This window comes from Bacillus cereus group sp. BfR-BA-01523, from assembly GCF_022662615.1.
In the GTDB taxonomy this organism is placed as follows: Bacteria; Bacillota; Bacilli; order Bacillales; family Bacillaceae_G; genus Bacillus_A; species Bacillus_A mycoides.
Genome location: NZ_JAKUDX010000004.1, coordinates 1 through 115,343, shown reverse-complemented (window position 1 = coordinate 115,343; position 115,343 = coordinate 1). Strand labels below are relative to the sequence as shown.

Sequence of the window (115,343 nt, the reverse complement as noted above, 5' to 3'; positions counted from 1 at the left end):
TATACAATTGATGTGTTGATTGTAATATTTTACGTGTTTATGGAGGGATTTTAATGGAACGATTATGGACGAAATCATTTATACAAATGACTATCGCGATGTTATTTTTATTTACGGGGTTTTATTTACTTGTTCCAACGCTCCCGCTCTTTATTAAAGAGATTGGTGGAAATGAATCGCAAGTTGGACTGATGATGGGAATGTTTACAATAGCGGCAGTTGTAATACGACCGATTATTGGAGGTATGTTAGATCAATATGGTAGAAGATCTTTTATTATTTTCGGACTCATATTTTTTGGGATAACGATGTATTCGTATAATTTAGCATCGACTATTGTCCTTTTAGCTGTTTTACGCGTTATTCATGGAGTGACGTGGGCTGTTTCTACAACAGCAGTTGGAACAGCGATAACTGATATTATTCCAGATTCACGTCGTGGCGAAGGGATGGGCTGGTATGGCATGGCGATGACAATCGCGATGGCAATTGGTCCGATGATTGGATTATGGGTTGTACAAAATTATTCATTTCATGGTCTATTCTTGTTAGCAACTCTTTTATCCTTTATGGCAGTCGTATTATCGTTAATAACGAAAATGCCATTCACGCCACAAAAAGAAAAAGGGAAAATTCAGCTGTTTGAAAAATCCGTTTTATCAATAACGGTTGTTGTTTTCTTTTTATCATTTGCATATGGAGGAATAACAACATTTTTACCGTTATTCGCGTCATCAATTGATGTGAATCCTGGGACATTCTTTCTTGTATATGCAATTGCTTTAACAATTGTACGACCTATTTCAGGAAAACTATTAGATAAGTATGGAGAAGTTTTTATCATACTTCCGGCACTATGTATTACTATTTTAGCGATAGTTGTACTAACGATTTCAAATGGTTTGATAGGTGTAATGATTGCAGCGGCATTATATGGTGTTGGATTCGGTTCAGCACAGCCCGCTTTACAAGCAGCGATGCTGACAATTGTTGATCCTAGTAAAAGAGGAGTTGCTAACGCTTCATTCTTTACTGCATTTGATTTAGGTATTGGATTAGGTGCGATTTTACTTGGAGTTGTTTCACAAATGTTTGGTTACCGTATTTTATTCGCAGGTAGTGCAATTTCAGGATTAATAGCTTTAATTATATTTGTCATTTTTGTAAAACAAAGATTAGGCAAAAAGGATTTTGCGTAAACAGGAAGAGCGAAGATGAAAATTTCAATTGAACATGATGCTCGACGATGCTTTAAGGAAGAATTGCGTATAAAGCATGATGAATCTATTTGATGTATTGTAAGGTACGGAGGAAATAGCTCAATTCAGCCCGGATATTCTTTAGGGATTGTTTCTGAGAAATTAGTTCGGGAAATAGTGTTAGTTGAGAAAGACGGTAGTTTATTTTTATAGATTTTGATGATCTTTCGTACTTTCAAAACTATGAATTAGTTGTAAGCTATCGTAAAGAAACGGAAGAAATTTAATTTAATTATGTAAAATAATAATTTTATTAAAAATAAATAAATTTTATATAAGAATTATATTTATGGGAGTATGAAATAAATATTATAAAAAACCGAGCTGTGCATGAGTGCAGCTCGGTTTTTTATGTTTGTTGAAGAAAAAGGGATTAAAGGTATATTTAGTGGGGTTATATGGATAATTGTTATATTTCGTTTTAAAAAATTGTAAAAGGATGTCTGTCCTTTCTTTATAAAAGGTGAAAGTTATTTTTGAAAAATTGTATTATTACATCGGTAAAAGTATAGGAAACTTATCATTATAAAATAAATTGAAATCTTCTAAAAACTCTGATACATTGAAATGGAAATGTAGTTTCATATTATTGTAAAGGCTTACAGTTATGTGCACGAAGATCTATTAGGATTGGAGGAAATAATGATGAAAGCTGAAGAAAAATTTTCCCCGGGATTAGATGGTGTAGTAGCAGCGGAAACGAAAATTTCGTTTCTTGACACAGTAAAAGGTGAAATTGTAATTCAAGGGTATGATTTAATCGAACTCTCAAAAACAAAAGAGTATTTAGACATTGTGCACCTTTTATTAGAAGAACGTTTACCGAATGAGGATGAGAAAGCAACAATTGAAAAGAAATTAAAAGAAGAATATGCAGTGCCAGAAGGTGTATTCAATGTTCTAAAGGCATTGCCTAAGGAAACGCATCCTATGGATGGGCTACGTACAGGTGTGTCTGCATTAGCTGGTTACGATAGTGATATCGAAAACCGCTCGTTAGAAGTGAATAAAAGTCGAGGGTACAAGCTTTTAAGTAAAGTGCCAAATATTGTAGCGAATAGCTACCATATTTTAAATAATGAGGAACCAATTGAGCCTCTTCAAGAATTGTCATATAGTGCGAATTTCTTCTATATGTTAACTGGAAAGAAACCAACTGAACTTGAAGAGAAAATCTTTGATCGTTCCCTTGTTTTATATAGTGAACATGAAATGCCAAACTCTACATTTACAGCACGCGTTATTGCATCAACGCAATCCGACTTATACGGCGCTTTAACAGGAGCAGTTGCATCCTTAAAAGGAAGTCTTCATGGCGGTGCGAATGAAGCGGTTATGTACATGCTTTTAGAAGCTGGTAATGTTGAGAAATTTGAAGAGTTATTACAGAAGAAACTATATAACAAAGAAAAAATTATGGGCTTTGGACACCGTGTTTATATGAAAAAGATGGATCCAAGAGCACTTATGATGAAGGAAGCATTAAAGCAGTTATGTGATGTGAAAGGCGATTATACACTATATGAAATGTGTGAAGCTGGAGAAAAAATTATGGAGAAGGAAAAAGGAATTTATCCGAATCTTGATTATTATGCTGCTCCAGTATATTGGATGCTTGGTATTCCAATTCAACTTTACACACCAATCTTCTTTAGTTCTAGAACAGTAGGGCTATGTGCACACGTAATTGAGCAACATGCGAACAATCGTTTGTTCCGTCCACGTGTAAATTATATTGGCGAGCGACATGCATTTAGTAAATAAAAACAACTGGGGAGTTGTTAGCGCCGCCCGCCAGATGGGTGTTTGACCGACACCCATCATTAATAATAACGAATTTTCGACAGAAAGGGAAGAATAGCATGATTAAAACAAATGAAATTAAACAAAAAGATGCATTATTAGAGGAAATTACGGACTATGTATTAAATAAAGAGGTTACAAGTGCAGAGGCATTCAGTACGGCTCGCTACGTATTACTTGATACACTTGGATGTGGAATTTTAGCACTACAATACCCAGAGTGTACGAAATTATTAGGACCAGTTGTACCAGGAACAATCGTGCCAAATGGTACACGTGTACCAGGAACATCTTATGTGCTAGATCCAGTAAAAGGCGCATTTAATATCGGATGTATGATCCGTTGGTTAGACTATAACGATACTTGGCTTGCAGCAGAGTGGGGACATCCATCTGATAACTTAGGCGGAATTTTAGCAGTTGCAGATTATATTAGCCGCGTTCGTATTTCAGAAGGAAAAGAACCATTAAAAGTACGTGAAGTACTAGAAATGATGATTAAAGCACATGAAATTCAAGGTGTACTTGCTTTAGAAAACAGTTTAAACCGTGTTGGTCTTGATCACGTATTATACGTAAAAGTAGCGACGACTGCAGTAGTTGCAAAAATGCTTGGCGGAACGCGTGAGGAAATCTTTAATGCATTATCACATGCGTGGATTGATAATTCTAGTCTTCGTACATATCGTCATGCTCCAAATACAGGTTCACGTAAATCATGGGCAGCAGGTGATGCGACGAGCCGCGGTGTTCATCTTGCAATGACTGCATTAAAAGGTGAAATGGGTTACCCAACGGCATTATCTGCACCAGGATGGGGATTCCAAGATGTGTTATTTAACAAGCAAGAATTAAAATTAGCAAGACCGCTAGAATCTTATGTAATGGAAAATGTATTATTCAAAGTGTCATTCCCAGCAGAATTCCATGCACAAACAGCTGCAGAATGTGCAGTGAAATTACATCCGGAACTTAAAGAAAGATTAGATGAAATTGATCGTATTACAATTACAACTCATGAGTCAGCAATTCGTATTATCGATAAAGAAGGTCCATTAAATAACCCAGCTGATCGCGATCACTGCCTACAATACATTACGGCAATAGGTTTATTAAAAGGAGATATCGTTGCGGATGATTATGAGGATGTAGTAGCGAATGATCCACGTGTAGATGAATTACGTAATAAGATGGTTGTTGTTGAAAACAAACAGTACAGTTTAGATTACCTTGACCCGAACAAGCGCTCAATCGCCAACGCTGTTCAAGTTCATTTTAAAGATGGTACTGTAACAGAAAATGTGGAATGTGAATACCCACTTGGCCACCGTTTCCGTAGAGACGAAGCAATTCCAAAAGTTGTTCGAAAATTCACTGCAAATATGGCAGGTCATTATTCTAGTAAGCAACAAGAAAAAATCCATGAAGCTTGTCTAAATGAAGAAAAACTAGAAAATATGAATGTAAACGAATTTGTAGATCTATTCTTAATTTAATAATAGGGGGAATTTAGAATGGCTTGGGTTGTGAATAAACAGTCAACACAAGAGGCGCTTGCGAATCGCTTCCGAGCTTTAGTAGAAGCAAATGAAATTTTGCAAATTCCAGGTGCTCATGATGCAATGGCGGCTCTTGTTGCGAAAAATACAGGTTTTTCAGCTCTATATTTATCGGGAGCTGCTTACACTGCAAGTAAAGGACTACCAGATTTAGGGATCGTGACGTCTACTGAAGTAGCAGAGAGAGCAAGGGATCTAGTTAGAGCTACAGATTTACCAGTTCTTGTTGATATTGATACAGGATTTGGTGGAGTACTAAACGTAGCGAGAACAGCTGTAGAAATGGTGGAAGCGAAAGTTGCGGCTGTTCAGATTGAAGATCAACAATTACCAAAGAAATGTGGGCATTTAAATGGTAAGAAACTTGTTACTACAGAAGAATTAGTTCAAAAAATTAAAGCGATTAAAGAAGTTGCGCCAAGTTTATATATTGTAGCACGCACAGATGCTCGCGGCGTGGAAGGATTAGATGCAGCGATTGAAAGAGCGAATGCATATGTAAAAGCAGGGGCAGATGCAATATTCCCAGAAGCGCTTCAATCGGAAGAAGAATTCCGTTTATTTACTAGCAAAGTGAATGCACCTTTACTAGCAAATATGACTGAGTTCGGAAAAACACCATATTATAGTGCAGAGGAATTTGCGAATATGGGCTTCCAAATGGTAATTTATCCTGTAACTTCACTTCGTGTTGCTGCAAAAGCATATGAGAATGTGTTTACGCTAATTAAGGAAACGGGTTCTCAAAAAGATGCACTTTCTAATATGCAAACGAGAAGTGAATTATATGAAACAATTTCATATCATGACTTTGAAGAGTTAGATACTGGAATTGCAAAAACAGTATTATCTGAAGATCAATAGGTAGAAGGATTTAGGCGATGAAAATACATCTTTGGCAAAACGAACTGCTTGATGTGAAAAATCATCGCCTTCTGTTTTCAATAATAAGATATTCCACTCATCGTAGACGAGCATATGCAAAGATCAACGAAGGCCGAAATGATAGGGGGATTCAGATGGAGAAAACGAAGTTACCATGGGATGAATTTTTTTCACTCAATAAAGATGTGAATAATACTTTCTTTACACCAGAAGATTTTTCAGGGGATGAAAATTTAATTGCAAAAACGACAGAACAATTCGTTAAACAAGAAATTGTCCCGCAAATTGAGAATATTGAACAACATAACTATAAAGTTTCTCGCCAATTATTTGAGAAAGCTGGGGAACTTGGATTATTAGGCATTGAGGTACCAGAAGATTATGGCGGATTCGAGTTAGGAAAGGCTGTCTCAGGTCTTGTAGCAGAGAAAATGGGTTACGCTGGTGCATTTAGCGTTTCTTTTAATATACACGCCGGTGTAGGTACGTTGCCTTACATATATTATGGAACGAAAGAACAGAAAGAAAAATATTTACCGAAAATCGCATCGGGAGAATGGATTGGGGCTTATGCTTTAACTGAGCCAAATGCTGGTTCTGATGCTTTAAGTGCAAAAACGAGTGCAGTATTGAATGAAGATGGTACTGCTTGGAAGTTGAATGGTGAGAAGCAGTGGATTACAAATGCTCATATGGCAGATGTATACGTTGTTTTTGCGAAGACAAATAAAGGAATGACAGCGTTTATTGTCGAAAGAACATGTGAAGGTGTATCAATAGGATTAGAAGAAAAGAAGATGGGGATTAAAGGATCTTCAACAGCGACGCTTATTTTAGAAGATGTTGTCATCCCCGCTGAAAATATTTTAGGGGAAATTGGGAAAGGGCATCACGTAGCTCTTAATATTCTTAACTTCGCTAGACTAAAACTTGCTTTTGGAAATATTGGAACAGCAAAACAAGCAATCGGTTTGTCAGTTCAATATGGAAAAGAGCGAAAACAGTTCCAAACGGAATTAGTAGATTTTACGATGATTCAAGAGAAAATTGCCAATATGATTATTTCTACATATGGAGCAGAAAGTGCAGCTTACCGTACAGCGGGTGTAATTGATGAAGCAATTCATGAGAGTGATGAAGATCTTATGAAAAAAATGTCCCGATTTGCAATTGAATGTGCACTGAATAAAGTAAACGCTTCTGAAACACTCGCTTATATCGTAGATGAAGCTGTACAAATTCATGGTGGTTACGGTTATATGCAAGAATACGAAGTAGAACGATTATATCGTGATGCTAGGATTAGTCGTATTTTTGAAGGAACGAATGAAATTAATAGATTAACAGTTGCAAAAATGTTAATGAAGCAAATCGAGCAAATAGAAGATGCTGAAGTAGAAATTGATGTGGCAAATGTAGAAAGAAACCATCGTTACATTTTATTAGCGAAAAAATTGTTGAAACAATCTTTGAAAACGCTCTCTAAAACTCCAGGTTTAAAAATTGAGCAAGAGCAAGAATATTCACGCTTATTATCAAATATGTTGACGGACGTGTACGTCATGGAATCAGCATTTTTACGTACGAGGAAAGCAGTTAGTAAAAATGGTGAGGAAAAAGAGCGTACGAAGCAAATGATAACAGGTGTTATTTGTGAAGAAGGATATCGTAAAGTAGAAGAAGCTGCGATTTCCATTCTTTCAGCAGCTGTCACAGAAGAACAAAATAGACAAGAAATATTAGCTGAAATCCGTCAATTATTAGTGCCTTTATACTCAAACTTATTTACGAAAAAGAGAGATATTGCGAAAGTTATTATAAATCGCGGGAAATATATTGTGTAAATAGGAGGAAAGCGATATGAAAAAGATTGGTTTTATCGGTTTAGGTAACATGGGTCTTCCAATGTCTAAAAATTTAGTTAAATCTAGTTACACAGTATATGGAGTGGACTTGAATAAAGAGGCGGAAGCTTCCTTTGAAAAAGAAGGAGGAATTATCGGCCTATCAATCTCAAAACTAGCAGAGACATGCGATGTGATTTTTACAAGTTTGCCTTCACCGCGTGCTGTGGAAGCGGTATATTTTGGGGAAGAAGGATTATTTGAAAATAGCCACTCGAATGTAGCTTTAATTGATACAAGTACAGTATCTCCACAATTAAACAAACAATTAGAGGAATCGGCGAAGGAAAAGAAAGTAGACTTTTTAGCAGCACCTGTTAGCGGTGGGGTAATTGGTGCAGAAAACCGTACATTAACGTTTATGGTTGGTGGATCGAAAGAAGTATATGAGAAAACTGAATCTGTCATGGAAGTGCTTGGAGCGAATGTTTTCCATGTTAGTGAGCAGATTGATAGTGGTACAACTGTTAAATTAATTAACAATCTATTAATTGGTTTTTATACAGCTGGTGTGAGTGAAGCTTTAACATTAGCGAAAAAGAACAATATGGATTTAGATAAAATGTTTGATATTTTAAATGTAAGTTACGGTCAAAGTAGAATTTATGAGCGTAATTATAAAAGTTTCATTGCATCAGAAAATTATGAGCCAGGCTTTACTGTAAATTTATTAAAGAAAGATTTAGGATTTGCAGTAGATTTAGCTAAAGAAAGTGAACTTCACTTACCAGTAAGTGAGATGCTATTAAACGTATATGAAGAAGCGAGTGAGGCAGGATATGGTGAAAACGATATGGCTGCTTTATATAAGAAAGTTAGCGAACAATTAATTTCTAATCAAAAATAGTGCACTTATAAAAACCATGATAAAAAAGGAGAGAATATAATGATTACAACTGAAATTAAACGAGTGAAAAATCATATTAATGGCGAATGGGTAGAATCTACTGGTACGGAAGTAGAAGCGGTTCCGAATCCGGCAACCGGAAAAATCATCGCTTACGTTCCACTTTCTCCAAAAGAAGATGTTGAAAAAGCTGTTGAAGCGGCAAAAGCGGCATACAAAACATGGTCTAAAGTGCCAGTTCCAAATCGTTCAAGACAACTATACAAATATCTACAACTGTTACAAGAAAATAAAGAAGAGCTTGCAAAAATCATTACGCTAGAAAACGGTAAAACGCTAACGGATGCAACTGGTGAAGTACAGCGTGGTATTGAAGCGGTAGAACTTGCAACATCAGCACCAAATTTAATGATGGGACAAGCTCTTCCGAATATTGCTAGTGGAATTGATGGATCGATTTGGCGCTACCCAATCGGAGTTGTTGCTGGTATTACACCGTTTAACTTCCCGATGATGATTCCATTATGGATGTTCCCACTTGCAATTGCTTGCGGTAATACATTTGTATTAAAAACATCTGAAAGAACGCCACTTTTAGCTGAGCGACTTGTAGAGTTATTCTATGAAGCTGGTTTTCCAAAAGGGGTATTAAATTTAGTACAAGGCGGAAAAGATGTTGTAAATAGTATTTTAGAAAATAAAGATATTCAAGCAGTTTCGTTTGTTGGCTCTGAGCCAGTGGCACGCTACGTATATGAAACTGGTACAAAAAATGGTAAACGTGTACAAGCGTTAGCAGGTGCGAAAAACCATGCGATTGTAATGCCAGATTGCAACCTTGAAAAAACAGTACAAGGTGTAATTGGGTCTGCGTTTGCAAGTAGTGGAGAGCGCTGCATGGCATGTTCAGTAGTAGCAGTAGTTGATGAAATTGCTGATGAATTCATTGATGTATTAGTAGCGGAAACGAAGAAGTTAAAAGTAGGTGACGGTTTCAACGAAGATAATTATGTTGGACCATTAATCCGTGAATCTCATAAAGAACGTGTTTTAGGCTATATTAATAGTGGTGTAGCAGATGGAGCAACTTTACTAGTAGATGGCCGTAAAATTAATGAAGAAGTTGGAGAAGGTTACTTTGTTGGTGCAACAATCTTTGATGGTGTAAATCAAGAAATGAAAATTTGGCAAGATGAAATTTTCGCTCCGGTATTAAGTATTGTAAGAGTAAAAGATTTAGAAGAAGGTATTAAGCTGACAAATCAATCGAAATTTGCGAATGGTGCTGTTATTTATACATCAAATGGAAAACATGCACAAACATTCCGAGACAATATTGATGCTGGTATGATTGGTGTAAACGTTAATGTTCCAGCACCAATGGCATTCTTCGCATTTGCAGGAAACAAAGCTTCATTCTTTGGAGATCTTGGTACAAATGGTACGGATGGCGTTCAATTTTATACACGTAAAAAAGTTGTAACTGAGCGCTGGTTTTAATAAAGTGAAATGATAATGAGTGGGGTGCATTCCCACTCATTATAAAAATAATACAAACGAAAATACACTACTCATAATGGAGTAGTGTATTTTCGTTTGTATTGTGTTAACTATTTCTTTCAAAGGCTAATTTAATACCAAACCCAATTAAGACGATTCCTGTAATCCCTTGAATATAACGCTGTGTCTTCGGTTTTTTCATAAAAGCACTAATTTTATCAATTAAAAATATATAAAAAGCAAACCAAATGACGGTTAAAATGAGATAAGTAAGTCCCATAACGAGAAGTTGTATAAATGTATTATGATTTGGATTTAAAAACTGTGGTAAAAAAGTTAAAAAGAAGACTGCAATCTTAGGGTTTAGTAAATTTGTAAGAAACCCTTGGCGAAAGCAAGAAGTATGTTTATTGTCATTATTTATTGGAACGTCATCTGTATTTAAGTCTTCTGTGTTTCTTACTGCTAAAAGGGCTTTAATACCAATATAGACTAAATATACAGCACCAACATATTTAAAAATAGAAAATAAAAGAGCAGACTTTACAATAAGTGCTGAAAGACCAATTACAGCAGCTAAAGTGTGAATTAAAAGCGCAACACAAGTACCAAAAACAGTTTTTACGCCGCCGATTTTGCCGGCAATCAATGTGTTTTTCGTAGCCATTGCTGTATCAGGACCGGGTAGAATAATAAGACATATAGACATAATAATAAACAGAAAAAAATTTTCCATAATGTTATCCGCCTTCCTTTTTTGTTTTTAGAAAATTCGATTAACGTTAGTTTAACATACATTTTAGTTAAATAAAATTAAATTATATTTAAAAATATTTAACTAAAAAGAAGAGGCAATATAGAGTAGCTGAGAGTGTGCTACAATATATGGCCTCTTTGTTTAAGCGTTAAGTAAGTTAAAGAATCGATTTACATCTTCTTCTGAAACATCACTTAATTGTTTATATTTATAATTTGGATTTTGGTCTTTATCAACTACAACGGAGCGTACTCCTTCAAAGAAATCTTCATGTCGCATGAAGTTTTTAGCGAGTATAAGATCTGTCGCGAAACATTCTTCAACTGACTTTTCTTGGCCATCAATAAACTGTTTTAATGTTACCTTTAATGAAACAGGGGATTTGGATAATAGCTTTTCTTTCGTTGTTTGGGCAAATGGACTTTGATCTTTCTCTAACGATTGAATGATTCCCTCAATTGTATCGAATGCAAAATGCGAATTAATTTCTTCTACTGAAGAAGAAAGATTGCCATCTAAGTTTGGAGCAGTTGCAAATGTACGAATAACTTCTTTTAAATGAGTATGTACATCTTCTTTTTTCCAATTTACATTTTCAAGTGCGGTAAGGAAACTTGGTAATGAATCTGATGTCATAAAGTAATCAGCAGCGTTAATATATAATACATCAGGAGCTTTTAAAATAGATGCCGTTAAAGCAACATATCGACCAGTATATCCAGGCGCTTTATTTAAGAAATAAGCAGCACCGACATCAGGGAAGAAACCGATGTTCATTTCAGGCATTGCCCACTTCGTACGCTCTGTTACAATTCGATACGTCGCTCCATTTGTCAGACCGACACCACCGCCCATTACAATTCCATCTAAACAAGCGATAATTGGTTTTTTGTATTGATAAATAAATGTATCAATTTCATATTCTTCTTCAAAAAACTGCTCTGCATGTTGTAATGCAACTTCGTTAGAACGTGCTTCGTATAGCGTTTTAATATCACCACCTGCACAAAAACCTTTCGTCCCAGCTCCTTTTAAAACGATGAGTTCAATACGCTCATCTTGCTCCCATTCTTTAAGTTTTTGCCCAATTGGTTGTAACATGTCATAGGATAAAGAATTAAGTGCTTTTGGACGGTTTAAAGTAATAGATGCAACGCCGTTTTCGCTAACAGAAAATAAAACGTGTTCAGTCATTATAAATCCTCCCTTACTTATCTTTCTATTCTTATTTCTTGATACATGCTGAAATGTCCTCTATAATTTTTGTCTAAATTAGGTGCTTAGTGTTAGTATTTATCGCATATTTTGACGAGTTATATTTGCAGGATTTCAGAGAATGAAGAGGAATATTACAACATTACTGTAAGTGCTATTATTTGAAAATGTCGTGTTGAAGGCGCTATTATATGTATAACTTATATTGAGTTAGTATACGTGGCGTAAATTAAAGAGTAGATGTAGAAAAAGTTAAAAGGCTGAATTATCTAACTTTTAAAGAGCGCGGGGTTTGTATATAATTAGAAATAGAGAAAGGAGAGATCGGAATGCCAGGACCTTTACTATTGTCGGTTATTATTTTGTCATCTCTTATGGTAGGAATTACACAGTATTTTCATCATACAGATACGACAGAAGAAGTGAAGGCTAAGGTACGTCTCGTGTTTCCGATTTTTATAATATCTATTTCCATATGCTTTTTATTAAATAAAGATGGGTATGTTGTGGCCGTATTTGCGTTTTTTGTAGCGATTGTATTAATAACTGTATTGTACTACGTTATGAAAGAGTACTTACAAAAATAAGGATGCCTGAAAGGGCATTTTTATTTTTGTAGATTAATAATTTCACATACCGTATTTCATATAAAAAAACATAAAATATTTATAATTAAAAAAGTATGTACATCGCGGTGTATTTACTTGTCAATCTTGCATGACCACTATACTATTAAAATGTAGAGATTAGAAAAAAGGGGTTGTATCTAGCATGAAATTTGAGATGCATACAAAAATTATTTCAAATGAAAAAGAAGTAAGATTACATATAGAAGATAATTTATTTCAATTAATTTTAGATGGTTATCATCTATTTACTATTCAAGAAATATTGCCTTTATATAAATCAAACGAAGAAAGAATCGGTAGTGCAATTGTCCAAAAGTTAGAATGGGAGAACGGAAAAACTACACTAAATTATCAGCTTGTTTCACTACAATCAGTAAACTAAAAGGAGAAGGGTAATATGAAGTTTTTTCATACAGCGGATTGGCATTTAGGTAAGCTTGTTCATGGTGTATATATGACTGAAGATCAAAAAATTGTGTTAGATCAGTTTGTACAAGCTGTTGAAGAGGAAAAACCGGATGCTGTAATTATTGCAGGAGATTTATATGACCGAGCAATTCCACCTACAGAAGCAGTAGACTTATTAAATGATGTATTACAAAAGATAGTTATTGATTTACAAACACCAATAATCGCAGTTGCAGGAAACCACGATAGTCCGGACCGCATACATTTTGGTAGTAATTTAATGAAAAAACAAGGATTACATATTGTTGGACAATTTCAGTTTCCATACAATCCTGTTGTTTTAAATGATGAATACGGAGAGGTTCATTTCCATCTCGTTCCGTATGCAGATCCAAGTATGGTTAGACATATATTGAAAAATGAAGATGTTCGTTCTCATGATGATGCGATGCGTATTTTTATGAACGAATTCTCTGAAACGATGGATAAAGAAGCGAGACACATATTTGTAGGACATGCATTTGTAACTTCTTCAGGAGAGGCAGAGGAAAATACGAGTGATGCGGAACGACCACTTTCAATTGGTGGTGCTGAATATGTAAATAGCCATTATTTTGATAAGTTTCATTACACGGCGCTTGGCCATTTACATCAAGCGCATTTTGTACGTAATGAGACAATTCGTTATTCAGGTTCACCACTTGCATATTCTATTTCTGAAGAAAAGCATAAAAAAGGATATTATATTGTGGAACTGGATGAAAAAGGTGAAACAACAATTGAAAAACGTTTACTTACACCACGTCGTAAAATGCGTACAGTAGAAGCGAAAATAGACGATTTATTGCTTCATCCAGTGAGTGAAGATTATGTATTTGTGAAATTATTAGATGAAAATCCTGTCTTGCAGCCAATGGAAAAAATACGTTCTGTATACCCAAATGCAATGCATGTTGAAAGATCTATTCAAAGACGAGAGTTCACAGATGAAAATGAAGTAACTGTTTCAAGACATAAAACGGATGATTTATCTCTTTTAAAAGCATTTTATAAAGAAATGAAAGGGCTAGATTTATCAGAAGAGAAAGAACGTCTATTTTTAGATGTTTTGCAAACAGTGCAAGAACGGGAAGGTGAGCGAGGATGAGACCGATTCAGCTTATAATGACCGCGTTTGGTCCATATAAACAGAAAGAAGTAATCGATTTTAAAGATCTTGGTGAGCATCGTATTTTCGCTATTTCTGGAAATACAGGAGCTGGAAAGACAACGATTTTTGATGCAATTTGTTATGTATTATATGGAGAAGCTAGTGGAGAAGAGCGCAGTGATACTAACATGCTTCGTAGCCAATTTGCTGATGATGATGTTTATACAAGTGTGGAATTAACTTTTCAATTAAAAGGAAAAAGTTATGAAATTAAACGACAACTGGGCCATAAAAAACAAGGAAATAAAACAATTACAGGACATGCAGTCGAATTATATGAAGTAATTGATGAGGAGAAAGTTCCATGTGTCGATCGTTTTCATGTAACGGATGTAAATAAAAAAGTTGAAGATTTAATTGGATTAAGTAAACATCAATTTAGCCAAATTGTCATGTTACCGCAAGGAGAGTTCCGAAAATTATTAACATCTGAAACGGAAAATAAAGAAGAAATACTACGCCGCATTTTTAAAACAGATCGTTATAAATTAATGCGTGAGATATTAGATCAAAAGCGTAAACAATGGAAAGACGTCTTACAAGAAAAACAAAAAGAACGTGAGCTATATTTCCGTAATGTATTTAAATTACCAATACGTGATGGGGCATTATTAGAGACATTAGTGGAGCAAGAGCATGTAAATACACATCAAGTAGTAGAGGCATTAGAACAAGAAACAATTTGCTACAATGCAGAGGTTGAGCAATTACACTTAGAACAAAATGACAAAACGAAACAATTAAAAGAAGCAGAGGCACATTTTCATGCAGCAAAAGCTGTAAATGAGAAATTCAAAGATTTAGAACAAAAGAATGAGAAGTACAGTATTTTACAAGAAAACCGTGCCGTAATCGAAATGAAAGAAAAATCTTTTAAACATGCGGAACAGGCGAAGCGATTATTACCATTTGAGCAATGGCATGAGGAAGCGATGCAATATGAACAGCAGTCTGAAAGTTTGTTAAAACAGATAATCGCAAAAAAAGAGCATATAATGAACAGTTTTGCACTTGCTCAGCAGAAATATGAAGCATTAAAGAATAAGGCATCCGAGCGAGAAAACGCTAAAAAACAAGTTCAAAGACTAGAAGAGTTACAGCCAATTATTGCATCATTAGCTGAGAAAAAGTTAAATTTGCAAAATGCTGAAATTCACATAGGAAAATTAAAAGAAGGTATGCAAAAGTTAGATGAACAACTAGAAGCGCATAAAAATGAAAAACAAAGAATGTCTGGCGAATTACAGCAATTAGAAGCAGCGCTTGAACAATATGTAGCTAAAGTAGAAGAACTAACGAATATGCGAGAAGATGCAAAAGTATTAAAGCAGGCATATGATGTATGGCAAGAAAAACAAAAATACGAACTAGAAAAAGAAAGTGCGTTTCATAAGATGCAACAGGCAGTTAGTACATATGAAAATATGGAACGCCGCTGGTTAAGTGAACAAGCTGGTATATTAGCTCTTCATTTACATGATGGTGAATCTTGTCCAGTATGTGGTAGTATGGACCACCCGAAAAAAGCTACAGAGCAAAGTAATGCAATTGATGAAAAAGAGTTAAATGAGCTAAGAGAAAAGAAAAATATTGCGGAAAAATTACATGTTCAATTAGAAGAAAAGTGGAATTTCTATCGAGTTCAATATGAACAAGTGATAGAAGAAGTGCTAAAGCGAGGCTATCGCTCAGAAGAATTAGTAGAAACATATAGTGCGCTCGTTCAAAAAGGAAAGCAATTAGCAGCAGAAGTTAATGCGTTAAAAGCAAGTGAAGAAACGCGTAAGCAAATTGCTGTGAATATAAAAAGCGTAGAAGAAAAAGTAGAAGAACTCCAGAAACAAAAGCGTGAAGTAGAAACTGTGCAGCACCGTACTGAAATGGAGTGTATGCAGCTTCGTACGTCATATGAACATGATAAGCAAAATATTCCGGAAAGCTTGCAAACGGTACAAGCTTGGAAAGTACAGTTTGACCAAGCTCTGCAAGAACTTAGGTTAATGGAAGATGAATGGGAGAAAGTACAAGAGGCGTATCAACATTGGCAAAATGAAAATATACGTATTCAAGCAGAACATGATAATGCTTCTAATCAATTTAATAGTGCAAAAGAGAAGAAAGAAGAGACCTTCACACGCTTTATGAAAGAGCTAGAACAAAGCGGATTTACAGATCAATTAACATATAAAGAAGCCAAATTAAATGATGCTGAGATGGATAAGTTACAACAAGAAATCCAAAGTTATTACTCATCTCTAGAAGTACTTACAAAACAAATTGAAGAATTAAAAGCAGACTTAAAAGATAAAGAGTATATGGACATTTCTTCATTAGATGAGCAAGTGAAAGAATTGGAAATTAGCCTTGATATTATTAAAGAAAAACGACAACGTGCTCAAAACGCCGTATCATATATTACGGATTTACATGAAAATATTAAACGAATTGATGAACAAATTCATGAGGAAGAAAAAGCATTCCAAGAACTTGTTGATTTATATGAAGTAATGAAAGGGGATAACGATAGTCGTATATCCTTTGAACGTTACATCTTAATTGAGTATTTAGAACAAATTGTTCAAATTGCGAACGAACGACTACGTAAATTATCAAATGGACAATTTTATTTAAAACGAAGCGAACGAGTTGAAAAGAGGAATCGACAAAGTGGATTAGGATTAGATGTATATGATGCATATACAGGTCAAACCCGAGATGTAAAAACATTATCTGGCGGTGAGAAATTTAACGCATCACTTTGCTTAGCACTTGGAATGGCAGATGTAATTCAAGCGTATGAGGGTGGTATTTCCATCGAAACGATGTTTATCGATGAAGGATTCGGCTCATTAGATGAAGAGTCATTAACGAAAGCAGTTGACGCCCTAATCGACTTGCAAAAATCAGGTCGCTTTATCGGTGTAATTTCACACGTTCAAGAACTGAAAAATGCAATGCCAGCTGTATTAGAAGTAACGAAGCAGAAGGATGGGTGTAGTCAGACGAGGTTTGTGGTGAAATAAGCTTGTCAAATTGAAAGTATCTATCCTTACTTTGAACATTGTACCAAATTGTTATAACGTTTTTTCAATTAAGTTCAAATGAATTTAATAATGTTTTTATATAAAGCCGTCTCTATAGTAGAGGCGGCATCTTTATTATTTAAAGGAATGAATGATGCAATTATGAATCATTTGAAGAAGGTGGCGTATTTGCCAAACGGTTATAACTTTTAAAAGCTGAAATTGCAGATATAACACCACCTGTTAAAAATAAAGCTGAACCACCAACTAAAATAATACGACTGACATATGTTTCACGAGCTTCTTCAACTTGTTCTTGTAACGGTGTTGGCATATAAAGTCCCCCTCAATAAGAATGTGTTTTGCAATAGTATATACAAATGCCTAAAATATGTTAAAATCACTGGATAGTATTATGAGGAAGTATATAGTTAGATGTGAATTATTTGAAAAATCTTCATTATAAATTTATGCTAACTTCACATAGAGCACAAATTGAAATTGTATTATGTATATGTACCAAATAGATGAAATTGTATAGTATTGCTGTTTTTAAATAATCGAAATCCTATTATTTCTATATAAGGGTCTTAATTGTATATTTAGAGATAATATTTTATTTAGAAGCAGATTTTAATAAAAAGGAATTCAAATAAAAGGGGAATGTCTTATGACAACATATACGAGCGAGATAAAAAAAAGTTTAGTAACTGAAGAAGATGTGGATATTTTAAAAATAATGGCGCATCCAATACGATTACAAATTGTAAATGAATTAAGTGCACGCAAAACTTGTAATGTAACACAATTAACAGAAATATTAAATATTCCTCAATCGACTGTTTCGCAGCATTTATCAAAAATGAAAGGTAAAGTGCTAAGAGCTGAGAGAAGAGGGTTAGAAATTTATTATTATATTAATAATTTAAAAGCAAGCAAGATTGTTAGTGTTTTAGGATATGTAAATTAATGAATTGTTATTATACAAAATAGCCTCCGCTGTTAAGCAGGGGCTATTTTGTATTGTATTGTTTTATTTATTTGCATTTAAAATTTTATAGTTTTTATGATTTACAATTGTTCGGTCAAATTCAAAAGTACCACCGCTTACATCTGTGACTTCAACTAAGACCGATTCAGTGTATAGTTTTAGTACAGATGCTGTGATCTTTAAGTTATTTCGTTGAAATAGTATAGTATCGCCTACGTTTGCTTTCATAGTACCTCCTTATAAAAGTCAGAAATGTTTGTTTATTATATATATTAAACCACGTATAGATATATTAGTGAATGTTTAGTTTTATTTATCAATAAAATATTTGTTGTTTAATAAAAATTAAAGTGCAAAATTATGTAAATGAATTATATATTTTCTGTTTTTATGTAGAAAATTGTAAAAAACGTTGTACTTTTGTATGGTTCGTTAGAAAAACAAGATATACGGAAGTGGAAGTGGTGGGATTTTTGATTACAAGCATTGTAACGAGAAGCCAGATTACAAGACTATTAAATGATTTGTATTAAGAAATATAGACGCAACATGTTATAAAGCTGGGGAGTTAAAAAGAATATGGTGTTTTTTTGTTTATATAGGATAATCAAAATTTTGAAGTCCAGCCATGGTGTAACAGGGCGCATAACTTTGTATAAAAGAGGATATGAAAACACACATAAGTCGTATTGATGTAAAACATTATAAAAACTACTACGTATTTAACAAGTAGTTTTTTGTATTTCACCCTTCGTTTTCTGTAACTGATTCCATATTTTTGACGCTCCATCTTGTAAGTGCTTACATAAGCGAAAACATCCTATACAATGAAGTTGTTAAGTCGAATGAGGTGGCGAAAATAAAAATAAAAAAAGCATATTTAGCGAATAGCATTGAAATAGAAAGAGGAGGAGAGATGGTATGAAAAAATCATCGGTTAATCCATGGCTTGTTGTCCTTGGAACAGTCATAGTACAAATGGGGCTTGGTACGATATATACATGGAGTTTATTCAATCAGCCCTTAGTGAGTAAATACGGTTGGAGTCTTAACGCTGTTGCTATAACATTCTCAATTACTAGCCTGTCTTTAGCGTTTTCAACTTTGTTTGCGAGTAAATTGCAAGAAAAGTGGGGACTTCGAAAACTTATTATGATAGCTGGACTAGCATTAGGACTAGGATTAATACTTAGTTCACAAGCTTCCTCATTAATATTGCTTTATGTACTAGCAGGGGTTGTTGTAGGTTATGCAGATGGTACAGCATATATCACTTCATTATCCAATTTAATAAAGTGGTTTCCAAAGCGTAAAGGTTTAATTGCTGGTATTTCTGTCTCTGCATATGGTTCGGGTAGCTTAATTTTTAAATATATTAACGCACAGTTAATTGAATCAGTTGGTGTATCACAAGCGTTTATATACTGGGGGTTAATTGTTACAGCTATGATTGTCCTTGGCGCTTGTTTAATCCATCAAGCTGCAGATCAAGGAGCAGTTCATGAAACAAAAACTCAGGAATATACAACGAAAGAAATGTTAGGCACAAAACAAGTATACTTATTATTTATTATGTTATTTACATCATGTATGAGTGGCTTATACTTAATTGGTATGGTAAAAGACATTGGTGTTCAACTTGTAGGGCTTAGCGCAGCGACAGCAGCTAATGCGGTGGCTATGGTTGCAATCTTCAATACATTAGGTCGTATTATTTTAGGACCGTTATCAGATAAAATCGGCCGTTTAAAAATCGTTACTGGTACATTTGTTGCTATGGCAGCTTCAGTCTTGGTTTTAAGTTTCGTAGATTTAAATTATGGTATCTACTTCGTATGTGTAGCAAGTGTAGCGTTTTGCTTTGGTGGAAATATCACTATTTTCCCAGCTATCGTTGGTGATTTCTACGGTATGAAAAACCATAGTAAAAACTACGGAATTGTGTATCAAGGATTTGGATTTGGAGCGCTCGCTGGTTCCTTTATCGGTGCAGTTCTAGGTGGATTCAAACCAACTTTCATGGTGATCGGCGTATTATGTGTCGTATCATTTATTATCGCACTTTTAATCCAAGTGCCTAAGCAGAAAAAAGAAAAAGAAGAAGAGTATCGCAGTGTAGCGTAAGTATATAAATCTTCTTTAACACTATGTTTACTAAAAAGCACCCTATTTAATAGGGTGCTTTTTTATGAATTACAACATGTGGAATTTTCTAGAGGCAAAAAAATGAGTAAAGTATCCGTTTGGATTATATTGGAATATCATAAATTGATATATTATATTCGAAATACTTATTAAATCTTAAATTATAAACACGACATGCATTGGTAATTGTAAGATATACTTTCTCGATATTTTCAGAAAAATGTTGAGAAAATATATACTTGAGTTTTTGGTAAGGCTTTGTAAATGAAGGTATCTACAGTTTATCTTCTTCAATTTTAAAAAGAGGAGTACGAATTAAATTTTTTAATGTAAGTACTTATTAATGCTTTTAGATGTAATTGTATTGAGAAGTACTAAAATATTTTATCTGAAAAATAAAAATAGGTTGACAAGTTTATTGAGAAAGATTATCATTTCGATGTAAGAAGATTAAATGAAAAACATTATCAATTAATAATATTTTGATGAAAAGTACACTTGACCAATTAGTTTAGTAAGTGTATTATTTTTTACATTGATATTGATAATCGTTATCATTATAGCTATTTGTTTAATTAGATTAATTTTCAAATGAAAGGATAGAGGAAATGAACTTAGGGGAATTTGATGGAAAAACGGTTTTAGTAACAGGTGCAGCTCAAGGTATAGGCAGTGTTGTTGCCAAAATGTTTTTAGAAAGAGGAGCTACAGTTATTGCGGTTGATCAAAATGAAGATGGGTTAAACGTACTCTTAAATGAAAATGAATTAAATGAAACACGTATGAAAACATTTCATTTAGATGTGAGTGATAGTACCGCTGTTGAAGATATGGTAAACGGTATTGAAAATGATATAGCACCAATAGATATATTAATAAATGTTGCAGGGGTATTACGTATGGGACCAATTCACTCTTTAAGTGATGAAGATTGGAATAAAACCTTCTCTGTAAATTCTACAGGAGTTTTCTATATGTCTCGAGCAGTAAGTAAACATATGATGCAAAGAAGGTCAGGGGCAATTGTTACAGTTGGTTCAAATGCGGCAAATACTCCGAGAATGGAAATGGCTGCGTACGCTGCATCAAAAGCCGCAACGACAATGTTTATGAAGTGTTTAGGATTAGAGCTTGCAGCATACAATATTCGCTGCAACTTAGTTTCTCCTGGTTCTACTGAAACTGAAATGCAAAGATTACTATGGGCTGATGAGAATGGAGCTGAAAATATAATTGCTGGTTCTCAAAATACATATAGACTCGGTATTCCGTTACAAAAAATTGCACAACCTTCAGAAATTGCTGAAGCAGTATTGTTTTTAGCTTCTGATAAAGCAAGTCATATTACAATGCACAATTTATGTGTCGATGGCGGAGCTACATTAGGAGCTTAATAAAAAATTCAGGAGGTTATTATACTATGAATGAACTTACAGCCGTAAAGGAACTGTCAGAAAAACTTTTAGAAGATTATAAGACAGAATCTTCATTCTTTTTCGCTTCACCAACTCGAACAATATTAGCAGAAGGAGAGTTTACTACAGTAAAACATCGTGAAATTGAAAGCTTTCCAGAACTTGTACAAGCGGTATTAAGTAATGCAAAACAAGCCGGAAATCCGAATCCTATCGTTGTTGGTGCTTTGCCTTTTGATCGTAGAAAAGAAGTTCAACTTATCGTACCAGAACATAGTAGAATTACTGAGCGTTTACAGTTAGAGACAACAAATGAGATAAAACGAAATGAGAAACTGACATTTGAAATGACACCGGTTCCAGCTCCTGAACTTTATATGGATGGTGTGAAGCAAGGAATAGCAAAAATTCAGGACGGAGATTTAAGGAAAATCGTTCTATCTAGATCGTTGGATGTTAAGTCTTCCGAGAAAATTGATCAACAAAAACTACTTCGTGAATTAGCGGAACATAATAAGCACGGCTACACATTTGCTGTGAATTTACCGAAAGATGAAAACGAGAACAATAAGACGTTAATTGGAGCAAGCCCTGAATTGCTTGTTTCACGTAGTGGTATGCAAGTAATTTCAAATCCGTTGGCTGGCTCAAGACCACGAAGTGAGGATCCAGTAGAAGATAAAAGAAGAGCAGAAGAATTACTTTCTTCTCCAAAAGATTTACATGAACATGCGGTAGTAGTTGAAGCGGTTGCTGCTGCGCTTCGTCCGTACTGTCATACATTGCATGTGCCAGAAAAACCATCAGTTATTCATAGTGAAGCAATGTGGCATTTGTCTACAGAAGTGAAAGGTGAACTTAAGGATCCAAATACTTCTTCTTTACAATTAGCAATTGCTCTTCATCCTACGCCAGCAGTTTGCGGAACTCCAATGGAAGAAGCGAGAGAAGCTATTCAAAAAATTGAGCCATTTGACCGTGAATTCTTTACAGGAATGTTAGGGTGGAGCGATTTAAATGGAGATGGCGAATGGATTGTTACAATTCGATGTGCTGAAGTGCAAGAGAATACACTTCGCTTATTTGCAGGTGCTGGAGTTGTTGCTGAATCAAAGCCAGAAGATGAGTTAGCAGAAACATCAGCTAAGTTCCAAACAATGTTGAAGGCTTTAGGGTTAAGAGATAATTCGCTGAATGAAAAATAGGGGGAAGAAAGAATGTTAATAGGTTATACGGAATGGCCAAAAGAATTTGCCAATCGCTATCGAGAAGAAGGGTGTTGGCTTGGAGAAACATTTGGTTCGATGTTAAAAGAACGCGCTGAAAAACATGGAGATCAAATTGCGATTGTAAGTGGTAATTCACAAATAACATATAGTGAACTTGATAAACAGGTAGATCGCTTAGCTTCAGGTTTACTGAATTTAGGAATAAAGAAAGAGGATCGAGTTGTAATCCAGTTACCTAATATTATAGAGTTTTTCGAAATATGCTTTGCACTATTTCGAATTGGAGCGCTTCCTGTTTTTGCACTACCTTCTCATCGCAGTAGTGAAATTAGTTATTTTTGCGAGTTCGGTGAGGCGAGTGCTTACATTATTTCAGATAAGGCTCTCGGCTTTGATTACCGAAAACTAGCAAGAGAAGTGAAAGAGAAAGTTCCCGCTTTACAACATGTAATCGTAGTGGGGGAAGAAGAAGAATTCGTGAACATAACTGATCTTTATATGGATCCGATTCCGTTACCAGAAGTTCAGCCAAGTGATGTTGCGTTTCTCCAATTATCAGGAGGGACGACAGGACTTTCTAAATTAATTCCTAGAACACATGATGACTATATTTATAGTTTACGTATTAGCGCTGACATTTGTAATTTAAATGCAGAAAGCGTCTATATGGCAGTTCTTCCAGTAGCACACAATTACCCGATGAGTTCTCCAGGAACATTTGGAACTTTCTATGCGGCTGGAAAAGTAGTATTGGCAACTGGAGGTAGTCCAGATGAGTCATTTGCTCTTATAGAAAAAGAAAAAGTTACGATTACAGCGCTCGTTCCACCATTAGCAATGATTTGGCTTGATGCGGTATCTTCCCGTAACGACGATTTATCGAGCTTGCAAGTTATTCAAGTAGGCGGTGCGAAATTTAGTGCCGAAGTTGCGAAGCGTATACGCCCTACATTTGGATGTACGTTACAGCAAGTGTTCGGTATGGCAGAAGGGTTAGTAAATTACACAAGATTAAATGATCCTGAAGAAATCATTATTCATACACAAGGTAGACCGATGTCTACATTCGATGAAGTAAGGGTTGTTGATGAAAATGATAACGATGTAAAGCCCGGTGAAGTAGGAAGTTTATTAACAAGAGGGCCATATACAATTCGTGGCTATTATAAAGCGGAAGAGCATAATGCAAGATCATTTACAAAGGATGGATTTTATCGTACAGGAGATCTTGTGAAAGTAAATGAACAAGGTTACATCATTGTAGAAGGCAGAGATAAAGATCAAATTAATCGTGGCGGTGAGAAGGTTGCTGCGGAAGAGGTTGAAAATCATCTATTAGCGCATGATGCAGTACATGATGTAGCAATTGTATCTATGCCTGACGATTATTTAGGAGAACGTACTTGCGCTTTTGTTATAGCTCGCGGACAATCTCCAACTGTAAGTGAATTAAAAACGTTTTTAAGAGCACGTGGTATAGCGGCTTATAAGATTCCAGATCGAATTGAATTTATTGAATCATTCCCGCAAACAGGTGTTGGAAAAGTAAGCAAAAAAGAATTACGTAAAGCCATTGCTGAAAAACTTATTACAGTAAAACGATAAAAAACTATTAAAATTTGGAAGGAAGTGATTAGATGGCTATCCCATCTATTTCAGTATATAAAATGCCGATTGAATCAGAACTACCAAAAAATAAAGTGAATTGGACGCCAAATCCGAAACGTGCGGTTCTTCTAATCCATGACATGCAAGAATACTTTCTTGATGCATATAGCGATACAGAATCGCCAAAAGTAGAACTAATTTCAAATATTAAGGTGATAAGAGAAAGATGTAAGGAACTAGGTATACCAGTTGTTTATACAGCACAACCTGGTGGACAAACGTTGGAACAACGAGGGTTATTACAAGACTTTTGGGGTGACGGTATTCCTGCTGGACCAGATAAAAAGAAAATTGTCGATGAACTTACTCCAGATGAGGATGATATATTCCTAACAAAATGGAGATATAGTGCATTTAAAAAGACGAATCTATTAGAAATTTTAAATGAACAGGGAAGAGATCAACTTATTATTTGCGGTATTTATGCGCATATTGGCTGCCTTTTAACAGCTTGTGAAGCCTTTATGGATGGTATCCAGCCATTTTTTGTAGCAGATGCAGTTGCTGATTTTTCACTAGAGCATCATAAACAAGCATTGGAGTATGCATCTAATAGATGTGCAGTAACGACATCAACAAACTTACTATTAAAAGATTTACAAAGTGTAAAAGGCGATGACAGTGAAGGAATCACTTTACAGGAAGTACATGAACTAGTTGCACAACTACTCCGTGAGCCAGTAGAGAGTATTGAAGTTGATGAAGACTTATTAAATAGAGGACTTGATTCGGTCAGAATTATGAGTTTAGTAGAGAAATGGCGTCGCGAAGGGAAAGAAATCACTTTTGCAGATTTAGCAGAACGTCCAACTGTTGATGATTGGTACCGTTTACTATCTTCACAAGCAGCACAAGTGCTGTAACAAATAGACTACATAATAAAGGGGTAGTAAAGAATGCCTAACAGTCAAAAGATTCGTCATTCGTTATCATCTGCGCAGTTTGGTATGTGGTTTGCGCAGCAATTAGATCCGCTTAATCCGATTTATAATACTGGGGAATATATAGAAATAAACGGAAATATTAATCAAGAAATTTTCGAGTTAGCTGTACGTAAAGTGGTAAAAGAAGCAGAAGCACTTCATGTTCGTTTCGAAGAGGATGAAATTGGCCCATGGCAAGTTATTGAGGAATCGTCAAAGTTTCATATGCATTTTATTGACGTTCGTAAAGAGGAAAATCCTGAAGAAGCTGCTAAAGTATGGATGAAAAATGATTTATCTATGCCCGTGGATTTAACAGAGGATAAATTATTTACTGAAGTACTTATTCAAGTTGAAAATAATCGTTTCTTTTGGTATCAGCGCATCCATCACATTGTGATGGATGGCTATGGATTTTCACTTCTTAGCCAAAAGGTAGCGAATGAGTATACATCACTTATAGAAGAAACAAACAAGAATGAAAAGCCATTTGGTTCTCTTGCAAAAATTGTACAAGAAGATAATGAGTATCGTGAATCTAAACAATTTCAGGAAGATCGTACTTTTTGGCTAGAAAAGTTTGCAGATGAACCGGAAGTTATAAGTTTAGCAGAACGAGCGCCGAGAACATCAAATGGATTTTTACGAGAAACTGCTTATCTATCAAATGCTAGTACGAAAACTTTACTAGAAGATATTAATATTTCGTTAACGAGTTGGCCCGAATTTGTTGTAGCCGTAACAAGTATTTACATGCATAAATTAACAGGTGCAAATGATATTGTTTTAGGTTTACCGATGATGGGGCGTCTTGGTTCTGTATCTATTCATACACCAAGCATGGTAATGAATTTAGTTCCACTTCGTCTCACTGTAACTCCAAATATAACTCTTGCGGAATTAATACAGCAAGTTTCTAAAGAAATTCGAGACGTACGTCGTCATCATAAATACCGTCATGAGGAATTAAGAAGAGACTTAAAGCTACTAGGTGAAAATCAAAGGTTGTTTGGGCCGTTAGTGAATGTTATGCCTTTTGATTATGGGCTTAACTTTGCTGGAAATCGTGGTATTACACATAATTTATCAGCAGGACCTGTTGATGATTTATCGATAAATGTATATAAACGTTTCGATGAAAATGAGTTAATGATTCATTTTGATGCGAATCCGGAAGTATATAACGGCGCGGAACTAGCATTGCATAAAGAAAGATTTATGAGTCTATTAGAATTAGTGATAAATAATTATCACAAAGACGAGCCGATTGGAAAAATAAACATTACTCTTCCCGAAGAAAATCATAAAGTTTTATTGGAATGGAATGAAGCGAAGAAAGCTGAAGAGCTAATTAATCTACCTATATTATTTGAAAAACAAGTACAAAAAAATCCAAATAAAATAGCAGTTACTTGTAACGGGATAAAACTTACGTATAAAGAGCTAAATGAACGAGCGAATGAACTAGCACACTATTTATTAGAAGAAGGAATACGACCAAATCAGTTTGTTGCCTTAGCATTTCCAAGATCAATAGAAATGGTAGTTAGTATGTTAGCAGTTCTAAAGACGGGTGCAGCGTATTTGCCGATAGATCCAGAATACCCAGTTGAACGTATTAGTTATATAGTAAATGATGCAAAACCGGTGTATATCATAACACATTCATCTGTTTCATCCTCTTTAGTTATAGAAAATAATATTAAAAAAATCATATTAGATAGCGAAGAAACGAAAATAGTGTTAAAAACATATTCTCATATGAATATACCATTTAAAAATGATGAATCACTTTTAAACCCAGCGTATACAATTTATACTTCAGGATCCACTGGAAATCCAAAAGGTGTAATTGTTCCTATGAAAGGTTTAAGTAACTTCTTATTAGCCATGCAACATACGTTTTCATTAAATGAAAACGATCATTTATTAGCAGTTACAACGTTTGCGTTTGATATTTCTGCTCTAGAAATTTATTTACCTCTTATTAGTGGTGCAAGTATAACAATTGCACAAAAAGAGGTAATCCAAGAGCCTTCTGCGTTAACGACATTGTTACAAGAAGAAAGAGCGACAATTATGCAAGCTACACCGACGCTCTGGCAGGCGTTAATAACTGAATATCCAGAGAGGTTACAAAGGCTAAACGTACTCGTTGGCGGTGAAGCTCTTCCGGCACATTTAGCAAATAAATTAAAAGAATTAGGTTGCTCTATAACTAACTTATATGGACCAACTGAAACGACTATTTGGTCTACTTTCATGAACATTGATGACAGTGAAAATGGTATACCTCCTATTGGAAGACCAATTTGGAATACAGAAGTGTACGTTTTGGATGCAGGGTTACAGCCTGTTCCACCTGGAGTTATCGGTGAATTATATATTGCAGGAGAAGGACTTGCGAACGGATATTTAGGAAAACCAGCGTTAACGGCTGAACGGTTTGTTGCAAACCCTTATGGAAAAGATGGAGCACGTATGTACCGCACAGGTGATCTTGTGAAATGGCGTAACGATGGTGTGTTAGAGTACATTAGTCGCGCAGATCATCAAATTAAAATTCGCGGTTTCCGAATTGAATTAGCTGAAATTGAAACGGTATTACAACGACATGAAAATATACAGCAAGCAGTGGTAATGGTACGAGAAGATCGTCCAAATGATAAACGAATCATTGCGTATATCGTTGCCGAAGAGAAGGAACCAATTAATCTTTCGGAAATTCGTTCTTATGTTTCAGAAAGTTTAGCGAATTATATGGTGCCATCGGCATTTGTTGTGCTAGAAGAATTACCATTAACACCAAATAGTAAGGTTGATAGAAAGAAATTACCTGCTCCTGATTTTAATGGAATGAACAATGAGAGAGTTGCTAGAAATCCGAAAGAAGAAATATTATGTGATTTATTTGCTGAAGTACTTGGTGTTTCGCGAATTAGTATAGATGATAATTTCTTTGAAATGGGTGGCCATTCGCTTCTTGCATCTCGTTTAATGGCAAGAATTCGTGAAACGTTAAGTGTAGAATTAGGAATCGGAAAGCTATTTGAATCACCAACTGTTGCTGAATTAGCGAACCAGTTGGATCGTGCAAAAAGCGCAAGGCCAGCTATTAAGAAAGTAAGTAGGCCAAATGAAGTTCCACTTTCATTTGCACAGCGCAGGTTATGGTTCTTAAATTGTTTAGAAGGTCCAAGTCCTACTTATAATATTCCGTTAGTCATTCGTATGTCTGGAAAATTGAATGAGGAAGCACTGCAAGGTGCCTTTTATGATGTAGTTGAGAAACATGAAACACTTAGAACGATTTTCCCGAATTCACTTGGCAGTTCATATCAAAGAATTCTAGAAATGGATAAATTGAATTTAAAAATGATTATAACAAATACATGTAAGGATGAATTAGAAAGTACACTGTCTGAAGCTGTAAGATATAGCTTTAATCTTGATATCGAACCAGCAATTCGTTTGCAACTTTTTAAAGTGAGTGAAAACGAACATGTTTTACTAATTCTTTTGCATCATATTGTAGGAGATGGCTGGTCATTACAAGCGTTAACGAGAGACTTTACAGCGGCTTATAAAGCACGATGTCAAGGTGATAGTGTTCAACTAGAAACCCTTCCAGTTCAATACGCAGATTATTCACTATGGCAACAACAGCTATTAGGTGATGAAACAAAACCAGACAGTATTATTTCAACACAATTAGATTTTTGGAAAGAAGAGTTAAAAGGTTTACCAGATCAAATGGAGTTACCTACAGATTACCAGCGCCCAATTGAAACTAGTTATCGCGGGGAAACAATTCATTTTCATTTAGATGAAGGTATGCATAGTAGGTTAGTGGAGCTCGCTCGTAAAAATGGAGTTAGTTTGTTTATGGTGTTGCAAGCAGGACTAAGTGCCTTATTTACAAGATTAGGTGCTGGAACTGATATACCATTAGGTAGTCCGATTGCTGGAAGAAACGACGATGTACTCACGGATATAGTTGGTTTATTTGTAAATACATTAGTGTTACGCACAAATACATCAGGAGATCCAAGTTTTAAAGAATTATTAAATAGAGTGAAACAGGTAAACCTTGCAGCTTATGAAAATCAAGATGTTCCATTTGAACGACTTGTTGAAGTGTTAAACCCAGTACGAACTCGAAATAGTCATCCGCTGTTTCAAGTTATGTTAGCTTTCCAAAATACGCCAGAAGCAACGTTTAATGTACCGGATTTAGAAGCGAGCCTTGAAATTCAAAGTGTTGGTTCTGCAAAATTTGATTTAACATTTGAAATTAGCGAGAGTAACAGAGTTGATGGTACTCCAAACGGCTTACACGGATTGTTAGAGTTTAGTACCGATTTATATAAACGTGAAACGGTTCAAAAACTAATAGAACGATTCATTCTATTATTAGATGATGCAGAGAAACATCCGGATCAATCAATTGGTAGATTAGAAATATTAACTTTAGCAGAGCGAAATACAGTTTTAGAAAAGTGGAATGGTGGTTTTCAAATTGTACCTGAAATGACATTGCCACAATTATTTGAAAAGCAGGCTCATGTAAATCAAAATTCTATTGCTGTCGTCTTTGAAGATGAAAAACTAACTTATGAAGAGTTAAATAGAAAAGCGAATAAAATAGCTCGTTTGTTAATAGCGAAAGGAATCGGTCCTGATCAACTTGTTGCTTTAGCGATGCCGAGATCTTTAAATATGGTTGTAAGCTTACTTGCTGTTCTTAAAGCTGGTGCGGGATACCTTCCGTTAGATCCGGATTATCCGTCAGATCGTATCTCATTTATGCTACACGATGCGAAACCATCATGTGTTTTAACAAATTCAGATGTGGAAATTGAATGTGATGAGGCACTAAAGATTTTAGTTGATGATGTGAACGTAATAGAAGAAATTGAGAAATATAGTGAAGACAATATAGATGAAATGGAGCGCATGAAGCCGTTATCTCCTTCACATATTGCTTACGTTATTTATACGTCAGGCTCAACAGGTAGACCGAAAGGGGTTATGATACCTCATCAAAATGTAGTGAGACTTTTAGGCGCAACTGATCATTGGTTCCAATTTGACGCAGACGATGTGTGGACGATGTTCCATTCATACGCTTTTGATTTCTCGGTTTGGGAAATTTGGGGACCTTTATTATATGGAGGGCGTTTAGTTGTAGTACCACATACTGTAAGTCGCTCGCCGAAAGAATTTTTACAGCTTCTTGTTAAGGAAAAGGTTACTGTTTTAAACCAAACTCCATCAGCGTTCTATCAATTGATGCAAGCAGATCGTGAAAATGAAGAGGTTGGTCAAAAATTATCTTTACGATATGTTGTTTTTGGCGGAGAAGCACTTGAACTAAGTCGATTAGAAGATTGGTATAGTCGTCATCCTTATAACACACCGAAGCTTATTAATATGTACGGAATAACGGAGACGACGGTACATGTTAGTTATATTGAATTAGATGAAAGTACCGTATCTTTACGAGCAAATAGTTTAATCGGGTGCAGTATACCGGATCTTAAAGTATACGTATTAGATAACTATTTACAACCGATGCCACCTGGAGTAGTTGGAGAAATATATGTTGCAGGTGCAGGGCTCGCTCGTGGATATTTAGGAAGAGCAGGATTAACTGCTGAACGTTTTATCGCAGATCCATTTGGTAAGCCAGGTACAAGAATGTATCGTACAGGAGACCTAGCGCGCTGGCGTCAAGATGGGACGTTAGATTATATAGGACGTGCAGATCATCAAATTAAAATTCGTGGATTCCGAATTGAATTAGGGGAAATAGAAGCGGTAATAATGAAACATCCTAAAGTTGAACAAGTAGCTGTTATTGTACGGGAAGATCAACCAGGGGATAAACGATTAGTTTCTTATATCGTCGCATCAAATAATGAAACGATCGATACGAATGAAATGCGTCAGTATGTTGGAGGTAGTTTGCCAGATTATATGGTTCCATACGCTTTTGTAGTAGTAAATGAGTTACCTTTAACCCCAAACGGTAAATTAGATAGAAAGGCATTGCCAGCTCCAGAATTTATTGCATCATCTTCTAGCCGCGGACCGAGAACACCGCAAGAAGAAATGTTATGTGACTTGTTTACAGAAGTTTTAAGTGTGTCTCAAATTGGAATTGATGATGGATTCTTTGATCTTGGTGGTCATTCACTTCTTGCAGTGCAGCTGATGAGTCGCATTAAAGAGGCACTTGGAGTTGAACTAAATATCGGAACTTTATTTGCAGCACCTACTGTTGCAGGGCTTGCTGAAAGACTTGAAATGGGGAATGGTCAAAGTGCACTTGATGTGTTGCTTCCATTACGAGCAAGCGGAGATCAATTACCACTATTTTGTGTACATCCAGCAGGTGGATTAAGTTGGTGCTATGCAGGACTTATGAAATCTTTAGGAACAGATTATCCAATCTATGGTGTACAAGCACGTGGTATCGCTGAAAATGAAGAACTTCCAAAAAGCTTAGAGGAGATGGCGGCGGATTATTTAAAACACGTTCGTGAAATACAGCCTCACGGACCATATCGTTTACTCGGATGGTCGCTTGGAGGAAATGTTGTTCATGCTATGGCGGCGCAACTTCAAAATGAAGGGGAAGAAGTAGAATTACTCGTTATGCTTGATTCGTATCCTGGTCACTTCTTACCGAATACGGAAGCACCTACTGAAGAAGAAGCGTTAATCGCATTACTTGCTTTAGGTGGATATGATCCAGATAACATGGATGGTAAACCACTTACTATGGAAAGTGCGGTTGCAATACTTCGCAAAGATGGAAGTGCATTAGCAAGTCTTGAGGAAGAGACTATTTTAAACTTGAAAGAAACATATGTAAATTCAGTAGGGTTGTTAGGGAAATATGTGCCAAAAGTTTATAACGGGGATATTTTATTCTTTAGATCTACTGTTATACCAGACTGGTTTGATCCTATTTCTCCAAATACGTGGCTAAATTATTTAGACGGGGAAATCGTGCAGCATGACATTGATTGTAGACATAAAGATTTATGTCAGCCAGGTCCACTTACAGAAATTGGACAAGTGCTAGCGAAATATTTGCAGAATAAGAAAGGGGTAAGTAAAGTATGACGAATCCATTTGAAAATGATAATTACACATATAAAGTATTAATGAATGAGGAGGGCCAGTATTCTCTCTGGCCTGCCTTTCTCGATGTACCAATTGGATGGAATGTCGTACATGAAGAAGCTAGCAGACAAGTTTGCTTAGAATACGTTGAAGTTAACTGGAATGATTTAGAGCCGAAAAAAAATCAAATTAGCGAAAAAATATTAGTAGGAAAACAATAATGAAAGTGAAAATAAATCCAAAAGTAGTTGTAAGCATCGTTTATATAACAGCGATGTTTATGGCTGCGATGGATGCAACGATTGTGAATGTAGCACTGCAAACGATAAGCAAAGAACTGCAAGTGCCCCCATCTGCAATGGGGACTGTAAATGTTGGGTATTTAGTTAGCTTAGCTATTTTCCTTCCGATTTCTGGTTGGTTAGGAGATCGCTTTGGTACGAAAAAAGTATTTTTAACTGCCCTTTTCGTTTTTACAATTGCATCTGCACTATGTGGAATTGCTAATGATATTACTTCATTAAACACTTTTCGTATCATTCAAGGTGCTGGTGGCGGACTTTTAACACCAGTCGGGATGGCGATGTTATTCCGAACATTTTCACCAGAGGAAAGACCAAAAATTTCTCGATTTATTGTACTTCCAATTGCTGTAGCACCAGCGATCGGACCAATTATTGGTGGTTTCTTTGTAGATCAAATGTCTTGGCGCTGGGCATTTTATATTAATCTGCCGTTTGGTATCATTGCGTTGCTATTTGGACTTCTATTTTTAGCAGAGCATATTGAAAAATCGGCTGGTCGTTTTGATTCTCTCGGTTTTGTTCTTTCAGCACCAGGTTTTGCGATGCTCATCTATGCACTCAGTCAAGGCCCGTCAAAAGGTTGGGTTTCTCCAGAAATAATTAGTATTGGGATAGCTGGGATTGTATTACTTACATTGTTTATTATTGTAGAACTTAAAGTAAAGCAACCGATGTTAGATTTACACTTATTAAAAGAACCGGTCTTTAGAAAAATGAGTCTTATTTCGTTGTTTTCATCAGCTGGTTTACTAGGAATGTTATTTATTTTTCCGCTTATGTATCAAAATGTAATAGGAGTTTCCGCGCTGGAATCGGGTTTTACTACATTCCCAGAGGCGATTGGATTAATGATTTCTTCGCAGATTGTACCATGGTCATATAAGAAATTAGGAGCTCGAAAGGTAATCTCTATTGGATTAGTAAGTACGGCGGTTATCTTTATTTTATTAAGTTTTGTAAATCATGATACGAATCCATGGCAAATTCGGGCACTATTGTTTGGCATTGGTATTTTCTTAGGTCAATCTGTCGGTGCGGTTCAATTTTCTGCTTTTAACAATATTGCACCACCTTCTATGGGGAGAGCAACTACTATATTCAATGTGCAAAACCGATTAGGATCTGCAATAGGAGTTGCTGTTTTAGCTAGTATACTATCTGGTTTTGGAAGTAATAACGTACAGAATAATGCACAGTCAGATTTTTTACCATATCAAGCAGCATTAATTGGATCAGCAATATTTTTACTCATAGCATTACTATTTTCTTTACGTATTTCTGATAAAGAGGTAATGTCAAAGAAGAATAAAAAGCCGTTATCTGTATTACAAAAAGAGAAAGAAGTTGTAAATGAATGAGTTGCAGCATGCTAATACTCTTTTGAAATAAAGTAATATTGGCATTTAAAAGGAGAGAGTTTACATGATAGAGAGTAAAGTTGTAGATTCTGTACCAACCCTTAATGAGAATAGTTGTCAAATATGGTGGGCAAGAATTTCAGATTTACAATCATGGCATTACAATTTACTAAATGATGTAGAGCGAGAGAAAGCAAATTCATATCATCATTCGGCAGACCGTGCGCGTTTTATAATAGGTTGTGTAATTAGTAGATTAGTACTTGGAAAGGTACTTTCTATGTCGCCAGTTCAAGTGCCAATTGATCGAATGTGCCCAGTATGTAAATTACAACATGGCAGACCACAGTTACCAGAAGGGATGCCGCAAATATCGGTCTCACATTCGGGTGAGTGGGTTGTTGTTGCATTTACTAAATCTGCACCTGTGGGTGTTGATGTTGAGCAAATGAATCCAAATATAGATGTTATGAAAATGGCAGAGGGCGTATTAACAGACATTGAAATAGCACAAGTTATGAAATTACCTGATGAGCAGCGACTAGAAGGATTTTTAACATATTGGACTCGAAAAGAAGCAGTGCTGAAAGCGACAGGTGAAGGACTATTGATTCCACCAGTAGAAATTACAGTATCAGCTCCAAATGACCCTCCAAAATTGTTGATTTTTAAAGATAGACAAGAATTAGCAGAAAATACAATGATGGAAGATGTAAGACCTAGTTTAGATTATATGGCTTCCATTGCAATATTTAGTAAAGAAGTAACTGAAATTACGCAGTTAGACGCGGGATTGCTATTAAATCATCGTTAATTTTTAATAAAATTTCTTATAGAAGAGGTGTTCCTCATGTTAGTAGCGGAAAATAGAAAAACTGAATTAACTTATAATGTACAGGCAATTAAAGATATGTTGTTTTCTAGAAATACGTCATCTATTCTAGCTTTAGAAAAACTTGTAAAAGATACAGTTCAGTTTGATGTACTTGAACAGGAAGCGCTCGATAGACAATACATTCCGAAAGAAGCAAAGAATTTCTTTGATAAAAACGGAACATTTCTTTATCGCGTATCTAATGTTAGTTATAAAGGTAAGGTGTTATCTGAAAATCTAATTTTTGCAGACACTTCGTTTTTACCGGATACAATAAAGAGTGAATTAGAGAGTGGAAATATTCCTGTTGAAAACCTTATAGAAAAGATGGAAGTAAGAAGAAACGTATTATATGAAGGATATCAGCCATCTGGAAATATTATCGAATTGTTTGATGGATGTTCTGTTGCGGCGAATGTTTATCCAACTAGAAAATATCAAATTGTAAGTAACTGCAAATGTGTATTTTATATTTGTGAAGTGTATCATGCAGAGAATATAAAGGAACTGCTTAAATAAGAAATAAACAATAAACAAGAAACCAGCCTATAAAATGGCTGGTTTCTTGTTTATTTAACAGCTTCTTTTAATTCTTTTCCTGCTTTAAATGCTGGAACTTTACCAGCAGCAATCTGAATTTCTTCTCCAGTTTGCGGATTACGCCCTGTACGAGCAGATCTTTCACGCACTTCAAAAGTTCCAAAGCCGATTAGTTGCACTTTATCGCCAGATTGTAATGCATTAGCAATTGTGTCAAATACGGATTGTACAGCTGCAGAAGCATCCTTTTGAGAAATATCAGCTGATTGTGCTACATTTTTAACTAATTCTGTTTTGTTCATGTTTTCACCTCATAAAAAATTTTTTAGAATGAATGTTTTAGTATAATGGTTAGTAAAGATAAAGCTAACTTTGTGATTAGAAAGAATGCTGTATATTTATGTTAATTTCGTTGAAAGAAACTGAATCCCTGCTAATATTTAGGGATTAATTAAGAATTGATGCATACAACAAGCTGTAATATGAGGATGAGGGGGAATATACGGATGATTTTTCGTGAAAAGAATGAGAAAGAAAGTATATTAATTCGTCAACATGATCATGGTTTTTTAGCTGGTGAAATTGCAAGGCATATAATAGAAGATTTTTTTGAAGATAAAATATACTTAAAAGAGACAATTGATGCTATATATGAGCATGATAGAGGATGGATAGAGCTTGATAAAGTACCAATTTTGAATGATACTAAAAATATTCCATATACATTTATGGATTGTCCAAGTTCATTACGCTTTGTTTTTTATACGATTGGTTTGAATGCAATTGAAGAGTCAAATCCATACGGGGCGCTACTTTGTAGTAAGCACTTTTTATCATTTTCATTAAATGAGGAAGATGAAGAGATGATGTCTTTTTATAAAAATGAATTGGAACGACAAAAAAGAATTTTGAAAACGTTAACAAAAGAACAATATGCGATGTTTGATAAACATTATAGATTATTAAAGTTTTGTGATGAACTTTCTTTATATGTATGTATGAATAAACCTGGTGTAAAAAAGAAAGATGAAATTGATTTATTTAAAGAGGGTTTTGAAGGAACAGAAATATTTAATAGTAAGGAGGAGAAACCTATTCAAGCTGAATGGGTGGACGAGGAAACAATTCGGATTACACCGTTTCCATTTCAAACGGAATTTCATACGTATGTAAAATATAAAACTATAAATAAACATGTAGTTGAAGAAAAAGGGATTGCAAAAGCTGATAGAGAATCGGAAATGGAGAAACAAAACATTCGTTTCGTACAATAAGGAGGCGATTTAGATTGAAAGAGTACATGTTAAAACAGTTTGATTACCATGATTGGGCTAATACACGATTATTCAATCGATTAAAAGAGTTACCAAGCTATGAGACAATCTTTAGCGAAAAGATACAGAGTGTATTTCCATCAATTAAGGATACTGTTACGCATATTTATATTACAGATCAAGTGTGGTTACACATATTGCATGGTAAAAGTATGAATGAAGCAATACAAGACCGAGAAAATTTACGAAAACAAATCGAAACTAAATCATTACATGAATTAGAAAAAATGTTTGAAAACATGGCAAATCAATATAAAGAATTTTTAAGTACAATACAAGACGTAAATACTGTATTTGTTATTGAGAACCCATATGCAGGTGCATTAGACACTTCCATTTTAGAGTTAGTGCAACACGTCGTAAATCATGGTACATATCATAGAGGGAATATAACAGCAATGATCCGTCAACTTGGTTATTCATCTACAATGATGGATTTTGTACTTTATTTACATATGATTCAGGAGGGAAAGGAATTGAAATAGAGAAAAAAGGAATGGCTTATTATAAATGAGCCATTCCTTTTTTTAGTGATTAACTTGCCTGTTTTTTATGACTTTCTTTCAATTTCTCTGCTTGTAAAAAGCGATTCGTTTCAGCGACAACAATACCACTTAATCCGATTAGACCAATTAAGTTTGGAATCGCCATAAGTCCATTTGCAATATCGGCAAATGTCCATACGACACCTAGCTTTAAATTAGCACCTATTGCAATCATAATGATAAAGATTGCTTTATAATATCGTACAGCACCTTGTCCGAATAAATAAGCTACACACTTCTCTCCGTAATACGACCAACCTAAAATAGTAGAGTAGGCGAATAATATAATGGCGATACCGAGAATCATACTACCAGCAGTACCGAATACGGATTGGAATGCTAATGTTGTAGCTTCAACACCAGTTTTACCTGATTTCCATGCGCCTGTAGTAATTAATACTAGCCCCGTAATTGTACATACAATAAATGTATCTAGAAAAGTACCAGTCATAGAAACTAAAGCTTGTTTTGCAGGTGAATCTGTTTTGGCAGCAGCCGCAGCAATAGGAGCACTTCCTAAACCAGCCTCGTTAGCAAATACACCACGTGCCATTCCTATTTGAATTGCAGATGCAACTGTTGCTCCGATAAAACCACCAGCAGCTGCAGTACCTTGAAATGCACCAGAAAAAATAAGTGAAAATGCTTCTGGAATTTGATCAAAGTGATAGAAAATAATAATAAGGCCAGCGATTATATAAAAGAATGCTTTAATAGGAACGATATATCCAGTAACTCTACCAATCTTTTTTACACCGCCCAAAATAACGATAGCGATTAAGAATGACATGAGTATACCAGTTAATGCAGGAGGGAAAGAAAAATTGATTCGCATTGCCTCTGCAACTGAATTAGATTGAACCATATTACCGATACCGAAAGAAGCAGCTGTGCCGAATATAGCGAATAAAACAGCCAGCCATTTTTTCCCTAAACCACGTTCTAAATAATACATTGGTCCACCGGAGTATTCACCATTTTCATTACTAACACGGTATTTCACCGCAAGGATTGCTTCGGCATACTTTGTTGCCATTCCAAATAAAGCAGTAATCCACATCCAAAAGATTGCGCCGGGTCCACCGATTGTCACAGCAGTTGCGACACCTGCTATATTTCCCATACCAATCGTTGCAGCCATAGCTGTCATCAGTGCTTGGAAGTGACTAATATCTCCAGAAGATGATGTATCCTCTGATTTTTTAAAAGCTAGTTTGTGTGCGTATATTAGTTTACTAAATTGTAAACCTTTTAAGCGCACTGTGAGAATGATACCAGTTCCAACAAGTAGCAACAAAGTTGGTAACCCCCACACATACTGATTAATTTGTTCTAATACTTTACTTACTGTCTCCATCTGTATTCTCCTTTTTTAGAAAAAATAAAAACCACTTCAAGGAAATGAAATGGTCTCTGGAGAAACAAGGGATAGAAAAATAAACCGATACAAATCGGCATTTTCTTTCGCTTGTCTCTGTCCTTTTACCTGAGAGATTATCCGCTAGATTAGCGGATTTGCTCCTTCGGTGCTCGTTTTCCTCCGCGCTATATTAAGCGAGAGGGAGTCTCTCCAGAGATTCGTCCCCATGCAGTTCTACTTGTAAACAAGACCTGAGAGTTTCAAAGTTGGTTCAGCAACTTTTTGCCCCGTCGGTAGATCAATAGACCTTCTCCTGAATGGTTCATCCGAATTATAAAATTAAAAACTTAAACGCATTGATTGTGTATAGAATCAATAAAAATATTATAGATATAGAATTAGTGAAATGCAATCATTTTTTATTTTGAAATAGTAAATGAGTTAATAGTGAGATGTAATCTAGGATTACATTCCCTTTAAATTCCGAATTATTTGAAATAAAATCAGTTTGGTGGTTTGATAGATTTAGAGTAACTAAAAATGGTTATTTCTGTATGGAGTATAACAGCAGATATAATTTGTTTGCATAATTTTATTATGTAAACAAATTGTTACAAGAGGGAAATGGGTCTTATCATAAGGGGGATTAGAAATGCTATTAAAAACAATATTTTGCAAGGTGGAAGAAGAGAAAAGGGAATTGTTTTCTGATGCGCAAGAAAAATGGCGTGATTTACAGTATTTAGACGGATTCTATGGACAATTTGGTGGGTGGAATGAAGATGAAGCGTGTGTGTATACTTTATGGAAGGATAGAAATGCATATCAATCATTCATGAATGATGCTCATGATACAATTTTTTTAAATAGTAATCAAGAAGGCACATATATTTCCTGTAATATTGAAATGTTTCAAGCGTTGTATGATATAACAGAAACTCCTTTGAAAGACGTAATTGCACAAGGGTCATTTGTAAGAGTTGCAATTTGCGATGTGAAAGAAGAAAAAGAAAAGAATTTTTTACATACGCAAGAAACAATTTGGAATAAAGGAATGGAAAATGCAAAAGGGATATTAGGTGGAGTTGTAGGGAAGTCTTTAAAGAATGAAAATCGTTACATAGTATTAACTTATTGGCAAGATGAAATAGTACATGGACGTTATATGAAAGAAATTTTCCCAGAGTTATATCAGTTGGCAAATGTAAATGAGTATGTTGAAAATATAAATGGAAAGAAAGTTATTCGGAAGGAAGAATGGTCTGTTGCCGCTTCTAAATAAAGTTAGAACTTATTAAAGTAGCTAGTTTCGAAAAAAATGATACAGAACATTAGTTCTTGTATAATTACTTTGTACAAGAATAAGAGGGGAGATATTTAAATGAGTAGAGTTTTAAGATTTGAATTGCAAGTCCCAAACCCTCAAGAAGCTATTCAATTTTATACAAATAGTTTTGGATGGAAGTTTGAAAAAATGCCTGGGCCACATGAATATTGGTTCATAATTACAGGTGAGAGTGATAGACCCGGTATCGATGGTGGATTAATGAAATCCCCTGATGGTGCTACTAGGACGACTAATTCTATTGAAGTATCTTCAGTTGATGAGTACATAAATAAAGTTATTGAAAATGGTGGACAAGTAGTTGTACCTAAAACTGCTATTCCTAATATGGGCTACTTTGCTTATTGTATAGATAATCAAGGGCTTCTTTTTGGAGTATGTGAAGAAAATATTGAAGCGTAAAAAATTAGGGAGTTCGAGATTATTTTGTTTGTTGAACGATGTTTTCTATCAAAGATTATAATTATTGAACACTTTTGTATAAAAACTAGTATTATTTTAGCTGAAGAAGGATCCATTTTGAATATTTTCAAAAGGATTCTTTTTGCTTTTCACATATTGTGAGTTATTTAGGCATTATTAATCAAACTTATATCGGTATATTATCTATGAAAAAAGTAAATAAATGATGTTATATTCAAGGGTTAATCTATTGACTGCTAAACAGTTTGAGGTGAAAAGGAAAAGAGGACCACTTATTTTCTTGTAAACATGTAATTAAGTGAAGACGTCATATACCCTTTCATGTTAATATATTTAAGTTATAATAGGAGGCTTACCCTTTTGTATTGTACGGTAGAAGCAGTGTGAGCTTGAAATTTTTTATGAAAAGGATGTGCCTAACTTGCGTATCAATAAATTTATTAGTGAAGCTGGAAAAGCGTCTCGACGTGGAGCAGATAAGTTAATTAACGAGAGAAAAGTAATTATTAACGGTAAGGTTGCAAAAATTGGTGACCAAGTAAATCCAGGTGATGACGTACGAGTAAATGGAGAGCAACTTCGTATTGCTCGAGACCATGTGTATATCGCTTTAAATAAACCAGTAGGTATTACATGTACAAGTGAAAAAGCCGTAAAAGGTAACATTATCGATTTAGTGAATCATCCTTTACGAATTAATCACATCGGACGTCTCGACAAAGACTCAGACGGTTTAATTTTGTTAACGAATGATGGCGATATCGTTAATGAGATTTTACGTGCTGAAAACAAACATGAGAAAGAATATATCGTTTCAGTAGATAAGCCGATTACACCGGAGTTTTTAGAAAAAATGGCAGCAGGTGTTAAAATTTTAGATACAAAAACACTTCCTTGTGAAGTAACACAGTTATCAAAATATGAGTTTGAAATTATTTTAACACAGGGGCTAAATCGTCAAATTCGTCGTATGTGTGAAGCTCTAGGTTATCAAGTATATACGTTAAAACGTACGAGAATTATGAATATTGAATTGAATAATTTACCGGTTGGACAGTGGAGAGATTTATCGAAAAAAGAGAAAAAACGCCTATTTTCAGACTTAAATTACGAACCACAAGATTGGTAAAAAAGAGAAGGGGAAACCAAAAATGTTTTTGGTTTCTTTTTTTGAATAAAAAATATATTTTTAACACTTGTAAAAATAAAATGAATAGGATATATTAAATAACAATAAATGGATTTTTTATAAAAGCAAAGAAAAGGACACGAGTTATTTTAAACGGTTATACAGAGAAGGAAGAAAAGCTGAGAACTTCCTAACGCAGAAAAATAACTTACCACCTTAGAGCTGCACTGGGGAAATCAAGTATCTAGTGCCGTGTAAACGACGTTACCGTAAAAGAAGCCATTGCATGTTTGCGATGGGAATCTGGGTGGAACCACGGGTAAAAGCACACTCGTCCCTATTTTAGGGATGAGTGTGCTTTTTATTATGAAATGGAGAGATGAAAAATGAAAGAGCAGATGATTGAAATTAAATTTCCAGATGGTAGCGTTAAAGAATTTGTGAAAGGTATTACTTTGGAAGAAATTGCTGGTTTGATTAGTAGTAGTTTAAAAAAGAAAGCAGTCGCAGGAAAAGTTAATGAGCAGTCTTTTGATTTACGACGAAACATTGAAGAAAGTGCGAAAGTAGAAATCATTACTATGGATTCAGATGAAGGGGTAAAAATTGCAAGACACTCTGCGGCACATATATTAGCGCAAGCTGTGAAAAGAATTTATGGTGATGTGAAGCTTGGAGTAGGGCCAGTTATTGAAAATGGATTTTATTATGATATGGATCTTGCAAGTAGTGTAAATGTTGAAGATTTACCGGAAATCGAAAAAGAAATGAAAAATATTATAAATGAAAATGTAAAGATAGAACGAGTTGAAATCTCTCGAGAAGAAGCAAAAAAACTATTTCAAGAAATGAATGATAGTTTGAAATTAGAGCTTTTAGAAGCAATTCCTAATGATGAGAGTGTAACACTTTATAAACAAGGTGAATTTGTAGATTTATGTAGAGGACCACATTTGCCATCTACTGGTTATTTGAAAGCATTTCAATTAACTCATGTTTCTGGTGCATATTGGCGAGGCGATAGTAACAATCAAGTGCTTCAGCGTATATATGGCGTTGCATTTGCTTCACAAAAAGAATTAGAAAATTATTTGCATTTTGTTGAAGAGGCTGCGAAGAGAAATCATCGGAAATTAGGTAGTGAACTTGAATTGTTTATGTTTTCGGAAGAGGCTCCGGGAATGCCCTTTTACTTGCCAAAAGGACAGATTATTCGCAATGAATTAGAAGCATTTTTAAGAGAAATTCAAAATGAGTACAATTATCAAGAAGTGCGTACTCCATTTATGATGAATCAAGAATTATGGGAGAAATCAGGACACTGGGGACATTACAAAGACAATATGTATTTCTCAGAAGTAGATCATAAAAGTTTTGCGTTAAAACCGATGAATTGCCCAGGCCATATGCTTATGTTTAAAAATAAATTACATTCTTATCGTGAGTTACCGATTCGTATGTGTGAGTTCGGTCAAGTGCATCGACATGAATTTAGTGGCGCTTTAAACGGATTATTAAGAGTTCGTACTTTCTGCCAAGATGATGCTCATTTATTTGTAACTCCAGAACAAATTGAAGATGAAATTAAATCAGTAATGGCGCAAATTGATTACGTATATAAAACTTTTGGATTCCAGTATGAAGTAGAGCTTTCTACTCGTCCAGAAGATTCAATGGGTGATGATAAATTGTGGGAGCAAGCAGAAGCGGCATTAGAAAATGTATTACATTCATTGAATTATAAATATAGACTAAATGAAGGTGACGGCGCATTTTATGGACCGAAAATTGATTTCCATATTAAAGATGCTTTAAATAGAAGTCATCAGTGCGGAACAATCCAGCTCGATTTCCAAATGCCAGAGAAATTCGATTTAAATTATATAGATGAGAAGAATGAAAAGAGAAGACCAGTTGTCATTCACAGGGCAGTTTTAGGCTCGTTAGACCGATTCTTAGCGATATTAATTGAGCACTTTGGATGCGCGTTCCCGGCATGGGTAGCACCAGTTCAAGTGAAAGTAATTCCAGTTTCAAATGCAGTGCATGAAAAATATGCAAATAGGATTGCAGACAAATTGGCACAAGCTGGAATTCGGGTTGAACGAGATATGCGAGATGAAAAGTTAGGATATAAAATAAGAGAAGCGCAAATGCAAAAAGTACCGTATGTTCTTGTTGTTGGTGATAAGGAAATGGAAAGCGAATCTATAAATGTACGAAAATATGGGGAAGAGAAGTCGGAAGTTGTTTCGCTGGATATATTTGTGGCAAGTATTGAAGAGGAAATAAAGGATAGAAAATAATAATTGACTAGAAAATACACCATTTTAATGAAGTGAACCCGAATAGTGGTACATGAAAAAAACACCTCCTGAATTCGCATACTAAGTATGTCAATTCAACGGCGGTGTTTTTCATTTGAAGGGAAGAGTACATTACCAGGAAGAAGCAAAGTGGAAAGTGATTGATTTGATATTGAAAGGTCCCCAACATTTTAGACATATCTAAAATGTTGGGGACCGATTTGTTTTCTTGTTAATCACTTATTAAAAGTAAAGCTGTTAACTTGCCTTACAAATTTTCTTCAAAAAGTTTCGGTAAAAATTTGCTGAACTGACTCATTTCTTCTACATTGTGTTTATATAAACCACTTAGGTTAATAAATGGTGATAATCCTTTCGGGAAAATGAATGTAGAAGTTATTACTGTACTGTTCTCAGATTTTTGGATTTGTTGTTATTTGTTGTTTATTCGTCTTGTGTTTATTGTTTATTTGTTGTTTTTATCTATGGAGAAATATGTAATGATGCATATCTAAATAAAGGGGATCGATATGCAGAGTGTGATTAAATTATATTAACTATTTTATATATATTAAAAATGACTCCTTTTAACTAAGTATATCAAGTTGTAACTGCTATAATTACTTAAATGAAATTAAAAAATCATTTTATAAGTATAACATTTCGTTTGTATTAATACTTAATAGTTAAATTATCGAATATAATCGACAAAATTCTACTAGTTACGTATTAAAAATTTAATGTTTTAATAAAGGTGTAAATGGTATGACCACTCAAGGGGAGAGAAGATTGCACTAATAAATGTGCAGTAAAGTTGCAAGTAACATTATGTTAAAGTTAATTTTCTTAATGTTGCGCCACTTCTGAAAAGATCTATAATCTCGAAAGTATAACATTTGAAAAAAAGTGTTTTAAGTTTCTACATAGCAAAAATGATTTTATTCCGTAATAAAAGTATAAGCAATGTACAGTATAAATTCATCTTTTGTAATCTTGTAGGACCCTGTCGACAAAACTAGGAGAGATATTATGAAATTATTATCAAAAAGGTCATGGCAGGGTTAGCAGTAGAAGCAATGAGTCTATCTATCTGGACTCCTGTAAATCCAGCAGCAACTCAAGAGAAAAATAAATATTTTACTTTTCATTGGGCAGTTAATTCAAATATAGGTGATGAAATTTTATTGTTAAATCCGAAAAACTTAATATTAAAATTACCAGAAAGCAACATCCTTACTTTCTATGAGAAGTAAATAATAACGAGGTTTAACACTCTATCCGAAAGATTTCTCCTTCCTAGAGCATGTGACAAAAAGAGCCTAGCGTTAGGTCGTTCAAGATGTATGTATAAGATTGTAAATAGACAATAGTAAAGGGGCGTACGGAATGAAAAATAAAATAATTTCAGGATTTTTTATAACATCAATTGTAACTGGGGCGACTATTCCTATCAATACTCTCGCAATACCAATCGTTCATGCAGAAACTCAACAGGAAAGCATGGATATTTCCTCATCATTACGAAAATTAGGTGCACAATCTAAATTAATCCAAACATATATTGATCAAGGTTTAATGAGCCCTAATGTACAGCTGGCAGAAGTCCCAGCTTTAAATACAAATCAATCCCTAATCAAGCAAGATATGAGGAATGGTCATCAGAACTTTATCCACATTTAATTCTAGTAAATTCAAAAAGTAAAGGGTTTGTAACTAAATTTAATAACTATTACCCAGTATTAAAAGAGTTTGTAGACAATAAAGAAGATAAAGAAGGGTTTTTGGATAGACTTGAGGTTCTTCAAGATATGACTATGACGAACCAAGAAAACGTACAAAGACAGATTAATGAATTAACAGATCTTAAATTATAGCTGGATAAAAAACTTCAAGATCTCGATATGGATGTTACAAAAGCACAGGGTGTACTAAGTTCAGATGGAACAGGGAAAATAGATCAGCTAAAAAATGAATTACAAAATACCCAAAAATCAATGTTACTTATTATGCAAAATGATTTACATACATTTGCATATCAAGTAGATGTAGAACTTGACCTACTAAAGCACTATAAGGAAGATTTGGGTCTAATAAAAAATAGCATTACAAAATTATCTACTAATGTTGATACAACTAACCAGCAGTCTCAAAAAGATACATTAAGACAATTAAAAAATGTAATAAGTTACCTTGAAGAACAGGTCTATAAATTCTAATATTATGTTTTTGGAAATCTAAAAAAATTATAAGAATCTAGCGAAAGAATGAGAAGGAGAATAGTTATGAAAAAATTTCCATTTAAAGTGTTGACTTTAGCTACTCTGGCAACGGTTATAACTGCTACTACCGGTAACACTATTCATGCATTTGCACAAGAAAAGACCGCTCAAGAACAAAAAGTAGAGAATTATACATTAGGGCCTGAAGGACTGAAGAAAGCATTGGCTGAAACAGGATCTCATATTCTTGTAATGGATTTATACGCAAAAACAATGATTAAACAACCGAATGTAAATCTATCCAATATTGATTTAGGTTCAGAAGGAGGAGAATTAATCAAAAATATTCACCTTAATCAGGAACTGTCGCGAATCAATGCTAATTATTGGCTAGATACAGCGAAACCAAAGATTCAAAAAACAGCACGTAATATTGTAAATTACGATGAACAATTTCAAAATTATTACGACACATTAGTAGATACTGTACAAAAGAAAGATAAGGCAAGCTTAAAAGAGGGTATAAATGATTTAATCACTACAATTAATACAAATTCAAAAGAGGTTACAGAAGTAATTAAGATGTTACAGGACTTCAAAGCAAAACTATATACAAATTCTACAGATTTTAAAAATAATGTAGGCGGCCCAGATGGAAAAGGTGGATTAACGGCACTATTAGCGGGTCAACAAGCGCTAATTCCACAACTTCAAGCTGAAATTGAGAAGCTACATTCTACTCAGAAAGAACATTTTGACAATGTATTAGCATGGTCAATTGGCGGTGGATTAGGAGCAGTCATTTTAGTTATTGGCGCTATTGCAGGAGCGGTAGTGATTGTTGTGACTGGCGGTACAGCAACACCGGCTGTTGTTGGTGGCCTTACGGCTCTTGGTGCAGCTGGAATTGGTTTAGGAACAGCAGCTGGTGTCACGGCATCTAAGCATATGGACTCCTATAACGAAATTTCTAACAAAATCGGACAATTAAGTACAAAAGCTGATCTCGCTAGCCAAGCTGTTATTTCGTTTACTAACGCGAAAGACACTTTGGCATTTCTGTATCAGACAGTGGATCAAGCGATACTGTCTCTAACGAATATTCAACAACAATGGAATAAAATGGGGGCTAATTATACGGATTTGTATGATAATATCGACCAAATGCAAGAGCATAAACTCTCGTTAATACCTGATGATTTAAAGGCTGCTAAACAAAGTTGGAATGATATTCATAAAGATGCAGAATTCATTTCGAAAGATATTGCTTTTAAACAAGAATAGAATTTAAAAATCATAACCTATATTGGAGGAATATAAAATGATGAAAAAAATCCCGTACAAACTAATCGTTGCATCGGCTCTTTTAACTATGACAACAACTTCTGTAGTCTCACCAGTAGCAGCTTTTGCAAGTGAAATTGAACAAACTAACAATGGAGATACGGCTCTTTCAGCAAATGAAGAGAGGATGAAAGAAACCTTGCAAAAGGCCGGGTTATTTGCAAAATCTATGAATGCCTATTCTTATATGTTAATTAAAAATCCAGATGTGAACTTTGAAGGAATTACTATTAATGGATATGTGGATTTACCTGGTAGAATTGTACAAGATCAAAAGAATGCAAGGGCACATGCTGTTACATGGGATAAGAAGGTGAAAAAACAGCTTTTAGATACATTGACGGGTATTATTGAATACGATACAACATTTGACAATTACTATGACACAATGGTAGATGCGATTAATACAGGAGATGGAGATACTTTAAAAGAAGGGATTACAGATTTACGAGGTGAAATTCAACAAAATCAAAAGTGTGCACAACAATTAATAGAAGAATTAACTAAATTAAGAGACTCTATTGGACAAGATGTTAGAGCATTTGGAAGCAATAAAGATCTCTTGCAGTCGATTTTAAAAAACCAAGGTGTAGATGTTGAGGTTGATCAAAAGCGTCTAGATGAAGTTTTAGGATCAGTAAACTATTATAAACAATTAGAATCTGATGGGTTTAATGTAATGAAGGGTGCCATTTTGGGTCTACCAATAATCGGCGGTATCATAGTGGGTGTTGCAAGAGATAATTTAGGTAAGTTAGAGCCTTTATTAGCACAATTACGTCAGACCGTAGATTATAAAGTAACATTAAATCGTGTAGTTGGAGTGGCTTACAATAATATTAGTGAAATGCATAAGGCGCTTGATGATGCTATTAATTCCCTTACTTATATGTCCACGCAATGGCATGATTTAGATTCTCAATATTCGGGAGTACTTGGACATATTGAAACTGCATCACAAAAAGCTGATCAAAATAAATTTAAATTCTTAAAACCTAACTTGAATGCAGCGAAAGACAGTTGGAAAACATTACACACAGATGCGGTCACTTTAAAAGAAGGAATCAAAGAATTAAAAGTGGAGCCTGTTACTCCGCAAAAATAAGAAAATATTAGTTTTGTTGCAAACTCACCTAAAACATAGAGAATCTATGATTACGTTGTTAAATAGTAATGCAACAATTAATAATTCCTTATACATCAAAAAGGCGGAGTCTCATTAAAGACTTCGCCTTTCGTCTTTATAAAATTTGTACCCAGATACCAAGATAACCGTGCTGTATTACAGATTTTTAAAAAATTTGAAAGACGTTGCTTTTAAAGAAGAATAGAATTAAAAATCAAAACCTATATAGGAGAAGTATAAAATGATGAAAAAAATCCCTTATAAAATACTCGCTGTATCGACATTTTTAACTATGACAACAACTTATGCAGTTACACCAGTAGCAGCTTTTGCAAATGAAATTGAACAAACTAACAATGGAGATATGTCTCTTTCAGCAAATGAAGAACAGATGAAAAAAACTGTGCAAGATGCTGGGTTATTTGTAAAATCTATGAATGAATATTCTTATTTTTTAATTAATAATCCGGATGTGAGTTTTGAAGGAATTACTATTAATGGGTATGCAGATTTACCTAGTAAAATTGTACAAGATCAAAAGAATGCAAGAGCACATGCAGTTTCATGGAATACGAAAGTAAAAAAACAGCTTTTAGATACATTGACAGGTATTATTGAATACGATACAAAATTTGAAAATGATTATGAAACATTAGTAGAGGCGATCAGTACTGGGAATGGAGATACTTTAAAAAAAGGGATTACAGATTTACAGGGGGAAATTCAACAAAATCAAAAGTCTGCAAAAGTATTAATAGAAGAATTAACTAAATTTAAAAATGCTATTGGAGAAGATGTTAGAGTATTTGGGAGCCATAAAGAGACCTTGCAGTCTATTTTAAAAAACCAAGGAGCTGCGGTTGAGGATGATCAAAAGCGTCTGGAGGACCTTTTAGGCCAAGTAAACTATCAGAAAGACATAGAATCTAAGGGATTAGACATGGTAAAAATCCCCTTTCTTCCCACATTGATTGCTGGTGGGATAATGATAGGTGATGCAAGAGGTAAGTTAGGCTGGCTAGAGCCGGAATTAGCAAAATTACGTCAGAATGTAGATTATAAGATAACATTAAATCGTGTAGTAGGAGTTGCGTTTCATAATATTAGTGATATGCATAGTGCGATTGATAATGCTATTACTTCTCTTACTTATATGTCCACGCAATGGGATGATTTAGACTCTCAATATTCGGGCGTACTGGGACATATTGATAAAGCGGATCAAAAAGCGGATCAAAATAGATATAAATTCTTAACCCCTAACTTGAATGCAGCGAAAGACAGTTGGAAAACATTACGAACAGATGTTGTCACATTACAAGAAGGGATAAAAATTGCAGAGAAAAAAGAACAGGATTTTATGAATCAGCTTCGTTCATCCAGTGTTTTCTACTTTTGTAAAAAAATTCATAACGTATATACATTTGAAATAAAGACTGGATCAAATGCACCAAATGCGTCTTATAAAGTTATGAATTTAACTAAAAAAACGGTTCATAATATGTGGGGTGGAGGGCCAAATACAAATATGTGGGCTGATTGGCTGTCATTCAATCCAAATGATGAATTTGCGGTGGTAGCAGTAGTGGATGGGAAAGAATATGTTGTATATAAAGATAAAGTAGAAAATATAATGAACTGAACCCGAAAAGTTAGACAGAAAAATTACGCAGCAATTGGAGATGCGACACTAAATTGGACACTAAGTTAAGTGAAAAAGATGATTCAGAGCATTCTGTTGCAAAATTCGTTTTCTTTTAGCATGTCTTTTTGAAAATAAAGAATAAACGCCCTAAGGTGTCTTCCTCCGACTTGATAACCATGTTTTATATATTGGATTTCATTAAAATATTATTTTTCAAAATCTAAACTAATTGATTGGACTTCATATTAATGTAAAAGCTTGTTTATACGCTTGAGTCTTAAGAAGAAACCAAACTTTCGTTTAATACATGTAAACAATGTGAGAACCATTGATAATCCAATAGTTCTCACATTGAAATTAAGATAAGTCCGAATTTTATAGGCAAAGACAATTTCTAAAAATGAAATCTCATCTTTGCTAATAGGGTGTTTCTTTTGGTTAGCTTGATGAGCATCGGTCTGCATCCCTTTTAACACAAAACAATGATTTTATATGGTGTAGTTTGAGCTGGTATACTCATTGTTGTAAAACCGTAAATAGCTATTAAATTTCGATTCACAAGATTCCCTGTAAACAATTGACCGTTTGTTAATAAAATTTGAGTAGAAGGAGAAATATTTAATTTTAATTTTCCATCACCACTCTCCAACTGTTCATTAAAATAGTCTACTTTTACATTTTGATGCGGTGTATATTTAGCCATAACAATTGCTTGAAATTGTGGTGGGAAAATGAGAGGAACAGGAGCGTTAGCATCATAAAACCCACTTATTTTATCTCCTATTACTACTGTTGCATAGTCAATAAAATAAGTATTTGGTTTCACTACAAAATTTATTAGAGTTCCATAACCATTATTTATGGATATTAACTTATTACATCCCATTTCTTCATTTGATCCTGTTACAAAATCGTTAATCATAGTTATTGTACCCTCAAATGATTGAAAGTTTTTCATTCTAATACCTCTTTTGTTTATATAATTAAGCCTTTATCGCTACTCTACAATTTTTAAAAGCATGTAAATGAAATAATCCTTCTCGTATCAATTCCAAAAATAACCCAAAACCTACCGTTCCATCTAAAACCAGCAACAGACCTTGGTCCTACAAAAATTGGAAAACACCAAAATTGTTCACCATTACTAAGCCATATATAGGTATTTCGAAATAAACAGAATGAAATTGCTCCTGGATCAACAGCAAATGGTGAAGCAGTTGATTGTTGAGGAATAAATGATGGGGGAGGAGATGTTGGAGCTTGTGAACTTTGTTCACCTGGAAAACCTGGTCCACCCGGAAAACCTGGTCCACCTGGAAAACCTGATGTTCCTGGTAAACCAGGAATTTGAAGACCAGGGAATTGACGATCGAAGTATTGATTATAATTTATATAAGGATAATATAATGACTCATTATACATTTAAAAGCCACCTCTTTATTTTATAACTTCCTAAAGTATTAATATGTAATATTGCCTGTACATGAAGCTTATCCGCTTCATGTATAGACAATATTTGGTTCTGGTGCAAAAACTTCAAGGCAATTGCAAGTAATCTCTAAGTCTTGGACATACTGATACTACTACTCTAAAAAGGTGTGTGATTGGTATGGAAAAGAAAAATTTGTTCAAATGGAAGCACTATCAACCTGATATTATTTTGTTAACTGTACGTTGGTACCTGTGGTACAATTTAAGCCTTCGTGATTTGGTAGAAATGATGGAGGAACGGGGTTTATCCATTTCTCATACAACGATTATGCGTTGGGTTCATCAGTATGGTCCTGAATTGGACAAACGGAACCGAAGTTACCTCAAACAAACAAATGACTCTTGGAGAGTCGATGAAACATATATTAAAGTAAAAGGTCAATGGATGTACCTGTATCGTGCTGTTGATTCGAAAGGAAAAACAATCGATTTTTTCCTAAGCAAAACAAGAAATCATAAGGCTGCAAAGCGCTTTTTCAAGAAAGCTTTGCGGTCTTTTCATGTTTCAAAGCCACGTGTTATAACAGTCGATAAGAACCCGGCTTATCCTATAGCAATTGAACAGTTGAAAAAAGAAAAAAGCATACCTGATGGTATGCAACTTAGACAACAAAAGTACTTAAATAACATAGTAGAACAAGATCATCGCTTTATAAAGAAGCGAATCCGTTCTATGCTAGGATTCAAATGTTTTGACACAGCTACATCCATTCTTTCTGGAGTAGAAGCCATGCATATGATTAAAAAAGAACAGCTTGATTTACGGGACCAGTCTGTCCAAAATCAGAAAGAATTCATCCATCAATTGTTTGGACTTGCAGCATAAGATACGATTCCGTTAGGAATATATGCGCTTTATTCTCTTTTATTTTATTTTTGCACCAGAACCCTTTAATGGTGAGATATCGGAGATCAAGAAGCCGAGAAGATTATACGAGCAACTAAAATTACTATAAAAATTTCATTTTGTATGTATTTGAAAAACCAAAAGAGCACTTCATAAAAGTGCTCTCGTGACGAGTTTCATTTTCTAAAAGAAAGGAATACACCGTATCATACGAAGCTTTTCTGAAATGCGCTTGTGTTAATTAATTACTATTTGTAAAAAGAGCAGCTAGCAAAAGCTAACTGCTCGGTTCTCCAAGGGGGAACAAGGAGAAAATCTAATGTCATATACAATATTGACGGAATATTAAGTTTTATTCAGAGAGGAAGAGGGAAATGAACAATTCTAGACTGTCCCAACTTGGTTTTGGTCTGCAATATCAGAATCGTATGTGTTTGTTGCACTAACACCGCTAAAGGTATTGGCAACAAAAGCAACATTTGATGAACCTGAACCATTATAAGCTTTTGTATTTTCCTTTGGAGAAACGTTATAAAAATCACCTAAGTTGAAAGAACCGTTACTATTTTGTACAACCATATTTCCAACAATAGATGGCATTGTTTTCACCTACTTTCTTAGAAAGTATTTAAATTAACATATGGTTTATGAGTCTAGATGTGCATCTGGATCTGAAAATTTAAAAATGAAGGTTGTTAGAAAACCTAATAAAATAATCCTTTTAATAGAAAGCGAGGTTAAAAGAATGGAAGGTAACGTAAAGCTATTAGGAACAGATGGAATGTATGGGATGGAGTTCACAGGAAGTAAGGTTAATGTTTATAACGATGAAGGATACGTAATGGAAAGTATGACAACAAGGGAGCATGTTCAGGAAGTTATTGATTTTCTTGAAGAGTGCAAAGGACAAATGGAATAGAAAGAGAGGTTACTAGTTGATTAGAAAGAGAAAGGCGACAGCCAAGAAAAAGAATGCACCACGGATCAAACAGAGGAAAGTAACTTATGACGGAATTAACTTTGATTCACAGTCAGAAATGAATTATTACAAGTATTTACAAAGCAGGGATGATGTCGGTCGCATAGGGTGTCATCCCTCTTTCACTCTTATACCATCTTTTGAGATTAAGAGCAGCATAACAAAGTCAGGTAAGTCGAAGAAGTCTGCTATGAGGTTTACACCTGATTTTAAAGTAACGTACATAGAAGCTAGAAAGATGGTTATTTCTCAAGAAGAGTTTCAAGTAGATGTTTGGCATATTGAAGAAGTTTAACAAAACAAACGAACACAACGAACGAAAATAGATATAGTTAACACCAAAACGACGTCACTTTATAAATCTAATAAAATCAGTGTTTTGAATGTATACTTTTGTTGGTGTTTTCTTCGAAAATATGAAAAGTAACATTAATTCAGTGAAATCAATGTTTTGAATGTAAACTAATATTTAAAAGTTTACATTGGAACGGTTTAAGAAAAATAACATTCACTTCTTATGAAAAGTAGTCATAGGAATACATCCTTCATTGTGGGCGGGTGCACATATGTATAAAAAAATACCCTTGTCCAATCCATTATCATTCTTTAGTCATTTAATATTACAAAGGGGGTGAGAACATGGAAAACAATGAAAAAATCACGTTTCGATTTGTAAAAAAAGATGGGCAAGAAATTAATTTGGGAAATCTTGATGATAAACGAAAAATTGTCATTGTCATTAATAATCAGATTACATTTGCACCGAATACAACACAAATTGCCAGTGGAGCCGGACAAAATAGTGCGGCAGGAAGTAATGCAGCAATCGATTCATCGAATACCCGACAGCAAGAAACGGTGGGCGCTGGAGGCGAAGCGATAAATAAAGGAATTAGTGGGGATCAGATTGAGCCGCATAAAATGAAAAAAGAAACTTCGGATGAAGAGGCAGAATTTGTACTCATCATCAATAATCAAATTAATAGAACCCGTGAGAAACAGGCTAGTGCTACTCAAGTGGCAAGTGGTGGTGGAGATGACAGTGCAGCGGGAACCAACGCTGCCATCGAAAGTTCTAACACCAAACAGCAACATGCAGTGGGAGGCGGAACGGATAGTTCGGCAGTAAACACAGGTGAAGAAGGCGACCAGATAGAAAAATGCGATTAAAGAAGGAAAAATAATGTGAATTTTAAAGATTCTCTCAGCTTATCTGAGGGATTTTTTTTACTTTAATTATATTGGTAATTTGATAATAAACTTAAACCGTATGTATTCAAAGTGAACAAATAATGGATACAGGATTTGGTGCTAGCCTATAAAGAAAAGACACCCTAAGGTGCCTTCCTCCGACTTGAACCACGTTCATTGGAGGTGTTTTTCATTTGAAGGGAAGAGTACATTACCCAGAAGAAGTAAAGTGGAAAGTGATTGAGTTGAAAAAGGAGGGTTATTCAAATCGCACCATTATGGAAATACTCGGAATTAAAAATGTTTCCCAAATTAAGACATGGATGAAATGGTATCGTACAGATCAAACTTATCGTTTTCAACAACCTGCAGGAAAACAATATCCTTTTGGAAATGGGCCAAAAAAGCTAAGCGAATTGAGCAGATGGTTTAGGTGTTTTGATATGTGTCCCGTTTTCGGGGTTCACTTCAAAGTGGTGTGTTTTCTTTTTTACCTTACAAAATTGTAAGGTAAATGTAAGGGAAATCGAATGAACGGATTTTAGAAAAATGAGAATATTAAGAAGTGATATGATTCATATTTCTTTTGAGATTGAAAAGTTAAAAAACTCTTAAGGATTTATATGACAAAAAGATAAGAAATATATGAGAAATTAATACTATACAAAAGGGATGGAGTGAAAGAGATGTCAACAAATGTAGTTACTGTAGAAAGTGTAGAAAAAACGTATGGGAAAAGAAATGAGAATCAGTCAAAAGCATTAAGGGGTGTTTCATTAAGTATTAAAGAAGGAGAGTTTGTAGGGATTATGGGTCCTTCTGGATCTGGTAAAACGACATTACTAAATGTGATTAGTACACTTGATCAAGCGACAGGTGGTAGTGTAACAATAGCTGGCACAAATATTACTTCTATGAAGGGGAATGCGTTATCAGATTTTCGTTCTCAAAAATTAGGATTTATTTTTCAAGACTTTAATCTACTAGAAAATTTATCAATTTATGAAAATATCGCTTTACCACTTTCCCTGCAAGGCGTACCGTCAAGTGAGATTACTGGAAAAGTAAATGAAGTAGCAAAGAAATTAGGGATTACTGAAATTTTAACTAAATATCCGACTGCTGTTTCTGGTGGACAAAAACAAAGAACAGCGGCAGCACGAGCTTTAGTACATAATCCGGCAATCGTATTAGCAGATGAACCGACAGGAGCACTTGATAGTAAAAATGCAAAAAGTTTATTAGAAGCGATGCAAGATTTACATGAAAATCACAATGTAAGTATTTTGATGGTAACACACGATGCATTTAGTGCGAGCTATTGTGAACGTATTTTATTTATACAGGATGGACTTCTTTATAAAGAGTTAAAACGTCAAGGAACACGAGAAAATTTCTATCAAGATATTTTAGGTGTGCTTGCCCAAATGGGCTCAGCAACTGAGTCGAAGTAAGGGGGGGCGAGACTATGTTATTCAAATTATCACGTCATAGTATGAAAAAAATGTTAAAGGATTATATGGTTTTACTTATTGGTCTAGTCATTAGTATTAGTATTTTTTACATGTTCCAAACGATGGCGATGAATAGTGAATTTACAAAAGATAATAGTCTCATTGGTAGTATTAGGCTCGTCTTTTGGGTTGGTGCAATATTGCTTTCTTTTATTACAGTTTTTTACATCATATATGCCAATTCTTTTTTACTTACATTAAGAAGAAAAGAACTCGGTATGTACATGATGCTTGGAGCGAAAAAGAAAAAAGTAGCGCAATTATTATTTATTGAGACTTTTGGTATGGGGATTGTCAGTATTATTATCGGTATTTTAGTAGGAATAGTACTTGCTAGTGTAGCAGGGAATTTTTTAATGAATGGAATGGAGATTTCAGCAAAAGGTAATTACGCATCTGTGTACACACCAGCTATATTAGTTACATCTATTTTCTTCTTAATATTATTTTTCATTACTGGTTTAATGAATAGTTTCCGATTATTACGTAAAACAGAATTAGAGTTAATACGTGAAGATGAAACGCAAGATGAGGTGAAGAAAAGTAAGACTCGCACTGTTATTATGACAGTACTAGGTGTATTGCTAGTAAGTACAGGATATTATTTTATGGTGAATATAAAAATGTTTGCTGAACTAGGATTTATAATAGCGACAATTGTTACGACAGTAGGAACGTATTTCATTTTTAGCTCGTTGCTCCCACTTTTTGTAATGAAAATTAAGGGGAATAAAAAACGAAATGAAACGGGATTAAATAGTTTTACTTATGCACAGTTACGTTTTCGAGTAACTAGTTTATCGAGGGTACTAGGCACTGTAGCGATGTTAATTGCATTAGGTGCAGGTGCAATGACAGCAGGTATGGCGTTTCAAAAGAATGTAGGCATTATGACAGACTTCTCACGTGTATATGATGTCGTAATTCATGATCCAAATGAACAAGATAAAGCGGCATTAAAAGAAATGGAAATTGTTGAAGAAAGCAAGTATAAGTATAAAGTAGATGGAGAAGCGGTTTATTATTTACGTAACGACTTAACTGAAAAACCACCACTTATTTCAGATCATTTTGATACAAAGACTTTAAAAGAACCTGCTCGTAAACGTGTGGCTACACCTTTAACTGAACCTGTCTATTCTGCTTTGGAAGCTCCTGAAGTAGCGAATAAGCTTCCTCGCATGTCAAAAGATTGGGAAGATGCGATTGTAAGAGAGATACAAATTACACATAATCAGTTTAACGGAAAACCGGTAAGAATTGCAGATGAAGAGCATTACAAAGGAATTCAAGGAACAGAGCATACTGTAACATTAGCAAAAGTAGATGATATGAAAAAATATAAACCGTTATTGACAGAAATTGATAAGAGGCAAAAAGAACAAATTGAAAAAACAACAGGTACAAAAGTAGAATTATATACGAAAATGACAATTTATCAGTTCGTGAACAGTTTCATGAGCGGAACAATGTTTATGGGATTTTTCCTTGGAATTGCATTTTTAGCAATGATGGCGAGTTCTCTTATGTTCAAAATATTAACAGGAGCTTCTCGTGATGTACGCCGTTATGAAATGTTACGAAAAATTGGTGTGAGACGTAGTATGTTAACAAAAAGTATATATAAAGAGATTTCATATTTATTTATCTTCCCAGCAATTATTGGAATCTCCCACGTTTTAGTAGGGCTTAACTTATTCAGTTTCATATTAGTTGACCCATTTGTAAAAGTGTGGATGCCAATAGGAATCTTCATAGTAATTTATTTCATTTATTATTGGATTACTGTCCAACTTTATAAAGGTATGGTAATGCCGAAAGAGGAAGTTGTGAAATAAAACAGTTTAATGGAAAAGTCCTTGTATGAAAACAAGGGCTTTTTTAATAGTATGTTCTTTATAAAGAAGGGAAAGATTGGATAATGGTCGAAAAATATAATATGACTTCCGAGAAATGACGGAAATCGATATGTTTTGTCGAGAGAAAGGGTATCTCCTTACAAGGTATAGGTACTATACATGAATTTCATTTCTGAATATTCATTTAAATAGAAGGGGTAATAGTTATGTTCATTCGAATTGGTAAGTGGTGTGGGGTTACATGTTTACAATTATTTGCGGCGCTTATTTGTATTCTATTTTTAGGGGCACTACCGCGTTTATTTAAGGGATTACAAATTGATTTAATCGGTTTTTGGAACACAGTTGTGTTTCTTGGAGAGAAGTTACTTCAACCAGGTGAAATTACGTATGGATTTCGGAATTCAAGAAAGTTATTTCCACAAATATGGATTCATTATGTAGAGACAATGTTTGTATTTATTTCGGCATTTATACTATCTTTACTCATTGCGTATCTTATCGTTGTGTGGGTATTACAGCGCTCTCAATCAAAGCAACGTATGTGGAATGGGATTTTCGTCGCACTTGAAAGTATTCCGGACATTTTATTAATTTTATTATCTCAACTTCTAGTAGTAATAATCTTTCAAAAGACAGGTTTTATGCCAGTGAAATTTGCAGGACTTGGAGAGGAAAGGGCTCGCCTGTTACCAATAATATGTCTTACTTTACCTACAACATTATTATTTATTAAGTTACTACTATTACGTTTCAGAGAAGAATTAGAGAAAGATTATAGTATATTTGCTAAGAGTAAAGGGCTAAGTTTAAGACATATTTTGACGCACCATATTTCAAGAAATGTCCTGTTAACAACAGTCTATTATGCAAAAACGAATATTTTATTTATGTTATCAAACTTATATATTATTGAATGGCTGTTTAATACGTACGGTATGTTCGTTTTCGTGAAAGAAAATTCAAAATTAGAAATATTTACAGTGAGTTTAGTTTTATTATATGTACCGCTTTTTATACTATTTCGTTTATTACATACGCTTTTACAAAATGTTATAAAGGAGCGTGTGTAACATGTGGCAAGTTGTAAAAAGAGATGTGAGATTTTGGCTAGGTGTTACTTTTTTGAGTGTACTAATGATTGTTAGTATTGGAAATACGCTGTTTTTCGATGGGAATATTCGTGAACTAACGATGATGTATAACGAAAAAGGAGAATTAGAGGCTGCTCCGTTTTCACCGTCGAGTAAATTTTGGTTCGGAACTGATGAGAAAGGCCGTGACCTGTTCCAGTTAATAATAGAAGGAGCGAAATGGACAGTTGGTGCAAGTATCGTTATCGCAGTTTTACGTGTAGTAATTGGAGGAGCTATTGGTTTATTACTTGGTATGTACAGTAAACGCTCATTTCCAGTTATCTCATCTTTTTTTGATCCGTTTAGTATTGTACCAATGATTATGATTTCCTATTTTATGTTAAATGCAGTTTTAATGTTCGAAAGTGGAGAGGCTGCTGCTCCGTTTCATTTACGGGTTGCGTTTCAAATTATAGTTCTTGCGTGCCTTGCTGTACCGACTGTTATGTTGTACGTGGCGCAAGAAGTAAAACGTATTAAGAATGAAGAATTTATGTTGGCGGCCACTGTGCTAGGCGGAAGTAAGTGGCAGAGGTTGAGACGCCATGTATGGCCGCATATGTTACCATCATTTCTTTTATTAGTAGCCCAGCAATTTGTAAGTACTTTATTACTCCTCTTGCATCTTGGTTTGTTGCGATTATTTTTTGGCGGAACAATAATTTTTGGCGGTATAGATGCAGATAGTGTAACAAAAGAATGGACAGGGTTAATTGGTCAAAACTTCCGTCACTTAACTACTCATACATGGATTGTACTTATACCAATCGCTTTCTATAGTATGACAATTTTGTCAGGAAATCTTATTAGTAATAGTATGCAAGATGCGATTAAACTAGGAAATGTTAGAAGAGCGAAACAAAAGAATGAAGAGGTGAAAGTAGAGAAACAAATACAGCCTACCATGAATGATTTTTCATTTCATAGAGAGGTACAAAAATAAAGAAAGAAAGATAGCTGAAGACAAATTGTTTTCAGCTATCTTTTTTGTTTAAAGTGGTGGTAAATCAATCTTACCTTCTTCAAATAATTCTTTTATCATATGTTTCGTATAACCAGCTGCTTGACCAAATGTGATTTTTGCTGGCATGGGTGCTTCATTTACATCTACAACTACATCAATAATGCATGGTTTACTTTGTTTTACCGCATTTTCAAAGGCAGGAAGTAAGTCATCTAACTGTTCTACACGGTATCCAATACCACCGCACGCCTCTGCGTATTTTGCGAAATCAGGATTCGTTAAGTCTGTACCAAATTCAATATTACCCATAACCTCTTGTTCAAATTTAATCATAGCAATTTTATTATTGTTTAATACAACAACAACGATTGGTAGTTTATATTTAACAGCTGTTACGAAATCGTTCATTGTCATTCCGAATCCGCCGTCACCACAAACTGCAAACACTTGTTTATCCGGGAAAGCAATTTGTCCAGCAAGTGCACCAGGTAAACCACAGCCAAGTGTTGCAAGCCAACTAGAAATGATAAATTTCTGGTTTGTCATACGGAAGTGTCTTGCAGTCCATACTGTTACATTTCCGACATCGACTGAAAGAATTGCGTCATCTTCTGCTACTTTCTGCAGTGCATGCATAACTCGTTGTGGTTTAATTGGAGTAGAAGAATCTTCTTCTTGAGTGTGTAATTTTTCTTCCCACTTTTTCATCATTTCTTGATGATGCTCTAAGAAGGAATGATCCTCGTGTTTTTCTACATTTTCAATTAGCCATTTTAATGTTTTATCAGCATCACCAGCTAAGCCGATATCTGTCGTATAACGTTTCCCGATTTGTGCAGGGTCTGTATCAATATGAAGTGTTTTTGCTTTTTCGGGTAAGAAACCAGTGAACGGATAAGAAGTACCAACCATAATTAAAGTATCTGCATGCTTCATTGCTTCATAAGAAGGTTTCGTCCCGATTAATCCTAATCCACCGATACAAAGAGGGTGTTCATCAGGAACAATCCCTTTAGCTGGTAATGTAAGTACGATTGGAGCACCGATATGTTCTGCAAATGCAAGTAAAGACTCTCTCGCATGTTTAGCTCCTTTCCCGGCTAAAATAACAGGTTTTTTCGCTTCATTAAGTGCGAGTTTCGCTACAGCTAAATCTTCTTCTTGCGGAAATATTTCTGGTAATGTAAAGGAAGAGTTTGTAATGCGCGCACCATTTTTTACTTCAAATTTTGGAACATCATCTGGAATTGTAAGAACAGAGACACCTTTTTTTGTATATGCCATTCGAATCGCTTGATTCACTACAGCAGGTAACTGTTCAGCTGACATTATTCGTTGGTTATAAACCGCAACATCATCAAACATTCTTTCTAAGTTTACTTCTTGGAAAAAATCCGTTCCGAGTAAATCGCTTTCTACTTGTCCTGAAATTGCTAGTACGGGAGCTTGATCGAGTTTTGCATCATATAAACCATTTAATAAATGAATCGCTCCAGGTCCTGCAATAGCCATACAAACACCAAGTTTTCCTGTTAATTTCGCATAGGCTGCCGCTGCTAACGCACCAGCTTCTTCATGGCGAACTTGAATAAATTTAATTTTATCTTGTTTTTTTCTTAAAGCTTCAATAATAGAATTAATGGAATCTCCAGGCATACCATATATGTGTTCTACACCCCAGTCAATTAAAAGGTCCACTAATGCTTCACCGGCTGTTTTTCCAAACATAATCGTTCCTCCTTATAATAGGTAGATACTATTATGTTTTGGAGAAAAAGGAAAAATATACAAATGATATAACTTATTTGTTTTAATGATGTCCAGTGAAAAGAGTGAAGGCTGTTATTAGTAAAAATCCACTAAAAGACCACGATAGAAACGGAAGGAGAGATAGCTGTTTTTTTGCTTTCCAAAGCATTTCGTGAATTGTGACATAGCCAAGAGAACCAATTGCGCTTCCCATAATAAGTCCTTGTAAATGGAGAGCTTTCCCGTCCATCATAATGCCAAAAACAGTACCGGTCCCTAGGATAAGAGAAAGTAATAAAGTTGTTAATAAAAATGAAATGTATTTATGTTTTGTAAAAAGAAATGGAATAATTAAAGCTAACCCTTCTGGAATATGGTGAATGACAATCGCAAGTAAGAAAGGAATGGCAGAGTCATTATGATTTATAAACGCTGTTCCTAACGCAAATCCACTCGGCATATTATGAATGAATATAGCGAAAGAAAGAAAAAGGAAGGTTTGCCATGCTTGTTGATCTTTCTTATGTATAATCGGATGATGACAATAGTTATCTAATAAGCTCATAACTAAAATACCGATAGCTATACCGAGCATAGGCCCAATTATTTCATAGCTTGAAAATGTTTCAGGAATAATTTCAAGTGATAAAAGCCCAAGCAAAATCCCACCACATAATGCGTATAAGCGATGCATCTTTTCTTCAATTAGTTGGCGTGTTGCTACTCCAACAGCACCTCCTAATAGTAATCCACCGAACGAAAAAAACGTAACGATTATAGGAATCCATAAACGTTCCATATCATCACACTCCAATTCTATCCCCTTATTTTCAGCTTACTAATGGGGGAGGGAGATTAGTCCAAATTATTATGACTAATTATAGAGAAAAAACTGTAAATTCATTATAATTTATATATTAAAATGAAATGGGGAATGTAAGTGCAAATAAAATGGAACTTATCTGAATATAAAAATCCAAAACGATATGATATAGAAAATAAAAGTTTTTCAGATTTTCCGTTTTTACTATCATGGGCGCAAAAACTAAATATACAAAATGAATGGATTTTAGATATTGCATGTGGAACAGGGAGAGTCACTATTCCTTTTATCGAAAAAGGGTATCAAATGATTGGTATAGATATACATGAAGGAATGCTTGCTGAAGCGAAGAGTAAATCTGCGAGTTTAAAGAATATAAAGTGGTTACAGCAAGACTGCTTGCAATTGAGCGTCGAAGAAACAATTCCTTTAGCATTTATGGTAGGACATGGATTCCAACATTTTCTTACTAATACACATCAAAATCAATTATTAGCATCGATTCATAATGTAATAACTGATAATGGTATATTCATATTTGACACACGTTTTCCGTCAAAGGAAGAATTAATACAACCATCTACAGAAGAATATTGGACAACTATTACAGATGAAAAGGGAAGAAGATGTGATTTATATACTGAGATGAATTATGATTCAATTCAACAAATACAGCACTACATAACAACAAGAAGGTTTTATGAGGAGGATACGCTAGTAGAGGAACTGAAAACAACAATAGATCTTCGGTATACGTATCCGCAAGAATTAGAAAGATTACTAGTAGCGAATGGGTTTGAATTGTTACATATATATAATGATTGGGAGGGGAATGAGTTGCAGGAGGATTGTTATTCTATGGTGGTAGTTTGCCAGAAGAAAAGATAGGGATGCTGATTATTAGTTGATAAGTGACATAAAGAAGTGTTCCTAAGAATATAACAATCAGGCGCGTTTATATAGAAACGCGTCTTTTCTTATATAGTAAGTTATTAGAAAAAATGAGCAAACTGTATTTCACATTAACAATAGACTATGTGTCTTTGTTTTAATTGTAAGGAAGAATAAGAGGAGCTGCAGTGGAGTGCTATGGTGGGGATTGTGAAAATACAATTATAAAGAAAATGAAGGATAAGGTCATAATCAAATGTTGTTTACTGAGCCATTAGAGTTTTATATAATATACAAATAAACAAAACTGGATGGTTGCCAGTTTAGAGGGGCATAAAAAAATGTCCTGGTATTTAGATAATGTTTATGAGTTAAATAAAGAAAAACGAATGTAATAAAAATTTACTATACTAACTTTATGGAGAGTAATGTTATGAAAGCAGAAAAAATACTTGAAACACTAGATAGGTACGCGGAGGAGTTTGATTTTCCAGTACTTGATAACTATAATTTTGACTTAGCACAATCCAGAATATCTGTTTTTCGAGAGGAAGACAAGTGGCTCATTGTATTTGAGGTTGTGGGCGTTGATGCAAACCTTGAGATATCGAATAACTTCTATGTGTATAGTAATAGCATGAGACAGCAAGGATTCTTTTCATGTTTCGATGAAATCTTAACGCTTGTAAATGAAGAATATTGGTACGATGATGAAGATCATTTCCTTGTAGATCCTTTTCATATGGAGTTACTTTTGAAAGGAGAACGTATCACTTTAACACCAACTGTAGAAGAGTATAAGCGTTTAGGAATTGAAACAGATTCATTTCATCCTACCAAACTTATTCGTTTTTTAACTTCTAAATATAAGGAGAAATTCTGGGTAAATCCCTCGGACATATTAGATGAAACCAATGCAGAATTTAAACCAAATCTATTTTATCAAACAGAAGAATGGGAACATCCTGATATAAGTGATGATCAAAAGCCGAGTGAGAGCATATTCTTTCAAAGTTTAGCTAAAGCGATTGAATTAAATAATGTGAATTTGATAACTGTAGGGAAAGTAAATAATGATTGGACCAATTGGACATGGAGTGATTTTGAAAAACAAGAAGAGGATGACATTTAAATAAGAAACTGTTTTTCCCCACCTATGATACATTGAAGCATTTGTAACATTATTTTTATCGGCAAAGTCATGTATGAATTTCGCTTTCACATCTAAATCATTTGAGTTGAACAATCGTATTAGTTATTACTAATATGTGTGTCAAAATATTTTAAAAAAAGATTGATAAATGTTTCTTCGCTTTATTTTTAATGTGAGAAGGAATGTAAATAATGAACAAAAAAATAATATAGTTAGTGGAAGCGAAGGAAATGTTATAGTGTTTGATGCACACATTAAGAGGTTTTATGTAATCGGAAAGAGAAGCTTTTTGTTTGAATTTCAGGGTATACAAAATGTAAACGTTGACTGGGATTTATTTCTCATGCTAACATATAGATAATTTAATCAAGGCGGTGGAAATGTATTGGACTCAGATGTTGACTCGGATAGGTGGCTAAATGACCTCGATTTTCTCAGAGTACCCCTCATCATTTTGAGAATGTAGATTTTATACAATCTCATGTCAATGTGTATGAAGTAGGTCTGGAAAGAGAAAATATATCAGGAGGTGAATCCTTTAGTTTCAAGGAAGCTAAGGGAATTAGTTGGACATATTTAATTTAATCATGGTAGTGGTTTTAATCGCATGTACTGCATTTTTCGTAGCAATTGAGTTTGCTATTGTAAAAGTAAGAGGATCAAAGATTGATCAATTTGTATTAGAAGGAAAGAAAGGTGCGCTGGCAGCTAAGAAAGTGACATCAAACTTGGATGAGTATTTGTCAGCTTGTCAATTAGGGATTACAGTTACAGCAATGGGACTCGGGGCACTAGGTGAACCAACGATTGAGAGACTTTTACATCCTTTATTTGATAAGTGGAACATCAATCCTTCCATTGCAGGTGTATTATCTTTAGGAATTGCTTTTACTATTATGACGTACTTACATGTTGTAGTTGGTGAATTAGCACCAAAAACATTCGCGATTCAAAAGGCTGAGAAGGTTACGTTATTACTTTCGGCTCCGCTTATCTGGTTCTACAAAATCATGTATCCGTTTATTCGCTTGTTAAATGGCTCTGCAAGGATGATAACAGGAATGTTCGGCTTAAAACCTGCATCAGAGCATGATGTAGCACATACAGAAGAAGAATTACGATTGATTCTTTCTGAAAGTTATGAACGTGGAGAAATTAATCAAGCTGAATACAAATATGTAAATAATATTTTTGAATTTGATAATCGTATTGCGAAAGAAATCATGGTCCCCCGTACAGAAATTATAGGGTTACATGTAGATAATTCTTTAGCAGACCATATGAAAATAATCCGTGATGAAAAGTATACACGTTACCCAGTATTTGGGGAAGATAAAGATGAAATCATTGGCATGGTGAATGTGAAAGACTTCTTTATTCGTTATATGAATAAGGAAATAAAAGAATTCAATTCTATTCAATCGTATACGCGTCCAGTAATTGAAGTAATTGAGACCATACCAATACATAATCTTTTACTACAAATGCAAAAGAAACGTATTCCGTTGGCTGTGTTATATGATGAATACGGCGGTACGGCTGGTATTGTAACCATTGAGGATATTCTGGAAGAGATTGTAGGAGAAATCCGTGATGAATACGATGAAGATGAGCGTCCGCCCATCCAGCAAATGAATGAAGGTCATGTTGTCGTAGAAGGTAAAGTATTAATTAGCGAATTAAATGATTTACTAGGATTACATATGAATGATAGTGATGTTGACACGATTGGTGGTTGGATTCTGATGCAGAATTATGATATCCAGGAAGGGCAAACAGTAAATAGCGAAGGATATGCATTTAAAATTCTTTCTAAAGACCCTCACCAAATCAAACGTGTTGAAATACAAAAAGAAATGTTGGAAGCAGCAACTGTATAGTTGCTGCTTTTATTCAATTGATAACATGGTAGCCCTCCTCATTAAATTCATTGATTGATCAACTTTTTACCTGTTAACACATTACCGAAATAGGGCATGATTGGTTCCTTTGCATTCCAGGTTCAACACTCCTTCGATATTGTAAAATGTATCTCATTTATACAAATTGTAATATAATTTACATGTAAATTCGTAGCGTAAAATAGATTAAAAGTAACAAATGTTGAGAAAGGATTCCCTTGTCAAAATTAGTATTTGTATTTCACTAGATAATAAAAAATGTAGAATGATTTTATTTCTGACATTGTTATTTAATAGTAATCAAAATACAAAATAAAGAATTTTCTCGGCTGGAAATTGTTACATACTCATAAAATGGAGGCAATAGTTATGCAGCAAATTAAAAAAATAGGAAACGCATTTTGGTACATGACACCTGTTTCCGAGACTGATAGACCTATCTTAGGAATGGTAGTTGGAAAAGAAAAGACTTTGATGATAGATGCAGGTAATTCAGAAGCACATACACAATTGTTTTTAGAAATGCTAAAAGAGAAAAATATCTCAAATCCTGATTTTGTAGCATTAACGCATTGGCACTGGGATCATATTTTTGGATTGCCTGTATTACAAAATGCATTGTCTATCGCACATTTTGAAACAAAAAAAGAGATGAACACACTTGTTTCTTATGAGTGGTCGGATGAGGCATTGGACGCACGAGTGAAAGAAGGTACAGAAATTGAATTTTGTGCGGACTGTATAAAAAAAGAGTTCAGTGAAAAACCAAGAAATATTCAAATTCTTCCGCCGTCCTTAACCTTTCAGAAACAACTTGAATTAGACCTTGGTGATGTGACATGTGTGTTAGAGCATGTGGGCGGAGACCATTCACATGACTCTGTTGTTATTTATATTAAAGAAGAAAAGATTTTGTTTTTAGGAGACTGTATATATGCAGATATCTTTTCTGCAAAGCGGAACTATACAACGAAACGAACGTTTAAACTGATACAAGAATTAGAGAAATTTGATGCCGAGACCTATATTCTTTCACATGGGGACGCTATAGATCGAAATGAATTCTTGCGAGAGATTCGTTTATTAAAAACAGTAGGAACTTATACGGAAACTCATAAAGGCGATGAAGAGAAGATAAAGGCAGCATATAAACAAGAACTAGATAGAGAATTAAATGAAGATGAGCTAGAAACAATAACGTACTTTGTAAATGGTTATGAAATGGTTAATCTGTAAAACCTAACTCAAACCAGATTGAAGCTTATTCTGATTTGAATATAATTAAACTGTACAAAAAGAGTATTGAAAGTTAATTCAATACTCTTTTTAATAATTAAATATCCAGCCCCAACCAATTTCTAAATCTTTTTGCTGGCTCATCATCTGGGTTTACACGGCTTTCAACACTGGTTGTGATTAGCAGCTTTTTTAGCTAATTCAGTAATATATTCAAAGAATGCATCACGTTTTACATCATAAATGACATTTACTGGTCTTCCGTTAGCAGTTTCCACTGTACGTCCTTGGCTGGGTCCGTATGTATGAACGATACTAGCAATCGTTTTTGTTTTTGCAAGATCAGCTTTCCCAACAAACGCAGCAGTTAATACATCCCACAAATAGTAAGTAGAGTTCGTTGAGAAGTGAACGAGAGGGGGAACCATTGCATAGCATTGACCAAGGAAATCAACACCAATATACTTACGCTCTTTTGCCCACTGTTCACGTATGTCTATAGTTAGCGGAACCTGGTTTGTACTTTCTAGAGTTACTAAATCAATGATTATATTAGCATTCCAAACACGAGCTACTGCTTCGGGATCCCAAAATGAATTCCACTCGGCTGTTCCGTCATGTTCTGGCTCATGTACATTGCCTGCAGTACGAAATGTACCGCCCATCCAAACGAGACGTTCAATTTTATCTTCGATTATTGGAGATTCATATAGTGCACGAGCAAGGTCAGTCAGGGGCCCTGTAAATAATAAAGTTGTTTTTCCATCAGTTTGTAGAAGAGTCTCTATTATATGATGATGTGCAGTTTTTTTTGATGCAGGTGTAACAACTTTCCCAAACTCATTTAAAATTGGTAAAGCATCTACATAAAATGCATGCATCCGCCATTCTTTTGGAAATGGGTTTTTTCCACGAGAGTTGGACGCTGCTACCTCAATATTATTTTTGCCGAAGCGATCTATAATTTTACGACTGGCAGACATTGCTGGTTCTAAATAACAATCTGCAGGAATAACTGAAACACCTGTAAGTTCTATATTTTCCATCTGGAGTAGTAAAAATAGTGATATTAAATCATCTACACCACCATCATGATTGAAGTACACTTTTTTCATCATTTTAATCTCCATTCTTTAAAATTTAACCAGGAATTAAATTTTAATTGATGAAAAATCATCAATAATTTCCACCACTTCAATTCTCCCATTAATCAGTAACTCAGGAAGTTCATTTCTAACGTTTCCTTTCCAATACTCTCTAGCTTGTTCCATTTTTTGAGCGAAAGGAATACCATCTTCTTTCGGCAAAAGGTTTCCATCACCTTCAAAAGAACTTCCGATTACTCGTAGTTTAACAATCTGCAAAACTTCTCGATTATAAGAATCAAATAGCGCTTTCCATTTCAAAGCATCCTCATAGCTTTTGGAAGCATATAAGCAAGACAACCTTGAGGGATATTCAGGAAATTCTTGCAGTCTAACCATTTCTACAATCGTTTCTCTAACCGCTCTAATTGTTTGATCTATATAATTCAGAACTACTTTAGCATTTTCATTATTTATATGTAATTCCTCATTGATATAATGCCTTTTTAAAATTTGAATGGAGTCTTCATCATTAGAATTTAATTGTTCTCTTTCAAAAAAGAAGTGATAGAGGGTATTAGTTTGATTTTTGTCAAAGTGAATGATTTTTCCGATACTCATTGTTTTCCTTGTAACGATGTGATATGCGTAAAATTCTGCTTTATTCATGGTTATCCTCCTAGTAGTAATTATCATATAATTCAATATTAAATTTAATAATTCAACATCAAAATATATAAAACCTTTGTAAGTAAAAAGTTATAAAGTGGGAGGATTGGAGTGAAGAGTGGAAGAAATGCACGTAAACGCTTTAAAAATGTTCACAAAATGTTCACTTACGAAGGAGTTTCCAATATCGATATAATGACAAAGACTCAAAGAGAAGGGATGATGAAAATTGCCAACAACAAGAAAGGAAAACCTCCAATTTGGTATGATGATGTGCCTCGGGATGGTTATCGTTATGACGTTTTACAATTTATTAATGAATGGAGCAAGAGGACCAATTCATATTAAGGAAATCGTATTAGAACTAATAATTGGATTTATTATTGCGCTATTAATTGAAATATGTATCGTTGGACCGTGTGCGAAAAAGATTGTATTTGCATTACCATTTGATAAATCAAAAAAAGTAAACATGATTATTGCGATGGCAACAACAATGGTAATCGGAATGGTATTCTTTATGTCATTTTACGGAATGGCTATGATGTATTTACATAATGGGTTACATGGTGACTCATTCGCTTCAATTTATTTCTCGATTTTCATTAAAAATTTCATTATGGCGTACCCACTTCAATTAATAATAATGGGACCTCTTGTACGTTTCTTATTTGGAAAGTTTGTTTTGAAGAATAAAGCTGCTAATGTAGCGTAGTTTTAATTACTAAAATATTATATATGGATTAAATACTTTAAACACATCTCACATATTTTGAGATGTGTTTTTTCGTGTACATTACTAATTATTTTCATATCGATGTGACATTTGTCCTTTTGTCGTTGTAGTATTGTAGCTTTTAATTAAATCATAGATAGAAGATTAGGAGATGATTTTTTTGAAAGGTATTTTACTTTCAGTTTTTGGAGGAGTATTCATTACACTTCAAGGTACGTTTAATGCGAAACTTAGTTCAGATATCGGTATATGGTCGACGAGTATTATGACGCATTTAATTGGGTTTCTTATTGCAACAACTATATTTTTGTTAAAGAAAGAAGAGAAAGTAACGGATTTAAAGGGTGTAAAAAAAGTATATTTAGCAGCTGGCGCACTTGGTGGGTTGATTATTTATGCGGAAACAATGGCGATATATTCAATGGGAGTTACATTAACAGCTGGAACACTTATGGTTGCTCAATTATTAACTGCTACTGTTATTGAAATGAAAGGATTATTTCATATAAAAAAGATACAAATGGAGAGATACCATATTGTGGGGACAATAGTAATGATTTTAGGTATTTTTGTGTTTAATATGTAAGGAAAGAAGGGACTGTAAGTGGATAATAAATCAGACTTAATTATTCAATATTTGAAAGCTTATAATATACTTGAAATTTTTTCAGGAATAAGTACTGACAATTTTCAAGTAAATCATTTTGAAAAAGGCAAGCTTATTTGCGATAAAGATGATGAAATTCATCGTTTATATTTTGTTATTAAAGGAAAAGTAAAAGTTTACACGATTACACCAGAAGGAAAGAAACTAATCCTTCGCTTTATCAATCCATTAGCAATTGTTGGTGATATTGAATTAATACAAAATAGCAAAGCACATAATGTTGTTGAAGCTTGTTCAGATGTTGTAGCAATCTCCATTTCTAATACAGTTATTAGAAATAAGTTATTACATGATCCTATATTTATGAAGTTCTTGCTTGAAAACATTGCGAACACGTTAAAAATATCGACTCGTTTTACAGCTCTAAATTTACTTTATCCGGTAGAAGTACGTGTAGCTAGTTATTTACTTTCGATTTCAACGGATAGTAATGGGAATATGTATAAAGAGAATTTAGATTCAACTTCTGTATCAAGTATTGCAGATTTTATAGGTGTAAGTTATAGGCATGTAATTCGAGTTTTACAAAAATTTTATAGTGAAAAATTAATTAAAAAGAAAAATGGAGTTATTGTAATTAAAGATTTTTCTAGAATGAAGGAAGTTGCTAAAGATAATATATATGAGTAATGAAAGGGAGAGAAGGGTTATGGTTGGATTTAGTTTAGCTATATTAGCTGGAATATTAATTAGCTTACAATCTGTTTTTAATACGAAAGTGAATGAAATTGTAGGACAGTGGTTAACAACTGCATGTGTTCTTGGAATAGGTCTCATAAGTTCTGTTTTATTTCATATCATTACAGAGAAAAGTATAAGCGTTAACTTTTATACTGCAAATTATTTATTTTATATAAGTGGATTGTTTGGTATCGGATTAATTATTTGTATAATGGGTGCAATAAAGAGTTTAGGTCCAGCTTATACGGTGCTCATTAGCCTTATTACTCAATTAGTTGTTGCATTATGTGTTGATACATTTGGATTGTTTGGAATGGAGAGAGTACCTATACAAATAAATAAATTAATTGGTATAGGTCTATTAATTGTAGGGGTAGGAATTTTTAAAAATCTTTTTTCGAATAAGAAAGCTATTACTATAAATGAGGATAGGGTCTAAAGAATTTAAAGGAAAAAGGTGTTAATAATTAGAACATATACATTTAGGTGGTAGTAAATGAGCGATAAGGAGAGAAAATAAGTGATTCAGTACATGTTGGAAGATGGTGTACATTATATTATGAGTGCAGTGACATAACTAGGAGGTTTCCACTATGACAGCTTTATTTAAAGCTATGGAGTTCCAGCTGAAAACTGAACGACTTGATCTGAGTATGTGGGAGGAATCCGATTCAGTCTGGATGAGAAAATTAATTGGCGAACGTGGTGTGGATATGCCAACCCTTGACGCCGTTCGTAGCATGCTTATAGAGATGCGTAAGAGAGCAGGCGAAAATGGCATTTCCCTTCTCACTATTCGCCGACGAGACGAAGGTGATTTCATCGGATACTGTGGCTTGATTATCGGTCGTTCCACACTGGAAGAGCCGGAGATCGCATACGAGTTGTTCCGCAGTGCTCATGGCAAAGGCTATGCGACTGAGGCAGCATCTGTTGTGCTGGACGCTGCGATTGCTACGGGGCGCCACAGACTTTGGTCGACTGTCGGCGCTTGGAATGTTGCGTCCTTCCGGGTGTTAGAAAAGATAGGATTTGAGAGGCATCACAGTACGTGGGACGAGCGCGGTGAGATTGTTTGGAACGTACGCGACCTTTAGAAATCCCGGACCTAACTCGAAACTATTGAAAAGGAGAAGAGGTCATTAGTTTGGGCGAGAATCCAGATAAAGATAAAAGAACTGATTTATAATCCAAATAGTGACAAACTATAACTGAAGCATGTCCTCCTCCCAAAACCAATCGAACGTTTCAAGTTATATATCTTTATTATACTGATTAAACTAAATATTTATTGTTTACTTATTTCATTCATTATGTAAATAAAAAAGGATAGTTAGCCCTCATAATGGACTAACTATCCTATAGATTATTATATGAATTTAATAAAATCGAGGTCTTCTTTTATATATGATTAATATATTATAGATTTATCATTTTTCAAACCGTATATGAACGAACTTCAACATCTTTATTAAATTTACAATCCGTATCATAATTCGTGTACTTCCATCCCAATCTTTATTTGTAGGTATATGTTTAAAGAAAGGGGAGTAGCTTAATATTTTTATGTTAGAAGACCACTTTTCTATTGTCTTTGGATTATTTACGTAAAAATACATCATAGCGCCGTTATTACCAGATTTTTTTACAGTAGCATTCGAAAGTGTCAGTGCGAACTTTGATTCGGCATCAAAATATAACTCTCCTCCAGGAAAACGTTTTGCCATAGCGACAAATATCTCCTTCAGTTCTTCTTCTTTAAAGTAATAAAACACACCTGCTGATATAAAAAGAATACCGTCTTTTGGATCATATTTTATATCGTTGAACCAAGAAGTGTCAAAAAATGATTTGGCAATGCTTATATTTCGTGGTGTATCTTCAATTAATGTTTTGCGGAAAGCGATCGCATCAGGCAAATCAAGGTTATACCACTGTATAGTACCGTTATCAATTCTTGAAAAAGTAGTGTCTAGTCCAGAACCGATATTTACTATAGTAGCATTCGGATGTTTTCTAATAAATTGTTTAATAGTATCGTCTATTTTTCTTGCACGGGTAATATAAGTGATACATCCATATTCGCCAAATGTATCTGCTATTTTAGAGAAATCAAAGTCGCATTCTTTAATAATCCGAATAGCTTCCGTATCATCTAAAATATTCTTGTTTTTCTCACTACCATATGCTCGTCCCCATAGTGGAATAAGCATAGTACCTTGAACTGATTGTAAATCTATTTCTTTAACCATGAAACGTCCTCCATTTAATAATAACGACTAATCATATATATATGATTAGTCGTTATTTAGCATTTTTGATAGCATTTTATTTGTTTTATACAGTCCGTAAGTTAAATCACGTTGATCTTCTTCACAGAGTTTTTCAAGATTACTAGTGAAATTATTATAAATTTGTTTCCATCTTTCATAATGTACTTTTTCAGCTTTATCTGTTAAGGAAATTAAAACAGCTCGTTTATCTACTGTATCTTGTTTTTTTACAATGTATCCGTTTTGCTCTAAATTACGAACGGTTACACTTAATTGTTGTTTAGGTAGGTTTAAATAACTAGCAATCATTTTTAAATTTACAGCGACTTTTTGCTGGGCAATATACTCAACTATGTGTTGCTCTAAATGTGTAAATTCAGTGGATTTCTCTGATAATAATTTGAAAGTACCTGACATATTTAATAATAAATTCATGTATTCGTTTATTAATTCTTTATTAGTCATTATTTTTCGTGTCCTTTATCAATTTAGTAATTATTTTATTACTATTTTCACTTAAAAACAAATAATAACATTGATATTAGTAATTATTTATTTACTAATATCAATGTTATTTAAGTCGTGAGAGATACAGTAGAGGAAAAGTTAAAGTTTTTTTATGAGAGGAGAATAGAAATATTATAAAATATTACTTTATACATAAAAAACTAATGAAGCCAATGTCTTTTTCAGTCATTATACTATTAATAATTTTATGGTAAAATCTTTTACATAATGAAATAAAGGGGTAGTATTCTATGGGTTATTTCTCAAATAGTTTATTAGTTTTGTTTGTTCTTATCGTATGTAGCTGTATGATTTTTGGTTGATAATATAATGATGGATTGATATAAAAGAAGGTATCTCACAAAGATGAGATACCTTCTTTTTCTTATAATTGTAATTTAGATTCAGTATTTGGTGATGGTTGAAATGTATATATTTTATACTCACCATTAGTTGATATATTAAACAAATATTAAATAGAGAAATATATATGGTACCAATCTTATTAAGTTCCTTATGTTTTTAAAGAGAAGGAGTTTCATTTTTTCTTATTGAAGTATTGTTCTAGTCAGTTTAACGACGGTCAAAAATTTTTTGACATAAAAACAAAAAGGATAATAGGGAGTATTTACATGAAAACTATTTTAAAGTACACAATTGAATCTCCTAAAAATTTCAATGAATTATTAACTATGTATGAATCTTTAGGATGGAATTCTCTTAAATTATCGGTTAACGAGTTAGAGCAAATGTGTAAGCAAAGTTGGTATGTGATATATGCTTTTAAAGAGCAACAATTAATTGGGATGGGACGAGTAATATCAGATGGTGTAATAACGGGCATTATTTGCGGTGTATGTGTAATGCCAGAGTATCAGTCCATGGGCGTTGGAAAGGAAATAGTGGAACGATTAATCCGGCACTGTGAACAAAACAAGGTTATTCCCCAACTTATGTGTGTAGAAAAATTGCAATCTTACTATGAATCTATAGGGTTTGAGGCATTCTCTATTGGGATGACAAAACATATCATTAGATAGCCGGGCTTTATATTATCAGTTTACTCGTGCATATTTTCAAACTTTATTATAAAGGAGAATTGCTGTATGGAGATTGCTAAAGGAGTAGAAATGCTACACATTGAATTTCAAGAATTTATTATTCACCCAATTCTTATATGGGATGATGAAATGGCAGTATTAATAGATACTGGATTCCCTGGACAAATTGAAGATATACGAATAGAAATGGGGAAGGTTGGAGTATCGTTTGATAAACTAAAAGCCGTGATTTTGACGCATCAAGATATAGATCATATAGGTAGTCTTCCTGAACTATTACAAAACTGTGGAAGTAATATAAAAGTCTATGCTCACGATCTAGATAAGCCATATATCGAGGGGGAGTTACCTTTGTTGAAGGATGCACAAGTACGGAATCCACCAAAAGGAAAAGTGGATGATACTTTGGTTGAAGGCCAAGAACTTCCATATTGCGGTGGTATTCTTATTATTCATACCCCAGGGCACACTCCTGGTCATATTAGTTTATATTTGAGACAAAGTAAAACTCTTATCGCTGGGGATTCAATGTATAGTGTAAACGGAATTTTAGGGGGAATTCATGCCCCAACTACTTTGGATATAAAAGAAGCGCAAAATTCTTTGAAGAAGTATTTAAATCTAGAAATTGATTCTGTAGTTTGTTACCATGGTGGATTAAGTAAGGGGAATATAAATGCACAAATTCAAGAGCTATAGATAAGAATTTTTTGTTAATCAGTGCTAAAGTATAATTTAATTGCTAGTATATAAATAAAACCCTTAAATTAATAAAGAGCATGTTTGAAGGAATTTCAAATGTGCTCTTTATTAAATATAATCAATTTAATTTTGATGACTTAATCCATTCCAATAAAACGAAACGATTTCTTTTGCTAATTCATCTATATTTGCAAGAGTAGGATTGTGATTCTCATCTTTAAAATTCCCGATTGATAATAAAGCTACGAAAGCATGGGCAGCAAATTTAGGATTTCCTTTAGGAATTTCTCCAAGGAGAATTGCGTTATCTAGCGCTTTTTCCAACACTTCATACATGTTATCCTCGGCATTTTTTAATTCCTTTAATTGCTCTTCAGATAAAGAAAGTTTTGCATCTTTCATAAAATTATTCATATCAATATCCATCGTTGCGTGTAAGTATACTGTAGCAAAGTTCAATAATCTTTCTTCCAAAGTTTTATTCGTAGAGAGTATTTGATCCATATTTTCTCTTATGCGCACCATCATTTGAATCATAGTAGCGGTAAATAGATCAGCTTTTGTTGAATAGTAATAGTAGACAGTTGCTTTTGTAACTCCACATTCTTTCGCGACCTCATCCATTGAAACAACTTGATAATTTTGAGTGAGAAATAACCTAGTTGCAACTTCTAAAATGATTTCTTTTGTAGACTTTGTATTTTTATTTTGACGAGGCCTTCCGAGAGGACGTTGTTTTTGATCCAAATACATTCGCTCCTGACATTTATTATTGAGATAATTATAACATAATTTTTTAATCATTCTTGATTAATTAACCGACCAGTATATATAATTAATGTTGGAGGAAAAAAAGGAAGGTGGGGTTTTATGAAAAAGCACCCGTTACATATGTTAGGGAGGCTTGTAGCAGGGAAGAATACGCAATGGATAACTTTATCGGTATGGATTCTTATTACATTAGTACTTTCATTTACGTTACCACAAGTAAACAGTACGAAAGAACCGAATCCGAAAAATTTACCTGAAACAGCTATGTCACAGCAAGCTGAAGCACTTATGAAAAAAGAATTTCCTAATAATGCAGGAAACCCGTTGTTAGTTGTATGGCATCGGGATGGTGGATTAGAGTCAAAAGACTACAAATTAATACAGGACGTTTATAAAGAGTTAAAAACGGACCTTTTAAAAGAACAATCATTGTTACCACCATTTGATACAATTCCAGAGCAAGTATTATCAAAAAGTGCATCAAAAGATGGTACATCATTTGTCACACCAATATTTTTTAATAAATCTGCTGGAACGGATATATTAAAAGGTAATTTAGAAGAGTTACGAAAAATAGTGAATAGTAAAGTGGATGAAGATCCGTTCAAACAAAAAATTACCGACTCTGGTTTACATGTTCGATTATCTGGACCTGTGGGTATTCAAACGGATGCGGTAAGTTTATTTAGTCAAGCTGATGTGAAATTATTAGTTGCTACTGTACTACTAGTATTGGTTTTATTAATTTTACTGTACCGTTCACCAATTTTAGCAATTTTACCTTTACTCGTTGTTGGTTTTGCATACGGAATTATCAGTCCGACACTGGGCTTTTTAGCAGACAATGGATGGATTAAAGTAGATGCACAGGCTATATCGATTATGACTGTCTTACTGTTTGGAGCAGGAACGGACTATTGTTTATTTCTTATTTCAAGATATAAAGAGTACTTGCTAGAAGAAGAAAGTAAGTATAAAGCATTGCAACTTGCGATAAAAGCATCAGGTGGAGCAATTATAATGAGTGCACTTACTGTAGTATTAGGGTTAGGAACGTTATTACTTGCTCATTATGGAGCTTTTCATCGATTCGCAGTTCCATTTAGTGTGGCTGTTTTCATTATGGGAATCGCTGCTTTAACGATTCTTCCAGCATTATTATTAATTTTCGGTAGAGTTGCATTTTTCCCATTCATACCGAGAACAGCTGAAATGAATGAAGAGTTTGCAAGAAAGAAAAAGAAAGTAGTAAAAGTAAAAAATACTAAAGGGTTCTTTAGTAAAAAACTTGGGGATATTGTTGTACGTAAACCGTGGACAATTATTATGCTAACCGTATTTTTATTAGGAGGCTTGGCTTCATTTGTACCGCGTATTCAATACACGTACGACTTATTAGAATCATTCCCGAAAGATATGCCATCACGCGAAGGATTTACATTAATTACGGATCATTTTTCAGCTGGAGAATTAGCGCCAGTAAAGATTGTAGTTGATTCAAAGGGAAAAGATTTACCTATTAAACAAGAAATAGAGAAATTATCTTTTGTTAATAAAGTGAAAGAGCCAATGAAGGGAAAAGAAAATAATCAATTGCAAATGTATGAAGTTTCTTTAGTGGAAAACCCATACTCAATTGAAGCGTTAGATCAAATCCCTGAATTGAAAAATAGTGTAAAAAAGGTATTAAAAGATGAAGGAATTAGTAAAGCTGAGAATCATTTATGGATTGGCGGAGAAACAGCTTCCTTATATGATACAAAGCAAATTACTGAACGGGATGAAGCGGTTATTATTCCGGTTATGATTAGTATCATCGCTTTACTTTTACTCGTGTATTTACGTTCAATCGTTGCGATGATTTACTTAATTGTAACTGTCGTTTTATCTTTCTTCTCTGCATTAGGAGCAGGCTGGATTTTACTGCATTTCGGTATGGGAGCTCCCGCGATACAAGGTGCGATACCGTTATATGCATTCGTATTTTTAGTTGCTTTAGGAGAGGATTATAATATCTTTATGGTTTCTGAAATATGGAAGAATAAAAAGAAACAAAATCATTTAGAAGCAGTTAAAAATGGTGTTATACAAACAGGTAGTGTAATTACATCCGCAGGTTTAATTTTAGCAGGAACATTTGCGGTATTAGGTACATTACCAATTCAAGTTTTAGTTCAATTCGGTATTGTGACAGCAATCGGTGTATTGCTAGATACATTTATTGTAAGACCACTGCTTGTACCTGCGATTACAGTCGTTTTAGGACGCTTCGCTTTTTGGCCAGGGAAACTTTCTAAAAAGAGAGAAGAAGTAAAAAAAATGGATATATAATAGAGAAGAGCCAAGGATATTTTCCTTGGCTCTTTTCTATGTAGTTCATTAATTTTTTGAAGTCAAATCATCAGTTACAACGTGATCAGCATCTTCAATGGTTGTTTCGGGCATTCCATATGAGCCGTTCATTGCTTGTTCTTCGATATTAAGATTTGCAGTATTATTATTTTGAATAGATGTAGTATTTTCGATAACATTTTCTTTTTTATTTACATTTTTGTCATTCATGTTTGAATCCTCCAAACGTCATTTGATTTATCCCGCATTAACGGGCAGTAAGACCTCCACCTCAAAATTCGGCGAAAACAAAGAAGTTAGGTGGGGGATCAACTGCCCGTAAAAGCCCGATTGGTTCAACTAATAATCAGTGGGGGATGAAGTGCCCCCCACTGATTAAAGTTTCACTTTATTAATAGTATGTGGATGGATTTCCAGAAATATGTGAACAAATTTCTGCAGATGTTATATAGTTAAATAAAAATCTTAGTATTAAATTTAAACTGTAAGGAGTGAACAAGTGTGGTGAAAACAAGAAAGTTAGCCTTCTAAAATAAAAATAAAATTTTAGGAGGCTATTAAAATGAAGTTTCATGTAATTGACAGAGAAAATTGGAATAGAGAGCAGTATTTTGAACATTATTTAAAATTAAAGTGTTCGTTTAGTATGACAGCGAATGTTGATATTACGATGATGCTAGAGGAAATACATCAAAAGGAAATCAAATTTTATCCGACTTTTATTTATGTAATTTCTAGAGTGATAAATAAACATACAGAATTTCGAACATGTTTTAATGATGAAGGAGTTTTAGGGTATTGGGAGGAAATGATACCTAGTTATACAATCTTTCATAAAGATGATAAATCTTTTTCAAGTATATGGACGGGTTATTCTAGCGATTTCCACATTTTCTATAAAAACTATGAAGAGGATATGAGATGTTATGCTAATGTTCATGGTTTCTTCACGAAAGAAAATATTCCGCCAAATATTTTTCCGATTTCTGGTATACCTTGGACTAGTTTTACAGGATTTAATTTAAATATTAATAATGATGGTGATTCTTTATTACCAATTATTACTTGTGGGAAATATTTCAATGATGGAAGCAGGGTTATGCTACCTGTTTCATTGCAAGTACATCATGCGGTTTGTGATGGATATCATGCGAGTCGATTTATAGAGGATTTACAGGAGCTAGCTAATACTTGTAACGAGTGGCTTAAGTAATATCTAATTATTAATTATATAAAATTGAAAATGAATAAGCGTTAAAATAAAAAGAAGAGAACATATGTATATTACATGTTCTCTTCTTTTTATTCATTCATATTAAGTAACAGTGGAAAATATAGGTTGATTTGTAGTTTAATAGTAAAGAGAGTGATTAGTTTTAAATTTCTTTATTTTATAATTATTCAAGGGTTCAAATGTTTTAATAGGGGGAAGGTAAAGTGAAATTCATACGTATTGAAAAAGATGAAATCCTAATTAATAATATGGCAAAATTGTATTGTAAAGCATTTGAGAAAACAAATTTTACTGAAATGATTGAGAGAATGAAAAGACATATAGAATATGCAGATTTTAAAGGTATAGTAGCAATAAATGATGAAAATGAGGTAGTTGGTTTTACTTATGGTTATCGCTCATTAGAAGGGCAGTACTATAATCAATTAATGAGAGAAGCGTTAAATCTAGAACAAGCAGACGAATGGTTACAAGATTGTTTTGAATTTGTAGAGTTAGCAGTTCACCCACAATATCGAAATGAAGGTCTTGGAATGAAATTACATAATGAATTATTAGAAGGGATTTCAAATAGAACGAGTATTTTAACAACACAAATAAACAATGAAAAAGCGCGTTCTTTATATAAAAGATTGGATTGGGTGGATGTATTAGAGCCATTTCACCCAAGTAAAAGTGATGCCCCATATGTAATAATGGGAAAAATATTAAAGACAAAAGTAAATTAATAACTATATCGTTCACAAAAGTTATCGCTTTATAACAATGAAGGGGAAAACAAAAATGACAATAATATCTATAGAAAAAGCTACAATTTTAGATGCTGAAAAGTTAACAGAAATAATGAAAAGAACATTTGATGAAGAAGCAAAGCGATGGTTATACGGCCAAGGTGATGTAATTGATTATAACATTCAACCGCCAGGATATTCTTCAGTTGAAATGATGAAATATTCAATTGAAGAATTGGATACTTACAAAGTGATAATGGATGAAAAAGTAATCGGGGGAATTATAGTTACGATCTCTGGTAAATCGTACGGAAGAATTGATCGTATTTTTGTAGAGCCTTTTCTTCAAGGAAAAGGAATTGGATCGCGGGTTATTAAGCTAATAGAAGAAAAATTTCCGAACATAAGGATTTGGGATCTTGAAACATCTAGTAGACAAATTAGTAATCATCATTTTTATAAAAAAATGGGCTATGAAATAATTTTTAAATCTGAAGATGAGTATTGCTATGTAAAAAGAAAAAATGTAGATGCAGTTGGAGAGAACCTAATTAAAAATAAAGATATGAAAAATGGTCAATACGAAAACTGTAATTTGGTTAATACAGAATATTATCAAGTAAATTTAAAAAATGGTGCATTTGTTGGTAGTAATATAATGCATATGAATATGAGTAATTGTAATGTAAGTCAATCAAAGTTTAGAAATATAAATTTTAGAAGGTCCTCATATGCAGATTTAAATATTTCTGGCAGTAAATTTAATTTTGTGACTTTAGGTGGAGTTCAATTTAGAGATACAAGCCTTGGAGAGAATAAAGATCCTATTTCATTTGATAGATGTGATTTGGAAAGTACTACAATACGTAGTAGTAATCTGAAAAATATTGAAATAGAAAATTGTGATATTACCGGTATGAAAATAAATGGTATTTCAGTAGAAGAACTGCTTGAGTTGTATAATAGGGTGAAAAATTAAATAAAAAATCACTTAGCATATTCTAAGTGATTTTTTCATTTTGAACGAGAGGGAATATAAGAGATGATGTTCAAAAAGCGAATATTATATCAAAATAATTATATAAAAATAACACAAAGAAATAAGGGTTGGCAGGATTTTAATATGGGATATTAGAATATGAATATTTGAATGGAGGGGAGAAAGATGGAGATTAACGTTAGAGCAGTAGAAATACAAGATGCTAGAGCAATTCATCGTATATGCATACAAGATGATGTTTTACCTTATATGGTTTTCTTACCTAGTATGCGTGTAGATGCAATGGAGAATAGAATTCGAAATTTAGCACAGAATCAATTTGAATTTGTAGCAGAATATGATGGAGAAGTTGTTGGATTTGTCGGTTTAACCCAAAGTCCAGGGCGAAGATCTCACTCGGGTGATTTATTCATCGGAGTAGATAGTGAGTATCACAATAAAGGAATTGGAAAAGCACTTCTTACAAAAATGCTTGATTTAGCTGATAATTGGTTAATGTTAGAGAGAGTAGAACTTGGTGTTTTAGAAACGAATCCGAAAGCAAAAGATCTATATGAAAAATTCGGGTTTGTAGTAGAAGGGGTAAAGGTAGGGAATTTGAAGGCTCACGGAAAGTTTATAAATGAAATTATGATGAGTCGTTTTAGACCTGATGGTTTAATTGTACATAATTAATATGTAAAAGCATGACAAATTAATGTCATGCTTTTTTAATTGTTATTTGCGATTCGGTAGTTTCGGTTGTAATAAAAATAATGCTAATCCAATGAAAATAATTGAAATTCCTAGTGCTTGTTGTAAAGTAATGATTTCACTCAAAATAAAATAGGCTAGAATACAAGTACCAATTGTTTCACCTAAAATACTCATCGAAATAACAGTAGCACTCATCCATTTTAATAACCAATTGAATATCGTTTGTCCTAAAATCGTTGCAATGAAAGCTAATCCAATAAAGGATAACCAAGTTTGTGTAGCATAATGAATGAAAGATTGTTGCTGCATACAAGCAAATATACCGAGAAAGCATGCACTACTTCCATAACTAATTATCGAATATGGTATAAGGGATAAATCTTTACGAATGTGTTGACTAATGAAAAAGTAAGCTGTAATAATTCCGGCCGCCATAAATGCTAAAATATCTCCGTATAAAGCGTCGCCACTAATTTGGAAATCTTGCCAACCAATGACGATACTTCCTGAAATGGCAATGAGGCAACCGATAACCGCTCCTTTCGTAAATCTCTCTTTAAATAAAAAGTAACCACCAATCATTGAAAATAAAGGTTGTAACGTTACGATAACTGTAGAACTTGCTACGGAAGTATATTGTAAGGATTCAAACCATAGTACATAATGTGCAGCTAAAAATAGCCCGGATAGAAATCCGAATCCCCATTGTTTTTTCGATAATGTTTTTAGTTCGTTTCGATTCCTTTTATTAAATAGTAATAACGGTAACAGAATTACTGTAGCAAATAATAATCGATAAAAAGCAATGATTGCTGCAGGAGCATCTGCCAATTTTACAAAAATTGCTGAAGTTGATAAGGCGAATACACCGAAAAATAAGATGAAATATGAAAGAATAGGTGATTTCAAACGTTGTCCCTCCGATAGAATGTTTATTATAATAAACTTAATGAGATATAATGTACAAAGGTAAGTATATAAGACCCTGAGACGATAGGAAAGGATTAGTTTCCTTTGTTTAGTATGTCGGCACAAAGGCAACGAAACATGCAATATGATGGACGAAAGGAAGTTTTTACAATGATACATGATAGACTCGGACAAACTGTATTAAGTTATCGTAAGAAAAATAAGATGACAATTCGTGAATTTGCTGATTATGCAGGGATTAGTACTTCACTAATTAGTCAAATTGAACGAGGATATGCGAACCCTTCTTTAAATGTATTGGAATTAATTGCGAAAGCATTAAATGTACCGCTATTTACACTTTTTATTAATGAGATTGATACAGATTCACTCATTTCTAAGAAAAAAGATCGAAAAAAAGTATATCGGGAAAATAATAATCACATTGTATATGATGTATTAACACCGGATTTTATGAAAGCGCGTATTGAAATGTTGATGATGGATTTAAATAAAAAAGCAAACACAACGGAAAGTCATTATTCACATGAAGATAAGGAAGAGATTGCGGTTGTCATGAAAGGGGAAGTGTATGTGGAATTAGAAGGACAAGAATATTTTTTAGAAGAAGGTGATGTTGTACGTATCCCACCAAACATGAAGCATCGATTTTTGAATAAAAGTGATGAATCGAATCACATTTTATTTGTATTAACGCCATCTTTAGGATGAGTATAAAGTGAGCTTTATAATGGGGGATAGAAAATGGAAGATAAAAGTGTTTTAAAAGGCGGCCTTTCAATTATTTCTCAATGCAAAAAACAAACAAATGATATTTGGCATGCACATTACGGGGCAGCTGCAATTGCTAGTTATTTTTTCATGAAAGATAATAATATTGAAAAAGAGATAGCTCGTAATATGCATTCCCATACAAAAATGATGCTGAACAAGCAAAACTTAGATGAAATCATCGATAGTAAAGAAGAAATTGATTTTCAAAGTGCCGAAAAAATGATAATAAAATCATTGGAAAATACAATTGATGAACTTCATTGGGTGGGGCATAATGTTATTTATGCGGCATTAAGTTTATTAGCTATGAAAGAACTACAAAAATGGGGCGATAATCAAGCAATAGAAGGGATAACGGACCTTATATTATCATTTCAAAAAACAATTCCCGGTAGATCGTGGATTGGTTTTACGACGAAGGAAGTAAAACGATTAAGTATAAAAGATGAGATACAAAGTGAATTAAGAAATTCAAAACAATTATCTAAGTTTATTTTAAATGAACTATCGGAGTTTAAGATTATTTATAGAGCAGAATCACATCATGATTTAATTGGCCATATGCTTACTTTTTCCCACGCAATTAATATAATGTATGATTTAGGATATAAAGATATATTTAAAAGAGGAATACGTCCACTTTTAAAACTAGTATACGTACTGCGTGCTAGTAAAAAGCTCATGCTGAATACTGAAATAAATCTACATTCACCTATAGATCATTTACCTTTAATTGAATCTAAACGTGCTAACGTATTACCAATGGAAAATCAATTTTGGCTAAAAGACTATAGTGAATTTGATTGGGATTTTGGACATGTTTTCAAATTTTCATATAGTTATTTTGATCATATAAAGAGAACTCCGGAATATAAAGATATAACATTAGAAAAATTCCGATTTGTTATTAATACGTAATGAAGTCAATGATCTGTATAAAGGGGCTAAATTTCAAATTTTTTGTTGATAGTATATTATTTTTATATTTGTAAGATTTTACATGCGTATTTTATTTTTACTTATTATGTAAGTAGGCTATACTAAAATACATATATTTTGAAATTGGAGCGAATAAAGACGACATGGAATTAGTGAAGTTAGAAAAAATAATTGAATTGAAAAAAGAAGAATTATTGAATCTAGTCTCAAATTATGGACTTCAACATGAAAAAGTAATAGCACTCAGCCAAGAAATTGACAAATTAATAAACTGGTTTATGTTTTTAAAATAGAAAGAACTATGACGTGAGTTGAATATGTTATAGTTCTTTTTTATTCATATATATTGTCTAATTTCTTACAGAATGCGCAAGTCGCTAGTCGACTATGATAATTTTTGGTTATAATAATAAAGGAATTATTAATTGTATCGGTTAGGGGCGCAGCAAATATGAAAACAGTCGTTGTCATCGGTGGAGGTATTACTGGACTTTCTACTATGTTTTATTTAGAAAAATTAAAGAAGGATTATAATATAGATTTAAATTTAATCCTTATTGAGAAAGAAGAGTATTTAGGTGGTAAAATCCACAGTGTGGAAGAAAATGATTTTATTATGGAATCTGGAGCAGATTCTATTGTAGCTCGTAATGAACATGTTTTGCCGCTTGTAAAAGATTTAAATTTAGAAAATGAAATGGTATATAACGAAACAGGTATTTCTTACATATACTCTGATAACATATTACATCCAATTCCTGCTGACACTATATTTGGGATTCCTATGAGTGTTGAATCATTATTTAGCAGTACGCTAGTCTCAAAAAAAGGGAAAATCGTTGCTTTAAAAGATTTTATTACGAAAAATAAGGAGTTTACAAAGGATACATCACTTGCTGTATTTTTAGAAAGCTTTTTAGGGAAAGAATTAGTGGAAAGACAAATTGCACCTGTGCTGTCAGGTGTATATTCTGGTAAATTGAATGAGCTTACAATGGCATCTACGTTACCATATTTACTTGAGTATAAAAATAAATATGGAAGTATTATTAAAGGTTTTGAAGAGAATAAAAAACAATTTCAGTCAGCAGGAAATAAAAAGTTTGTATCATTTAAAAGTGGACTATCTACGATTATTAATCGCTTAGAAGAAGTGCTGACGGAGACTGTCATTAATAAAGGCGCTGTAACAACAGTGATAAGTAAAAAAGGGGATCGGTATGAGGTTTCTTTTGCAAATCATGAGACAATACAAGCTGATTATGTCGTTTTAGCAGCTCCACATGATATCGCACAAACGTTATTACAGTCTAATGAGTTAAATGAGCATTTTAATAAATTTAAAAATTCATCGCTTATAAGTATTTACTTAGGTTTTGACATACTAGATGAACAACTACCGGCTGACGGCACAGGTTTTATCGTAACGAAAAACAGTGATTTACATTGTGATGCTTGCACATGGACAAGCAGGAAGTGGAAACATACATCTGGTAAACAAAAGCTATTAGTAAGAATGTTTTATAAGAGCACTAATCCAGTATATGAAACGATCAAAAGTTATAGTGAAGAAGAATTAGTACGAGTTGCTTTATATGATATTGAAAAGAGCCTCGGAATTAAAGGTGAACCGGAAGTAATTGAAGTTACAAATTGGAAAGATTTAATGCCGAAATATCATTTAGAACATAATCAAGCTGTTCAATCATTACAAGAAAAATTGGCCGTGCTTTATCCTAATGTATACTTAGCTGGTGCTTCATATTACGGTGTAGGAATTGGTGCTTGTATTGGAAACGGAAAGAATACTGCCAATGAAATAATTACGACATTGAATGAACAGTCAAAATAATAATATTGAATACATATGTAAATAAAATGTCCCTCCAACATAATGGAGGGACATTTTATTTGTAATTATTTAACATTAATTACAATCTTTTTATGATTGGCTTTATTCTCTTTAATAGTTAATGTTATTTTTCCAGATTCTTCAAAGGAATATGGTGAGAGCCGATAAAGTTCTTTAATACTATGTTTTTCTTTTATTTTATTTGTAGGAATTAATGTTATATTAGGCTTCCATGTTTCCTGTTTGCCTGAAGGGTAGTCTACTATTATTTCTGGATTATTTAATTGTATTGTTTCCCAAGAGACAAAATACAATTCAACTTCTGCATCTTTTTTTAGTAATTCTTCTGAGAAATAACCAAACTCACCAACATTACCAAAAACAGTGAAATTTTGATTTTGCAATTTAACATCTAAATATCTAGGTTGATATGTTGCTGCGTGATACATTCCGTATGAAAGAGAGAGTGTAGCAGCGATTAATATGCCAACTGAAAATGTCTTAAAGCTATTTCCTTTAAAACTTGTCATCATAAATGAGTTTGGTGTGAATTTTTTTGCGAATAAAAAAATGAGTAAAATGAGCAAGAGGGATAAGCCAATGAAAATATACATAAAGTTTAAGCACCTCCGTAATAAATATTTACTATTTTTCTATATTTTAACATGAGAAGGTATAAATTAGGGGTGGTTTTTAGAGGGGAATTAATAAATACAACGAAGTTATATATTATTAAGAGGATAAACATCGCTAGAAATATTTGATTTGTGGGACATTAAGGACTTTCCTAATTATAAATACTTTTTCTGCTATAATAAATGAGTAGAGAGAAAGGAGTGATCCTATGGTATTTCCTATGTTAGAAACAGAACGCTTGCGCTTAGTTGAAATAGAACAATCTTATTGTCAAAAAATATATGAAATATTCTCATTAGATGAGGTAACGTGTTATTACGGTATGAATTCTTTTACTGAGTTTGGACAAGCTTCACGTATGATTGAATCTTTTTCAAAAAATTACTTTGAGAAAAAGGCAATGCGTTGGGGGATTGTATTAAAAGACACAAATAATTTAGTAGGAACAATTGGATTAAATAATTTACAACTTTGGAGTAAACGCTCAGAGATTGGATATGATTTGCATCCTCGTTATTGGGGGAATGGTTATGCTTCTGAAGCTGCTCGAGAAATTATTACTTATGGATTTCGAGATTTAGGCTTATTTAGAATTGGAGCTATTACATATCCTGAAAATATAACTTCGTGTAATATGTTATCTAAATTAGGTTTTCAACAAGAAGGGCTGTTACGTGGATACATTCATCAAGGAAATAAACAACACGATGCATTAATGTATTCTATTGTACGAACAGATGTAGAGGATATTCATTATTAATAAAAAAGCCCCTCTTATTTAAAATAAGAGGGGCTTGTAAAAATCAACCTATTTTAGGTAATAAACGTTCTCCGCTTTTCATACTACTTTTACATAAAGGGCATTTAGGCTCTTCTTCAAATGAAAAGTTCTTTCTCATCCATCCTAAACAATCCTCTGATTCACATTCCCAAACAGGGGTTTGTTCTGGTGGTACTTCTGCTACATCGTTCTTTCGATTGCGATACATGTAACCACTCCTTTTATGTAAAAATTTTTAGTTATATATTAAAAAGGTTGTTAACCGAGCTGGTAACAACCTTTTTATTGATTGAATTATAGCTTTACAACGTTTTTAGCTTGAGGTCCACGGTTACCGTCTTCAACTTCGAAGCTAACTTCTTGACCTTCGTCAAGAGATTTGAAGCCGTCGCCAGTGATAGCTGAGAAGTGAACGAATACGTCGCTACCGTCTGCAACTTCGATGAAACCGAAACCTTTTTCGCTGTTAAACCATTTTACTTTACCTGTTAATGTCATGGTAATGCCTCCTAAAATTTAAAAAGATTACAATATGATCGGCCTTATTCGATTGAAAATAAAAGTTCACATATTATCAAAAATCCATAAGGAGTACAAAACATTCCTGATTGATACTTGATAATATGCAAAGAAAATATAGTGCTAAATTGACCTTAATTACTATCCTACAACAAATGGTGGGAAATAGCAAGTGCTGGTAATATCAGTGAATGAATTGGGCGATACTGGTAAAAGGCACGAAGACATCTCTTTTATTTATATATTATTCCTAATCTGAATTTATTCCAAACAGAAATCATTTATTTTAAAAAATATGTTTAAGGGAAACGATATATATTTTAAGAATACAGATGATTACAATAATAAGGAGGATAGAATATTGCTAAATAAACAATTTAAAATAATTGAAGCAGCAAAAGAAGGAAGAAGAAAAGTTCATCCTATTTTCGCTGTTATACTTGCAATTGTATTTTTAACTTTAGGTGAATTTTTCATGTTGTTTATGCTGTTTTTACCGAAAGCGGATACATCATTTGTAAAGGCAATTTATAATAATATTGAGATGATATTAACGTTTGGTGGGGCTATATTTTTTATTTTTTTATGGATTAGGTTTGTAGAGAAAAGGTCATTTTCATCCATTGGTTTTTGGAAAGTGCAATGGATGAGAAAGTATTTGAGAGGTGCGTTAATAGGATTTGTCTTCATTTCAATACCAGTAATTGTGCTTATATTAACAGGGATTGTAAAACTACAAATGCAACAAATTACGGCAACCGCCATATTTGGTATTGTAGGATCTTTAATTGCTTTTTTAATACAAGGCGCAACGGAAGAAATTATTGTACGAGGCTGGTTATTTCCAGTTATTTCTGTTAGAAGTCGTATATGGGTTGGGATTATAGTGACGTCCTTTTTATTTGGTTTTCTGCATTTACTTAATCCTGGTATTACAATCCTTTCAATATCGAATATAATATTAGTTGGTGTATTTGCAGCTTTTTACGTATTAAAGGACAGTAGTCTTTGGGGGATTTGTGCATGGCATTCCATTTGGAATTGGGCACAATATAATGTCTATGGTTTTGCAGTTAGTGGCATGACGATATATTCAACACCACTATTTAAACCTGTAACAAATGGGTCAGAAGTGCTTCATGGAGGCTCATTTGGTATTGAAGGTAGTATCATTACAACAATAATGCTTTCTATCGCTTCAATCGTTTTATGGAAACAGTTATGGGGGCGAAAAGTGAAACAACGAGATATTAGCTAATGAAAGAGGGAGAAAATATGGGGATTATAGCGTTTGAGGGAGCGAGTGCTGTTGGTAAGAGTAGCACATGTCGTGAACTAGAAAAAAATTATGGTGCATACATTATACCTGAAGTGAATTTTTTATTTGAAAGACCGAAAAATGAACATAATACATGGTATTTTGAAAAACAAGTAGAGCGCTGGAATATAGCAGTGCAGAAGTCGCAGCAATATGAAATTGTAATACTTGATGGTGATATTTATCAGCCACTTAGTTATAATTGGTGTTTCCATTTTGATATATTTAATCAGCCGTTATCTTTAATAGAAAACTTTTATAAAGAAAAGATGATAAATAGAGAAATTGGTTTTCCGGATCAATATTTTTATTTATATACAAGTGATGAAGAGCTTAGAAAACGGAAAGAGTCTGATGGGACGAAAAAAAGAAGAAACTTTGAAAAACATTTACATATATCTAAAGCATTTCAGCGTTATTATGAAAATCTCAATACAGTCACAGACGGGTACTGTAAATTGATTGAAGCAAAAAGTATAAAGTCGAATGAATTAGAAATTGTGAAAAGTTTAAACAGCTTAAAAGTATGTGAAGAAAGACGTTTTGATGTTTCGAGGTTAGATGCTATTACGAAGTGGTTAAAAGAAAATCGTGCATAAAGTAAAAACAACGAGTGTTTTAGAAGGCGCTCGTTGTTTTTTTGTTTCCATATAAATATAAAGGGAAATTTTGTAGAATATCTTTATTTTTTAACAGAATAATCTTTCAATTTAATAAAAAAAGAAATACAATATAAGGAAATGTATATAAATAATATGATAGGGGATGGGATGAACTATTTTGAATGAAGGAACTGTTTTATATAAGAAATAATGAGGTAGTAAGAACAGAGATATTTGGGAGGAAACAAGCAAGATGAAAACATTATTTAAAATCATAGGAATTATAGCTGGTATGGCGGTAATCGGGGTAGGTGTAACGTATGGTATGCTGTATTATCTGAATAATAGTAAACCAGCTGCGAAAAAGGCATCACCAGCCGCTCCGGCAGTAGAAGTGCTAGCTGATAGTAATGTAAAAGCCGAAGATGCAAAGATGTCAGAAAATGGAAACCACTCATTGCCGAATAGTGGTTTTAATAAAAACTTCAAATGGACAGATGAGAACATACAGACAGCACTACATGAAATGGCACATCAAAAAACGAAAGCTGATCAAAAATGGGGCTATATTTTTATTACACAAGAACGTATTGAAAGTTTACTTGAAATTATAAATAGTAATGATGTTGCACAAAAAAGTACATATGTGGATATTTTAGAACGATGGAAACAAGGAAAATATGAAAAGGTTGATGTAGACCACAACAAGATTTGGAAATTACAAAGTGGGAATTTAGGAGAAGGGAAAGGAGTAATGTCAGAAAAGGAGCAAAAAGAATTAATTAATCAAGTTTTTATACAAAAAGGTACATATTCAGGTAGTAAATTAATTGCAGGTGAGGTACAAGCTAATAAATAATATACATATTGATTTTGAAACACCTGTATTGTTATGAACACAAATGTTTTAACAAAAATGAGTAATTGCTTTTTAGAGCAGTTACTCATTTTTGTTATTACTCGCTTACTTTTCTATTCTCTCTAATAATGTAAGAAACGATTGCAAAACTGGGGATATCCATCTAGATTTATGATAGATTACGTGGCTTTGAATGACGGCTGGAGTTTCGATGGGCTGAAAACAGAGTTGTTCTTTTTGATTACTTTCTTGTACAACGATGTAAGGGAGAATAGAAATTCCTAACTCACACATAACGGATTGTTTAATGACTTCAACATTGGAAGTCTCAAATGTTTTATTAGGATTTCTTGCGCTTTGACGTAAAAAACGATCTACCATTGGTCTATAGCCACAGCTTTGTTCTGTAAATATAAATTGAGTATCTTGTAATAAAAGGAGTGGATCAGTGTTTGAAGGGAAATGAGCAGGGAAAATCCATCCAAATGTTTCATTACATAAATTGCACGTAATAAAATCATTATGCTCTATACTTTCTCCAATTATGAAGATAACATCGGTTTCTCCTTCATGTAATTTTTTCAATGCTTGCTCATTGGTATTTGTCTCAAGTACGATATTTACTTTCGGATTTTCCTGTTTGTAAGTACGTAATAATTGTGGTAACCGATACACTGCCAATGATTCATTAGATGTAATAGCCAATGTTCCTTCTAAATGGTCACTGTTTTGAGGGATTTCTTGCGCTTTATCATAAATAGTAAGTAATTCTAATGCATACGGATGAAATTGATGACCTGCTTTTGTAAGAAGTATTTTTTTTCCTAATCGATCGAATAGGGGAATGTTTAAATCGTTCTCTAATGCTTTAATATGGGCTGTCACAGTAGATTGCGCATAACCTAATGCATGAGCAGCTTTAGAAAAGGTACCATATTTAACAATGGCACAAAATGTTTTAACATGTCTCATTTCCATAAATGATACCTCTTTTATTATCATGATTTGTGAATGATTATATCATGTATTTCAATTTTTCAAATCATTAAATTTCTTTTAAAATTAAGTTGTGGAGAAATTCATTCAATTGAAATTGGAGGAGAAAAAATGAGTGAAAAGAGCTATCATGTAGCTGTAGTTGGAGCTACAGGCGCAGTAGGGCAAAAAATCATTGCATTGTTAGAGAGAGTAACGAAATTTAATATAGAAGAAATTACATTACTCTCGTCAAAACGATCTGCTGGTAAGATAGTACAATTTAAAGGACGAGAGATTAAAATACAAGAGGCAAAATCAACTAGTTTTGAAGGTGTAGACGTTGCCTTTTTTAGCGCTGGGGGAGAAGTTTCTAGACAATATGTAAATCATGCAGTTTCTAGTGGTGCAATCGTAATTGACAACACAAGTGAATACCGAATGGCACACGATGTACCACTCGTCGTTCCAGAAGTAAATGCACATACTTTAAGGGAACATAAAAGGATCATTGCAGTTCCGAATTGCTCAGCACTACAGATGGTAACAGCTCTTCAGCCAATTCGAAAATCATTTGGTTTAGAACGAATTATTGTTTCAACGTATCAAGCCGTATCAGGCTCAGGAATTCATGCGATTCATGAATTAAAAGAACAAGCTAAGTCAATGCTTACAGGTGAAGAAGTGAAGAGCACTATATTACCAGTGAAAAAAGATAAAAAACATTATCCAATTGCATTTAATGTTTTGCCGCAAGTGGATATATTTACAGACAACGATTTCACATTCGAAGAAGTAAAGATGATTCAAGAGACGAAGAAAATTTTAGAAGATCCAAATCTGAAAATGGCAGCTACTTGCGTCAGAGTTCCAGTTGTATCGGGGCATTCTGAATCGGTTTATATTGAACTTGAAAAAGAAGCGACCGTTGCAGAAATTAAAGAAGTACTACTGAATGCACCAGGTGTTATTTTACAAGATAATCCTAGTGAACAAATTTATCCAACGCCATTATATGCAGAGGGTAAAAGAGATACATTTGTAGGTAGAATACGCAAAGATCCGGATACGCCAAAAGGATTCCATCTTTGGATTGTTTCTGATAATTTATTAAAAGGTGCGGCTTGGAACTCAGTTCAAATCGCAGAGACATTGGTGGAAAAGGGGATTATTTAGTATAAATTTATATAAACATTGAAAATAGGAGGATATATGGGAAACCGTTAATTATAATGGTTTCCCATTTTTTACTTAATGAGTATTCTCCTAACTTCAATTTGAATTTAATGTAAGTTAGTTTTTATAGTGTTTCTATAAATATCAATTTTATTTGCAGAGAATTTTAAAAACCTAGGCTCTCCATTAATTGTGAGATAAATATTAATTGAGATTGGCATCTAAACCTTTTTCACTACATCTTCTATAGCAAAATACTCATTTTCTTTTTCGTTATAAAAAACAATGGAACTAATTAATACCTCGTTATTTTCAATATCAATACTACACATCATAGGGAATTTCTCATCATTATGTATTATTAATTCGCCCAGTACTATTGAACCGTTTAATTCTTCTGTGAAATTTATAGTTTCCACTGGCTTTACCCACGTTTCATCGCACTCTTCATTTTCCTCTTCATCTATTGCCCATTCCCATATTGGGTTTTGTTTCAGGTCCTCAATAGTTAATTCATCAATTGGTTTGCTATTACACATTAATATATACTCCTTTTGCCCTGAAAATGGATGAGTAAAAAATTTATTCATTAATTGTAAAATGTGGCTATTTGCAATCCTATAAATACAAGTTTGCTCGTTTCAATAAATAGTTGATCGCAAATAAGAAGTTTCAATGTAGAGTGTTATCCATTTGATATTATTAAATCTAGTTTTGTAATGTTCAACGTATTTTTACAACCTATTAAAAGTCTATTCTTACGGTAATCTTAACAAGGTTTTAACTAGACAGAAAATAATGCCTTTTGAAAAGGAAAACCGTGGTTGTGATGGGGGAAATAGTAAAAAACATCAAGAATGAACAAAAGTGTTTTGGTATGATATGGAATATATTCAATGTGAGGGGGAGATTATGGTGTATCAAGTAAAGGGGTACTTTTCATCGCTAAAAGGAAGTCATTATGAAGTTGGAAAACAGCAAGGGGAGTTTGTGAAAAATCATCCGTATCTCATTCCACAATTTATGCAGCAAGAAAATTTAATATCAGATAGCCATTGGACAGAATCTAGAAATGTACTAAAACAATATTGTCCAGGAATTAATGAAGAAATTGAAGGGTTTTGCGAAGTATTGAAAATTCCTTCTAGAAATATGATGTATTATTATCAAACACTATTAAAAGCAGGTTGTAGTCATTGTGCAGTATTACCTAGAAAAACTGATTCAGAGCATACATATGTATTAAGAAATTATGATTTATCACCCAAAATAGATGATATGCGTTTTTGTTCGACGCATGTTGGAGGTGCATATGCACATAGTGGCTTTTCTACTCAATATTTTGGCCGAACAGAAGGAGTTAATGAGCATGGGTTATCTATTACATTTTCAGCATGTGGTCAACCTGTAGGGAATATTGAAGGTTTAAGAAAACCGATGGTAAATGGTTTGCAATGTTTTGCGGTAATTCGAGTAATATTGGAGAAATGTAGAAATACGCATGAAGCTACATCTTTAATAAAAGAAATGCCTATAGCAAGTAATATTAATATAATTGTAGCTGATCCTTTAAACGCAGCGCATATTGAAATATTTGACGGGCATAAATCAATAACAACAATTAATGAGGAAAGTCAAGCTTTTACCGTATCAACAAACCATGCAGTCAGTTCACCTATTCAGAAATTAAATAATAGGAAATTAGAACAATCTACAAAAAGATATCGCATTTTACATGAGCATTTAAATCGAAATGAACAGGTGAGCATGGAATCTTTAAAAGGATTGGTAGAAGAAGAATATCCTATCGGGGTGACGGTGCATAATTATGAAGAATGGTTTGGGACTTTGCATTCTGTATTAATTGATTTACAGGATCGTACATTGAATATTTGCTTCGGATCGCCACTTTTAAACGAGTGGTACTCATTGAAAGTTGGAGAAAGCCTTCCGTTTTCTGAAGTGAATGTGAACTTTAAAAATAAAACTTATGCTGACTTTTGGAGAGAAGAGAAAAATGAAATGACTCCTAAAGATTAAAAAGGAATAAGATGGTAAAATGAAGGAGCGGAAATAGACAGGAGGGATTGCCATTGCTACAAGCTATGTTACCAATTGTTCTAATCCTTTTTCTAGTCGTTTCGATGTATATAACTTATCAAAAAAGAAAAAAAGCAGGGATAAAAGGATTAAAAAGTGCATTAACTTCTATTTGTTGCTTTTTAATTGCAATCTTAAATTTGTTTGCATATTGGTTTCATTTTGGTGGTATTTTTACTTGGTTATTTTCAATCGTATTATTGCTAGTTGGAGCATATTTTACAAAATATATTCCAATCTCAAAAAAGGTGCACTAAAATTATATGAGTTTAATATGTAATGTTTTATTTCAATGTGCTATAGATGCCTTTAAATCAATGCTTTTGAGCATTTTGATATGTGTTTGCAAACACATATCAAAATATACTCTTCGCGAATGTTTTCACTGCATCTTCTTGCATATTGGGTAAGACATGAGAATATACCCTTAAAGTTAAAGAGATATCAAATGCCAATGACAGAATTCATGAAGTTTGTAAAGTGCGAGAACGAAGGTGTTTTTGACATCAAGCAGATGTATAACGCGGAAAAAGCTTTCAAGAAAGTGCAGAACCACCGAAATCTACATTTTGCTTACATGGGTATGCGAGTAAATGTAGCTGGTAAGTGGGGTACAATCGTTGGAAACTGGAAAACTAATTTGTTAGTTTTGTTCGATGGGGAAATAGAAGCGTACAACTGCCACCCTTATTGGGAAATTGCTTACTTCGATGAAGAGGGCAATGTGGTTCATAGCTATCAAAAGGGAGAGTATGCGATATAAGTAAAAAAGGACGAGCAGTCTTACCTACTGTCCTTTATAGGAGAAAAATTATTCTGGACTAGAACTACGAATAACCAGAAAACGCGCTTTTAACCAGTGTTGTCAAAGATGTAATAATTTATGCAACAAAAAAGCTTAGTCGGAATTCAAAACACCAAAATGGCTTGCATTGGTAAACAGGCTCAAAAGTAGTATATGCAAAATGAAAAATTCCATACAAAAAGCAGACAACAATTTTGGTTGTCTGCCAGTGAGTCGAATGAGTTAGCTAATTGTGATAAATTGCTTTCCCATTACAAGAAGAGTGAAGCTGCTAGTTCAAACAGCTTGTAGGTAGTCTTTTCGATATTTTAAAAAATATACAGAGAAAGCAGATAAGTGACGAATCTACCTGCTTCTGCTGTAACAAAAGAAAGAAGTATTAGCCGTGGATACGGCGGCTTGAAAATAGTATGTATTGGTTTTGAAAAAATATTCAAGGAGTGAAGGGAAATGGGATGGGGACAAATTTGAGGGCTATTCACTCGAACAGCTTCGTACCCGTCACAGTCGTTATCCTATTGTGACGGGTATCTGACTTATATTATTGAGGGAACGGGACGGAAGGGTGCCACGGTATTGTTACAGGAATCCAGACGGACCTGCGCGCTTACCCCAGCATTCGCGAGCTGCGTCACGGCATTCAAGATAGCAGATCTTCTGCCAGATTTGACGGCTACGTTATAGTTCACGACTAGGGGACGAACTGGGTCCTGAGGGGGAAATCGATTGAGAATTGCTTGATGATAGGTTGTTCTTAACGTGACGTTCGCTGTCAGCGTGATACCTTTTATAGTAATACCAGTCAGCGTTGTCCCGTTAAATGAGGTGAGTTTGACTGTAAGCATGTAACGGTTTTGCATATTTATTTTTCCTTTATTATTAGACTTAATTTATTTTATGCTTGTCTAACAATTTAGTGTAGACACTTGCATCATAATAAGTTGAAAGAAATATAAGATTATATTTTGATAAGGCGTGGAGATTAAAAAAAGGCAGTTGAACAAAAACGTTATTTGAATAAAAGCTAGTTGACTAGTTTTTAACACTCACTGAAATTAATACTCATAATATACTTTGTAATAAATTATATGGAAGTGAGTTGAATACTAATGTTTTATTCATATTTTGATACCCGAGATAGAATGCGTCCGTATGGTACCGCGGGTATTACGTATAGCGGAGCACAAAGTACAATTCAAGCTGTTCAACAAGCGTTACAAGCACAGCAGCAGATGCAACAAATACAGCAAGGCATACAACCGTACTATTTATCTATGGAGTATTATTATCCAATGCATCATATTACACCATACGGAATTTCTGTTTCAACAATTCCATATGGAACTGTATACAATTTATAAAAATATGCGGGGGAATAAATTTGAGTATTTATATAAGGGCGCAAGTACAGAGCGCCCTTATAAGAAATGATTCGTATCTGATGAATTAATACTCAATTAAATGTGTAATTAAGATTAATATAAAAATTTTATTTTGTATGTATTTGAAACACGAAAAGAGCACTTAATAAAGTGCTCTCATGACGAGATCATTCACTCAAAAGAAAGGAATACACCATATCATACGAAAATATTTTGAAATGCTCTTGGGTAAATTAATTATTATTTGTAAAAAAAGCAGCTAGCAAAAGCTAACTGCTCGGATATGATGGGGATTAATGGAAGAACAGAGAAATATGATTAGTGTCTCTCTGTTTTTTATATTATTCGCAAATAAATCCGGTTGCTATACCAGTTGGAGCAACACCTACTGGGACCGTATCAATGACCGTATTTGTAGCAGTATTGATGACAGAAACAGTATTACTAGCTTGGTTTGTAACATAGGCACGAGTGCCATCTGGTATGATAGTCACTTGGTCTGGTGATAGTGCAACCGGAATGGTATCGATGACGGTGTTTGTCAACGTACCTATTACAGATACATTATTACTTACTTTATTTACAACGTAAACACGAGCTCCATCCGGTGTAATAGCTATACCAACAGGTTCGGTACCTACGTTAATTGTATCAATAACGGAATTTGTAGCGGTGTTAATAACAGAAACAGTATTGCTGTTTTGATTTGTGACATAAGCACGAGTCCCATCTAGTGTGAAGACGATTATCCTAGGTCGAATACCGACATTAATGGTACCGACAACTGTGTTGGTAGCAGTAGCGATAACAGAAATTGTATTACTTAATTCGTTTGCAACATACGCAAGGGCCCCATTTGGTGAAACAGTAATTCCTTGCGGAGCGATTCCAACATTAATGGTACCAACAACTGTGTTGGTAGCAGCGTTAATAACAGAAACTGTATTATTACCATGATTTCCAACATAAACAGTTGTGTTATTTGGAGAAACAGCTACACCAATTGGATTATTTCCAACAGGGATGGTAGCGATAACTGTATTAGTGGCAGTATCAATAACGGAAACGGTATTAGAAAAAATATTAGTAACATAAGCACGAGTCCCATTTGGTGAAACTGTTACTTCAAGAGGTGCATTATCTACAGTGATTGTATCGACTACTGTATTTGTTCCGGTGTTAATTACAGATACTGTATCATCTGCAGGATCATCAATGGCTCCTGCGTTTGTAGCATAAACAAGGAAATTACATCCAGGTCCCGTCGGTCCAGTAGGCCCAGTAGGTCCAGTAGGCCCCGGTGGGCAATCACAATCTCCCGATGGCCCAGTAGGTCCCGGTGGTCCTTCAGGCCCTTGAATACCTTGCACGCCTTGAGGTCCAGTAGGTCCTTCAGGCCCTTCAGTTCCTTGAATGCCCTGCACGCCTTGAGGTCCAGTAGGTCCTTCAGTTCCTTCAGGCCCTTCAGGCCCTTGAATGCCTTGCACGCCTTGAGGTCCAGTAGGTCCTGGTGGCCCAGGAACTCCTGTTCCTGTCCCTGAACCAGTAGGTCCTGGTGGTCCTTGAATGCCTTGGATACCTTGCACACCTTGAGGTCCAGTAGGTCCTTCAGGCCCTTCAGGCCCTTCAGTTCCTTGAATGCCTTGAACGCCTTGAGGTCCAGTAGGTCCTTCAGGCCCTTCAGGCCCCGTAGGCCCCGTCGTTCCAGTAATGTTTAATAGTGAACTATTCAAGACTCCTTGTAAAATTAAGCTAAATGTCTGCTGTAACAAGGGGTCCGATATATTTGAACAACTAATAAGTGAAGACAAGTTTTGGAATAGAAATTGGAATAATGCTGAAATTTGAGTGAGAGTTGCAGTAGGTAAAGAATTGATTAATTGGTTTATAGTTCGTAAAACTAAATTTCTATTTGGTGTATTTGGTTGTACTGCTATTAATAAATCATTTAATGCCTGTAATGCTGTTTGGAGTATTTGTCTAGTTGTAGGATTTGGTGTTGTGAAGAAAGAAAGGATAGCTTGGTTTAATTGGTTTATTATTTGCAATAATTCTTGTTGTTGAGAATCTGAGAAAAAAACAGGTGTACAACAATTACTTTGATTACAAGGGGATACAGAAATAAAGCAGGGGAGCTGAAACTTATCACACGAATTTGGTGAATTTGACTTATTATTATGTCTCATAAATAACTCCTCTAAAAAAATTTAAATGTTAGATATGTCTTGATAATTTATATTAGCAACTGAGTTTAAAGTATTTATGGGTATATGTTTAATATGAAATGTTCAGAAAATTTTCTTCCTTCAAAGTATATGTCAATAAAGTGAAGATGATCTTATTTTACACGTAATCATATATATAAATAAAATGAAGATATTTTTATAGTACATATAATCAATACTTAGTTACTAATAGGATGTTGTAATCATAGGAATAGAAGATATTATGACATATGATTTTATTAATATGACTCGCATTCCATATAACGGGCATCTGATTTGAATTTTTTCCAGTATCTTAATACATTTAAGAGACTGGATTGTTTAGTGGAAATAAAACTTAATAAAATAATCCTTTTATAAGTAAGTAGGTCGAACGGAGGGGAGCCGTATCGTATGAATCAATTGTCATTTTCTGAAGACATCGATGAAAAAGAGATGCGAAGACTTGTGGTGAAGGAGCTGAAAAACTACAAAGCATTGTGCGTTCGGATGAAAAATCAAGAAGAACAGGCTCAAGCGGGGGCATCGTTCTTTTTCCTAAAATGAAAGGTGACGATAAGAATCATGAGATACGTTTTAAACAAATTGAACGGACATTGAAATATGCTCTTGATAATGATCAACGTCAGATAATTGAATTGAAGTATTTTGGGAGTGAGAAAGTCAAAGATTCCTATGTTTATAATGAATTGATGATGAGGCGTGATAGTTTTTATGAGAATAAAAAAATAGCTATCCGTTTGATAGCTACTGCTTTAGGGATTATATGAACGTGGTTTTATTTTAGTGAAGATGAAATTATGATCTTTTGTGTTACTGATATAAATTGTTATATGATACGTGTAATCCATCTTACTCGCTCTGCCTTGTGGCAGGGCTTTTTTATATAATAATATAAATTAAGTAGTTAAAGAGGTGTGTTTAAATGAGCTGGGAAGAATCATATAGAAGAGAGCAACCATGTCCATGTGATAAGGGAAAATATATTGAAATTATGAAGGTGTATGCAATAGAAGAAATATAAGAAAGTGCTAACACGTATGCGGAATAGACATAAAACATCGTTGATTTGCCATTCATAAAAATAGACTTTTCTTAGCAGAAATCACTAATTATAAATACTTATAAAATTAGCTCTGATATAGCAGATATTGAAGCGAAGAAAAATAAAGATGGGAGTGCATATTGGAAATACGAAGATGACCAAACAAAATTATGGAATATACGACTATAGAACTAGAAAATGATGACATAAATCTAAATATTATTGTTTAAATTCATATTTTATAATGTCCATTTAGCCCGCATTAACTGCTCGTAAACCCCCTCTGATTAAAGTTTCACTTTATAAAAATGAGCCCATAGTAAAAATAACCTAAAAATAGGCATATGAACAAGGTGCATCATCTAGTGATAGGTCATATTTTGTTGGTGTACGTATTGAACTTAGTTTAGCCCGCTATTTGTGGGCAGTAAAACTCCCACCTCAAAATTCAACTGGAGCAAAGAAGTTAGGTGGGAGCCCTGCTGCCCGTAAACGCCCGATTGGTGCGGGCTAATAATCAGTGGGGGATGAACAAAACCCCTACTGATTAAAGTTTCACTTTATAGCGCTATTTCTACTTAGATTTAACGAACAGAAATATAGGAAAGTATCGATGGGGTTTTAGTTTATAAACGGAGGTCATGAAGATGAATAATTTTCAACAAGAACTACAAGCGTTAAGCCTTAATGATTATCAGCCTGGAAATATTGTGTATTGGGACCAGCAAAACCAATATCCATATTACTATATTACAGATGATGCTCGTCGCTGTGGCGGCTGTGGCGGCTGTGGCGGTGGTCGTTGTGGTGGTTGTGGCGGCGGTGGTCGTTGTGGCGGTGGTCGTTGTGGTGGATTCCGTTGTTTTGGTTGCTTCGGTTGCTTTAGTTGTTTTGGTTGTGGTGGTTGCTCTAATTGCTCTAATTGTTTTGATGGTTTTAATGGTACTACTGTAACATTTGAATATTGATAAGAGACAAAAAGGAATCCATTTTGAAAAAAGATTGATCGAAACGGATTCCTACTTTGTGAAGCATTATATAATTTTTATAAAAATGTGCTAACAAGTTTGCAAACGGACTTGCTAACACCTATACGAAATAGACATAAAATATCGCTGATGTGTAGCTTAATAATACGATAATAATTTAGCACTTATAATGAATAATAGGTTATTAGAAAAGAAACCATAAAATGTAATGTTTTATATCATTATAAAAAGAGATTATTCTAATAGGTCGTTGTGTAACGGCTGCATAGGATAATCTCTTTTTATGCTTATTTTTGTAAAGAATGTACTGTTATTTTGAGTTGCTCAATAAATTTCCGGGTAGCAGCGCACATATATTTATCTCTTCTATAAATAAGTCCTAGATCTATTGTTGGAGTGGGGTTTTCAATTTTAATAGCTTGTATGTGCTCATTTTGCAAAAAGTCTATATACGGTTTTGGTAACACGGTAATCCCCATACCTTGTGCGACCATTTGAATTAAAGATTCCATTGTACTAATTTCTAAAATTGGCCTTGGTTTAAAGTTAAAGTTTTGGCAATGAGATGTAATTAGTTCTGTTAAATAGAAATTTTTAGGTAGAAGAATTAAAGGATAGTCCTGTAATTCTTCAATAGATACATACTTACGTTCAGTTAAAGAATGGCTGGTTGGCACAACTAATGTAAGTTCACTTTTATATAGTGGGATAGAAACAATCTCTTTATCTTGCACCGGGAGAAATGTAATACCAATATCTAATTCATTTTGTAATAATTTTTCACGAATTTCTCCTGTACGAAGCCCCAACACAGAGAGTTCGATATTTGGATATTGCTTATTGAAATCTAATATAGCTGGTGGTAGTAAATAATTTACTACGGTTAACAAAGATCCTATTGTTAAGGAACCATGATGTAATCCATTTAAATCTTGAATGGCAGAACGAGCTTGTTCGACTTCGTGAAAGATTGTTTTACTGTGCGATAATAAAACTCTTCCTGCTTCAGTTAAAGATATTTTTTTACCAATTCGATCGAAAAGGGGCATGCCTACTTCATGTTCTAATGCACGTATTTGTTGGCTTAGTGAAGGTTGTGAAATATTTAATTTCTCGGCTGCTCTTGTGAAATGTAATTCTTTCGAAACAGCTAAAAAGTATTCTAAATGTCGTAATTCGATTGAAATCACCTCAAGTTTAATCATAGGATATACCTATCATTATTATATAAATAATTGAATTGAACAATGGTTTTGTGGGATATATAATCACTTTATCAGAAATGGATTGATTAAAAAATTAGATGAGGTGAAGAAGAATTGTTGAAATCTAGTGTATTACCGGGCAGTTATTCACAAGTACTTCAAAAAAGGTATGAGGAGGCTGTACCGACAGGAATATATCATTTAACGCCTTTATATGTAAAAGAAGCAAGGGGAGCGATAATAACAGATGTAGATGGAAATCAGTTTATTGATTTTGCTGGTGGAATTGGTATGCAAAATGTTGGACATTGTCATCCGAAAGTTGTAAGAGCGGTACAAAAACAAGCAGAATCATTTATACATCCTTGTTTTCATGTAACTCCATATGAAAATTATATTACTTTAGCGGAGAAAATTAATGAGAAAGTGCCAGGTACAAGTAAGAAAAAAACGATGTTTGCCAATAGTGGTGCGGAAGCGATTGAAAATGCTGTAAAGATCGCACGTAAAGTAACAGGGAGGAGTAAAGTAATTTCGTTTGAACGAGGATTTCATGGGAGAACATTAATGACAATGTCTCTATCGACCAAAGAAACTCCATATAAAGCAGGATTTGGTCCGTTCGTTTCAGACATGCATATATTGCCGTATCCGTACTATTACAGAGCTGAAGAAGGAGTTTCTCCTGAAGAAGTGGATTCTCAAGTCATCTATCAGTTTGAAAAGTTTTTAGAAGAAGTATCACCTGAAAAAGTAGCAGCGATCGTAATGGAACCAGTACAAGGAGAGGGTGGGTTTATTGTTCCTTCCATTTCATTTGTAAAACGATTACGAGAAATTTGTAATCAATACGGTATTTTAATGATAATGGATGAAGTGCAAACTGGATTTGGCCGAACAGGGAAATGGTTTGCAACAGAACATTTTCATATAGAGCCTGACATAATGACTTTGTCAAAATCAATTGCTGGCGGTTTACCATTAAGTGCTATTGTCGGTCGTGCGGAGTTGATGGACATTCCTGGGAGAGGACAAATTGGTGGAACTTTTGCAGGTAGTCCGTTATCTTGTGCAGCTGGTCTTGCTGTATTTGAAATAATGGAAGAAGAAAATCTAGTTGAAAGGGCTCAGCAAATTGGAAATAGAATAATGTCACATCTACATCAAATGCAATTAAAGTACGAAGTGATTGGTGATGTTCGTGGAATCGGTGCGATGGTTGCAATGGAACTTGTAACGAATCGCATAACGAAAGAACCTGCAAAACAACTAACAGTAAAGCTAATTGAAGATTTTTGGAAGAATGGGCTTATAAGTATTGGAGCGGGGATATTTGATAATGTACTACGCTTTTTACCACCTCTAGTTATCTCAAACGAAGAAATAGATAGAGGATTTGAAATAATAAATGAGTCTTTTGAAAAGTTGTGCCGCAAGTAAGAGGAGGGATTTGAATGACTAAAGTATATGAAATCCTATCTTTAAATCTAGGATTGCCAAAAGAGGTTATGTATGGTGGGAAGTTAATTCAAACAGGGATAAATAAAAAGCAAGTAAAGGAACCTGTTTTTTTATCATTTTTAAAGTTTAATGGAGATGGACAGGCGGATTTAGTTCATCATGGAGGGGTAGATAAAGCGGTTTGTGTTTATACTGGTGACCACTATCCTTACTGGGAAAAAGAGTTGAATCAGGAACTTGTATATGGGGCTTTCGGTGAAAATATAACAGTAAGCGGAATGCGTGAAGAAGATGTTTGTATTGGTGACACGTTTCAACTCGGAGAAGCGATTGTACAAGTAACGCAGCCAAGACAACCTTGTTTTAAATTAGCGAAGAAATATAATATTCCAAAGTTGCCATTATATTTTCAAGATACAGGATACACAGGTTTTTATTTTCGAGTATTAAAAGAAGGGTGGATATTACCGGTAGATACTTTAAAATTGTTGAAGCCTGATCCAAAAGGTGTGTCAATTTTGTTTGCGAATCGCATAATGCATAAAGAAAAACAAAACTCTGAAGGATTAAAAAGGATTTTAGAAGTAAATGCACTGTCTACTAGTTGGAGAAAGACGTTTGAAAAGCGAGTGAAGGGAGAAGAAATTAGTACGAAGGAGCGACTTGAGGGAACCAAAGAATAGGTGAATTATATTTGCATAAAATGGTGTATTTCTATTATCGGAAAGATAAGTAGGAAGCACCATTTGCTATATAATAAACATGATATTATTCAAAAATCTTAATACTAGTTTATTCGACTTGTTTTTTAATAATCAAAACATAAAATAAATTAAACCATTTTTAAAAGTTTTATGATACTATATTGATTTGAAAGGCCTATTTTTTGAGAGTAGGTCATATAAGTATATCTAAATTAATGGAATCGACGTATGGAGGGACAACATGGGGAATGTTAAAAAAATGGCAAACTTTCTATTAGAAGAACCGAGAAGAGAACAGTTATTTCCTTTATTTGAAGAAGTGTTTGGGATTACGAGCCAAACATTGCAGGATTTTTCAGAGAAAGGGTATTGGGATTATACATATAAAGCATTATCATTTTTACAAGATGATAATGCGATTGCAAATGTTGCGGCATTTTCACTTCCGCTTTTAATTAATGGTGAAAAAATAAATGCAACGGGTATTCAATCAGTAATGACACATCCGAATTATCGTAGACGAGGATTAATGAAACAATTGTTTAGTAAGATGATAGAGGAAATTGATGAGCAATGCGAGTGTGCGGTCTTGTTTACTGAAAATCCGGAACTATATAAACCATTTGGTTTTCAAATTGTGCAAGAATATTTGATGACAGTATCATGCGAAAATAAAGGTTACAAAGATTCTCAACTTAAAAAGTTAGATTTTTATAATGAAGAGGATAGACAATTAATACATGAGATTATTGAAAATGGCCAAAGGCTTTCTAATAAATTTTCAACGTTAAATTACCGCTCTTCGTTTTATTTAAATATGTATGATTCAACATGGAATGAAAACCTTTATTATTCAGAGAAATTAGATGCGCTGATTGTTTTTACAGTAGAAAATCAAAAACTAAAATTATTTGGAGTATTTGCGCCGGTAATTCCGATTTTAGATGAATTATGTGAGGAAATCTCTGGGAAATTTACGGAGATTGAATTTTATTTCTACCCAGATCAATTAGGAATTGATGATGTACAATATACAGAATTACAGACTAGTAAGTATTTAATGGTTCGAAGTAATAAAGAATTAGATTTTAAAGGTTATAAATTCCCGGTATTAACTGAGTTTTAAATATTAATTTAAATGCTTTTTTATGGAGGAATTATGAAAACATCATATATACCAAATCATATTGAGCAACTTACTGTAATGAACGCACCTAAATTTTACAAACTTGAAGACAATGATACATTCATTGTCCATTCGAAAGAAGAAACAGATTTTTGGCTGAAAACCCATTATGGTTTTGAAGTAATGAATGGCCATGTATTTTATGATGAGATAATGACAGATTTTCAGGCTGAGGTTCAATTGCGCATGAATCCAAATGCGACATACGATCAAGCGGGTTTATTTGTTATGATTTCTGAGAAGTGTTGGTTAAAAACATCTTTAGAATATATTCCTGAGGGCCCATCACATTTAGGTGCTGTCGTAACGAATAATGGCTATTCTGATTGGTCAACGCAAGACTATCCAAATGAGTTTGCTAAGCAACAATTACGTTTTCGAATTATTCGAAAACTTGGCGATTATACAATATATGTGAAAACGAGTCAGCGATGGGAACAAATAAGAATCGCTCATTTGATGGAGGACATAGGTAATGAGCCAGTTAAAATTGGTTTTTATACGTGTAGTCCTTCTGAAAATAATGGATTCGAGACCGAGGTTTTCGATTTTAAAATTGAACAAATATAGATGGGAAAACCGCATTCTTACTAAATGAGAATGCGGTTTTTATTAAGTTAAAGAGTATTCACATCAACTGGCAGTGAAAATGCCTGGTAGATTAAAGTTCCATTTTATTGACTAAAAATGATTTAAAACTTATCATTTAATAATGTTAAATATTAATTTACCTAATATAATAGGACTAATGGAGAAATTACAGACTATATCGCTCAAATAAGGAGGAATATAAATTATTCGATGGTAATTTCATGAAAAAAGGAGATTGTGTATGAAATCATTTCGCAAGTTGTTACAGTATTTAAAACCATATATGTTCTTCGCTATTATTGGACCGCTATTTATGGTACTTGAGGTTGCGATGGACTTAATTCAACCGACAATAATGCAACATATTATTGATGTTGGAATTGCAAACCGGGATTTGAATTATGTAATAAAAATGGGGCTTCTTATGATAGGAGCAGCAGCAATCGGTTTAGTTGGAGGACTTGGTTGTATGATGTATTCTACAAAAGCTGCTGTTAATTTCGCTACAGACATACGAAAAGATGTGTTTGCGAAAATAGAAACATTTTCTAGCAAAAATCGTGATTCATTTGGAACAGGTAAATTATTAACAATCGTGACAAATGATATTACATCTATTCAATCGGCAATGACGATGACGTTACGTGTACTTGTCCGTGGACCGTTATTATTTATTGGAAGTATCATTATAGTCTTTGTAACAGCGAGAGACCTATTTCCAATTTTACTTGTTGTGGTACCCGTATTATTAGTTGCAATTGTATTGATTGCAGGTCAATCGAGCGGTTCATTTAAGCGAGTACAAGAAGCATTAGATAAAGTAAACACAAAGCTACAAGAAAATTTATCCGGTGTACGTGTTATAAAAGCATATGTAAGACAAAAATATGAAATCGCACAGTTTGAGAAAGTTAATACAAGTTTAACTGAAATAAATATTCGTGCAATACAAATTATTTCATTGATGATGCCAATTATTATGCTAGTTGTAAATAGCGGAATTGTAGCAACTTTATGGATTGGTGGCGAGAAAGTTTTTAACGGTACACTCCAAGTAGGGGCCATTTTAGCTTTTATTAACTATTTAAATATCATTTTAATGTCACTTATGTCTATTAGTATGGTATTTATTCAAATTGCCCGTGCTTTTCCATCAGCTGATCGTGTACAACAAGTCTTACATACTGAAGTTGATATTACAACTGAAGGCGACGTATATGAACCAAAACAAGTGGGTGGTAATGTAGAGTTTAAAAATGTTAGCTATAGTTATACGAAAAATACTGAATATGTTTTAAAAGATATTTCATTTACTGTACGTAAAGGTGAAAAAATAGGGATTATTGGATCGACCGGAAGTGGTAAATCTACATTGGCGAAACTATTGCCACGACTTTACGATGTTGATCAAGGTGAAATATGTATAGATGATGTTAATGTGAAAGCATACGATTTGCAAAAACTTCGTGCTTCCATTGGCTTCGTTCCACAAAAGGCACTTCTTTTTTCAGGCAGTATAGAAGAGAATTTACGTTATGGCAAAGAAGATGCAACTTATGATGAATTGGAATTAGCATCTTCATCTGCTTGTGCGACTGAGTTTATCAATAAGCTGGAAGACTCTTATGAATATAACTTAACACAAGGTGCAACCAATCTATCTGGTGGTCAAAAACAACGTATATCTATTGCAAGAGCCCTAGTGAGAAAGCCATCTATTCTTGTATTAGACGATTCTACATCGGCAGTTGATGGGAAGTCAGAAGCTGTAATACAGGAAGCGTTAAGGACAAGATATAGTGGCACAACGACATTTTTAATTGCATCAAAAATATCTTCTATTATAGATGCTGATAAAATCCTCGTTTTGAATAACGGTGAATTAGTTGGAAATGGTACGCATGAGGATTTATTGGCAACTTGTGAAGTGTATCAGGAAATTTATCTTTCCCAGGGTGGTAGCCTGCAGCAAGAAGGAGGGGAAGAGCATGCGTAATTTTCAAGGACAATTTGGAAATAAAGGTGGACGTAACAATCCGAAAACGGGAAAAACTAAGAATACTAAAGGAACTATAATGCGAGTATGGAACTACATGGGGTATCAAAAAGCATCTCTTATGTTCGTTATTATTCTTGTATTTATCACGACATTACTAGGTTTACTTGGGCCATATTATATGGGGGTCATCATTGATGAATACATTGTACCGAAGGATTTAAGCGGGACAGCGAGAATGTGCATGCTACTCATTGCAATATATGGGATAACCGTATTGTTAACATGGTTACAAACATTTGTAATGATTAATGTTGCATTAAAGACGATACAAAAAATACGACAAGATATTTTTGAAAAAATCCAAACACTTTCTCTACGATTCTTTGATGTACGTTCTCAAGGTGATTTAATGAGCCGTGTGACAAATGATATTGATAACTTAAATCAAGCTTTGACACAAAGTGTTGTGCAAATCATTTCATCAGCGTTAACGTTTATAGGTGTAACAATTGCGATGTTTTCATTAGATTGGATTTTAGCGATTGTAACTTTAATTACAGTACCTATTATGTTTTTCGTTACGAAAAAACTAGTTGCTTATAGTGGGAAAAACTTTGCGAAGCGTCAAAAGGATTTAGGAGAATTAAATGGATTTATTGAGGAAGCCATTACAGGTGCAGACGTAACTACGTTATACGGAAAAGAAAAAGAAACCGTACATAACTTCAATAAAATTAACGAACAGCTAAGAATTTCAGCAACGAAGGCTGAAACGTTTTCAGCATTTATTTTTCCAAGTATGAACTTTATTAATAACTTAGGAATGGGGCTTGTAATTGGAACTGGATCGGTAATGGTATTAAACGGAATGACAACAGTAGGTGTCATTGCAGCTTTTATTAATTATTCTCGACAATTTTCAAGGCCACTTAGTCAATTTGCAACTTTAATGAATACGATTCAAGCGGCAGTTGCTGGAGGAGAACGTGTCTTTGAAATTATGGATGAAGTACCAGAAATTCAAAATAAAAAAGATGCAGTACTTGTACAAAATTTACAAGGACATGTTAGGCTTGAGAAAGTTTCATTTGGATACGCACAGGACAACATGATTTTAAAAGATGTGAGTCTCAAGGCGAATCCTGGGGAGACAATCGCTTTAGTCGGTCCAACTGGATCAGGAAAAACAACAATTATTAATTTGTTAACTCGCTTTTATGACATTCAAAAAGGGCAAATTAGCATTGATGAAAAAGATATAAAGGATTATGATATTAATTCTTTGCGGAGTAAAATAGGGGTTGTTTTACAAGATACGTATTTATTTGCAGGAACGATTATGGAAAATATTCGATATGGACGTTTAGATGCAAGTGATGAAGAAGTAGTTGCAGCAGCAAAAGCAGCATCAGCACATTCTTTTATAAAACATCTACCAAATCAATATGAAACGAAAATTGCTTCAGAAGGTTCGAATTTAAGTCAAGGACAAAAACAACTCCTTGCGATTGCACGAGCGATTTTAGCAGATGCAGATATATTAATTCTCGACGAAGCAACATCTAATATTGATACGAGAACAGAATTACAAATTCAATCTGGATTAAATAATTTAATGAGAGGGCGAACAAGTTTTGTAATCGCTCATCGGCTGAAAACGATTGAAAAAGCAGATCAAATACTTGTAATTAAAGATGGTAGTATTTTTGAAAGAGGAAATCACGAATCTCTTATGGAAGAGAAAGGATTCTACTTTGATTTGTATACAAGTCAGTTTAAAATTTAACAAAAATATTGATGTAATGCGGTTTCTCGTGATAAGAGAAACCGCATTTTTTGTATTTGCAAACATTGCTATCCGAATAGTTTCTCATTGAATGTTTTAACAGCGTACTTTTGCAGACTAGGTGAAAAGAGGTTGGATTGATCATAAAGGCTGGTGGTATGAAGTTGAGTAAATTTGAAGTAAGATTGATTCGGTGTTTGTTGCTTTGTTATGTTGGGGGCAAGTCAGTTTGGTTTCAGCGTATATTTAGTGGGAAATGAACAAAAATCCGCTTCGATTAAAGCTATACGTTATTATTTTTTTGCAGAAAACTCTCGCCTTAAGGAGTGAATAGAGCAGATTCCAATAAATGGGTGGGAGATTTGAGCTGACTAGGTAAAAAGTTTAAACATTTGTGACATATCGGAATTAGTTCGTTTCGATATGTCACAAATGGTATATAGAGTATCATCTCAACCCATGAATGAATTAGAACTATGAAATAGATTACTATTAAAAACAATCTAAGTTTTAAAAATATATAGAAAGGTAGTTTATAAGTAACCGGAATGAGTATGGAGCTAGTTTATAACGATTGATATAGCGCTGAAAACTAATAAAACAGCCATAATGATGTTAAATAATTGAGTATGTTTTAATAAAAGTTTTTGGAACATTGAACCAAACAGGCTCCAACTAAATGTACTCATTAAACCGACTACACCTAGAAATAATGAAAAAAGTAGAAAACTGGAATATGAATTGTAGTAAGGGAGAATAAAAGTAGAAACTACAGTCAGTCCGAATAATATCCCTTTAGGGTTAACAAACTGAAGAAAAATCCCCACTGTAAATAAGTTTTTATTATCTTTTTCATCGGGATCTGTACTGCCTTTACTAGTGAGTATTTTAATAGCTAGATATAGCATGTATGCTACTCCTAAAATTTTTAAAGGTAATTCGATTTTGGGTAAAATATTAATTAGTACGATATTAAAGAAACTACATAAAGAAGTGAGGAGGAAAAAACCGAAAGCTACTCCAAAGCAAAATTGCATGCTCCTTTTCAAACCAAGTTGATTTGCGTATGTCATAGCTAAAAAATTGTTAGGACCGGGTGTGAAGCTACTAATAAAAACAAATAATAAAAAAGAAAATAAAGGCATTTCAAAACCCCCTAAGTATTTTTCGTGTGTTATAATGACCGAAAAGAACAATATAACGTGTGCTTTTTATTATACATAACGGTCGTTATATTGTATATAGTGTAGGGGTGTTTTTTTATGGAAGAGATTCAACTTATTTTGGCGAAAAATATAAAGGCAATACGTGAGAAAGAAAAATTAAGTTTAGAAAAGGTTTCCCAATTAACAGGTGTGAGTAAAACGATGATTGGACAAATTGAAAGAGGAGATTCAAGCCCGACACTAACAACAATATGGAAGATAGCGAATGGTTTAAAAGTGTCTTTTACGTCTTTAATTAATAATCCACAGCCTGATACGAAAGTGGTTTTACGAAACGATGTTCAAGTATTATCAGAAGACAATGGGAGATATAAAGTGTATCCTTCTTTTCCTTTTCAAGATGATAGGAACTTTGAAATCTATACGGTTGAAATTGAAACGGAAGGAAAATTAAGTTCGGAAGGCCATAAAGAAGGGACCGAAGAATTTATAACGGTGTTTGAGGGAGAATTGACAATTGAAATAAATGATTGTCAATATACATTAAATAGCGGAGATTCAATTCGCTTTAAGGCGGATAGACCGCACTCTTATCATAATTCCGGACGAACGCTAACTCGGTTAAGTATGACCATTTATTATCCAGCTTCATAAACTTGCTATTTTATTTAGAATATAAAGAGATATGTTTTGATAAAACCATCTATAAGAGATGGTTTTATTTATTACAATTTACAAAAAAAGACACTCATTTGAGTGTCAACACAGTATTGCTCTCGCGTATAGGATTGGAGAATGTTTCTCAAATACATATTGAGATGATTAGTAAAGGAGAAACTGTCTTCATAAATAACTTAACATTGATAGGGTATAGAGTAAATTGATAATGTTTATCCGGAATATTTAGTATAGATAGTTTCTACTATCTATATAGGGGAATGACATTTAAAGCTAAGAAGAAAAAATGAATCATTTATTAATCAACTCGTATAATTGTTAGAGGGGCGCCAGTTGATCCACCACCGACTAAATTGACAATTGATAAGAGACCGAATAATTGAAGAGAAATAGTATTACCTGCATTTAATATTGTAATTAAATTATTATTATAACTTGAAGTAGATAAGGCAGGAGATAGAATTGAGCCCAGAAGTGATGTAGATCTGTTTAAAATTAGTCTTGAACCCGCAAGAAGTACAGTTGCAGTATTAATTTGATAAGAAAGATAATAACGTCCCGTTACAGGGACTGTAAATAAATCATTCGCACTATTGACTGCAGAGCTATTAAGGCTTTGGTTGTTTGAGAGTAGTATGTTAGTACCCCCTAGTACAACTGAAACTGTTCCACCCACTGTATTATTTGCAAACATAGAATTTGTTGTAACGTTTATGCCGGTACTACCCGTGGGTCCGGTATTACTCATGAGTCCAGTACTACCAGTAGGACTAGTTAGTCTATAAGGAAGGATAATTGTACGTCATTATTTTTTGGGTTTTCTCTATCTTTATTTTTAATTAAAATCACCTCATTTTTATGATAAAGGAGATACTTTTCATATATTCTATTAATAATATTTTTTATAGTAACGGCATGCTGTTTAAAATACATACATTTTTAGTAAGTTACATTAAATTTGATTTTGTACAAAGATTTTAATCGAGAGATTAATAGTGTTTTTTTAGATAATTCTTTTAACATTTCGGAACATCTAACATTTAATAAATACTATAGAAGGGAGATGCAAATTTGAATCGATATGACAAATTACCAATGTCTAAGGAAGTTATGGATTCTAAAAATATTGGTCCTACATTTCCACCTCTTCCGTCTATTAATTTTCCAACCGGAGCGACCGGAGCAACCGGAGCAACAGGAGAAACAGGAGAAACAGGGGCAACCGGAGCAACAGGAGGAACAGGAGAAACAGGAGAAACAGGGGCAACCGGAGCAACAGGAGTAACAGGAGAAACAGGAGAAACAGGAGCAACCGGAGCAACAGGAGAAACAGGAGCAACAGGACCAACCGGAGAAACAGGACTAACAGGAGAAACAGGGGCAACAGGAGCAACAGGAATAACG

At 33.9% G+C, this 115,343-nt stretch carries 104 protein-coding genes, 7 pseudogenes, 1 riboswitch and 1 other annotated feature; of the genes and pseudogenes, 82 read left to right on the top strand and 29 right to left on the bottom strand.

The window, feature by feature from the left end:
• Window positions 1–53 precede the first annotated feature (53 nt).
• The 8 genes and pseudogenes from MR066_RS12520 to MR066_RS12485 all read left to right on the top strand — a co-directional run bounded on the left by MR066_RS12520 (window position 54) and on the right by MR066_RS12485 (window position 9,757).
• Window positions 54–1,199 (top strand): MFS transporter, encoded by a 1,146-nt coding sequence (locus MR066_RS12520; RefSeq protein ID WP_016094095.1) that lies wholly within the window; start codon window positions 54–56, stop codon window positions 1,197–1,199.
• Window positions 1,200–1,214: 15 nt separating this feature from the next.
• Window positions 1,215–1,486: pseudogene (locus MR066_RS12515) on the top strand (HesB/YadR/YfhF family protein).
• Between the two features lie 415 nt (window positions 1,487–1,901).
• A complete protein-coding gene (gene mmgD, locus MR066_RS12510; RefSeq protein ID WP_002127276.1) occupies window positions 1,902–3,023 on the top strand; it encodes a citrate synthase in 1,122 nt (373 codons plus the stop codon).
• A gap of 98 nt (window positions 3,024–3,121) precedes the next feature.
• Window positions 3,122–4,558, top strand: a complete 1,437-nt coding sequence (gene prpD, locus MR066_RS12505; RefSeq protein ID WP_002085755.1) for a 2-methylcitrate dehydratase — start codon at window positions 3,122–3,124, stop codon at window positions 4,556–4,558.
• An 18-nt stretch (window positions 4,559–4,576) separates the two neighbouring features.
• Window positions 4,577–5,485, top strand: coding sequence for a methylisocitrate lyase (gene prpB, locus MR066_RS12500; RefSeq protein WP_242247387.1), 909 nt, complete (start codon window positions 4,577–4,579; stop codon window positions 5,483–5,485).
• A 155-nt stretch (window positions 5,486–5,640) separates the two neighbouring features.
• Complete coding sequence (locus tag MR066_RS12495; RefSeq protein ID WP_242247386.1) at window positions 5,641–7,350, top strand: acyl-CoA dehydrogenase family protein; 1,710 nt, start codon at window positions 5,641–5,643, stop codon at window positions 7,348–7,350.
• Between the two features lie 16 nt (window positions 7,351–7,366).
• Window positions 7,367–8,257: an NAD(P)-dependent oxidoreductase gene (locus MR066_RS12490; protein ID WP_002031851.1), complete on the top strand. Its 891-nt coding sequence runs from the start codon at window positions 7,367–7,369 to the stop codon at window positions 8,255–8,257.
• 39 nt (window positions 8,258–8,296) lie between these two features.
• Complete coding sequence (locus MR066_RS12485) at window positions 8,297–9,757, top strand: CoA-acylating methylmalonate-semialdehyde dehydrogenase (protein ID WP_113937822.1); 1,461 nt, start codon at window positions 8,297–8,299, stop codon at window positions 9,755–9,757.
• Between the two features lie 106 nt (window positions 9,758–9,863).
• Here the strand turns inward: MR066_RS12485 and MR066_RS12480 are convergent, their stop codons facing one another.
• Window positions 9,864–10,496, bottom strand: coding sequence for a LysE family translocator (locus MR066_RS12480; RefSeq protein WP_242247561.1), 633 nt, complete (start codon window positions 10,494–10,496; stop codon window positions 9,864–9,866).
• 159 nt (window positions 10,497–10,655) lie between these two features.
• The gene (locus tag MR066_RS12475) at window positions 10,656–11,708 is read right to left on the bottom strand and encodes an enoyl-CoA hydratase/isomerase family protein (protein WP_002031857.1); all 1,053 of its coding nucleotides are present in this window, start codon (window positions 11,706–11,708) and stop codon (window positions 10,656–10,658) included.
• A gap of 350 nt (window positions 11,709–12,058) precedes the next feature.
• Between MR066_RS12475 and MR066_RS12470 the strand changes: the two genes are divergently transcribed.
• From MR066_RS12470 to MR066_RS12455, 4 genes are all read left to right on the top strand, one after another.
• The gene (locus tag MR066_RS12470; protein WP_002012747.1) at window positions 12,059–12,316 is read left to right on the top strand and encodes a hypothetical protein; all 258 of its coding nucleotides are present in this window, start codon (window positions 12,059–12,061) and stop codon (window positions 12,314–12,316) included.
• A gap of 184 nt (window positions 12,317–12,500) precedes the next feature.
• Entirely contained in the window at window positions 12,501–12,740 is a 240-nt protein-coding gene (locus MR066_RS12465; RefSeq protein WP_002085739.1) for a DUF2584 family protein, read from the top strand.
• 15 nt (window positions 12,741–12,755) lie between these two features.
• Window positions 12,756–13,913 carry an exonuclease SbcCD subunit D gene (locus MR066_RS12460; RefSeq protein WP_242247385.1) on the top strand — a complete coding sequence of 386 codons (1,158 nt, stop codon included), beginning with the start codon at window positions 12,756–12,758 and terminating at the stop codon, window positions 13,911–13,913.
• The gene (locus tag MR066_RS12455) at window positions 13,910–16,999 is read left to right on the top strand and encodes an AAA family ATPase (RefSeq protein ID WP_242247384.1); all 3,090 of its coding nucleotides are present in this window, start codon (window positions 13,910–13,912) and stop codon (window positions 16,997–16,999) included. Before MR066_RS12460 ends, MR066_RS12455 begins: the two co-directional genes overlap by 4 nt.
• Before the next feature lie 160 nt (window positions 17,000–17,159).
• On the opposite strand, the gene MR066_RS12450 is transcribed toward MR066_RS12455, so the two are convergent.
• Window positions 17,160–17,333 carry a hypothetical protein gene (locus MR066_RS12450; RefSeq protein ID WP_002031929.1) on the bottom strand — a complete coding sequence of 58 codons (174 nt, stop codon included), beginning with the start codon at window positions 17,331–17,333 and terminating at the stop codon, window positions 17,160–17,162.
• 336 nt (window positions 17,334–17,669) lie between these two features.
• Between MR066_RS12450 and MR066_RS12445 the strand changes: the two genes are divergently transcribed.
• Complete coding sequence (locus MR066_RS12445) at window positions 17,670–17,969, top strand: ArsR/SmtB family transcription factor (protein ID WP_002012759.1); 300 nt, start codon at window positions 17,670–17,672, stop codon at window positions 17,967–17,969.
• Window positions 17,970–18,032: 63 nt separating this feature from the next.
• Here the strand turns inward: MR066_RS12445 and MR066_RS12440 are convergent, their stop codons facing one another.
• On the bottom strand, window positions 18,033–18,218 hold the full coding sequence (locus tag MR066_RS12440; protein ID WP_002012762.1) for a YkvS family protein: 186 nt from the start codon (window positions 18,216–18,218) through the stop codon (window positions 18,033–18,035).
• A gap of 693 nt (window positions 18,219–18,911) precedes the next feature.
• Between MR066_RS12440 and MR066_RS12435 the strand changes: the two genes are divergently transcribed.
• From MR066_RS12435 to MR066_RS12390, 10 genes are all read left to right on the top strand, one after another.
• Window positions 18,912–20,114, top strand: a complete 1,203-nt coding sequence (locus tag MR066_RS12435; protein WP_242247383.1) for an L-lactate MFS transporter — start codon at window positions 18,912–18,914, stop codon at window positions 20,112–20,114.
• Window positions 20,115–20,743: 629 nt separating this feature from the next.
• Entirely contained in the window at window positions 20,744–21,529 is a 786-nt protein-coding gene (gene dhbA / locus MR066_RS12430; protein ID WP_242247382.1) for a 2,3-dihydro-2,3-dihydroxybenzoate dehydrogenase, read from the top strand.
• Between the two features lie 26 nt (window positions 21,530–21,555).
• Window positions 21,556–22,755, top strand: a complete 1,200-nt coding sequence (gene dhbC, locus MR066_RS12425; protein ID WP_242247381.1) for an isochorismate synthase DhbC — start codon at window positions 21,556–21,558, stop codon at window positions 22,753–22,755.
• Between the two features lie 12 nt (window positions 22,756–22,767).
• Entirely contained in the window at window positions 22,768–24,384 is a 1,617-nt protein-coding gene (locus tag MR066_RS12420) for a (2,3-dihydroxybenzoyl)adenylate synthase (RefSeq protein WP_242247380.1), read from the top strand.
• A 32-nt stretch (window positions 24,385–24,416) separates the two neighbouring features.
• Entirely contained in the window at window positions 24,417–25,310 is an 894-nt protein-coding gene (locus MR066_RS12415; RefSeq protein ID WP_002136203.1) for an isochorismatase family protein, read from the top strand.
• A 33-nt stretch (window positions 25,311–25,343) separates the two neighbouring features.
• Window positions 25,344–32,504, top strand: a complete 7,161-nt coding sequence (locus MR066_RS12410) for an amino acid adenylation domain-containing protein (protein WP_242247379.1) — start codon at window positions 25,344–25,346, stop codon at window positions 32,502–32,504.
• Complete coding sequence (locus MR066_RS12405; protein WP_000184075.1) at window positions 32,501–32,725, top strand: MbtH family protein; 225 nt, start codon at window positions 32,501–32,503, stop codon at window positions 32,723–32,725. Before MR066_RS12410 ends, MR066_RS12405 begins: the two co-directional genes overlap by 4 nt.
• A complete protein-coding gene (locus tag MR066_RS12400; protein ID WP_242247378.1) occupies window positions 32,725–34,167 on the top strand; it encodes an MDR family MFS transporter in 1,443 nt (480 codons plus the stop codon). Before MR066_RS12405 ends, MR066_RS12400 begins: the two co-directional genes overlap by 1 nt.
• Window positions 34,168–34,231: 64 nt before the next feature.
• A complete protein-coding gene (gene sfp, locus MR066_RS12395; protein ID WP_002031914.1) occupies window positions 34,232–34,981 on the top strand; it encodes a 4'-phosphopantetheinyl transferase Sfp in 750 nt (249 codons plus the stop codon).
• 36 nt (window positions 34,982–35,017) lie between these two features.
• Window positions 35,018–35,560 carry a hypothetical protein gene (locus tag MR066_RS12390; RefSeq protein ID WP_002012778.1) on the top strand — a complete coding sequence of 181 codons (543 nt, stop codon included), beginning with the start codon at window positions 35,018–35,020 and terminating at the stop codon, window positions 35,558–35,560.
• 50 nt (window positions 35,561–35,610) lie between these two features.
• On the opposite strand, the gene MR066_RS12385 is transcribed toward MR066_RS12390, so the two are convergent.
• Window positions 35,611–35,883 (bottom strand): HU family DNA-binding protein, encoded by a 273-nt coding sequence (locus MR066_RS12385; protein ID WP_002012780.1) that lies wholly within the window; start codon window positions 35,881–35,883, stop codon window positions 35,611–35,613.
• Between the two features lie 204 nt (window positions 35,884–36,087).
• Here MR066_RS12385 and MR066_RS12380 point away from each other — a divergent pair, with 204 nt between their 5' ends.
• Window positions 36,088–36,855 (top strand): DUF3891 family protein, encoded by a 768-nt coding sequence (locus tag MR066_RS12380; protein ID WP_061674680.1) that lies wholly within the window; start codon window positions 36,088–36,090, stop codon window positions 36,853–36,855.
• A 14-nt stretch (window positions 36,856–36,869) separates the two neighbouring features.
• Entirely contained in the window at window positions 36,870–37,400 is a 531-nt protein-coding gene (locus tag MR066_RS12375; protein ID WP_061674681.1) for a DinB family protein, read from the top strand.
• Window positions 37,401–37,449: 49 nt separating this feature from the next.
• Here the strand turns inward: MR066_RS12375 and MR066_RS12370 are convergent, their stop codons facing one another.
• The gene (locus tag MR066_RS12370; RefSeq protein WP_061674682.1) at window positions 37,450–38,817 is read right to left on the bottom strand and encodes an alanine/glycine:cation symporter family protein; all 1,368 of its coding nucleotides are present in this window, start codon (window positions 38,815–38,817) and stop codon (window positions 37,450–37,452) included.
• Window positions 38,818–38,924: 107 nt separating this feature from the next.
• Window positions 38,925–39,044, bottom strand: a riboswitch (glycine riboswitch).
• Between the two features lie 428 nt (window positions 39,045–39,472).
• Between MR066_RS12370 and MR066_RS12365 the strand changes: the two genes are divergently transcribed.
• From MR066_RS12365 to thrS, 4 genes are all read left to right on the top strand, one after another.
• The gene (locus MR066_RS12365) at window positions 39,473–40,102 is read left to right on the top strand and encodes a YdbC family protein (RefSeq protein ID WP_242247377.1); all 630 of its coding nucleotides are present in this window, start codon (window positions 39,473–39,475) and stop codon (window positions 40,100–40,102) included.
• Window positions 40,103–40,201: 99 nt separating this feature from the next.
• The gene (locus MR066_RS12360; RefSeq protein ID WP_219302219.1) at window positions 40,202–40,567 is read left to right on the top strand and encodes a VOC family protein; all 366 of its coding nucleotides are present in this window, start codon (window positions 40,202–40,204) and stop codon (window positions 40,565–40,567) included.
• Between the two features lie 442 nt (window positions 40,568–41,009).
• Entirely contained in the window at window positions 41,010–41,717 is a 708-nt protein-coding gene (locus tag MR066_RS12350) for a pseudouridine synthase (protein ID WP_002141694.1), read from the top strand.
• Between the two features lie 119 nt (window positions 41,718–41,836).
• Window positions 41,837–42,059 (top strand) — a binding site (T-box leader).
• Between the two features lie 44 nt (window positions 42,060–42,103).
• Window positions 42,104–44,023: a threonine--tRNA ligase gene (gene thrS / locus MR066_RS12345; RefSeq protein ID WP_242247376.1), complete on the top strand. Its 1,920-nt coding sequence runs from the start codon at window positions 42,104–42,106 to the stop codon at window positions 44,021–44,023.
• Between the two features lie 268 nt (window positions 44,024–44,291).
• Here thrS and MR066_RS12340 read toward each other — a convergent pair.
• Window positions 44,292–44,453, bottom strand: a pseudogene (locus tag MR066_RS12340) (DAPG hydrolase family protein); the annotation flags it as partial.
• A gap of 646 nt (window positions 44,454–45,099) precedes the next feature.
• On the opposite strand from MR066_RS12340, the gene MR066_RS12335 reads away from it, so the two are divergent.
• The 5 genes and pseudogenes from MR066_RS12335 (at window position 45,100) to hblB (ending at window position 50,354) form a co-directional block, all read left to right on the top strand.
• Entirely contained in the window at window positions 45,100–45,276 is a 177-nt protein-coding gene (locus MR066_RS12335; protein ID WP_242247375.1) for a hypothetical protein, read from the top strand.
• A 133-nt stretch (window positions 45,277–45,409) separates the two neighbouring features.
• Window positions 45,410–46,239 (top strand): annotated as a pseudogene (locus MR066_RS12330) (HBL/NHE enterotoxin family protein).
• Window positions 46,240–46,305: 66 nt separating this feature from the next.
• The gene (gene hblD, locus MR066_RS12325; RefSeq protein ID WP_242247374.1) at window positions 46,306–47,526 is read left to right on the top strand and encodes a hemolysin BL lytic component L1; all 1,221 of its coding nucleotides are present in this window, start codon (window positions 46,306–46,308) and stop codon (window positions 47,524–47,526) included.
• A gap of 37 nt (window positions 47,527–47,563) precedes the next feature.
• Entirely contained in the window at window positions 47,564–48,691 is a 1,128-nt protein-coding gene (hblA, locus tag MR066_RS12320; RefSeq protein WP_242247373.1) for a hemolysin BL binding component B, read from the top strand.
• 262 nt (window positions 48,692–48,953) lie between these two features.
• Window positions 48,954–50,354, top strand: a complete 1,401-nt coding sequence (hblB, locus tag MR066_RS12315; RefSeq protein ID WP_242247372.1) for a hemolysin BL regulatory component HblB — start codon at window positions 48,954–48,956, stop codon at window positions 50,352–50,354.
• Between the two features lie 472 nt (window positions 50,355–50,826).
• Here the strand turns inward: hblB and MR066_RS12310 are convergent, their stop codons facing one another.
• Together MR066_RS12310 and MR066_RS12305 are read right to left on the bottom strand one after the other, a co-directional pair.
• Window positions 50,827–51,315: a hypothetical protein gene (locus MR066_RS12310; RefSeq protein WP_242247371.1), complete on the bottom strand. Its 489-nt coding sequence runs from the start codon at window positions 51,313–51,315 to the stop codon at window positions 50,827–50,829.
• A 53-nt stretch (window positions 51,316–51,368) separates the two neighbouring features.
• Window positions 51,369–51,779 (bottom strand): collagen-like protein, encoded by a 411-nt coding sequence (locus MR066_RS12305; protein WP_242247370.1) that lies wholly within the window; start codon window positions 51,777–51,779, stop codon window positions 51,369–51,371.
• A 187-nt stretch (window positions 51,780–51,966) separates the two neighbouring features.
• On the opposite strand from MR066_RS12305, the gene MR066_RS12300 reads away from it, so the two are divergent.
• Window positions 51,967–52,674, top strand: a complete 708-nt coding sequence (locus tag MR066_RS12300; protein WP_242247369.1) for an IS6 family transposase — start codon at window positions 51,967–51,969, stop codon at window positions 52,672–52,674.
• Window positions 52,675–53,079: 405 nt separating this feature from the next.
• On the opposite strand, the gene MR066_RS12295 is transcribed toward MR066_RS12300, so the two are convergent.
• On the bottom strand, window positions 53,080–53,295 hold the full coding sequence (locus MR066_RS12295; RefSeq protein WP_098855789.1) for a spore germination protein: 216 nt from the start codon (window positions 53,293–53,295) through the stop codon (window positions 53,080–53,082).
• A gap of 145 nt (window positions 53,296–53,440) precedes the next feature.
• Here MR066_RS12295 and MR066_RS12290 point away from each other — a divergent pair, with 145 nt between their 5' ends.
• The 8 genes and pseudogenes from MR066_RS12290 to MR066_RS12255 all read left to right on the top strand — a co-directional run bounded on the left by MR066_RS12290 (window position 53,441) and on the right by MR066_RS12255 (window position 60,317).
• Window positions 53,441–53,614 (top strand): hypothetical protein, encoded by a 174-nt coding sequence (locus MR066_RS12290; RefSeq protein WP_242247368.1) that lies wholly within the window; start codon window positions 53,441–53,443, stop codon window positions 53,612–53,614.
• 16 nt (window positions 53,615–53,630) lie between these two features.
• Window positions 53,631–53,969: a DUF1064 domain-containing protein gene (locus MR066_RS12285; protein ID WP_242247367.1), complete on the top strand. Its 339-nt coding sequence runs from the start codon at window positions 53,631–53,633 to the stop codon at window positions 53,967–53,969.
• Window positions 53,970–54,313: 344 nt separating this feature from the next.
• On the top strand, window positions 54,314–54,844 hold the full coding sequence (locus tag MR066_RS12280) for a hypothetical protein (protein WP_219302228.1): 531 nt from the start codon (window positions 54,314–54,316) through the stop codon (window positions 54,842–54,844).
• 215 nt (window positions 54,845–55,059) lie between these two features.
• Window positions 55,060–55,290, top strand: a pseudogene (locus MR066_RS12275) (helix-turn-helix domain-containing protein); the annotation flags it as partial.
• Window positions 55,291–55,551: 261 nt separating this feature from the next.
• On the top strand, window positions 55,552–56,319 hold the full coding sequence (locus tag MR066_RS12270) for an ABC transporter ATP-binding protein (RefSeq protein WP_002085698.1): 768 nt from the start codon (window positions 55,552–55,554) through the stop codon (window positions 56,317–56,319).
• A 14-nt stretch (window positions 56,320–56,333) separates the two neighbouring features.
• Entirely contained in the window at window positions 56,334–58,217 is a 1,884-nt protein-coding gene (locus tag MR066_RS12265) for an ABC transporter permease (RefSeq protein WP_242247366.1), read from the top strand.
• 227 nt (window positions 58,218–58,444) lie between these two features.
• The gene (locus MR066_RS12260; protein WP_002031892.1) at window positions 58,445–59,311 is read left to right on the top strand and encodes an ABC transporter permease subunit; all 867 of its coding nucleotides are present in this window, start codon (window positions 58,445–58,447) and stop codon (window positions 59,309–59,311) included.
• 1 nt (window position 59,312) lies between these two features.
• Window positions 59,313–60,317 (top strand): ABC transporter permease, encoded by a 1,005-nt coding sequence (locus MR066_RS12255; RefSeq protein WP_242247365.1) that lies wholly within the window; start codon window positions 59,313–59,315, stop codon window positions 60,315–60,317.
• Between the two features lie 48 nt (window positions 60,318–60,365).
• Here MR066_RS12255 and MR066_RS12250 read toward each other — a convergent pair whose 3' ends face one another.
• Window positions 60,366–62,066 carry a pyruvate oxidase gene (locus MR066_RS12250; protein WP_088292234.1) on the bottom strand — a complete coding sequence of 567 codons (1,701 nt, stop codon included), beginning with the start codon at window positions 62,064–62,066 and terminating at the stop codon, window positions 60,366–60,368.
• Between the two features lie 82 nt (window positions 62,067–62,148).
• Window positions 62,149–62,886 (bottom strand): ZIP family metal transporter, encoded by a 738-nt coding sequence (locus MR066_RS12245; protein ID WP_242247364.1) that lies wholly within the window; start codon window positions 62,884–62,886, stop codon window positions 62,149–62,151.
• Between the two features lie 141 nt (window positions 62,887–63,027).
• Here MR066_RS12245 and MR066_RS12240 point away from each other — a divergent pair, with 141 nt between their 5' ends.
• The 4 genes from MR066_RS12240 (at window position 63,028) to MR066_RS12225 (ending at window position 68,091) form a co-directional block, all read left to right on the top strand.
• Entirely contained in the window at window positions 63,028–63,798 is a 771-nt protein-coding gene (locus MR066_RS12240) for a class I SAM-dependent methyltransferase (RefSeq protein ID WP_242247363.1), read from the top strand.
• A 436-nt stretch (window positions 63,799–64,234) separates the two neighbouring features.
• Window positions 64,235–64,933: a DUF7003 family protein gene (locus tag MR066_RS12235; RefSeq protein WP_242247362.1), complete on the top strand. Its 699-nt coding sequence runs from the start codon at window positions 64,235–64,237 to the stop codon at window positions 64,931–64,933.
• A gap of 587 nt (window positions 64,934–65,520) precedes the next feature.
• Window positions 65,521–66,834, top strand: a complete 1,314-nt coding sequence (locus tag MR066_RS12230) for a hemolysin family protein (RefSeq protein ID WP_033709060.1) — start codon at window positions 65,521–65,523, stop codon at window positions 66,832–66,834.
• A 390-nt stretch (window positions 66,835–67,224) separates the two neighbouring features.
• Entirely contained in the window at window positions 67,225–68,091 is an 867-nt protein-coding gene (locus tag MR066_RS12225; protein ID WP_242247361.1) for an MBL fold metallo-hydrolase, read from the top strand.
• Between the two features lie 164 nt (window positions 68,092–68,255).
• On the opposite strand, the gene MR066_RS12220 is transcribed toward MR066_RS12225, so the two are convergent.
• Complete coding sequence (locus tag MR066_RS12220; RefSeq protein ID WP_242247360.1) at window positions 68,256–69,209, bottom strand: nucleoside hydrolase; 954 nt, start codon at window positions 69,207–69,209, stop codon at window positions 68,256–68,258.
• Between the two features lie 33 nt (window positions 69,210–69,242).
• Window positions 69,243–69,845: a DUF2441 domain-containing protein gene (locus MR066_RS12215; RefSeq protein WP_016102044.1), complete on the bottom strand. Its 603-nt coding sequence runs from the start codon at window positions 69,843–69,845 to the stop codon at window positions 69,243–69,245.
• Between the two features lie 229 nt (window positions 69,846–70,074).
• Here MR066_RS12215 and MR066_RS12210 point away from each other — a divergent pair, with 229 nt between their 5' ends.
• The 5 genes from MR066_RS12210 to MR066_RS12190 all read left to right on the top strand — a co-directional run bounded on the left by MR066_RS12210 (window position 70,075) and on the right by MR066_RS12190 (window position 73,026).
• Window positions 70,075–70,560, top strand: coding sequence for a DUF2798 domain-containing protein (locus tag MR066_RS12210; RefSeq protein ID WP_242247359.1), 486 nt, complete (start codon window positions 70,075–70,077; stop codon window positions 70,558–70,560).
• Between the two features lie 181 nt (window positions 70,561–70,741).
• Entirely contained in the window at window positions 70,742–71,167 is a 426-nt protein-coding gene (locus tag MR066_RS12205) for a DMT family transporter (protein WP_242247352.1), read from the top strand.
• A gap of 18 nt (window positions 71,168–71,185) precedes the next feature.
• Window positions 71,186–71,878, top strand: a complete 693-nt coding sequence (locus MR066_RS12200) for a Crp/Fnr family transcriptional regulator (protein ID WP_242247351.1) — start codon at window positions 71,186–71,188, stop codon at window positions 71,876–71,878.
• Between the two features lie 19 nt (window positions 71,879–71,897).
• The gene (locus tag MR066_RS12195; protein ID WP_242247349.1) at window positions 71,898–72,368 is read left to right on the top strand and encodes a DMT family transporter; all 471 of its coding nucleotides are present in this window, start codon (window positions 71,898–71,900) and stop codon (window positions 72,366–72,368) included.
• 154 nt (window positions 72,369–72,522) lie between these two features.
• The gene (locus MR066_RS12190) at window positions 72,523–73,026 is read left to right on the top strand and encodes a GNAT family N-acetyltransferase (protein WP_242247347.1); all 504 of its coding nucleotides are present in this window, start codon (window positions 72,523–72,525) and stop codon (window positions 73,024–73,026) included.
• 333 nt (window positions 73,027–73,359) lie between these two features.
• On the opposite strand, the gene MR066_RS12185 is transcribed toward MR066_RS12190, so the two are convergent.
• Both MR066_RS12185 and MR066_RS12180 read right to left on the bottom strand, forming a co-directional pair.
• Entirely contained in the window at window positions 73,360–74,181 is an 822-nt protein-coding gene (locus MR066_RS12185) for a class I SAM-dependent methyltransferase (protein WP_242247345.1), read from the bottom strand.
• 45 nt (window positions 74,182–74,226) lie between these two features.
• Window positions 74,227–74,667: a MarR family winged helix-turn-helix transcriptional regulator gene (locus MR066_RS12180; RefSeq protein ID WP_242247343.1), complete on the bottom strand. Its 441-nt coding sequence runs from the start codon at window positions 74,665–74,667 to the stop codon at window positions 74,227–74,229.
• A gap of 674 nt (window positions 74,668–75,341) precedes the next feature.
• Here MR066_RS12180 and MR066_RS12175 point away from each other — a divergent pair.
• Both MR066_RS12175 and MR066_RS12170 read left to right on the top strand, forming a co-directional pair.
• A complete protein-coding gene (locus MR066_RS12175; protein WP_242247342.1) occupies window positions 75,342–75,749 on the top strand; it encodes a GNAT family N-acetyltransferase in 408 nt (135 codons plus the stop codon).
• 66 nt (window positions 75,750–75,815) lie between these two features.
• Complete coding sequence (locus tag MR066_RS12170) at window positions 75,816–76,469, top strand: MBL fold metallo-hydrolase (RefSeq protein WP_242247340.1); 654 nt, start codon at window positions 75,816–75,818, stop codon at window positions 76,467–76,469.
• 126 nt (window positions 76,470–76,595) lie between these two features.
• Here MR066_RS12170 and MR066_RS12165 read toward each other — a convergent pair whose 3' ends face one another.
• Window positions 76,596–77,219 (bottom strand): TetR/AcrR family transcriptional regulator, encoded by a 624-nt coding sequence (locus tag MR066_RS12165; RefSeq protein ID WP_002085667.1) that lies wholly within the window; start codon window positions 77,217–77,219, stop codon window positions 76,596–76,598.
• Between the two features lie 123 nt (window positions 77,220–77,342).
• Here MR066_RS12165 and MR066_RS12160 point away from each other — a divergent pair, with 123 nt between their 5' ends.
• Entirely contained in the window at window positions 77,343–79,574 is a 2,232-nt protein-coding gene (locus MR066_RS12160; protein ID WP_242247338.1) for an MMPL family transporter, read from the top strand.
• A 48-nt stretch (window positions 79,575–79,622) separates the two neighbouring features.
• Here the strand turns inward: MR066_RS12160 and MR066_RS12155 are convergent, their stop codons facing one another.
• Complete coding sequence (locus MR066_RS12155) at window positions 79,623–79,805, bottom strand: DUF4021 domain-containing protein (RefSeq protein ID WP_002141724.1); 183 nt, start codon at window positions 79,803–79,805, stop codon at window positions 79,623–79,625.
• Window positions 79,806–80,157: 352 nt separating this feature from the next.
• Between MR066_RS12155 and catA the strand changes: the two genes are divergently transcribed.
• The 4 genes from catA to MR066_RS12135 all read left to right on the top strand — a co-directional run bounded on the left by catA (window position 80,158) and on the right by MR066_RS12135 (window position 83,235).
• Window positions 80,158–80,808 (top strand): type A chloramphenicol O-acetyltransferase, encoded by a 651-nt coding sequence (gene catA / locus MR066_RS12150; RefSeq protein ID WP_002141726.1) that lies wholly within the window; start codon window positions 80,158–80,160, stop codon window positions 80,806–80,808.
• 224 nt (window positions 80,809–81,032) lie between these two features.
• Window positions 81,033–81,557: a GNAT family N-acetyltransferase gene (locus MR066_RS12145; protein ID WP_002141727.1), complete on the top strand. Its 525-nt coding sequence runs from the start codon at window positions 81,033–81,035 to the stop codon at window positions 81,555–81,557.
• A 37-nt stretch (window positions 81,558–81,594) separates the two neighbouring features.
• Complete coding sequence (locus MR066_RS12140; protein WP_242247336.1) at window positions 81,595–82,539, top strand: GNAT family N-acetyltransferase; 945 nt, start codon at window positions 81,595–81,597, stop codon at window positions 82,537–82,539.
• A 186-nt stretch (window positions 82,540–82,725) separates the two neighbouring features.
• On the top strand, window positions 82,726–83,235 hold the full coding sequence (locus MR066_RS12135) for a GNAT family N-acetyltransferase (RefSeq protein WP_002085659.1): 510 nt from the start codon (window positions 82,726–82,728) through the stop codon (window positions 83,233–83,235).
• Window positions 83,236–83,277: 42 nt separating this feature from the next.
• On the opposite strand, the gene MR066_RS12130 is transcribed toward MR066_RS12135, so the two are convergent.
• Entirely contained in the window at window positions 83,278–84,165 is an 888-nt protein-coding gene (locus MR066_RS12130) for a DMT family transporter (RefSeq protein WP_002085657.1), read from the bottom strand.
• A 171-nt stretch (window positions 84,166–84,336) separates the two neighbouring features.
• On the opposite strand from MR066_RS12130, the gene MR066_RS12125 reads away from it, so the two are divergent.
• The 4 genes from MR066_RS12125 to MR066_RS12110 all read left to right on the top strand — a co-directional run bounded on the left by MR066_RS12125 (window position 84,337) and on the right by MR066_RS12110 (window position 87,751).
• Window positions 84,337–84,897, top strand: coding sequence for a helix-turn-helix domain-containing protein (locus tag MR066_RS12125; RefSeq protein WP_033708329.1), 561 nt, complete (start codon window positions 84,337–84,339; stop codon window positions 84,895–84,897).
• A 33-nt stretch (window positions 84,898–84,930) separates the two neighbouring features.
• Entirely contained in the window at window positions 84,931–85,878 is a 948-nt protein-coding gene (locus MR066_RS12120; protein ID WP_242247334.1) for a hypothetical protein, read from the top strand.
• 164 nt (window positions 85,879–86,042) lie between these two features.
• A complete protein-coding gene (locus MR066_RS12115; RefSeq protein ID WP_002012842.1) occupies window positions 86,043–86,192 on the top strand; it encodes an aspartyl-phosphate phosphatase Spo0E family protein in 150 nt (49 codons plus the stop codon).
• Window positions 86,193–86,350: 158 nt separating this feature from the next.
• Entirely contained in the window at window positions 86,351–87,751 is a 1,401-nt protein-coding gene (locus MR066_RS12110; protein WP_242247332.1) for a protoporphyrinogen oxidase, read from the top strand.
• Window positions 87,752–87,816: 65 nt separating this feature from the next.
• Here MR066_RS12110 and MR066_RS12105 read toward each other — a convergent pair whose 3' ends face one another.
• Window positions 87,817–88,365 carry a hypothetical protein gene (locus MR066_RS12105; protein WP_242247331.1) on the bottom strand — a complete coding sequence of 183 codons (549 nt, stop codon included), beginning with the start codon at window positions 88,363–88,365 and terminating at the stop codon, window positions 87,817–87,819.
• Between the two features lie 230 nt (window positions 88,366–88,595).
• Here MR066_RS12105 and MR066_RS12100 point away from each other — a divergent pair, with 230 nt between their 5' ends.
• The gene (locus MR066_RS12100; RefSeq protein WP_002031946.1) at window positions 88,596–89,147 is read left to right on the top strand and encodes a GNAT family N-acetyltransferase; all 552 of its coding nucleotides are present in this window, start codon (window positions 88,596–88,598) and stop codon (window positions 89,145–89,147) included.
• Between the two features lie 43 nt (window positions 89,148–89,190).
• Here the strand turns inward: MR066_RS12100 and MR066_RS12095 are convergent, their stop codons facing one another.
• Together MR066_RS12095 and cspD are read right to left on the bottom strand one after the other, a co-directional pair.
• Window positions 89,191–89,376: a cold-shock protein gene (locus MR066_RS12095; protein ID WP_000286202.1), complete on the bottom strand. Its 186-nt coding sequence runs from the start codon at window positions 89,374–89,376 to the stop codon at window positions 89,191–89,193.
• 86 nt (window positions 89,377–89,462) lie between these two features.
• Window positions 89,463–89,666, bottom strand: a complete 204-nt coding sequence (gene cspD / locus MR066_RS12090) for a cold-shock protein CspD (protein ID WP_002012849.1) — start codon at window positions 89,664–89,666, stop codon at window positions 89,463–89,465.
• A gap of 382 nt (window positions 89,667–90,048) precedes the next feature.
• Here cspD and MR066_RS12085 point away from each other — a divergent pair, with 382 nt between their 5' ends.
• The 3 genes from MR066_RS12085 (at window position 90,049) to MR066_RS12075 (ending at window position 92,466) form a co-directional block, all read left to right on the top strand.
• Window positions 90,049–90,945, top strand: a complete 897-nt coding sequence (locus MR066_RS12085) for a CPBP family intramembrane glutamic endopeptidase (protein ID WP_242247329.1) — start codon at window positions 90,049–90,051, stop codon at window positions 90,943–90,945.
• 17 nt (window positions 90,946–90,962) lie between these two features.
• Window positions 90,963–91,604 carry a DEAD/DEAH box helicase family protein gene (locus MR066_RS12080; protein WP_242247327.1) on the top strand — a complete coding sequence of 214 codons (642 nt, stop codon included), beginning with the start codon at window positions 90,963–90,965 and terminating at the stop codon, window positions 91,602–91,604.
• Window positions 91,605–91,860: 256 nt separating this feature from the next.
• Entirely contained in the window at window positions 91,861–92,466 is a 606-nt protein-coding gene (locus MR066_RS12075) for a PRK06770 family protein (protein WP_242247325.1), read from the top strand.
• Window positions 92,467–92,571: 105 nt separating this feature from the next.
• Here the strand turns inward: MR066_RS12075 and MR066_RS12070 are convergent, their stop codons facing one another.
• Window positions 92,572–93,444, bottom strand: coding sequence for a LysR family transcriptional regulator (locus MR066_RS12070; protein ID WP_242247323.1), 873 nt, complete (start codon window positions 93,442–93,444; stop codon window positions 92,572–92,574).
• 129 nt (window positions 93,445–93,573) lie between these two features.
• On the opposite strand from MR066_RS12070, the gene MR066_RS12065 reads away from it, so the two are divergent.
• Window positions 93,574–94,617, top strand: a complete 1,044-nt coding sequence (locus MR066_RS12065) for an aspartate-semialdehyde dehydrogenase (RefSeq protein ID WP_242247320.1) — start codon at window positions 93,574–93,576, stop codon at window positions 94,615–94,617.
• A gap of 107 nt (window positions 94,618–94,724) precedes the next feature.
• On the opposite strand, the pseudogene MR066_RS12060 reads toward MR066_RS12065, so the two are convergent.
• Window positions 94,725–95,156, bottom strand: a pseudogene (locus MR066_RS12060) (hypothetical protein).
• Between the two features lie 376 nt (window positions 95,157–95,532).
• Between MR066_RS12060 and MR066_RS12055 the strand changes: the two are divergent.
• Window positions 95,533–96,657 carry a C45 family autoproteolytic acyltransferase/hydrolase gene (locus MR066_RS12055; RefSeq protein ID WP_242247319.1) on the top strand — a complete coding sequence of 375 codons (1,125 nt, stop codon included), beginning with the start codon at window positions 95,533–95,535 and terminating at the stop codon, window positions 96,655–96,657.
• Window positions 96,658–96,710: 53 nt separating this feature from the next.
• On the top strand, window positions 96,711–96,974 hold the full coding sequence (locus MR066_RS12050) for a hypothetical protein (RefSeq protein ID WP_215560407.1): 264 nt from the start codon (window positions 96,711–96,713) through the stop codon (window positions 96,972–96,974).
• A gap of 99 nt (window positions 96,975–97,073) precedes the next feature.
• Here MR066_RS12050 and MR066_RS27370 read toward each other — a convergent pair.
• Window positions 97,074–97,163 (bottom strand): annotated as a pseudogene (locus MR066_RS27370) (tyrosine-type recombinase/integrase); the annotation flags it as partial.
• A gap of 2 nt (window positions 97,164–97,165) precedes the next feature.
• Between MR066_RS27370 and MR066_RS12045 the strand changes: the two are divergent.
• Entirely contained in the window at window positions 97,166–97,480 is a 315-nt protein-coding gene (locus tag MR066_RS12045) for a hypothetical protein (protein ID WP_201052091.1), read from the top strand.
• Between the two features lie 1,151 nt (window positions 97,481–98,631).
• The gene (locus MR066_RS12040) at window positions 98,632–98,883 is read left to right on the top strand and encodes a DUF3947 family protein (RefSeq protein ID WP_002085634.1); all 252 of its coding nucleotides are present in this window, start codon (window positions 98,632–98,634) and stop codon (window positions 98,881–98,883) included.
• A gap of 362 nt (window positions 98,884–99,245) precedes the next feature.
• On the opposite strand, the gene MR066_RS12035 is transcribed toward MR066_RS12040, so the two are convergent.
• A complete protein-coding gene (locus MR066_RS12035) occupies window positions 99,246–101,090 on the bottom strand; it encodes a YVTN family beta-propeller repeat protein (RefSeq protein ID WP_242247302.1) in 1,845 nt (614 codons plus the stop codon).
• A gap of 432 nt (window positions 101,091–101,522) precedes the next feature.
• Between MR066_RS12035 and MR066_RS12030 the strand changes: the two genes are divergently transcribed.
• Both MR066_RS12030 and MR066_RS12025 read left to right on the top strand, forming a co-directional pair.
• Window positions 101,523–101,675, top strand: coding sequence for a hypothetical protein (locus MR066_RS12030; RefSeq protein ID WP_002012858.1), 153 nt, complete (start codon window positions 101,523–101,525; stop codon window positions 101,673–101,675).
• A 1,146-nt stretch (window positions 101,676–102,821) separates the two neighbouring features.
• Complete coding sequence (locus tag MR066_RS12025; protein WP_012260927.1) at window positions 102,822–103,142, top strand: heterocycloanthracin/sonorensin family bacteriocin; 321 nt, start codon at window positions 102,822–102,824, stop codon at window positions 103,140–103,142.
• A 308-nt stretch (window positions 103,143–103,450) separates the two neighbouring features.
• Here the strand turns inward: MR066_RS12025 and MR066_RS12020 are convergent, their stop codons facing one another.
• The gene (locus tag MR066_RS12020) at window positions 103,451–104,353 is read right to left on the bottom strand and encodes a LysR family transcriptional regulator (protein WP_242247560.1); all 903 of its coding nucleotides are present in this window, start codon (window positions 104,351–104,353) and stop codon (window positions 103,451–103,453) included.
• A 129-nt stretch (window positions 104,354–104,482) separates the two neighbouring features.
• Here MR066_RS12020 and gabT point away from each other — a divergent pair, with 129 nt between their 5' ends.
• The 6 genes from gabT to MR066_RS11990 all read left to right on the top strand — a co-directional run bounded on the left by gabT (window position 104,483) and on the right by MR066_RS11990 (window position 112,095).
• Entirely contained in the window at window positions 104,483–105,808 is a 1,326-nt protein-coding gene (gene gabT, locus MR066_RS12015; protein ID WP_242247294.1) for a 4-aminobutyrate--2-oxoglutarate transaminase, read from the top strand.
• A gap of 14 nt (window positions 105,809–105,822) precedes the next feature.
• Window positions 105,823–106,512 (top strand): MOSC domain-containing protein, encoded by a 690-nt coding sequence (locus MR066_RS12010; RefSeq protein ID WP_002085626.1) that lies wholly within the window; start codon window positions 105,823–105,825, stop codon window positions 106,510–106,512.
• Window positions 106,513–106,774: 262 nt separating this feature from the next.
• On the top strand, window positions 106,775–107,659 hold the full coding sequence (locus tag MR066_RS12005) for a GNAT family N-acetyltransferase (protein WP_242247292.1): 885 nt from the start codon (window positions 106,775–106,777) through the stop codon (window positions 107,657–107,659).
• A 33-nt stretch (window positions 107,660–107,692) separates the two neighbouring features.
• Window positions 107,693–108,289 carry a DUF1349 domain-containing protein gene (locus MR066_RS12000; RefSeq protein ID WP_002127357.1) on the top strand — a complete coding sequence of 199 codons (597 nt, stop codon included), beginning with the start codon at window positions 107,693–107,695 and terminating at the stop codon, window positions 108,287–108,289.
• A 262-nt stretch (window positions 108,290–108,551) separates the two neighbouring features.
• Complete coding sequence (locus tag MR066_RS11995; RefSeq protein WP_242247290.1) at window positions 108,552–110,306, top strand: ABC transporter ATP-binding protein; 1,755 nt, start codon at window positions 108,552–108,554, stop codon at window positions 110,304–110,306.
• Window positions 110,299–112,095, top strand: coding sequence for an ABC transporter ATP-binding protein (locus tag MR066_RS11990; RefSeq protein WP_242247288.1), 1,797 nt, complete (start codon window positions 110,299–110,301; stop codon window positions 112,093–112,095). The genes MR066_RS11995 and MR066_RS11990 overlap by 8 nt, the downstream gene beginning before the upstream one ends.
• A gap of 560 nt (window positions 112,096–112,655) precedes the next feature.
• Here MR066_RS11990 and MR066_RS11985 read toward each other — a convergent pair.
• The gene (locus MR066_RS11985) at window positions 112,656–113,240 is read right to left on the bottom strand and encodes a LysE family translocator (RefSeq protein ID WP_002085616.1); all 585 of its coding nucleotides are present in this window, start codon (window positions 113,238–113,240) and stop codon (window positions 112,656–112,658) included.
• 59 nt (window positions 113,241–113,299) lie between these two features.
• Here MR066_RS11985 and MR066_RS11980 point away from each other — a divergent pair.
• Window positions 113,300–113,915, top strand: a pseudogene (locus tag MR066_RS11980) (helix-turn-helix domain-containing protein).
• A gap of 322 nt (window positions 113,916–114,237) precedes the next feature.
• On the opposite strand, the gene MR066_RS11975 reads toward MR066_RS11980, so the two are convergent.
• Window positions 114,238–114,687 (bottom strand): BclA C-terminal domain-containing protein, encoded by a 450-nt coding sequence (locus MR066_RS11975; protein WP_242247287.1) that lies wholly within the window; start codon window positions 114,685–114,687, stop codon window positions 114,238–114,240.
• Between the two features lie 323 nt (window positions 114,688–115,010).
• On the opposite strand from MR066_RS11975, the gene MR066_RS11970 reads away from it, so the two are divergent.
• The coding region (locus MR066_RS11970) for an exosporium leader peptide-containing protein (protein ID WP_242247285.1) at window positions 115,011–115,343 on the top strand (333 nt) is incomplete at its 3' end.

Coding starts and splice junctions, on each gene's coding strand:
- MR066_RS12520 (WP_016094095.1), top strand. CDS start 54: ATGGAACGATTATGGACGAAATCATTTATACAAATGACTATCGCGATG.
- mmgD (WP_002127276.1), top strand. CDS start 1,902: ATGATGAAAGCTGAAGAAAAATTTTCCCCGGGATTAGATGGTGTAGTA.
- prpD (WP_002085755.1), top strand. CDS start 3,122: ATGATTAAAACAAATGAAATTAAACAAAAAGATGCATTATTAGAGGAA.
- prpB (WP_242247387.1), top strand. CDS start 4,577: ATGGCTTGGGTTGTGAATAAACAGTCAACACAAGAGGCGCTTGCGAAT.
- MR066_RS12495 (WP_242247386.1), top strand. CDS start 5,641: ATGGAGAAAACGAAGTTACCATGGGATGAATTTTTTTCACTCAATAAA.
- MR066_RS12490 (WP_002031851.1), top strand. CDS start 7,367: ATGAAAAAGATTGGTTTTATCGGTTTAGGTAACATGGGTCTTCCAATG.
- MR066_RS12485 (WP_113937822.1), top strand. CDS start 8,297: ATGATTACAACTGAAATTAAACGAGTGAAAAATCATATTAATGGCGAA.
- MR066_RS12475 (WP_002031857.1), bottom strand. CDS start 11,708: ATGACTGAACACGTTTTATTTTCTGTTAGCGAAAACGGCGTTGCATCT.
- MR066_RS12470 (WP_002012747.1), top strand. CDS start 12,059: ATGCCAGGACCTTTACTATTGTCGGTTATTATTTTGTCATCTCTTATG.
- MR066_RS12465 (WP_002085739.1), top strand. CDS start 12,501: ATGAAATTTGAGATGCATACAAAAATTATTTCAAATGAAAAAGAAGTA.
- MR066_RS12460 (WP_242247385.1), top strand. CDS start 12,756: ATGAAGTTTTTTCATACAGCGGATTGGCATTTAGGTAAGCTTGTTCAT.
- MR066_RS12455 (WP_242247384.1), top strand. CDS start 13,910: ATGAGACCGATTCAGCTTATAATGACCGCGTTTGGTCCATATAAACAG.
- MR066_RS12450 (WP_002031929.1), bottom strand. CDS start 17,333: ATGCCAACACCGTTACAAGAACAAGTTGAAGAAGCTCGTGAAACATAT.
- MR066_RS12445 (WP_002012759.1), top strand. CDS start 17,670: ATGACAACATATACGAGCGAGATAAAAAAAAGTTTAGTAACTGAAGAA.
- MR066_RS12440 (WP_002012762.1), bottom strand. CDS start 18,218: ATGAAAGCAAACGTAGGCGATACTATACTATTTCAACGAAATAACTTA.
- MR066_RS12435 (WP_242247383.1), top strand. CDS start 18,912: ATGAAAAAATCATCGGTTAATCCATGGCTTGTTGTCCTTGGAACAGTC.
- dhbA (WP_242247382.1), top strand. CDS start 20,744: ATGAACTTAGGGGAATTTGATGGAAAAACGGTTTTAGTAACAGGTGCA.
- dhbC (WP_242247381.1), top strand. CDS start 21,556: ATGAATGAACTTACAGCCGTAAAGGAACTGTCAGAAAAACTTTTAGAA.
- MR066_RS12420 (WP_242247380.1), top strand. CDS start 22,768: ATGTTAATAGGTTATACGGAATGGCCAAAAGAATTTGCCAATCGCTAT.
- MR066_RS12415 (WP_002136203.1), top strand. CDS start 24,417: ATGGCTATCCCATCTATTTCAGTATATAAAATGCCGATTGAATCAGAA.
- MR066_RS12410 (WP_242247379.1), top strand. CDS start 25,344: ATGCCTAACAGTCAAAAGATTCGTCATTCGTTATCATCTGCGCAGTTT.
- MR066_RS12405 (WP_000184075.1), top strand. CDS start 32,501: ATGACGAATCCATTTGAAAATGATAATTACACATATAAAGTATTAATG.
- MR066_RS12400 (WP_242247378.1), top strand. CDS start 32,725: ATGAAAGTGAAAATAAATCCAAAAGTAGTTGTAAGCATCGTTTATATA.
- sfp (WP_002031914.1), top strand. CDS start 34,232: ATGATAGAGAGTAAAGTTGTAGATTCTGTACCAACCCTTAATGAGAAT.
- MR066_RS12390 (WP_002012778.1), top strand. CDS start 35,018: ATGTTAGTAGCGGAAAATAGAAAAACTGAATTAACTTATAATGTACAG.
- MR066_RS12385 (WP_002012780.1), bottom strand. CDS start 35,883: ATGAACAAAACAGAATTAGTTAAAAATGTAGCACAATCAGCTGATATT.
- MR066_RS12380 (WP_061674680.1), top strand. CDS start 36,088: ATGATTTTTCGTGAAAAGAATGAGAAAGAAAGTATATTAATTCGTCAA.
- MR066_RS12370 (WP_061674682.1), bottom strand. CDS start 38,817: ATGGAGACAGTAAGTAAAGTATTAGAACAAATTAATCAGTATGTGTGG.
- MR066_RS12365 (WP_242247377.1), top strand. CDS start 39,473: ATGCTATTAAAAACAATATTTTGCAAGGTGGAAGAAGAGAAAAGGGAA.
- MR066_RS12360 (WP_219302219.1), top strand. CDS start 40,202: ATGAGTAGAGTTTTAAGATTTGAATTGCAAGTCCCAAACCCTCAAGAA.
- thrS (WP_242247376.1), top strand. CDS start 42,104: ATGAAAGAGCAGATGATTGAAATTAAATTTCCAGATGGTAGCGTTAAA.
- MR066_RS12335 (WP_242247375.1), top strand. CDS start 45,100: ATGAGTCTATCTATCTGGACTCCTGTAAATCCAGCAGCAACTCAAGAG.
- hblD (WP_242247374.1), top strand. CDS start 46,306: ATGAAAAAATTTCCATTTAAAGTGTTGACTTTAGCTACTCTGGCAACG.
- hblA (WP_242247373.1), top strand. CDS start 47,564: ATGATGAAAAAAATCCCGTACAAACTAATCGTTGCATCGGCTCTTTTA.
- hblB (WP_242247372.1), top strand. CDS start 48,954: ATGATGAAAAAAATCCCTTATAAAATACTCGCTGTATCGACATTTTTA.
- MR066_RS12310 (WP_242247371.1), bottom strand. CDS start 51,315: ATGAAAAACTTTCAATCATTTGAGGGTACAATAACTATGATTAACGAT.
- MR066_RS12305 (WP_242247370.1), bottom strand. CDS start 51,779: ATGTATAATGAGTCATTATATTATCCTTATATAAATTATAATCAATAC.
- MR066_RS12300 (WP_242247369.1), top strand. CDS start 51,967: ATGGAAAAGAAAAATTTGTTCAAATGGAAGCACTATCAACCTGATATT.
- MR066_RS12295 (WP_098855789.1), bottom strand. CDS start 53,295: ATGCCATCTATTGTTGGAAATATGGTTGTACAAAATAGTAACGGTTCT.
- MR066_RS12290 (WP_242247368.1), top strand. CDS start 53,441: ATGGAAGGTAACGTAAAGCTATTAGGAACAGATGGAATGTATGGGATG.
- MR066_RS12280 (WP_219302228.1), top strand. CDS start 54,314: ATGGAAAACAATGAAAAAATCACGTTTCGATTTGTAAAAAAAGATGGG.
- MR066_RS12270 (WP_002085698.1), top strand. CDS start 55,552: ATGTCAACAAATGTAGTTACTGTAGAAAGTGTAGAAAAAACGTATGGG.
- MR066_RS12265 (WP_242247366.1), top strand. CDS start 56,334: ATGTTATTCAAATTATCACGTCATAGTATGAAAAAAATGTTAAAGGAT.
- MR066_RS12260 (WP_002031892.1), top strand. CDS start 58,445: ATGTTCATTCGAATTGGTAAGTGGTGTGGGGTTACATGTTTACAATTA.
- MR066_RS12255 (WP_242247365.1), top strand. CDS start 59,313: ATGTGGCAAGTTGTAAAAAGAGATGTGAGATTTTGGCTAGGTGTTACT.
- MR066_RS12250 (WP_088292234.1), bottom strand. CDS start 62,066: ATGTTTGGAAAAACAGCCGGTGAAGCATTAGTGGACCTTTTAATTGAC.
- MR066_RS12245 (WP_242247364.1), bottom strand. CDS start 62,886: ATGGAACGTTTATGGATTCCTATAATCGTTACGTTTTTTTCGTTCGGT.
- MR066_RS12235 (WP_242247362.1), top strand. CDS start 64,235: ATGAAAGCAGAAAAAATACTTGAAACACTAGATAGGTACGCGGAGGAG.
- MR066_RS12225 (WP_242247361.1), top strand. CDS start 67,225: ATGCAGCAAATTAAAAAAATAGGAAACGCATTTTGGTACATGACACCT.
- MR066_RS12220 (WP_242247360.1), bottom strand. CDS start 69,209: ATGATGAAAAAAGTGTACTTCAATCATGATGGTGGTGTAGATGATTTA.
- MR066_RS12215 (WP_016102044.1), bottom strand. CDS start 69,845: ATGAATAAAGCAGAATTTTACGCATATCACATCGTTACAAGGAAAACA.
- MR066_RS12195 (WP_242247349.1), top strand. CDS start 71,898: ATGGTTGGATTTAGTTTAGCTATATTAGCTGGAATATTAATTAGCTTA.
- MR066_RS12190 (WP_242247347.1), top strand. CDS start 72,523: ATGACAGCTTTATTTAAAGCTATGGAGTTCCAGCTGAAAACTGAACGA.
- MR066_RS12185 (WP_242247345.1), bottom strand. CDS start 74,181: ATGGTTAAAGAAATAGATTTACAATCAGTTCAAGGTACTATGCTTATT.
- MR066_RS12180 (WP_242247343.1), bottom strand. CDS start 74,667: ATGACTAATAAAGAATTAATAAACGAATACATGAATTTATTATTAAAT.
- MR066_RS12175 (WP_242247342.1), top strand. CDS start 75,342: ATGAAAACTATTTTAAAGTACACAATTGAATCTCCTAAAAATTTCAAT.
- MR066_RS12170 (WP_242247340.1), top strand. CDS start 75,816: ATGGAGATTGCTAAAGGAGTAGAAATGCTACACATTGAATTTCAAGAA.
- MR066_RS12160 (WP_242247338.1), top strand. CDS start 77,343: ATGAAAAAGCACCCGTTACATATGTTAGGGAGGCTTGTAGCAGGGAAG.
- MR066_RS12155 (WP_002141724.1), bottom strand. CDS start 79,805: ATGAATGACAAAAATGTAAATAAAAAAGAAAATGTTATCGAAAATACT.
- catA (WP_002141726.1), top strand. CDS start 80,158: ATGAAGTTTCATGTAATTGACAGAGAAAATTGGAATAGAGAGCAGTAT.
- MR066_RS12140 (WP_242247336.1), top strand. CDS start 81,595: ATGAAGGGGAAAACAAAAATGACAATAATATCTATAGAAAAAGCTACA.
- MR066_RS12135 (WP_002085659.1), top strand. CDS start 82,726: ATGGAGATTAACGTTAGAGCAGTAGAAATACAAGATGCTAGAGCAATT.
- MR066_RS12125 (WP_033708329.1), top strand. CDS start 84,337: ATGATACATGATAGACTCGGACAAACTGTATTAAGTTATCGTAAGAAA.
- MR066_RS12120 (WP_242247334.1), top strand. CDS start 84,931: ATGGAAGATAAAAGTGTTTTAAAAGGCGGCCTTTCAATTATTTCTCAA.
- MR066_RS12115 (WP_002012842.1), top strand. CDS start 86,043: ATGGAATTAGTGAAGTTAGAAAAAATAATTGAATTGAAAAAAGAAGAA.
- MR066_RS12110 (WP_242247332.1), top strand. CDS start 86,351: ATGAAAACAGTCGTTGTCATCGGTGGAGGTATTACTGGACTTTCTACT.
- MR066_RS12105 (WP_242247331.1), bottom strand. CDS start 88,365: ATGTATATTTTCATTGGCTTATCCCTCTTGCTCATTTTACTCATTTTT.
- MR066_RS12100 (WP_002031946.1), top strand. CDS start 88,596: ATGGTATTTCCTATGTTAGAAACAGAACGCTTGCGCTTAGTTGAAATA.
- MR066_RS12095 (WP_000286202.1), bottom strand. CDS start 89,376: ATGTATCGCAATCGAAAGAACGATGTAGCAGAAGTACCACCAGAACAA.
- cspD (WP_002012849.1), bottom strand. CDS start 89,666: ATGACATTAACAGGTAAAGTAAAATGGTTTAACAGCGAAAAAGGTTTC.
- MR066_RS12080 (WP_242247327.1), top strand. CDS start 90,963: ATGGGGATTATAGCGTTTGAGGGAGCGAGTGCTGTTGGTAAGAGTAGC.
- MR066_RS12075 (WP_242247325.1), top strand. CDS start 91,861: ATGAAAACATTATTTAAAATCATAGGAATTATAGCTGGTATGGCGGTA.
- MR066_RS12070 (WP_242247323.1), bottom strand. CDS start 93,444: ATGGAAATGAGACATGTTAAAACATTTTGTGCCATTGTTAAATATGGT.
- MR066_RS12065 (WP_242247320.1), top strand. CDS start 93,574: ATGAGTGAAAAGAGCTATCATGTAGCTGTAGTTGGAGCTACAGGCGCA.
- MR066_RS12045 (WP_201052091.1), top strand. CDS start 97,166: ATGCCAATGACAGAATTCATGAAGTTTGTAAAGTGCGAGAACGAAGGT.
- MR066_RS12040 (WP_002085634.1), top strand. CDS start 98,632: ATGTTTTATTCATATTTTGATACCCGAGATAGAATGCGTCCGTATGGT.
- MR066_RS12035 (WP_242247302.1), bottom strand. CDS start 101,090: ATGAGACATAATAATAAGTCAAATTCACCAAATTCGTGTGATAAGTTT.
- MR066_RS12030 (WP_002012858.1), top strand. CDS start 101,523: ATGAATCAATTGTCATTTTCTGAAGACATCGATGAAAAAGAGATGCGA.
- MR066_RS12025 (WP_012260927.1), top strand. CDS start 102,822: ATGAATAATTTTCAACAAGAACTACAAGCGTTAAGCCTTAATGATTAT.
- MR066_RS12010 (WP_002085626.1), top strand. CDS start 105,823: ATGACTAAAGTATATGAAATCCTATCTTTAAATCTAGGATTGCCAAAA.
- MR066_RS12005 (WP_242247292.1), top strand. CDS start 106,775: ATGGGGAATGTTAAAAAAATGGCAAACTTTCTATTAGAAGAACCGAGA.
- MR066_RS12000 (WP_002127357.1), top strand. CDS start 107,693: ATGAAAACATCATATATACCAAATCATATTGAGCAACTTACTGTAATG.
- MR066_RS11995 (WP_242247290.1), top strand. CDS start 108,552: ATGAAATCATTTCGCAAGTTGTTACAGTATTTAAAACCATATATGTTC.
- MR066_RS11990 (WP_242247288.1), top strand. CDS start 110,299: ATGCGTAATTTTCAAGGACAATTTGGAAATAAAGGTGGACGTAACAAT.
- MR066_RS11985 (WP_002085616.1), bottom strand. CDS start 113,240: ATGCCTTTATTTTCTTTTTTATTATTTGTTTTTATTAGTAGCTTCACA.
- MR066_RS11975 (WP_242247287.1), bottom strand. CDS start 114,687: ATGAGTAATACCGGACCCACGGGTAGTACCGGCATAAACGTTACAACA.